This is a genomic window from Bacillus silvicola, from assembly GCF_050524305.1.
Classification (GTDB): Bacteria; Bacillota; Bacilli; order Bacillales; family Bacillaceae_G; genus Bacillus_A; species Bacillus_A cereus_AT.
The window spans coordinates 57,672-173,014 of sequence record NZ_JBNGVC010000003.1; the positions used below are offsets into that span (position 1 = coordinate 57,672).

Consider the following 115,343-nt stretch of genomic DNA (forward strand, 5'->3'; position numbering starts at 1 on the left):
CAATGAACAATTCACGAACATCACTAGGAATAATGCGATCTTTATGTCCTCTTGCTTTTAAGAGTTCACGTATTTCTATTTCTAAAGCCATATAAGCGTTTAGGTTTGTACCTTGTTCATAGGCGTACTTTCTAAACAACGTTTCTTCTTGATACTTTAGATAGTTGCGGTGATACGATTCCTCTGTAACAGGTACAGCAAATTTGTAGTTTAGTAATTCATACGTTTTGCGGAACAACTTTTTGATGTTTCGCAGAGAATACATAGAGAAATGCAATCCGAAATCAAATACAGCTTGTTCTTTTTGTTCTTTTGGAACATGCTGTGTAATAAGAGGATAGATACCTTCTTTAGCCGCTGTATCAAGGATTTGATATTGTGATGTTTGATTTAATAATTTCTTCAATGTATATACTAATTTACTTGGATATTCTTCATTACGATCTATCATGTCACGTAAGCTATGAATTACACTTCGAATTTGTCGATGGCACGTATGTTTAAGCACATGAATAAATTTGTTTAAGTCTTGTGTAAACTCTCCAATACTCATTTCTTGTAGTACGGATTCGATAAAACGAGCTTTACGAGCATAAGTAAGCTTTGGTGTGAATGGATCGCGATACTGTACTTCGCCGATTTCTTTTGTACATAAGAAATCCGTATGTAAGGATAGATATAGAGTTGTATATCTTTTTTTATTCTTAACCCCTTTTTGTAATTTGCAAATTTTGAATAATGGAGTCCCCGTACATGGTAATGCAGTTGTTAATTCTGTCATAACTGCGCGGATTTGATGTGGATATTTTTTATGTAAAAAGCGATACATCCCACCAAAATGAGTTTTATTCCCTCTTTCATCCTGTTTGTCTAAAGAACGTTTTAGTGTAGTTTCACTATGCTGTTGCATTGCAATATCTAAGTATAGTTTTTTAGATGCAATTGATAACTCAAAGAAAGCTTTCGTAAATACCACTGGGCTAATATAAACATATGCATTGGCCTTTTCAGTTTCTTCATTCATAAAATGAGTTAATTTAATTGTATATCGGCCATCTAATTCATTTTCAATCGTAATAATGTTATGTATACTTAATTTCTTTAATGCAATATAGAATTGAGAATGCTGTATGTAAGCAAATTCTTCTTTATATAGTTTGTAATCTTCCCACATCATATGTATTGTTACATTTGGAATGACTCCATTCGTATAACATTTTTTATGTAGATATAAGAAGACTTCCAAATCTGCGTTTGTAATACCATATAATTTATGTTTTCTTCCCATTGTTTCCGAAATAGCAGATAGTGTACGACGTGAAAAAGATGGTTTAGCCTGTGCTACGAAGCCATCCACATCGGCAATACGCTCCTCGTATGTCATATGATCAACAATATCCTCAAGGTATGTATCTTTATAGCTGTAGTATTTCTCTTCGAAAGTTTCAACAAGTTTTTGCCAAGACTTCAGTGTTACTAAAACTGCATTTGTAGATTGTCCATTTAGACTACGTTGATTACGAATAATAAATGATTTCCCCATCTTTTTCACCTCCTACCTATAAATACCGAAATAAATATCCAAAAACTATAAAATATATCAATTTTGATTATACCAAATCGAAATTTGATGAAATACGTCCCTTTAAGAGAAAAAATGAAAACATGAAACGTCCTTTTATCCCTTGTGTATCAAGGGGTTTCAGGATTTGTGTATATTTTTTTATGGACATGATATCGCTATAGATTTTCATATTGGTAGAAAAGATGGAAAACAGAAAAAAAACCTTGTAAACATGATTAAATCAACAATTAAATCGATTTTTTTCAAAATAAAAGGGACATGATATAGCTATAAATTTTCATGTTTATAATTGCGGGTTAAAAAGATGAAAACCCTTTAAATAGTGATGTTAATGGGTTTTATCTGTATTTTTATAATTGAAAAAGGGACATGAATTAGCTAGGTGAGTTTTCATGTTCGGGTAAAAAAAGGGACATGATATAGCTATGAGTTTTCATGTTGCATAAATATATGAAAATAGAGTTAGAAACGTGTAAATCCTTAATATGAAAAGGTTTATGGGCTTTTTATCTAACAAGAAAGGGACATGATATAGCTATGAATTTTCATAACTAATAGTATTGCTGTAATAGAAAAGCTTATATATCAAGCTTTAAGCAATTTTAGAAAAAAATTTCGAGTTAGTAAAAAAGGAACACATAATGTTATTTTCGTTTCATCTTTTGTTAAAAAGGGACATGATATGACTATAAATTTTCATGTTGATGAATTTGAGGTATTCGAAGTAATCGAAAAATTAAAGCACTAAACAAGACTTGTAAAGCCGAGTGCCCCTGTTGAATATTGGGTATGAAATGATTAAATTTTATTTTCAAGCTATAGAAACTATGTTTTTAACGTTAATTTAGAACAGGATGAATAAAATGTCGAAAATAAAAGAATTTTGTGTTTTTTTGTTGATTTATAGTATTTTTAATGTTAAACTCATAACAACAAAGAAAGAGTAAACAAAAACCCTTAGTGATTAAAAAAATCAGAATTTTCAATCTTTTTATTAGTTTACTTCATGTGATTTACCTGTTTGTGTATTGCTTTCCACTCTTTCTTTGTTTTTCCCTATAAAAGAGAGCGACCTGTTTTTATCCAAATTTGTTCTTTTTTCATTTCTTCTATAGCAGTTTTAGCTGCTTTTTCTTTTTCTATATTTCTGTAATGAATAATTTTTAATGAAAACGGAAGTAATCTTTTGTGAATTTGAAATAAAGTTTAACCGTTTTGAAAAGATTACCTGTTTATAAAAAAGGTTCACTGTTTTATAGCTTTGGATTTTACAAATCGATTGAGTCTTGTATAATCAGTTAAAGAGCTGGCTATAAGTATACAAACTAGAGCCTTTAACATGTTAACAGTGAAACGGAAGGTGGAATATTCTGATTCCATTTCTAGTTTAAAAAAAAGGAACATCATATAGCTAATTATTTTCAAATTCAAATCAATAATAACTAAATGTATATAAGGAGCCGAATTTATATGGAAGACGTTCTACAATTGTTTAGAGATGCACTATCAATAACGGAACAATTGTATAAACAAGATGAGCAATTGTGGCATAAATGGGTATCCTATTATGTTGAGGTTGAAGCAGATAAAAGTAAAATTGTGACTTCAGAATACCTTTCTCCGTCATTTTCAATGCTCGTACAGTGGCTAGAACAACAACAAAAAAAAGGTATTTCTCCTCTAGATATATATAGAAATATAGATGATTACAAATTAATCATCGATGAGAAAATAGGTATCTTTATTGAACAAGAGTTTCGTAAAAATCAAAAAGTTAGTAATAAAGTGCATACAGTAACAAGTGAATCTGATGCGAACATATTGAATGAAAACTATTTAGAAGTAAATAACTCCGCCGTCTATTATAAGTTAAGAGATGGAATAGCTAAAAATCAATTTGAAGAAGATGAAAACACACGGTTAAAATCATATCCTATTGAAACAAAGGATAGTAATGGAGTGGCACAGCTTTCCTCTCATAAAGATGAAGATTTAAAATTAACGAATATTGAAGAGGCAGCAAGATGGAATACATTAGTAGATGGTGTAATGAGTAATATGGATGATCTAACTGCAGATTGTTTAGATACTATCACGATTCAATGGTTGAATGAAGCAAAATCGCCTGATGAATTTATTGATTTTTCATATGAACAAGTTTTGGAAATGTGCAGTATTTCAAAAGCTAAGGCAAATGGTATCGAATATTATAGGGTAGAAGATAAAATTAAAGTAGCGAAGCGGATTGCGGTCCTAGCGAGTATTTTTATATATCTAAACGATGACAATGAAATAGTCGTATTAAATGATCGCGCTGAAACAGGTAAGCATTATGAAGTAAAACGCGAGGTAATTAAAAGACTATTTGTATTAGATTCCGTAGTTCTATGGAGAGATAAAAACACAAACGAATACATGGGGATAGAATCTTGCCGAATCAAACCGGGAAGTTTCTTATCCGGATATCTATATGGATCTAATAGTACTACCGCATTATTATCAAAAAAGGCACTTGAATATAATAGTTATAGACACAAATATCATAAAAGGTTAATTCGATATTTGACATGGCAATGGAGAATACGTCAAATGTTTTCTAGTTTACAAAGACCTTATTCTATAGGTGGAGATAAAGGTTTGTTAGCAGTTATGGGTATAAACCAGAAACAAAAACCGAATCGTATTCGCGAACAATTAGAAAATGTTCTCATGGATCTAGAAAGAGAAAAGGTAATTTCTCATTGGGAATTTGATAATGGTTTAGAAGAAGAACAACTGACAAAGAAGAATTGGTTTAAAAACTATTATTCACAGTTAGGAATAGTAATATTACCACCTCAAGAACTAATTAGTTCAATGGAAAACTTAGCAAAAAAGAAAACAATTGATACAATACATGGGGAAAGTCAGCCAATAAAAATTGTAGAAAAACCAATAGATACGAGTGAAAATGAACAAGTAATTAGAGAGAAAGTAGAGTTTGTACATATGAAAAAGAATATAACTATGCGAGAACTTTCAATAGAGATAGGTATATCGCAGCCTACTCTTTCTAGATTTTATAATAAAAAAACAAAACGTCTCTCTAGTACGGCGAGAAGCAAATTAAACCAATGGTATAAGAGACAGTTAATTATCGATAAGATGTAAGTTGAAAATTAAACTCTAAAAAAGAGTCCTATTTCTAGGACTCTTTTTGTTATGTTGACAGCATTAATTACCAAATAAACTTGATGTATCAAGATCTTCATATTCATCATTCGAAACGGGTGATACAGATTTAGAAACGTCTTCCTTTTTTACATCTTCATTATCATATTGCTCTTCAGAAGTCTCAATTTCTTCATTAGGAGATTTTCTCTCATTATGGATGCTTGAGTCTTCATTTTTGATAATGAGATTTGAATCTTTCGATATGATCCGTCTAACCGCATTTAAAAAATCTTTATCTTGAAGTAAGATATCTCTTTGCATTTGTTGTTGAATCTTATAATCACCGACATCTTGTAAGCCATGTTTATCAATAAAGTAACAGACAAGTTTATATAATGAATCTGCTATATTCCCTTGAGATTCAAACCATTTAAAGAATTCCTCGTTCTCAATTTTTTTGAGATTCCAAAAGAAAGATTCTCTTTTCTTGTCAGCCATATTATCTCACCTTTTTTCGAGTAAGAATTTTCTTGATAACCTGCATCCCTCTAGCATTCATATCTACAGCATATTTTTCTGGAATCCATAATAAGTACATACCAACTTGCTCACAGTACTCTAATAATTGATCATATAATTCATCCTTAAAAGTAACACTTCCCCCACCATATACACATAAAATTTCAGCTTCACTAGCTGTATTACTTACATATTTTTCACCTGTATCTTCTAAGATAAGTTCAGCCTGTTCCACTTTTGTGATATTAAAGTACCCAGTTGCTTCTTCATGATACTTATGGTCTGAATCTTGAAGGATTTGTGAAAATTGTTGGCGTTTAATGTTTGTTCCACGCTCTTGGTTTAATAGCTTAACAGCCTCTTCTGTAGCATGCCCAACTCCACGTCTTTCTCCACTACAAGCATCAATTACTGGATTTACGCCAACTGTGTATATATACTCAGTTGTTCCATCTCCAATGTCACTATGTAAGATCTTTTTGTTCTTAAAGAATGCTTTTTTTACTGTTTCTACCTCAAGTTTGTCTTTATATAGTTTAATAAAATCACTAAACATATCTTCTTCGCCTTCAAGGATTGCATATAAAGGAGGAACACCTTCTTGAGTAATGTTTGCACTGTTAAATGTTAAGCTGACCGTTACTTGTTCTTCCCCTACATAAACAATTACAACATGATTTGAATTAGTAAAACGTTGCTCTAGGTGCTTAGCGTTTACAGGTGTCCATTGGCTTGCTGGAATAGCTGAAATAAGATCAACAGTCACATTAATTGACTGTGGGAGTTGCTCCGTTCTTTCCCATTCAAGCTGGACTGATTTATTTGCAATAAGTCCTAGCATATTAATTAACGGCAAATCATCGTTATATTTTTGACCTACTTTAATGTTCATGTTTTTTGGGTTCTTCCCTGTTAGCATCGCTCGATGACCAATAAAGTACATCCCAGATCTTCTAATTGATTTACTAGCAATATTTACAAACATATTATCTACTAAATTAATTACATTTTTTTGAATGTTTGTTTCTGTTACATTGGGCATTGAGTAAACGCTTTGATATACGTTTTTCATTTTTATGTATTCACCATTGATGTAACCTTTAAAAGAATCGTTCCCAATATCGCCTTCAATGTCTATATGAAGATTATTCCCTTTTAGATCTGTCATAACACATCACCTCTATGATTTTTATTTCTTATTTATATTTAATAACTATATTATAACTTGAAATTAGAGAGAAAACAAGGTTTTGAAAGGAATAAACCTAAAATAAATATAAATTAGATATATTATAGATATTTAATCAATATATAATTAATTCATTCTATTTTATAGATTGATTAATTAGGGTTATATTAAAAATTAATATCAATTAAATATCTAATAAATAGTTATTAGATATTTAATGGGTATTCATTGGAATTCATTTCAGTATGTTTGTTAGATTAATTATTTTCTAGTTAATTGTATGGTTTGTAAGGCATTTATATAAGCCTTGGAGAAGTCTTCTATATGCGTTGAATGGATTCCTTTAAGATGTTTTTGGGAATTAAAGTTAAAATTAAAAGTTTAGATTATAATCTTTTTAAGAGAAGTTGAAGTTTTCGAGGATGTATTTAAATCCGCTAACAGACAAACGTTAACGAAGTGTTAACTTGGTGTTTAATATTACATGAACGCTATACGTTATCATGGCGTTTATCCCTTTAATAACAACGTTTATAAGGTTTTTTAGAGTTTTTTCATTGAAAAGGATACGAATGAGTCACTTGGTGTATATTTCGATTGAATTATTCACCACTTAACATCCTCCCGGACTGTTTGAAGCATGAGATTTCTAATTTAGTGGGTTATTTTTATCATTTTAGCCAAGAAGACTCCTTCCTCAAGGAACACGAAGTGAGTAGGTGGGAGATGAATTGGCTTCGGACAAGGGATGGCAGGAAGCCATTTTAATTGTTCGACATACATAAACTGTTACTTCACTACCTATCGAATGTACGTTTGTTGTATAATAGGCACATATCGAAATGGGGGTGAAATGAATGATAATCAATAAAGCATATAAATTTCGTATCTATCCAAATAAAGCACAAGCGACCCTAATCAATAAAACGATTGGCTGTTCTCGTTTTGTATTCAATCATTTCCTATCCTATCCCTATGGGATAATGCATGCAAAGAAACAGGAAAAGGTTTGACATATGGGACATGCTCTGCCAAACTTCCTGCCATGAAGAAAGAGTTTGTTTGGTTAAAAGAAGTGGATAGTATTGCGATTCAGTCGTCTGTTCGCAACCTTGCGGATGCTTATACACGCTTTTTCAAAAAACAAAACAGTGCCCCGCGTTTCAAATCTAAGAAAAACAACTTACAATCTTACACCACAAAACAAACAAATGAAAACATTGCCGTTGTAGGAAACAAAATGAAATTGCCAAAACTCGCGAAGTAAAGGGACGTATTTTAAATGCTACGGTTAGACGGAACCCTGCTGGCAAATACTTTGCATCATTGTTAGTTGAAACAGAAGTGCTAGAACTCCCGAAAACAATTTCTATAGAGCAAGTAAAATATTAAGTAGGACTCTCTAGGTCTAGAGTAATAATGAATAGACCGCTTAAGTTATTGTGTTTAAAAAGTAATAATGAAAGCATTAATTAGAGGGAGTACCTTGTATGTAATTCAACTCAATTATTTAAGTTGAAATTCATTTTTTAGCAAATAAAGTAGTTAGTCGGATTTGAAAGTTTAGTATTTTCAAGAGAATTTGATGTTTTAGAGAATGCATCTAAATCTCCTACAGTATAAACGTTATCAAAGTGTTATTTTAGTGTTTAAAATAACGTGAACGCTGTCCGTTTTTGTAGCGACTATCCTTTTTATATCAACGTTTATAAGTTTTGGAGAGGTCATATACTAAGGTCGCTTATAGGGAATGATAAAAGATGTGGTGATAAAGCTGGAAGGTGAGGATCAAGAAAGCTTTGTTTTTAAAATTTAGGAGCACGTTATTTTAACTTTGTAGTTTCATTTAAAATGAGCTTTCATTCTATATTGGTAATAAAGAAGTGTAATTTGAGTATTCAATATATAATTTCATTACAACAAGATTAAAAAGAATATAGTATGAGCGCTTGTAAAGCGTTAAATTAATGCTTTACAAATTATGAACGCCATGCGTTCATAATCCGTTAAACCCATTGCTGTAAGGTGTGAAGGTGTCTTTACTTTAGTTCTATAATATAAAGTTATTAAAAAGTTAGGGAATTACACAACCTAACCAAGCTTCTCCAAAAATCGATAAAAAATTTTGCTAACTTTTGAAAAATCAATATCAAAACATTGATATTGATTAATACTGAGGATCTTTGAGATTCATAGGCAAGGCCAAAGAAATATATATAACTGTTGTCATGGGGGAATTGCCTTAAACGCAATAAAATTGAAAGAAATACTCAAAATTTCATACAAGATCAAATATAAATTTAAAATTTGAATTGAGGAATAACTATATAGAATTTAAGTATATACACACTGAAATTCAGCATGAACGCTAGGCGTTTATGGCGCTTTTTCTCTTTTAATATTAAAGGATTAAGATGACTTTGATTTGTTTGAATTAAGAAAAGGGATTGGGATAAGGTTGAGGAAAAGACAGAAATTCTAGGGGGTATGTCAAATAATAATATTATAATTTAAATCAAGTTATCTTCTTTTCATTATACTTAGACGGTATGTATGAAACTTAGTAAAAAAGTATATGAACTTTTGATGAGTGTTAGTTAGATGTATATTATTAAATATATGCTTTAATTTCGAAGTTTAATAGGTATTAAAAACAGACAGAAGAGGAACTCCGTTTAAAAATGTATATTTAGCATTGTGAAGATGAGTTAAAAAAATAAAAAAGCGGTAATTACCGCTTTTTTATAAATTGGAAATGTATTTGATACAAACTGCATCCCCCAATTAGTTTCGAGTAAAAAAACGTTGAATGAACGTTTTTTTACTGTTATCTTGTTGTTCTTGGCGATCCTCATTTAACAATTGAATGGCTTTATCTAGTTTTTCCTGTAGTAACTGAATTTGTGAATCTTTTTCTTCCTTTTCTGAGCGTTCTTGTAATAATAAATTAATAATATCTTGGTTTTGTTGTACAATTTTTTCTTGTTGGTTAAACATATAGGAAAACTTATCTTGGATTATTGATATATCTGTTTGTGAACGTTTCTGAAGTGTTACTTCAGTTTCATTTTCTTCCTGAACGCTATCCGTTTTTGGGGCGTTTTCTTCAATTTCCTCCATGCTTCGCGTAGCGGCCTCTTCTAATTTCCAGTTTTGATTTAGGTATTCCTTCATTTGTTTTAAAATATCTATATCATTTTCATAATAAATTCGTTGGTTACGTTCATTTCTTTCAAATATGTACTCCATTTTTTCTAGTTCAATTGACCATCTACGAAGTGTATTAGTGTTTATATCTAGTTGCTTTGCTACTTCTTGTGCAAAATATCCATATTCCAAACTTCACACCTCCATTATTTGTGTGTTAGATATTCTTTCTTTATTAGAAGGATCATTCCTCTAATAATAAAAATCTTTATTGGGCCACTAGGTAAGAGGCTTCACTACCTTTAAAATGTTTCCTGTGCAGATACTTATGTACTAGATTAGTCTATGTATCTAGTATTGATGTTAACTAAATTATAAAGGATATCCGTTTTGATAACGTTCACCTTCGGAAGTGAAAAATATTTATTAGACAATACAATAATTAAAGAATCACTTGAAATTGTATTATTAAAAGTTTGTTTCCAATATAAGAATTTTACTAGATATATGTGTAAGAATCAAAGCTTTCATTAATAGAATTAGTATCCAGTTAATATTCTTTTAATTTAAAACATACAGAAAGTTGATGGGGGAGGGATTGAACGCTATGCGTTTAGATAGCGTTTTACTAGTAAATAATAATACTCAATTTAAAATCGGGATACTTCTAATAAAATTTTTGGCTCTTAAAACAACTTATAGGGTATTGTGAAATTTTACAAAATCTACAAAGTATTAGAGGTATTTAATATTAAACAGAAATAATGTTACAAAGCTCTATTTAATAGTTTACGTTTTTTAGTATGGCCTATCTTTTTAGAATGCATTCAATAGCTCGTGGTATTCTTATAATACTATATAGAAGTGGGGAAAGAGGGGGAAGGATCCCTATGGATTCAATTTGAAATAAATAGAATTTCATCAGATTTTAGGGAAGACAATAACAGGAATCTACAAAACTATTTATATATTTTGCAAGTTGAATCGGATTCCCTAAAATTAGACAAATAGAAAGACTTTCAGAATGCTATATTAAATAAATCTTGTTTTAAAAAGTAGAACCAATAAAAACATTAGAATAAATTATGATGCATTTAAACTTACTCTAGCAAGCTATTCAGGATTTTCTCTTAGTAAATTTCAAATTTAATTTGATAGTCAATGATGAATTAGCCGTAAGTAGATTAAGGCTGATTGTATACGTAAATTGCCGAGAACTTCATAAAAAGATTATATAAGATGATTTGTATTTCGAAGTTTTATGTGTCAAAAAATAACAAGTTTATGAACGTATATAAGAGGATATGACAAAGAGCCTTGCTATGTTTGATTTTTTTAAGCAAGGCTACATACTAATATGATTTTTAAAATTTAATTACTTTCTTCTAAAAAATTATAGAAAATAAATTCTCTTTTTTTATTTGTACCATGTAGGGATTTCTTTTTTAATGCGTTCTGATTTCTTCGTTCACAGTTTTGTTTAGACTTTTTCCCAAACATTTTTATAAAATGTGCAGGATTGCTATTTTGAGCTTTATTGTATTGAAACCATTGTACACATTCTTCAAAATCCCATCTAGCATAGCGGTCGATATTAGGTGGCATTCTTAAAGCAATTATGTATGCATCCTTTTCACTAAGGTGATTTAGTTCTTGACTTAAAATGTAGTAATAAGCCTTTTTCTGATCCTCACTAAGATAGTCGTCTAAATCTTGTAATCTGTTAGTCTTTTCTTTTAATTTACAATCCGTATTTGATTTTTCTTGTTTGTTTACACTGAAAATATCTACAGAATTAGACAAGACTTGTATATCATTTTTTATATCTTCGTGATTGGCTACAAAATTTTTCTTAAAGAGTTTCTCACTTAGAAATTTAGTGAAAGTAGAGCACACATCAATTGCTACAGCCCATTTTATCTTGAAGTATTCAATAATTTTTAAATAGTTGTTATGTATGGTTAAAATGTAAATTGAAGGAGCGATCTTACCATATCTTCGCACTTTAATTTGTTGGCATACTCCTAGATCCTGCAACCATGTTAATACGTAGTTAATGATAGGTTTTGAAATACCTGATTTTTTGCTAATATGATCTTGCTTTACTTGGGAATATCCTTCTTGTACTAGGTACGATAAAATTGTTTCTAAAGCTTCATATTTACGTTTTGTGAGGTAATCCTTTGTAGTAACACCTTCATATTCTAGGACAATATTATCAATGTAAGTAGTAACTTTCTTAATTGATTGATTAATAGCCCCGGTTTTCTTTGATAGGTGATTGATGTGGGGACTTAGTTCCGATTTCGCTCGACTAAGTAAAAAGTTGTGCAATAACACAGAAAAAACCTCCTAATTTTCCCACCACAAATAAAAAGGAAAAACAGAGGTTTTATATTCACATTGTATATGCATTATGATATAATTTTAATATCAAGTATGATACTAAAGAAAACACATATATTTATAGTGTGAATTAAAACCCTATCTTAGAAGTTTTTAATTGGTTCCGGTCGCCAAACTAGAAGCCAATCAAAAACTGGGAGGTGGGGTTTTATTTTTTGTTTTCTAAAAAGATTTCGTGCATAAATAAGTTATTTTTATTTTACAATTGTATGTGGATAATATCAACACCCTAAGTTCATATTTAGAGATTAGGTACATAAATTGGAGTAGTTTTCATTTTTTTGCATTTAATAAACAGAAAATTCCGTCAAAATTTGAGCAAACACTTGTTTCTAGGTAATGTGGTATAATTTTCTTACTTATATGTACATTTCTGAATATTCGTGAAAAAAGACGAGGTGAAAATACATGAAGAAATTAGCCAAAGAAATTGATGATTATTTATCATCTAAAAATAGGACATATACTGATCTTGCAAAAGAAATTGGGGTTGCTAAATCTACAATTTCTAATTGGATTAATAAGAACAAAGAAATATCTGTATATACTTTTTCGAAAATTGTCTATGTCATTTTTGCAGATGATAAAGATAAACAAGAACAAAAAATAATTGATTATTTAGGTACCTTAGATGATAGATTAAACATAAATGTGAAGGTTGCATTTGCACTTGCTCATTTGAACGATCACGTAGTATTAATGGAATATCTCTCTAAAATATGTGAAGAGAGCAAGGATTTAGAAATGAGACGGTTTGCAGAGATTTTTAATTTATATATCGACCGCTTGAAAGGGAAAAATGTCAGAGAAGTGTACTTGGATATCCAAAAGACTAGAAATTCAAATGCGGATGTAGAAATTTTTTGCGATATACTGAGTATGCTAATCCTTTGTGATTTAGGAGATTTTGGACTAATGGAAGGTTATAAGTCGAGAGTAGAGAATAATATAATGGATGATAAATTAGTAACCAATATTTATTTAAAGAGTTTATACGGATTTTGGGCAAAAGAATTATGGAGTTATTCAATATTAAGGAAAAATAAATCTTTAAAATTTGTAAGGGAAAATGGAGAATTAAGAACACATAAGGATATAAATTTCTTCCCTGTCATGGAAGCTTTGTTGAATATTAGGAGTGGAGAAAACCTTATGTTTTCTGATTATAAAAAATCTTTATACTTTTTACAAGAAGCGTTAAATGTATTGAAGGGTGCAAAAGGTAGTTTGAAATACAATATAGCTCTAAATGATATTAACTTCATTAGAATCTTTTGGTGGAAAGATTTAGATAAAATAGATTTTGATAAATTACATCCGGCTGAGTATGCTTTATTTTTAATCAAAAAAGGAAAATATCAACAAGCGATAAATATACTAGAAGAAATTAGATTAAAAAAGAATATGTTAACTCCAATTCAAACATGTTATCTAGGAATGGCTAAAAAAGATATACATTTAATTGAGCAATCTATTGATATGTTTAAAGCAAATAATGATTTTTTGTACGTAAAATTTGCTGAAGCAATATACAATGAATATTTAGAAATTATAATATAGTTATCAAGGGATGGTGAGGAAATGGTGAAAAAGATATACGTATTAATAGTAGCCGCTATACTGTTATTCCCCGTAGTGAATAGTTCACTAGGTAAAATGGAAACACAACAGTACTCCCAACAAGCTAAAGATTTCGGGAAACAGTATGAGCTTTATAGAATGATGGTTGATCCTGGTGGCGGGGGATAATTTTTCTGTTTCTTATTAAACTTTATATTTTTACAAAAGACATCGTTTTGAACGGTGTCTTTTGTGATTTTATAAACTGTTTTATAAATACCTAAATGTGGAATTATAAAACTTTTGTGTTATTTTTCACAATATAAAAATAAAAAATGGAGGGGCAGCAATGGAGAGAATGGTATTAAGTATAAATGAATTAGTAGAGATTGTGAAAACGATTGATTTACAAACTTTTAGTGAAATTATGGAGTTATGTGCGAGTTACGAACAAGATGAATAGGAGAGTCTCTGGAATGAGGTTCTCCTATTCATCTTGTTCAACTTGCTTTTTTAATTGGCTAGCATACTTTAATAATTCTTCTTCAATATGAGGTTTATGTTTATCTGGTACACTCATGTATCGTTCATAGAGTAGTCTGGCTAAACGTTCAACTGGATCTTCGCCTTTAATACTTTTTAAGAGGTCTTCATCCGGAATTTCATTTTTTAATAAAGAAGGTACACTGACATTTAAATAATTAGCAATTTCCTCTAATTTATTTAAGCGTGGTTTTTTTTCTCCAGTTTCCCAGCTAGATACGGTTCTATATGTAGCATTTAAATCTTCAGCCATTTCTTTTCGGCTTACTCCTTTTATAGCTCTTAATTTCTTTATGTTTTTCCCTACAATATTTTCATCGATTGTCATTTTTGTTATCACTCCAATTTTGCATAGTAAAATAAGGTTTTTTGAAAAGATGAACTAAAAGTGTTAAAAATATGAACTTTAAGTGTTGACTATAGGCTTAAAGACGAATAAACTGTAAATAAGGGGGTGAGACATTTGACGGCTTTAAGAGAATTTCGTAAATTAAAAGGTTATACAATTAATGAGGTTTCAAAAGGTTCAAAAATCCCGGTTAGTACTTTGTATGATGTTGAATCGGGTAGAAAGGGTTTAATTTCTAATCGGGCAAAAAGCATTTCGGATTTTTTTGGAGAACCAGTTGAAAACCTTTTTTTTGCAACATATTATCGAGCTAAGTTGAAATGAATTATTTTCATAAAAAATAATTATACATTTATATTGTAAATGAACAATCTATAAAAGGTACAATTTTATTGTTATTTTTTAAGTTTTTTAATCTAAAAATTCAGATTAAAAATATTTGAAGAAACATTTGTACCAGACGGCTATTTATTAAATGAAGAAATATTCTCTTTTGAAATTAAAGAGGATGGTCAAATTATTAAACATGCGGTGAAGGATCAGAAGAGACCGACACCCCCCTACATCAGTGACACCGCACCGGAACAGCCAGAATAACCACAAATACCATAAACACTACTACCACAGATACAGGAATAACCAAAAGTAACGGAAAAACCTGTCATACCACAATTAGAGAGACCGCAACAGATTGTTATGAAACCACAACTAGAACAAACACCAAAGAAAATCGAAACGTATCTTCCGACAACAGGCGGTAAAGCTGAAAATCCATATATAAAATGGATTGGTCTTGCATGTGTCGTATTTAGCTTAATCGGAGCCATATTTGCAGTAAGAAACCGTAAGAAAGCTCAATTGTGATATGAAAGAATATGAACCTTATTTTATTGAAGTAGATGAAAATCCGTTAGGCTTTGCTATTGGATTTCGAAATGCATGCATACTCGTAATTCCCATTTGGACAGTTGTTTTTTGGATAGGGAGCAAGATATAAGAAACCGAGAGGGAGATGAAATGAAATGTCAGAAATCTATGTCGATAAAATGAAAAATTTAGGGAAACCTGGGGAAGGCGTTATGCGGCGCAAGAGTGCTTGGTTACCTGAAGAATTGATGCAAGCAATTTCAATCGCTCAAACTGTAATTAAACCATTAAAGCAACATGATTATTGGATAGAATCCGCTACAAAATTATTGGCAGGAAGTATTTTGTATCTGGATCAACGTCATAAAAACCTATATTACCTAGATGTGAAAAAAGTTATTGAGTTCACGGAAAAAATGTATGAGAGTGAAGCGAACTTGGTAGAGGTAGTAAATTCGCTCGAGAATGAGCATCCAGCTTATCATATCTTCCACGAACTAGGTCTTTATTCAAAAGAAACAAGGGATGCGATAACTATCACTTTGCTATACATTCTTGAAAAACATCAACGTGAAAAGCAAGAGGAACAAAAAGAGTATTTTTGGTTTCAGTAGTAATCAGAAGAGGGAAATGAAATAGGAAGGAGTGCAATACATGTTAGGCGTAGCTAAGAAGTATACAAAGGTGATTAGAGCGTTGAAAGAACTGAATGAAGGGGAAAAGGTTGCAGGTGTGATAAAAGCTCGATTTGGGGCTTATAAATCGGTCATAGAAGGTGTGAAAGAAACAAATGATGATTTTATCTTCATTTTTGATCCGAAAGGCATCTTTTTTGAAGATACACATCATGAAAAGCAAAAACAAGGATATCACATCATCAAACATGATTTGCTAACTGGTTATGAAACGTTTGAAATGAATATAAAGCAAAAATCGGTTGTGTATATAAGTATAGAAACGGAAACAAGTACGTATCAAGAGAGAGGAGAAGCATTATCAAATTTTCTTCAGTATCTAACAGAATGCAAGAATATAAGACCAATTCACCTGGTGTTTCATCAATATGATTTGTACCCGATCCCTCATATGGAGCAGTTTTTAAAAGATAGCGCAACATACCACATTCAGCATTCAATTGTAGTTGAATCTCAATCCGCATTACAGCACATATACGGAAAAGAGGCAGCACAACGCATTATCACTTCGTACAACACAACAACCCTAGCATGATATCAAGCACTCGTTCACTATTTTATCCTATCTAGATGGCTAGAAAACTATACATGGGAGAAGCGTTTTTCTCCCTTCTTTATCAAAAATAGGAGGCGTTCATATGGGAAAAGAACAAAGACTCACATTTTATGATATTGCCGCATCACAAGCTCATAGTGTTAAAACTTTTGATGGAAAAACATACGAACTGAAAGGCACCATCGCAATTGAAAATAACACAGGAAGCATTGAAAATGTAGCTCAAATTTATTATCAAGTGCGTTCTGTCAGAGACGAACATCAAAACTTGATCGCAAAAAGGAAACATAAACAAGCGGAATTAGTAGCCGTAAAACAAAAGTGTAAATAAAAAAAGCGATTTTGAAGTGTGCTGAGAACATAGCACAAAGTAATTTGCTCTTTGACAATTTAGATATATATTGCGTATATCTTCCTTTCAGTAATGATGTAGAAGGATGATATACGGCTTTCAATATATATGCGTGCCTCCCTTGAAACGGTCACTAGAGGGGTTAGGTATACGATTATCGTTAGAAGAGTGCGTACGTAAAACTCATATCTGTGACCATTGGAAATGCATTGTATCAAAAATCTGTTTGCGCTAGTGATCGTGAGGAATATCCCATTTTGACATTCTAAAGAAGCGATAAACCATACAAACAGTAGATACATAAGGTTCTACGTTCATGCCAAAATACGTAGTGCGGTATTGGGCATATAGAAGCTAGGTCGGGGTTAGTTTCTATACGCATACCAATACAGGGTTCGTCATTCCAGCCATAAATGATATTTCCATTTTCTATCCCACTTTCCTTTAAATGTTATAAAATATAGACAGATGTTGAAGTTTAAAAGTGTCTCATCACACTTCAAAATCGCTTATTAAAATATGACATAGGGAGGAACATGCATGAGTCGTAAAGGGTGGATCATTTCCGCTGTTGTTGGACTGTTAATTGCAATTGGTATTGGTTCAACATTTGTCTTTAGTTCGGGAAAAGGGGAAGTAATGGAACTTAGTCCGTTAGAAATGAAGAAGTTCATGAGTGAGGATGGCACAGGTTTTGTTATGTTAAGTGCTGACAAGAAAAAGCGAGAAGATTGGATTCATTTTGTAAAAAAAGTAGCTAAACAAGAAAATGTTGAAGTACACGAGTTAGATGAAGAACGTGAGGATATACCAGGTACCAGCAATCCTCATAATTGGGGGCTATCTCAAAGACGAAGTTCTCTTGCGTACTATGAAAAAGGAAAGCCTAAAAAAGATATTAAGCTGTCAGAAATTAAAGCATCAGAGCTTGAAAAAGAAATTAGTTTTTTTGTTAAAAATTGCAAAGAACAATATCAGAAGTAATCACATAATCATTGAAAGGTGGTGATATAGTGGCGATTACACAGAGGGAATTAAAAAAAGAAAAAGATATGGTAGCAAACCTATTAAGAGCCAATGGTCAGGATTATAACCATTGGCTTCATTTACATCATCAGAAATACATTGAAGAAAATCAAGATTTAGTAATGAAAGCTTTACAAGCTTATAAGGCAACAGCAACAGAAGTAAAAGAAGTAAAAGAAGTAAAAGAAGACAGCAAGTCAAATAAGCCAAGTCAGCTTAGTAACGTATAAGCATCTAAAAATGAAAAGGGAGTGAATGTATATGTCAATGTTGGAAACAGTAGCTCAAATGTTAGTGTTAGGTGATGCGATGGACGGTCTAATTAATACGGGTACTTCATTTATTACATGGATGCAAAGAGGAGCAATAGTTAGTACAGCAATTGTTTTCTGTTTTGGCGCTTATCTATTAATATGGGGCGGCGAACGAGGAAGACATAAATGTGTTTGGTGGTTTATTGGTGGGGCAGTCGGACTTGTTATTGTAATGGGATGCCAATACTTAGCAGAGAGCGTAAATAGCAATGTAAAATTTGGTCAAATCTTATTCCCGTTTTTCTGGATGAAATAGTGAAAAAATATAATTAAGGCAATGAGGAGGCTATGCAAAGGGTATGGCTTTTTTTGTTGCCTTTTTTTATGGAATTTGAGCTTTATTAAGAAATTAGGGGGAGAATTATGGGGGTGTCAAGAGTATTTGAAAGTGTTCTGGTTATTGGTAATATACAACCAATTATCTCAATGCTAAAACCAGAAGCACTGTTAAGAGCTGTGATATTCTTCATCATTATTTGGGTATTGATTGCTGTTTTATGTATCTATCATAAGTACGCAACCAATAAAGCTGAAAATAATAATTCAAGAGATCATTCGAAGTAAATTTAAATCAAACGGAAGAAAGGAGAAGCCATGTTTGTCATTTTTAAGAGTAGCAATGGAACAGAAATTGAGTCGGGTAAGCAATATTCGTTTCATGAGGCTTATACCTTAACGAAACGATTAGAACGTGTGTATAGAGAAGCAGGGCGGCAAGAACATATTGATTTCGACTTGTTAGATGGTCATGCTAATGAAATTTATAACGGTACGTTATCACTTGGTTCGAGATATGCAGATCATATTTTTGATCACATTTCTAAAAAAATGAATGTGATGCAATTAGGTCCGGAACAAGAGGAACAAAAGAAGGAGCTGTTAGAAACATTAGAAAGAGAAATCAATGATTCTCCTTTTCATGAAGAATATGAATATCAAGAAGAATTACCAGTAAGAAATGAGGAACCCTCCTATAGTCCATCGGATGAAGTGAAAACACAAGTAAAGCCTGGAAAGGAAAATAGAAAAGGATTCAAAATTATTGCGAGTGTTATAGGAAGTGTGGTGTTAATTGGAGCTGGTGCCATATTTGCCTTTAAGTTATTCTCTTCCGAACCAGTTTCGAGTGCAAATGCTGGTTCTGAACAATATGTAGTAAAAGGATTACAACAGGCAGCCATTCAACAGTATGGAGAAGCCGTTAAATACTTCGATAAGGTCAATTACACAGAATTAGATAAAGATAGTCAGAAGGCAGTTTTATTTACTTATTTATTAAATGGGAAGGCAAATAAGGCATTACAATATGAGCCGAAATTTGCAGAAAGTGTGGTTGCTTATTTTATTGGGATAGACAACATGAATAAAATCAATGAAATTGATGTCAAAAATGATGTAATCGACTTTGAAAAGGCAGCGCTTAATAAGAAATATGAGGAGGTAATCAAACTTAAGGGGAAAGTCAATATGGATGGTAGACGTGAAAAGCTCATCGTTGAAGCTTTTGTACATCTGAAAAAATATGAAGAATGTTATTCTTTTGCCAAAACGCAAGGAAATAAAAACTTGATGAAAGAGGTTAAAGAATTAGAAAAACGAGATATTCAGCAATCTACGATAAGTGAAGAAGAAAAGAAAGCTAAGATTGAAAAAATTGATAAAGATCTACAGAACATCTAAGGGGGAGAGAATAACATGCCATTAAATTATGAGAATTTGTACAAAAAAATGGGAATTGTTTTTCTTGGTGGTTCATTGATATTGAGTACGACAGGGTGCAGTTGGTTTGGAAGTAAGGAATCATCAAAAAGTAAATCAGCTATTACAAAAAAGGTAGATAAGAATAAGCCGGAGGAAAAGAAAGAAGATCTGAACAAACAAGATTTTGAAGCAATTACAGAGAATGCAATTCAAAGTAAGGATAATGAAGTTGCTTATGTAATCGAAGAGTTGGATAAATCAAAAATTAATTTTAAAGAAAAATCTATTGTAAGTAATCTTCAAAATGGGGATGACACCACTTCTCGTGTTCTAGCACTCTTTGATAAAGAAACGACAGATAAATCAATTCAAGATACAGCAAAGGATAATGTGATTGCAGCTATTACAGATAATAAGCCACAAGTCACCGTGAATGGAGATCATTTTGCATTTGGCGATCAAAATATTGATTCTACCGTAGCGAGTATAGGAGATATTCTTCCACCAGAGAAGAAACCAGATACAATTGTGAACCCACCAATTATAACGGAGGGTGAGAATGGTAATACGGAAAATACAGGGGCAGAAAAGCCAACAGAACCGGAAAAACCAACAAATCCAGAAAAACCAACAGAACCGGAAAAACCAACAAATCCAGAGAAGCCGACAGAACCAGAGAAGCCAACAGATCCAGAAAAACCAACAGAACCAGAGAATCCAACAAATCCAGAAAAACCAACAGAACCAGAGAATCCAACAAATCCAGAGAAGCCAACAGAACCAGAGAATCCAACAAATCCAGAAAAACCAACAGAACCAGAGAAGCCAACAGAACCAGAGAAACCAACAGAACCAGAGAAACCAACAGAACCAGAGAAACCAACAGAACCAGAGAAACCAACAGAACCAGAGAAGCCAACAGAACCAGAGAAACCAACAGAACCAGAGAAACCAACAGAACCAGAGAAGCCAACAGAACCAGAGAAACCAACAGAACCAGAGAAACCAACAGAACCAGAGAAACCAACAGAACCAGAGAAACCAACAGAACCAGAAAAGCCAACAGAACCAGAGAAACCAACAGAACCAGAGAAGCCAACAGATCCAGAGAAACCAACAGAACCAGAGAAACCAACAGAACCAGAAAAGCCAACAGAACCAGAGAAACCAACAGAACCAGAAAAGCCAACAGAACCAGAGAAACCAACAGAACCAGAAAAGCCAACAGAACCAGAGAAACCAACAGAACCAGAGAAGCCAACAGAACCAGAGAAGCCAACAGATCCAGAGAAACCAACAGAACCAGAAAAGCCGACAGAACCAGAGAAACCAACAGATCCAGAAAAACCAACAGAACCAGAGAAACCAACAGATCCAGAAAAGCCAACAGAACCAGAGAAACCAACAGATCCAGAAAAGCCAACAGAACCAGAGAAGCCAACAGAACCAGAAAAGCCGACAGAACCAGAGAATCCAACAAATCCAGAGAAGCTAACAGAACCGGAAAAGCCAGTTCTGAAACAAAATGAAAAGATGGTAGCGAGTAAATAAAGAAAAAACCAACTGATATTGTCAAAAAGGTACTCATAAAAAGAGTACCTTTTTAATTTGAAAATAAATGTAATCTAATTTTTTTAATGAAAGGGGTCATATAGATGTTTGTTAATAGTGCAAATTTAGTACAAATTTCAAGTCTAGATAAAAGTTTAATGGTGGTAGGTCGAGTGGGAACAGGGAAAACGAGGGAATTGAAGAAAATGGCTTTAAGTTTATCAAAAGTTTTAGTGTTAGATCCATTGAAGGAATACGAAGAATTAGAGAAGCAAACAGAGGGGCATGTGACTTTACAATATTTAGATTGTGAATCAAATGAGGGATATAGGAATTTTAAAATTACAGAAGATGTGATAAATATAGCTAAACAATTTGAATATGTAATTGTAGATGAAACCAATTATTTATGTCAGGAAGATTTTATATACTTTCTTCAACAAATGAAGGATTCCGATATAAAAGTAATAGCGAGTTTTCAACAAATGCCAACAGATGCTCAAATTACTAAGAAATTTCGATACATCATATCTTTAGATATAACGAATGATTTCGATAAGATAACAGAATATGAAAAATATAATTATGATTCTGGATTTGGTTTGAAAAAGTAATACGTGTGGCTAGATTGAACAGAGGTGATGCTTTGATATGTATAGTGAAAAGATATCAATCAAATATAAATTAGCTGAAAAAGAAGTACTCATTCCATTGAGTGCTTTTTTGTTTGTTGGAATGTTTTTAATCGCTAATTTTTTACTCAACTTATCTTTAGAGCTGATAGAAACAACATTTAGTGATTTATTACACCCAAAACCATTTCATATGGAGGTAGGATTTCTTTTTCAGATGCCGATTGCAGAGCATCCGATTTACTACATGCTTGTTTTCCTTGTAGTAATTGGAACCATTGCAAGAACGGTGTATAAGCTGAAATCTTCCTTTAAAAACTTAAATAATCATCAGAAAGGATCTAGTCGTTTTACAATAGTTGAAGAGCTGAAAAAGCAGTATCGAGCTGTACCAGATCGAGAGGAATCATTTAAAGGTGGCGGTGGTGTCGTTATCTCCCGACTAGGTGATAAGGTATTTATTGATGATAGCCCGGTAAACAATTTAATTATTGGTACAACACGCTCTGGTAAAGGGGAAACTTATGTATTTCCTACAATTGATGTTTATTCCAGGGCGGAGCATCAACCTTCTTTAATTATTAATACACCAAAAGGGGAACTATTTACGGCATCGAAAGATACCCTGGAAGAACGAGGGTATCACATTGAAGTTTTGAACTTGTTAAACCCACTTGATTCTATGAGTTATAACTTATTGCAGCTTGTCAAAGATGCTTATAAAGATGGAGATTATTCAACAGCGCAGGCACTATGTAAAACACTTTCTCACACTTTGTATTACAACCCAACTGTCAAAGATCCTTTTTGGCAACAGTGCGCAATGAGCTTGTGTAACGCCATGATACTAGCTGTTACGGATAAATGTATTGCAGAAGGTACAGAAGAAAAAATTACCATGTATGCAGTTGCAAATATGTTATCAGAACTTGGTTCAAAAGAGGTAATCGTAGATCCGGATGCAGATCCACAAAATGCATTAGATTTATACTTTGAAGGCTTACCAGCGGATAGTGTTGCGAAAATGCAATATGCAACCTCAAACTTCTCGAAAGGAACGACACGAGGGGGAATTTTCACCCAAACAATGAACGGACTTTCTATTTTTACATTTGATGAAATCGCTAAAATGACAGCAAAAAATAGTGTGGATTTAAAACGTGTCGGTTTTGGAAAAACAATAAAAGGAAAAGTGACATCTAGAAAACGAGTAGAAATTGTATTTCCAGATGGCTCAAAGGAGTCTATCAAGGCAGATATTACAGGACGTTTTGCATTAGATTTTAAACAAGTAATAAAAGTTGGAGATACCATTCAATGTAATGAAAAGGAAAATCCGCAAACGAAAACATCTATTTCTATTACAAAAATAGATGAAAAAACGGGTCATACAGAATTTAAAGTAGTAGAAGAAAATAAAGATATGAAAATAACAAAAGTGGATTATTTCGATAAACCAGTCGCTATTTTTATGATTACACCAGACTTTGATTCTTCGAATCATGTGATTGCTTCTATTTTTGTAAGGCAGCTTTATTTTATATTGGCAAAGGGTGCGTCTCTTGCTCGAGGGGGAGAATGCCAGCGTGAAGTAGTATTTTTACTTGATGAATTTGGAAACATGCCGAGTATTGAAGGAATGGCGAATATTATTACGGTTTGTCTCGGTAGAAATATTCGCTTTAACCTTGTTGTTCAAGCATACGCACAAATAAAAAATAAGTATGGAGATGATGCAGATACCATTGATGGAAACTGTGGGAATACGATCTACATTCTAACAAACGATCAAGAAACAGCAGAAAAAGTGTCCAAAAAGCTGGGGAATCAGACAATTAATCTACCTTCTCGAAGTGGAAAAGGTCTTTCTACAGATAAAAATAAAACGGAAGGTTTAGATCAACGACCGTTATTAACAGCAAATGAGCTTATGAGTTTTAAAGAAGGAGAAAGTGCAGTTATTCGTGTCATAAAACGTCAAGATAATAATCGAAAGCGTATCAGACCACGTCCAATTTATAATACGGGAGAAACAGCTTTAAAATATAGATGGGAGTACTTAGGAGTAGAGTTCGATACAGATAAATCTATTTTAGATATAGATATCCACTCTTTACATGATGATGTAGAGCCGAAAAAACTTATTGTAGATTTTCTAGGAGAGAGAAAAGCAGAACAAATTGAGAAAAAAACTTCAGAACCAGAACAAGTACAAAAACAAGAAGCTTCTTCCCAAATAGAGACACCGCAGCCAGTAGAAGAACCAACAATGATGGGACTTGATGAAGAGATTCCGGAAGAGGCGTTTCAGCAGGAAGATAGCCCGTTTGATTCCCTTTCCATTGAAAATTGGAAGGAAAAAACGGTTAATGAATTTTTTGAATCTGATTTAGCGGTTTTGAAACTAGTTGATAAGTTCTTTTTAGCGCAATTAGGTAAATCAATAGATGAGGTTGAAAATCAAGAAATGGGCGAGTTTTACAGTGAATTTCAAATGTTAGCTCACAATGACCACATCGACAAAAGTGTTTATCAAGCAGTCGAAAACAAGATTAATCGAATCTTGCGTGATTTAGAAGAAAAAGAACAAGTGACGAGTTAGAAAAGCACTCAAATGATTGAGTGCTTTTTTGAATCCAAACTAAAGGAGGAAGAGGGAATGTGCGTACCGACAATAACGGATAAAATGCAATTGATTTTAGATAGTTACTCGCCATTTGTAACAGAAGAAAATGAGGTCATTCTTGGTCTAGAAGATGCGGTTCTTTTCCTTTCAGTAGATCGGGAACAAAAAGGGAAATTGATTATTCGCATTGACAGATTAAATGAAAGAGTGAATTGGACAGCAAAAGAAGTATTAGGACAGTAATAAGCATGAGAGGAGGGTAAATTGTGAAAGATGAAGAGATTTTAAAGGTTTTAGAATCGTTCTCGGATTATCTTCAAGTAGGAGACATCGTGAATTATGTATTGCGTTGGCTAGGATGGTTCCTAATTGTAGGATTATCTTTAGTTGTAGATGCTCTAGAAGGTGTGACAGATGCCATACTGGGGATTAAAGGGTTCTTTAATTCACCGGAAATACAAAATTTTGTTGATATGTTATATCCATTGTTTGTCGTTCTTTTAGCCATTTCGTTTTTATATATTGGCTACATGTTTATTATGAACAAACAAATGAATCGTTCTCAAATTATCATCAATATTTTCGTAACATTGAGTGTACTTTGTTTATTAAGCACTGGCATGACAAAGGTCGATAAGTTCACCGATGATGCAATTGCGGTTGTAAAATCAGAGCAAAAAGGCTCTTTAAGTGATGAAATTATTAAGAAGAACATAACGGATATTGCAGTAATAGATCAAAATGGATGGAAAAAGAAAGAGGATATGAATCCGAAAAATAATATTCCCGAAAAAAATATTAGACAGATAGATATTACTGAAAAAATAGATGAGGATTTTGAATTTACAAAGGACAAAGATTTATCAGATAACGGAAAGAAAATTTTGAAAAATAAAAGAGTAATGGATGCGTTAGGAGTTGCATCTTTAGCTGAATTAAAAGATGGATGGTTTGATTTCTTTCCAGAAAAGTATTATCGCTGGCATTGGAATTTTTGGAACATATTCTTTACTTTACTGATAACTGGTGCAACTTTGTTATTGGTGAGTATTAAATTAGCTAGGTTATTTTATGAATTGGCATTTAACTACTTGTTAGTCAACATAATAGCACCAGCCGATGTTGCGAATGGTCAAAAGTTAAAAGCTGTATTATCCAATATCCTCAATATATTTATAGCAACAATTATGATATTCCTGTCTTTGAAGCTATATATAATGGGAACGGCGTTTCTCCATGACAAATTAAATGGTGTACCGTATCTGATTGCATTAGCCGCATTTAGTATGGCAGTTCTAGATGGCCCGGCAGTCGTAGAAAGGTTATTTGGAATAGATATTGGATTAAAGAGCAGTTGGGGCATGTTAGCAGGTGGTTTCGCACTTGGTAAAGGGATTGGCGCTCTTGCAAATTCAAAACCAATGAAGGGTCTCGGAAATATGATTGGAAAAGGGGCGAAAGGTGCAGCAGAAGGAACTGGTGTTGCAGCAGCCAAAACAGCAAGTGCGGCAGCGATGGCAACAGGTGGCATGGCTGGTCTTATAAGTGGCTTGAAAAATGGAAATGAATCTGAAAATAAAGAGTCCTTGCAAGATCAAATGAAAAAAGCGGATCAGAAGAAAGCAAATAGAAATGATTTAGCAAAAAATGAAAAAGAAAAAGGTAACTTAAATAAGGAAGAAGATAAAAAGAATGGTGGTACGCCATCTATTCAAGAAGATATGAAAAAAGGAGAGAACGAAAACCCTGGGGTAGCAAATGGGCAAGAATCGGGAACAACAAGTCTTCAAGATGAAATGAAAGAAGCCGGAAAATCAAATGGAGCGAGTGAAGGAAGTCCAACAGCAGGAGGCGTAAGACAAGGAGCGAGTGAAGGAAGTCCAACGGCAGGAGGCGTAAGACAAGGAGCAAGTGAAGGAGGTCAAACACCAGAAGGTGTAAGACAAGGAGCAAGTGAAGGAGGTCAAACACCAGAAGGTGTAAGACAAGGAGCAAGTGAAGGAGGTCAAACACCAGAAGGTGTAAGACAAGGAGCAAGTGAAGGAGGTCAAACACCAGGAACAGTAAGACAAGGAGCAAATGAAGGAAGTCAAACACCAGGAGGCGTAAGACAAGGAGCAAGTGAAGGAAGTCAAACACCAGGAGGCGTAAGACAAGGAACAAGTGAAGGGAATCCAACACCAGGAGCAGTAAGACAAGGAGCAAATGAAGGAAGTCCAACGGCAGGAGGCGTAAGACAAGGAGCAAGTGAAGGAAGTCAAACACCAGGAGGCGTAAGACAAGGAACAAGTGAAGGAAGTCCAACAGCCGGAGCGGTAAGACAAGGAGCGAGTGAAGGAAGTCAAACACCAGGAACAGTAAGACAAGGAGTGAGTGAAGGAAATCAAACATCAAGACCAATACCAGGTGAAAGTAGCCCGGCACCAATGGAAACACCAAGATCAGTACCAAGCGGAAGTAGCCCGGCACCAATGGAAACATCAAGACCAGTACCAAGTGGAAGTAGCCCGGCACCAATGGAAACATCAAGACCAGTACCAAGTGGAAGTAGCCCGGCACCAATGGAAACATCAAGACCAGTACCAAGTGGAAGTAGCCCGGCACCAGTGGAAACATCAAGACCAGTACCAAGTGGAAGTAGCCCGGCACCAGTGGAAACATCAAGACCAGTACCAAGTGGAGGGAGCCCGGCATCAGCCGACATCGTAACGGTGACACATAGTAGCCCGATTGTTCCTTATGAAAGTGATAAAGAAGTGGCGGCAAGTAGAAATCAAGAAACACGGACATTAGGACAATATACAACGGATAAAGTTAAAAATACTACATCATCGGTGAAACAAAAGGTAAGAGGAGTGCAAGAACGGATTCATAATTCTGAAACGGTACAGAATACAAAGCGTTTTTATCAGATGGGGCAAAACACAGGCAAAAGTTGGAGAGATATCGTGAACAAAAATAAAAATAATACGGATAAAAAATAAGCGTAATCGTGCGCTTATTTTTTATTGTCGAAAAGGAGGGAATCCCGATGAGAAGCTATCGGATTCCGAAGGAAATCAGTACAGAATTACGGATTAATAAAGTGCTTTATTTAATAGATTTCTTTTTATTAATTGGTTTATTAGTTGTAACAATGATTCTTAGGAATTTCGTACATGATTCCTTTCAGTTACCATTTGTTATTTTCATGGCAGCTATTGCAATTATTATGATTTGGCGACCAAGTACGAATCCTCAAAAACGAATGTATGAAGTGTTGATTATTACACTGTTAAGAAGGAAAGGTGCATATTGCGCCATAGATAACGATCAATAAGGGAGGGATCACATATGGCGTTATTCAGCGAAAAAGATGTGGAGAAAGAAGAGCCAAAACAACTAGAAGTGCCGAAGAAAACAGCATTTCGATTTAATGAAAAAAATGTAAAAGAATCAGTTTCTGAACCAAAAGAAATTGTGAAGGTGGTACCCAACAAAAAGAAAGAAGAAAAACCAAAGGTAGAACCAAAAGTAAAAAAACAGAAGAAAGAAAAGCCAAAGAAAGATGTTTCGAAAAAGAAAAATACAAAACTGTTAGGTTTTTTATCTGGAAAAAAGAAAGAAGCGCCACCAAAGGTAAAGAAAAGTATTGCGGAAATTATGCAAATCGTAGATATGACGGAGGATGGCATATTTGAGCTGAAAAATGAGGAGTTTTTAGAAATTCTTCAAGTGGAAGGTGACGATATGTTCTCAAAGAATAGCGACGAACAAGCATTTGTCATTTTCTCACATGCTTATTTTTATCAAGCCTACAAACAGTCCATTAAACTTGTTTTTTTAAACTTCCCATGTCAAACAACCGAACAACAACGTTATATAGAGAAGAAAATTAAAGAATGTACCAGTCCTTTGTATGAACGAATTTTAAATCAAAAGTTAAAAGAACTTCAGTTTTTAGAATGGGGCAGAACAAATCGGGAAGCCTTCTTATTTATTTACGGAGAAACGGAATTAATCGTAAAAGAACGTGTGGATGCAGCAAAGCGATATATCAAACGCTCTAACGAGCTATTAGAGGTGGATGAAGAGAAAAAGTTAGAGCTTATGTTTAAATTGTTTAATCAAAATGCAAAATTAGGAACGAAAAATATATGGTAGTAAGGGGGAAACAATATGTTTGCGTTCAAACGAAAAAAATCTAAAAAAGAAAAACAAGAAGAACTAAAAAGAAAAAAGGTTATAACCCCTTTTTAGTGGCTAGAGTTCAGCCACAAGGGGGAATCAGTTTTAAAGAAAGTTATGTGCAAACAGGTGATGGATTAGGTACTTGTATTCATGTTTTCGATTATCCAACAGAAGTAAATGATTTTTGGTTAGAGCAAATTATGAATATGCCAAATGTGATCACAACATTAGATGTCATGAGTGATGACCGAAAAGAAGTTGTTGAATCGATTAATAAATCCATGAGTGAACAAAGTGTTCGGCATGATACAGCAAAGGATAATATAGATCGGATTGATGCAAAAAATGAATTTTTAGAGCTGGAAGCTCTTTATACGGATTTGAAACAAGGTGAGGTCATGAAACGTATTCATTTGCGTATCTATGTTTCCGCTAGAACTTTAGATGAGCTAGAAAAACAAGTAAAAGAAATCATGGAAACATTAGAGTCTTATAACTTTCGAGGAGCTGTCTTTTTAAATGAACAAGAGTATGAATGGGATGCACTCGTAACAAGCTTTGATACACAAAAAAATTATGTGAACCGAAGAAAAGGAAAAGAAATTCCGGCAGTCAGTTTGGCTGGTGGATGCCCATTTCACTACTCTTATTTGAACGATCCATACGGTACGTATTATGGGACAACGAAAACAAAAGGAAATGTTATTTTTGATATTTTTCATAAAGACAAACAAAGAAAGTTTTATAACGGTGTAATGATTGGAAAGCCTGGTGCTGGAAAATCAACACTACTAAAAAAGAAATCAGTAGACTATGCAAGTAAAGGTCATTTTATTCGTATTTTTGATATTGTAGGTGAATTCGAGGAAACAGTACGTGATCTGAACGGGAAAACAATTGCATTAGATGGTTCGCAAGGTCAAATTAACCCACTTCAAGTATATAAGACAGCAGAACTTGAAGAGGTTAGTTTCACTCAACATCTATCTAAACTGACAATTTTTTATCGATTCATTGCGCCAGAAGCAAAAGATGATGAAATTAAAGAGTATGAAAATTTGCTTCGAAAATTATATATTCGTATGGGATTATGGAATGATAAAAAAGGAGCAACAAATGAAATTACAACAAGAAAACCAAATGAGTATCCCATTTTCTCAAACTTTTTATCTTTTGTTCGTGATGAATTATATGAGAATGTAGAAAATAGAAAACACCATGAGAATTTAGGAGAAAGCAGAAAACATCGTTTAGAGTTGATTGAATTAAATTTTGTGAATTTAGTAGAAGCATATGCACAATTATTTGATGGTCATTCTACTATTGAAAACTTTAAAAAAGAACAAGTTGTATCGTTTTCCTTACGAAATATTTCAAATTTTAAGCCGGAAGTATTCCAAGCGCAAATTTTTAATGTTTTTAATTTAATATGGGATGAAATGATATCCAATGGTGCGCCACAATTAGAGGCATATACTAAACAACAACTTGCTTTTGAAGATGTAATTCGTTATTTCATTATTATTGACGAGGCGCATCATATCATAAACACGAAAAAAGAAAGCGCTCATGCTTTACAATTTTTAACTAAATTTAGCCGAGAAGATCGAAAATATTTTGCAGGGCTTGTATATGCAAGTCACACGATTCGAGATTTTGTACCGGAAGGATCTTCACAAGAAATGATTGATGAAATTAAAAAGCTATTTGAACTTACACAGTACAAATTTATCATGCAACAAGATAATAACAGTTTAGACATGTTACGAAAAGTATTTGCAGGACAGTTAAGTGAAAGTGAGATTGCAGCCATTCCACATTTGCCAACAGGGGATGTCATTTTAAGTATTGGAGCTGTAAAAAACATTCACTTTCATGTAGAAGTAACAGATGAAGAATTGATGTTATTCGGGGGAGGTGCTTAATACCATGCATCTGGTTTTAAAGATCATACCAAAGAAATGGCTCATCACTTTAGCGTTAATTGTGATGGGTCTTTTTTCTTTTCTTTTACTTGGAGTCGTTAGTATTTTCATTGCAGCAATGGGAAGTGATAGTGGAGCAGGAACAGACACGGGTGACATTACGTATACAGGTGAAGGGCAAGTGATGAATGTATCGCCCGAAGTTTTGAAATGGGAGCCAACCATTCGGAAGCATGCGAAAGATTTTGGAGTGGAACCATTTGTCGCTTTAATGCTTGCACAAATGATGCAGGAAAGCGGAGGGCGTGGCAGCGATCCGATGCAATCATCAGAGGGTGCTTTTAATACGAAATATTGTAAATCACCAAACTGTATTACAGATCCAGATTACAGTATTTGGGCTGGTGTACAGGAGTTTAAACATGCGATAGAAAGAGCCGGAGTAACGAGTCCAGGGGACATGGATCATATCAAAACAGCACTTCAAGCTTACAATTTTGGAACAGGATTTTTTGATTTTGTTGGTGCAAATGGTGGCAAGTATACGAAAGAATTAGCAATCAAATTTTCACAACAACAGTATCAAAAAGTGAAGCATACAGGAATGTACCATTGTTTAAGACCAGAAGCCGTTCCATTTGACGCGTGTTATGGCGATATATTGTACGTTGACGCAGTTTTAAAGTATTATCAGCCGGGTTCTGTTGTTTCTGGTGGAGGAGGAAATCCAGGAAGTGGAGGAAGTAGTGGTTCAAAAGTTGCCGATGTAGGTCGCCGATGGATAGGGCGTTCTACGTACGTATTTGGTGGAGGACGTAACACAAATGACATTGCAAGAGGGATTTTTGATTGTTCAAGTTTTGTACGCTGGGCATTCGAACAAGTAGGGATGTATACCAGTCCGATAGGAGCTGTAAGTACGGAAACATTAAATAAAATCGGTACAAAAGTATCAGTAAATGATATGAAACCAGGTGACGTTATTTTCTTTGATACCTACAAACATGACGGACACGTTGGCATTGTAATTGATAAAAATACATTCATTGGATGCCAAACAAATAAAGGTGTTTCCATTGAAGATTTAAATAATCCGTATTGGCAAAAAGTCTTTTCTGGTCATGTAAGAAGGTTCTAAAAACCGAAAGAATAGGAGACTAAAAGAATGAAAGATAAACGAAAATCTTTGTTTATTGTGTTTGTCATTTTAGTTGTAGGTGTGACAGCTTTTAATATCTATTTGAGCAAAAAGTCAATGAGTGATGGCAAAGAAAAACAGTTAAAACTTTCAAATGAATTACTAACAAAACAAAATGAAGATTTGAAAAAACGACTGGATAAGGTGCTTCCTTCCGCACAAGAACAACAAAGAAGGGCATACTTATCGACAGCCGAAACGTTTATACAATTATCATTTCATCGAGAAAAAGAAGGCTACAGTGAGCGAAAAGAAAAAGCAAAATCCATTATGGGTGAAGAACTATTACAACAATTTTATCCAACTGATAAATACGAATTAGGAGATACGTATAAAACGAAACCAATAGAAATGAAGTTTTATTTACAAGAAAATGAACCAGATAAAGAGGAAGTAAATGTGTTAGCTGAATTTATAAATGTCACGACAGATTCAACGCAAAACCGAGAAGAAAAAGTAAACAATGTGTTACGAATCATCATGAAAAAAGAAAAGGAAACATGGCGAGTTACAAGTGTGGAAGAGTTAAATATGAAAGTTTTATAACGAAAAAGGTGGGGTGAGAGTGTGATAGGTGCAATTGGTAAGAAGAGTGAAAGAATCAATCTAAGAAAAAATAAGTCGTGGATCTACTTAACGATTATCAGCTTTTTATTTTTGGGTTTTTTCGCTTTCTTGACATCTAAAATTTACATGCCAAACGATGAAAAACTATTCCATACAGAGACAAATAAAGTAATTAAGTTGTCGGGTATGGGGAAATTGATTGTAGAACAAAGGGAATACAATCCACACAAAAACTTTATACAAATTCGCTTTCGAATAGAAGGGTATGAGGAAACAGGATTTACGTTTAAAGCACAAGAAAAAGCAAAGTCTGGTGTTCAATTACCTGTCAAAGTGTTGTATGAAGAGAACGGAAATTATGTGGTGGAAGTAAAAGAGTTATCTCCGAATTGGGGAGCGTTAGCTTTCGATATTTACAATGAAAACAGTGAAAAAGAACAAATGGATATTCGTAAATTCACGCAAGATGTTAACGAATATGAAGAAGAAAATGCATCAACAAAAAGTCAGAATAAATTAGTTCAGACGATTTTTACCGATCAAAGAAAAACAAAAGCAAATGATGAATTGTTAGCTGAAGATAAAAAAACATATGAGCTAGATTTTATAGAAAGAGACAAAAAAGATATAGAAACAAAGATCAAAAATTATGGGAAAGCAATCAAACTGGAAGAAGAAAATGCGAAGACAGTTTATGAGAAAGTAAAAGAACTAAAAGATGAAATGAAGTACCAAACTGAAGCGGAAAAAACGGAAACACAATCAAAAATAGCATCCTTAGAATCTAAAATAAAATCATCAGAAAAGAACGTTGAATTGTTTAAAGGAGAACAAAAAATTGCACGAGATAAGATCAAAAAGTTAGAAGAAAAGGCACAAGAAATTAATAAAAAGTGAAAAAAGTCATGTCGTGAGTGAGTCTACATCAAGAGATTTCGTATCGTGAGTGAGTCCACATCACGAAAAAATGAGTCGTGAGTGAGTCTACACCTAGAAGGTTTTCTTGTTCCCATCGTTTCGCTAGGCTCCGCCTAGCTTCACACCTTAGGTGGGAACAAAAACCCCTTATGCTCTTCTCACTATTTTTTGATCTCTACCCACAATTGCAGAAAGGAGAGGGAAAAGTGGAAATCAGAATTAGAGAAGTAGATCCAATTGCCGTAAAGAAAATAGATGAAATTGCAAAGAGGAAAGGATTATCCAGGCAGAAGTTTTTGAAAGACCAAATTGAAATGTTGGCATTTTTTCAGCAACAAAATAAAAGAGAAATGGAATTAGAAAATATCATCCAAAAGAACATCCATATGATGAATGATTGTTATAGCGAAATGAAAAAAATGAATGAGTTTATACAACTCATGATGCAGGATGATGAAAATGAGTAATGCAGTGACTGTTCAATCTTCTGTTACCCCTGGTGTAGTTTTAAAAACAAAATTTGTATTACCGAGTTCCGATGCATTCCAGAACTATATTGAGTATGTAGACCGGGAAGAAGCACAAAGTGAAGTGAAGTTGAATCCGAAAATGTTTGAGACGTACCAAGAATATATGGGGAATCCAGAAAAGACATCGGCACTGTTTACGGAACACTCAAATCGTTTAACAGAAAGTGAGAAAAGAGCCTTAAAGGAAATGTTTAAAACCGCTCACGAAAATGGAAGTATCATGTGGCAAGATGTCATTTCTTTTCATAATCCTTGGCTAGAGGAACAAGGCATATATGATGAGAAAACTAAAACATTGGACGAAAAAAAGTTAATGGATGTGACACGGCTTGCGATGAAGGAAATGCAGAAAAGGGAGGGATTAGAAAAAAGTTCTACCTGGTCGGCAGCCATTCATTTTAATACGGATAACATTCATATCCATGTGGCAACTGTTGAACCATTTCCAACGAGAGAACGTGGTAAAAGAAAACCAAAAACATTGGATGCAATGAAAGGAAAAGTCGTAAACAATTTGTTAGATCGTAAGCAGGAACAGAAACAAATTAATGATCTGATTCGAAAAAACATGGTGGGAAGTAAAAATGAAGATTCCGTTTTTGATTGGCGAAATCAACATTTGAAACCATTGTTTTTACAAATCTATAAACAGTTACCAAGTGATAAAAGACAGTGGCAGTATAGCTACAATACCATTCAGCCATTAAAGCCGGAAATTGATGAATTAAGCAGGAGATATATTCAACATCATCATAAAAAAGATTACGATCAATTCCTCCAAAAGTTAGATAAAGAAGTTCAAGTTTTTAAAGGAGCATATGGAGAAGGGAAATATGATAAGAAGCAATATGAAAATTATAAGACGAACAAAATCAATGACCTGTATAAAAGAATGGGGAACGCTTTTTTACAAGAAATGAAGGCATATGATAAAGAACAAAAGAGAATCCATCACATGAAAAGATCAAAGCCGTTTCAAAAATTTCAACAGAATGTATCTATACAGTATTCTATGAGAAAAGTGGAAGGCGCTTTTAAAAGTGAATATGAAAGCTGGAAGAACCAAAAGTATTATGAGCGTATGCAAAAAGAAAGTGCATATCAAAATGAGAGGGGTTATTAAATGAAGGACTTTCGCATGCAAATTACATTGGATGAAGAAACAGATACGTATATTAAAGATTATATGGAAGAACACAATATCAGATATAACGGTGAAGCAATTGTAAGGATTTGTAGAGAACATCAATCATCCAAAAATACAGAATGGTCTTTGAATTATATTTCAGAAATTGTTTCTAAAAATCTTCATGAAATATTAAAAAATGAGCTAACAAAAATTCGTCTTGGTGCAAATAGTGCGGATCGAAATACACAAGTTTTAATTGAATTAATGAATGGATACTTTTTTGCTAATGACTTGGATTTAGAAAGTATCATTACAACCGATAAAATAGAAGTCGGTGGCGTGAAGATAGCAAAAGAAGTCGTAGCGGAACGGATTAGTAACGCAAGACAAAAACGTTTAGATCATGAGGCATCAAAGAACAATGTAACGTAAGCTACATTGTTTCTTTTTATAAAAAAACAGGAGGTTATTAGGATGTTATTATTTCGTGAAGATATCGCATTAGGGGTCATTAAAGAGGTTGGAGAAGGTGAACTTGTTTTACTTGTAAAAGAGGAAGAACTAACAATCAAAATTACACGAGAACAAGAGGAAGAACTTGCAGTTCATGTTATGAATCAAGAAAATATGTTAGTTCCGGTTAATGTAAAAACTCATGAACTTTTCTTTGATACAGCTGAGAGATGGAATGAAGAAGAAATGGAGGAATTGCAAAGAGCGAGTGAAAGAGTAGGAGAAGAACATGAGTAAGAATTATAAGAAAAAGTATCAAACGAAATCACCAGAAGAAAAGAAAGAAGCGGTGCAAGCTTTAACAAAAAAGATGGAAAAAAGCGTAGAAGGTTATTTTCGTACACCGGGAGATTTAAAAGAGTATCTAACGTTTATGGCAAAGTTTTATCACTATTCACCATCTAATATTTCGTTAATACAGAGTCAATTCGAGGGAGCCAGTGCAGTTGGTTCCTTTTCTTTTTGGAAAGAAAAAGGGTTTGCGGTTAAGAAAGGCGAGAAAGGAATCCAGATCCTTGTTCCTAACCGAACTGTAGCAAAATTCAAAGACAAAGAAGGCACTTGGAAAACAGTAACTAAAGCAAGTGAGGAAGAGAAAAAACAAATCGAATCTAAAAGCGTAGAAGTGATACCTGGTCGCTTATATTTTGCTGTCGGTCATGTGTTTGACTTGTCTCAAACAAACGCAAAAGCGGAAAATCTACCTCGTATTTTTCCGAATCGTTGGCTAGAAGGGAGCGTTACAGACTACCAGAGTTTGTATAAAGGAATGGAAGCCATTGCGGAAAAAAACGGTGTAAAAATTATTGAGCCGAAGCAAGAACTTGGGGTCGCAAAGGGAGTTAGTTACACCTTAACAAAAGAGGTTGCTTTGAATCCTAGAAACAGTGAATTACAAAATGTAAAAACCCTTCTTCACGAATTGGCTCATGCCAAACTTCATACAGCAGAGACACATATGAATTACACAGCACCAGAAAAAGAGTTTCAAGCAGAAATGACCGCTTATGCCGTTTCTTCTTATTTTGGGATTGATACGAGCGAATATTCCTTAGGTTATTTAGCAAGCTGGGCACAAGGAAAAGAAATGAAAGATAAAACAAAGTTGTTGAAAGAAGTATATGAAACTTCAATTGAATTTATTGAAACAATTGAAAGCACGTTGGAAAAAGAAAAAACAAACGAAAAAGGAGTAGATCATATGGCAAAACAAGTGTCAGAAAATAAAGATGGAAATGTAAGAGACAATTTTGTAATTTTAACAGGCATTCAACAAAATGCGCAGCAGCTTATTGATGAAAGGCTAGGATTAAATTTTGAAAAACATTGGGAAAACTATGAAATTCAACTTTCAGAAGATAGTCGTATATTAGAAGAAATAAACCCTAATGTTCGTTTGAATTTAAGGGAGATGGAACAGATCGTTTATGAATTTGGTACAAACAGAGAACAAGATGCACTTAAAAAAATTACAGATACGTTAGAGCCATATTATGAAGCTGATTTGTTAGGAGATAGTTTCAATGATATACCACTTGCTAAGGTTTCGTTAGATCGTGAAAAGCGTTTAAAAGTCGATTGTGTTAATGAGTATGTGAAAGAAAACCATAAAGATTTTTGGTTTCAAAATTCAGTGAGCCTAGCTTTGAATGTAATTAATCACCGAATTTCAACAGCGCATAAAGAAGTAATGAATAATGATATTGAATATAAAGGATTATATCCAAAAGACGAATCAGAAGTGATTTATTGCCAAGAAACAGGTAAGCCATTACAGCAAAATGAAGAAGTTTTTCATGTTGAGGGTCATGGATATACAGTAGCAGAAGAGGCAAGTTTTAAAGGTCTAGATAAAGAGGATGGGTATTATACAACGATTGAATATGAACATGTAGAAGAAAAAATACTTGCACCAATTGGACTAAAAAAAAACGATCAACCTAGTCTTGTAAATGAAAAACAGGATGAAAAAAATATCTTATTTGTGGAATACATGAGTTTAAGTAACACGACACAAGAACTTGTCTCTGTTGCAGAGTTAAGGGAACAAGCAGATAGAAATCGAGCATTTGAACCTGTAGAAGGTGCAGAAAAATTGAGTGATAAAGAATTTATTGATGCATTTAACGTGGCAAATCAAGAAAAGTATGCAGCACTAAATCAAAATGAAATTAATCGTCCTATTATGTTAGTTCAATGGAGCGACAACGAAAATTTTAAGAGTAATCAACTGATCCCATTTGGAGAAGCCAATGAAAAAATGGCTGAAGTCATTTCAAGTATTGAAAAAGCAAGAGAAGAAGCTAAAGAAAGAGGTCAAACCATCCCTTACGATCAAGCTCGTTATCATATTGCCATTCCAAAAGAAGTTGATAGGGATTTTGGGAGAATGGAGCTTGTGAGTATGGATCGTATGAATATGGGAGATGGGGACTACAAGACACCGTATGAACAAGTATTAAACGAGAAAAGGTATCTATCGGATGAAGTGAAACAAGCGTTAAGAGATGAGGTAGTGAATTATAGAAATAACAAAGAAATACCGATGGAAAAAGAACAAGAAAATCCATTAGAAAATTCGAAAGAGATACCCAACCATTTAGTTACAATTGAAGTGTTGGCGAAGGATATGCAAGATGAAGAGGTTGCACGAATCCACATGATGGATGCCGTTACGAAAGATATAAATTATTTATCTGTATGGAATCAAGATAAAACAGATCCGGAAGATTTATATGTTTCCCTAATGGAAAAGAACGGGAAACGTGAAAATGTCTATTTGGATAATATTTTGAAGCCAGATTTATATGAAAAAGTTCAAAATTCTATTTTTGATGGAAGAGGAAATTTATCATTTGTCATTCATGAAAAGGATGCAAATATGAGTCTAGATGAAATCGTAAAAGATGAACGGTATGGACTCTTAGTTGATAAAGCGGAGGCACAAAAAGATCACTCATTTAATGAAAAAGAAGTGGAACTGTATAAAGAAATGAAGAAGGATGGATATGCACCTATTGTCTCTTTAGATCAACAAATTCAACCTTCAAAAGAAAAAGAATCAACTACATTAGATAAGGACTTAAGCCGAAAATTCGAAGCATACAGACGTTCACAATATGAAGAAACACCAGATAATATTGATAGTATTGTCACTCGTGTGAAAGCTGAGGAGCGGTATTATACAACAAAGTATGTTTCGATTGATAATGAGCTGGTAAGCCAGGAACACGTTGTGAAATTAGAGAACCAGGTGAATGAGAAGCTTGGGAAAGAAGGAATAACGGTGAATCAGTCTACAACTTCAAAGGAAATGGATGTAGATAAAAAATTTCAGCCTTTAAACGGAAAACAAACGAATAATAAAGAAAAAGACAAGGAGCCAGAGCTAGGTAATGTAGAACAGTCGAAGGCTACAAAGAAATCAAGTAGAAAAAAAGAAACAATGGAAATGGAACGATGAAAAATTTTATAAATGGTAAATCAGATTAAATCATTTTTTGTTACTCAATTGAGAAACGGAAAGTGATTTTTTTATATCTAAAAATGAAAGAGGGTAACAGGAAAAGCCCTCTTTCTCATTTGTAAAACGAAAGGAGCGAATGTCATGAATGTATTGCTGTTTGGGGGCTGTATGTTCCTTGTAGCTGTCTTTTTGAACATGTTGTTATTATTCGGTCACAGATTAATGAAAAAGCGGAGAAATAAGAAATGGAAGCGTGAAACTGAAATTACAGATTAATAGGAGGTATTACGTATGGGGAAAACATTGTTTATTGCAGAAAAGCCGAAGGTAGCTGTTGAATTATTAAAATCACCTAGATTTAGAAACTCGCAAAAGCATCCAGGAAGCAAGCCGTATTATGGCTACTATGAAAATGAAAATTACATTATTAGTTGGTGCCGGGGGCATTTATTAGAACTAAAACATCCGGATGAGATGGACGAGAGATACAAAGAATTTAAATTTGATCACTTACCCATTATTTTAGAGCCGGAATATAAAGAGAAATCGGATAGTCTCGAACAAATTCAAATATTAGTTAAGTTGTTAAATCGTCCCGATGTGGATCATGTGGTCAACTCCTGTGATGCAGATAGAGAGGGCGAGCTTATCTATCGTGAATTATATGAATATGCAGGTGCTAACAAGCGAGAATCACGCCTATTTATCTCTTCTTATGAAGCCGCAGAACTAGAGGGAGCCTTGAACCGATTAGAACCAGGAACAGACTATGACGGGCTTGCACAATCCGCTAAAGCACGGCAATACCTGGACTATATTCTAGGAATTAATGTTACAAGGGGCTGTACATCAAAACTAGCAAGAAACCAATTCTTATTGGCTTCTGGTCGTGTTCAAATGTGTATCTTGAATGAAATCCGTCAAAGGGAAATTGCTATCCAAAATTATAAAGAACAAACCTACTACAATTTGAAGCTACTAACCGAAAATGGTTTATCACCGGTGATGAAAACTGAAGATCAACTGATAGATCCATCCCCACTCCAAAAGCTTGGAGATAGCTTGAAAGAAACGAATGTAATCGTAACGGAATTTAAAGAAAGTACGAGAAAAAAGAAACCAAAATTATTATATAACTTAACGGATATCTACAAAGAAGCTCACGCTAAGATGAAAATAAATGCAGAAACAGCAAAAAAACATATTCAGAGTTTGTATGAAGAAGGTTTTATTACTTACCCTCGTTCTTCATCCAGGCATTTACCGACTGAGCAAGTGGAACGAGTGAAGGAAGTAATGGCAGCATTAGAAAAAAGCTCCTATGCAAATCTCGTACAACAAGTAATTCCATCTTCTATTACGAAAAAACATTCTACTTTTAATGATGAATTAGTTAGTAGTCACTTTGCCATCATCCCAACAACAAAATTATATGTCGGGACCAACCGAAATCCATTAGAAAAACAGTTATATGACTTGATTGTAAAACGATTTATCGGGAATTTTATGAAACCAGCAATCTACCTGGTAAGAGAAGTACATTTTATAGATCAAGAGGGCAACACATACAGTACAAAAGAAAAGATCCTACAAGAGAAAGGGTTTCTAAGTGTGTTTCAAGAGGATATAGAAGAAGGATCAGTTGAAGCATTTCAGATACCTATTTTACGAGAAGGGGATTCTTTCAGAATCGTTCAGTATGACTTGATTGAGTCACGGACAAAGAAACCAGCTTTTCATACCGAAAGCTCCATTTTAACCTTTATGGAGACAGCAGGACGTAAATTAGATGATGAACATTTGAAAGAACTTATGAAGGGGAAACGGATTGGGACAGTCGCAACGGAAGAAACGTTTATTCCGAAACTGTTAGAGCGAAGCTATATTGATGTTACCAACAGTCAGATTCGAACCACTCATATTGGTCGTGCGTTTATAGATGCTTTTCCGGTAGATGAAATCAAAAATCCAGCTTATACGGCTGAAATGGAAGGGATGATCTACATGATCGAAAAGAAAGAAATGAAATATGAGGAATTTGTAGAGAAAACAAATACGTTTGTAAAAGATACAGTGGAACAATTAGGCGCAATGGATGATAAGGTGTCGGATAGTATTATTAATACCTGGAATCAGCAGATTGAGGTGTGCAAATGCCCTTGTAGAAAAGGAAAAATCCTTCATAAAGGTAATTTCTATGGTTGCAGTAATTATCCGGAATGTGAAATCTCCTTACCGAAAAAAATTAAAGAAAAAGCGATTCCGGAAGCGCAAGCGAAAAAGCTGTTTGAGGATAAGAAAACAGATCTTTTAAAAGGATTTAAGTCCAATGAGAAGGAGTTTTCCGCTTATTTAGTGTTACATGAAGGGAAAGTTAAATTTCAGTTCCCAACACAAGAGGAGCTGTCATTTGGTAAATGTCCAAAATGTAAAAAAGGGGATATGCTTCATCGTAAAACATTTTATGGATGCACGGAGCATAAAAACGGATGTGATTTTATGTTACCAGCAAAGATGAAAGGGAAAGCAATCCCTGGTAATCAAATGAAAAAGCTGATTCAGTATAAAACAACAGATTTTATAAATGGCTTTGAAGGGGAAAAGGGAGAATTTACGGCAGCTATCTATATGGAAGCGGACGGAAGTTTGAAATTCCGTTTTCCAACGACTGAAGATCGTACAATTGGCAAATGTCCACTATGCAAAAGTAGAGTTCTTGTAGGAAAAAGTAATTACTTATGTGAGCGATACAAAAAGGGCTGTGACTTCATCATTTTTGGTACATTCTCTGGTAAAAATCTAAGTAGTAACCATGTGAAAAAGTTATTAGAAAAGAATGTGACGGATCAAATCAAAGGGTTTATCTCAAACAAAAACGGGAAGAAATTTGATGCTCGTTTATCATACAGCGTACAGGAGAAGCGATTAAAATTCTTATTCGGCAAATAAAAATTAAATGTATCAACTATAAGTAGCAAAAGAGGACTAGGAAACGGAATAGTCCTCTTTTTTATTTCATTTTATAGAGTAAAGGGGGGATTCCGTAATGGCACATGTCAGTACGGAGGATGCGATGAAAGCAAGAAAAGTTGACTTGATTTCATATCTGGAAGCAAAAGGAGAAACGTTTAAGAAAGAAGGAAACTATTATCGTCATACGGAGCATGACAGCCTCATCATTAAAGGGAATCAATACGCCTGGAATAGTCGAGGGGAAAAAGGGTATGGAGCGATTAGCTTTGCGATGATGTACTATGACATGACATTCCCACAAGCCGTGATGGACATTCAGAAGGGGGACTATAAAGAGTTTGATCGTTCTAAAACTGAAGAGGAGCGCAAAAAAGAGCAGCAGCCTTTTAGTTATCCAAAACACTTAGAGCCTGTTTATAGTCTTATAAATATGTTAGGATGTATGCAAAAACAGGAGATGAGTGTATGTCTTATCCAAGTGATATCAGCCGTGAAAAATTCGAGATCATTCGTGAGGAACTAGAAACGTTTAGCAAACGCACAAGTCCGCGAAAGTATGACCTTTATGATGTGTTCAATGCACTACTCTATGTTCTGAGTACAGGCTGCCAGTGGCGTGCTTTACCAAAAGATTATCCCAAATGGCAAAATGTTTACCGCTACTATGCAAAATGGAGTAAATCCAATGCCGAAGGTAGTAGTCTATTAGAGACCTTATTAAAAAAATTGTTGGGCAAATAAGGGAAGCAGTGAATCGCCCCAAAAGCTCTAGCTTTAATATTGTCGATGCCCAAAGTGTTAAGAATGCAGATACGGCTGAACAAAAAGGTTATGATGGTGGTAAGAAAGTTTCTGGTATTAAACGACATATCAGTGTAGATATTCTTGGATTTCCCCATGCAATCCATGTTACCACTGCCAATGTCACAGATCGAAAAGGCGCACTCGAAATGTACGAGCAATATCCTGAATTGAAAGAAACCATAGAAGCCATCCTCACGGATGGTGGGTACACAGGAGAAAAGTTTCAAAAAGAAATTCAAAAGCTATTGAATGCTGAAGTACAAGTTGCCAAGCGGTCCGAATTGCATCAATTTCAAGTGATCCCTAAAAGATGGATCGTAGAGCGCTCATTTGCTTGGTTAGAAAAATACAGACGATTGTTCAAAAATGTAGAGAGAAAACTAGAAACAAGTAAACAAATGGTTGTCCTAGGATTTCTCGCTATTTTAATAAAAAGATAAGACTATAAACAGGCTCTTAGAGGTGCCGAAACAAACAGAAATCAAGCAATACTTAATTGATGAGCGGAAAATAGATCCTCGCCTGGTGAACTGGCTGATTAAAAAGGATCTTATCGTCCAGGATAAGAAAAACAATGTCGTGTTCAAATGGAGAGAAGAAGGGGGCAAAGGGCAAGTAATTGGAATGAACCGTCAAGGCACTGTAAAAATGGAGAATAAAAGAGGCAGCTTTAAACAAATCGTCCCGAATTATGAAAAAATCAATGCAGGTTTTACGGTTGATGTGGGTAAGCCAGATAAGATCTATTTTTATGAAGATCCAATCGACATGTTATCTCATTGGAGCATTAAACAAAATAATATTCAAAACGCTCGCCTGGTTTCTATGCATGGTTTGAAGTCCAAAACAGTGATTGAATCTTTAATGGATGCGAAAAAAGAAGGGCACGATATTAAAGAGGTCATTATGGCAGTTGATAATGATAAGGCTGGGAGAGACTTCATTCAAACGATGAAATGCTTTGTAGATCTTAAAGAGGATATTCCAAAGAATGAAAAAGAAGATTGGAACGATGTCCGGAAGAAACAAGTGAGTGAGCAACAGTTAAAAGAAACAGCACAACCAAAGAAAGTAAAACCAATTAAAGAGGTGGAGAGAAGTGTCTAATCTACCAGAAATGCCAAACATATTACAAATTTTGATGTATGGTTTTATCCTGTATGTTCTTTTTCGTATTTGTAAATTTATGTACCGAAAATTCCAGGAACGAAGAATACTGAAGCGAATAGCAAAGTCCGGTATTCGTTATATAGACAAAATGGACGGACATCAATTCGAAGTATACCTAAAAGCTCTCTTTCGAGAGTTGGGTTATTCTCCAACAGTTACAAAAAAGTCAAATGATTTCGGAGCGGATCTGGTATTGAAGGGGAAAAATCGTATTGTAATCCAGGCGAAACGCTACGGGATGAAAAATAGAGTCGGCATCAGTGCCGTACAAGAGATATATGCAGCACAAGCCTATTACAAAGCACATGAGGGCTGGGTTGTAACAAACAGTGTATATACAAGACAAGCAAAGGAATTAGCGGAAGCTTGTCATGTAAAACTAATAGATCGTGTAGAACTTCAGAAATTGATTAATAAAATAAATCCCGAATATTCGGCTGAAGATGTATATCAAGGGGTAACACCTGCAGAACGGAAATGTCCAACATGTAAACATGATTTAGTCATTCGAAATTCGAATAAAACAGGAAATAAATTTTTTGGCTGTTCTCAATATCCCACATGTACACATACAGAACCAATTAATACATGAGCTGTGATGAAAATCCGGCTCTTTTTCATTTGTTTAAAGAATACATGAGAAAAATCAGTTTAACACAAAAATGACTCTTCAGATTTGATTGTATGAGATTTTTAATTAGTTGTTAATATAATAAGTCGTATTTGTCATAAAAACGTATGTAAAGGGAGAAACGGACTTTATATGCGTTTTTAGGTTTTTTAGGGAAAATAAAAAGGGCAGTCATTATTTACGACTTAACCCTTTGTCTACGATCTGACGAATTGCTTCATTTCGATTCTTCAGCTTATTTTCATGCCAATAATTTTCTATTTGTTCTACTTGTTCTTTTGTAAAAGTAACTAAAATTTGAGTGTACTTGTCTTTATTAACAGCCATATAACAACCTCCTCTATAAAAAATATTATAAGTTATATAACTTATATTGACAACCAGAAAAATGAGTAATAGAATGGTTATATAAGTTATATAACTTTATTGAGGAGGTTATTACATGGAACGGAAAGTTAAAAAGATGATGGCTGATCTTCAATTTATTATGAATCATGGTCAAATAAGTGTAGATTTTATGGATCTAGGATATAAAAGAATGCTTTTTAGTGCATTAGAAGCTACGGGAAAACAGTTCAATGTGCATACCAATGAACATAATGAAACAACCTTGTTCTTAGAGTTAGTTTAGTAAATTTACGCAATGAGGAGCTGTTAATGATGGAGCAGTTAACGATTTTTGACGTAATGGATGAAACTAAAAATAAGCTTTATGAGGTATTAGAGAAAAATGGATTAGATTATAAGATTCATAAGTATTATTTATATTCGGATTATGAGGGGGCTGTTCAATATTACTATATAAGAACAACTGACAATACAATTATTGATTTGTGTATCTCTGATTTTCCAGAAATCTTCGCTGTCCATGAAGGATTTAGCGATAAACAAATTAGAAAGATTTACAACTGGAACTTATAAGCTATATAAATAACAAATTTAATTATTGGAGGAATGAAAAATGAAAATTGGTGTATCTGAGTGGAAAGCGTTGAAAAAAGAGACAAAGTTAAAGTTATTACGTTATGCGATGTTAGAAAGCAAGTATAAGTATGCAAAATAAAAGCTCTTCATTTGCAAAAGCAAACAAAGAGCAAAGTCATGAGTGACCGTCGAGAAAAGAAATTGGCAGGTTTCTTTCCTCTATATTTTAACATATAAAAAGATATCAAGAAAAGGGGCATGTAGAATGGAAGAAGGTCGTATTTCCTTTCAGCAAGGGTTTAAAGAATTTCTTATTATGATGGTCTGTTTTTGCTCATTATGTTTCTCATGTATGGTGAAAGCCTGTTACAATAGTCAAGAATAGCTTGGGTACAAATTGATAATGAAATGGGGAAAGATGCTAGATGAAAGCAACCGGAGTGACTAGAAAAGTAGATGGATTAGGGCGTGTAGTAATTCCAATGGAACTTAGAAATACGCTTGGTATTAAAGAAAAAACACCATTAGAGATTTTTGTAGAAGGTGAAGACATTGTTTTACAGAAGTATCAGCCTGGTGCTGTTTGTGCATTAACAGGAGAAATTTCAAATCGAAACATAGAATTAGCAAATGGTAAGATAACATTAAGTTCAGAAGGTGCAAAACTATTACTAAAAGAAGTAGAAAATTATCTTGTAAAATAAGTGCTCCTTTTAAGGAGCTTTTTTAATAAGGGAAATATAAAATTTCACGTATCGTATTGTTTAATAAAAACAAAAAACATAAGCAATAGTCTACATTTAATCTTATGTTGACTTAATCCGCTAAATGTAGACTGTATTGTTTGTTTTGGATAGATTTCTTGCGAAATATGTACCTAGAGCAATATTTCAATTTAAATGTGATACGATAGTTATATATTCGTTTTGCTAGTAAAAGGAGATGAGTGTCGATGAAAAACCACATAAAAGTAAATGGAAAAATCCTTCAAACAAATAAAAAATGGTCACATCTCAAACAAAGACAAAGACAACATATTTCTAATTGGTTACGTAGAGAATATACACAGTTTATAAAAACAAATTATAGAAAACCGAGAAAGTATGAACATGATGAGATTCTTCATGAAGTGATGAATCAAATACAGGAACGTGAAATTTGGATTCCTAATGGTGAAGTAAAAAGATATTATCTAAGCAAAATAGGAAAATGGTTTAGAAAAATAGAAAGTGAATGGGAATCACAAATATCCAACAATGAAAAGCAGCATGTATTAGAAGAAAAGTAAATACAAACAAACAAGGGGGGCATTTCATGTTTAATTTACAAGAAGAAATGTATGAACAATTGAAAAAGAAAAAAGGGGAAGTTACTTTATTTTTAAAGAATGGCGTTCCAGTACGTGGGCAGATCCTTACAACAGATAAATTTACCGTCCTAATGATGGTTAATGGTAAACAACAATTAATCTACAAACAAGTTATATCCACAATTGCTATGTAAAAAATGATTGTATCCTATAAAAGGAGAGGTATATATTGATTTTTTTATTTAGATTTGACATGAAAGATGATGGAATCAATTTTATCTTAAACGAAAAAATAGCTGAAGATATGAGTCCTTACTATGATGAAATGCTTAGACCGCTTGCCGCTTCTTTAAGTCAAACCTTAAACTTTTATCGAGCTTTTAGTAAACACCCAACCATCTTATCTTCTCGAATTTTAGATAATAATGAATTGGAAATTATGTTGAGTAAGGGACTGGGACAGTACATAGATCCATACACTAAAAACCAAATTATTTTCGAAAACGGAAAATTAATAGCAGATATCTTAATGGAAGTTATGAACCGTCAAACTATATACCGTAAAATTATATTTTAAAATTTAATTGAGAAAGGAATAATATCATATGTATGAACGTAATGAACCATGTCCTTGTGGTAGTGGACGGAAATATAAGAAATGTTGTATTAATAAAATCGAAAACCCTGTAGATGTTTGGAAACATAAAGCAATTCAATTATCATTAGAAATCAATAACAATAAGAATTTGGTGGATACATATTTTGCTGTCTTTAACCACGCTATGAGAAAACAATGGATTGGAGCTTGTCACGCATGCCCATCAACTTAAGACTTTTTACTACCCCCAAGTACAAAAAAACGTTATTCTTTCTTAATAATCTATGAGAAAGGGTGACGTTTTTTATGAATCTCTCGATTCAAGAGGAGTTACAACCATTTGCAGAAGAATTACAGCGCTATATCACACCTGGATTTTTGGAAGAACTAGCAAGAGAGATTAAGTTTATAAAGCGAAAACGCAAGTTTTCAGGATCAGATTTAGCTACCATTTGTATTTGGATTAGCCAACGGGTGGCCAGTGATCCTTTAGTCCGATTATGTAGTAGACTTCATGCAGCTACAGGTACTTTACTCAGCCCAGAGGGCTTAAATAAACGATTTACTGCAAAATCAGTGTTATTTTTAAAGCATGTCTTTTCGTTATTGTTACAACAAAAAATCTGTGAGCAGACTCACATTTCTAACCAACTTTTTGCTCATTTTAAACGCATTCGCATCATGGATGCCACTATGTTTCAAGTACCCCATACTTTGGAACATATATATCCTGGTTCAGGTGGCTGCGCTCAAACAGCTGGGATCAAAATTCAATTAGAATATGATTTACATAGTGGGCAATTTCTTAATTTTCAAGTGGGACCTGGAAAAAATAATGATAAAACATTCGGAACAGAATGTTTAGATACGTTACGGCCAGGCGATTTATGTATTCGTGATTTAGGGTATTTTTCATTAGAGGATTTAGATCAAATGGATCAACGTGGTACGTATTATATTTCGAGGTTAAAGTTAAATACGAACGTATATGTAAAAAATCCAAATCCGGAATATTTTAAAAATGGTTCCATTAAAAAACAATCAGAATACATACAAATCAATGTCATACAGATTTTGAATCAACTCCAACCAGGCGAAACGATAGAATATCAGCAAGCTTATATTGGGGATAAACAGCAGCTATTTTCACGTCTCATTTTTCATCGTTTAACAGAGGCACAATTAAAAAAACGTCTAGAGAAAATTGCAGAAAAAGAAAAGTCAAAACACAAAACCTATTCAGATAAAAGTAAATTAGCAGCGGGATTAAATGTATATGTGACAAATGCACCTTGGGAATGGGTTCCGATGGAACAAGTACATGAATTATATACATTGCGTTGGCAGATAGAAATTGTTTTTAAAACGTGGAAATCATTGTTTGATATTAATCATTGTCGTACCGTCAAACAAGAAAGAATAGAGTGCCATTTATACGGGAAACTCATCGCTATTTTTTTATGTTCTTCTACGATGTTTAAAATGCGCCAACTTGTGTTACAAAAGAAGCAAAAAGAATTAAGTGAATATAAAGCGATTGGAATGATCCAAGATCATCTGTTTCTCCTCTATCAAGCCATAGGGAAAAGCACCCAAGAGATAACAAAGCTTCTGATCCGCCTGTTCCACCTTCTAGAGAAAAACGGGCGGAAATCTCATCGATATGAGAAGAAAACTGTCTTTGATATCATGGGTGTTATCTATGAGTATAGTGGATGTAGCAAGCAAAAGAAAGCTGCATAAGAAAAAAATGAAACCCGTTAGGGTTTATTTCGTGTGCTTATTTTTAATAACTTGTCCCCATTTTGGGAGATTTTAGTTCAATTGAACAAAAGTTAATTTTGTATCCATCCTTAAGTTGATGGGCATGAGCTTGTCACGCCCTTTCAAGTATTTTATATATTTTGCTTAAGGAACAAGGGTTTAAACCAAATTTAGAAATTGGATTTACTGAGTCCTCAAAAGTACCTTTCTCTTTTTGTCATTCATGGATTACCTTAGATGGTTTTCCTTATGATGTAGGACTATATCGTTCTCATTCGCCATTTCAACATGATATTAACCCATATCTCGAAATATCGGCTCCTATTTTTAAAGGAATTGACATAGAAAGCGGAGTAGTTACTAATATTTCTTTTGGTGTTTCATCCGATCGAGAATCTATTGATAATAATTTCAAACAAATAACAAATATGACTTTAGTGGAATACATGGAGAATTGGCCTAATCATAAAGATGGACTTTTTGGAGAAACAATAGAAATCGCAGAAAAAATTGGACTTACTTTGAAAATTAATGACCTAAAAACTAGGTATTATGAAGAAAGGTTTCATAGATCTGTTGTATCTTCGTAATAATTAACAAAAATGAGAAGGAGTCAATTTGACTCCTTTTCTCTTGAAATTTTGAATGCGTTATCTTATAAAATATGGTGAACCCTAGCGTAGGATTTATGTCATTTGGGTAACGGGACCTCATATAAATCTTGCAACATTAAATTTATATTTCCTCTCCAAAACCTTTGTAAAGGTGTAGATAAGCCTTGTTTTCTTAACCATTTTTTACTATATATTTGTAATAAATCAAATTTTGTTAATTTCTCTTTTTCTTCAATTGTCCAGCGTAGTGCTTCGAGTCCTTTTTCTTTTGTCCAGAATCCTGTAGGTGTTTTCTTTAATTCCCACTCTTTAAAGCGATTTGGATACAATTCATTTAACATGTGATAAGGACGACTACTCCAAAATTTTTGTAGCGGATAACTTAGCCCTTGTCCTTTTATCCATGACCCACTAAAAACATTTAACAATTCTTTTCTTGATAATTTTTCTCTTTCTTCAATTATCCAGCGTAATTCTTCCAAGGCTTTGTCTTTTGTCCAATAATTTGAGGGTACTCTAAAAAACTCCCATTCTTTAAATTTATTGGGGTATAAAGCATTTAGCATAGCAAACGGACTTGATTTCCAAAACTTTTTACAAGGAGTTTGAAGTCGATGTTTGAATAACCATTTTTGCGAATATATATCTATTAACTCCTCACGGGACAAACATTCCTTCTCCTCAATTGTCCATTTTAAAGCATTTAGTGCCGTTTCTTTTGTCCAGTAATTACGATAGGTAGCTTTGAATTGCCATGGTTTAAATCTATTTGGATACAAATCATTAACCATCTTAAATGGGCTACTTTCCCAAATATTTGATACTGGTGTCCATAAATTCCGGTCAGTTAACCATTGGAAAGTAACGTTTTCCAAGATTTCCTCATCACTCCAACCCTCTTGTTGAATATATTCCGACAGAATTTGAAGGGATCGTTCTTTTGTCCAATATAGGTTAGGAGTTCTACTAAATTGATATGGTTGAAAATAATCTGGAAATAAATCATTTAACACAGAGTAGGGACTTGCTTCCCAGAATTTTTGAAAAGGTGTACCTAATCTATTTTTGTAGAACCATTTACTACCCATTATTTTAGGTAGTTCGTCTTTTGGTAGATTATCTTTTTGTATAATATGAAAAATAGCTTTTATTGCATTTTGCTTCGTCCAATAATTTGAGGGTACACTCTTAAATTGCCAAGGTTTAAACTTATTTGGATATAAATCATTAATCATTTTAAATGGACTACTTTGCCAGTACATCATTAAGGGAGTACTTAACTTTTTAGTAGCAATCCATTTTACACTGAATACTTCTAATAGTTCCTCATCTCCAATTTGTTCTTCTTGTATAATACATGCAAGTTCTCGCAATGCGATTTCCTTTGTCCAATAATTTGTAGTCGCACATTTGAAATGAAACGGTTTAAATTGATTAGGGTATAAGTCCTTTATCATTAAGTAAGCATTATTTTCCCATAATCGATGACATGGCGCATGTAACTTATGTTTTATGAGCCATTTATGATTGTACACTTCTTTTAATTCTTCCATTGTGAGCCGTTCTTTTTCTTCAATTGTCCAACGTAATGCTTCGAGCCCTGTTTCTTTTGTCCAATAATTTAAAGGAGCCATTTTCAATTCCCATTCTTTTAAAAGTCCTGGATATGCATCATTTATCATTTTAAATGGACTGTCATTATAAATGATAGCAATTGCTCCTCCTAACTTATGTTTCTTTATAATTGATAAATCCCATTTTTCTTTTATCTGATTTTTGTCCCACTTTAAGATAACTTCAATTAGATATTTTGTAACACGTTTAATCAAGTCTCTATCTATATCTTCACTCCAAGTTCCTCTTGGAAACATTCTTCTCTTTCCATCTAGAATTTGTTGATAAACCTCTTCAATTGTCAAACTCTTCACTGTATTAACCTCCTTATCTAAGAGTATATCTTACTGGTGAATACATACAAAATAAGATCGAAATATCTCTATCTTATTTTACTTTTCTATTAACTGAATTTGAAAAATATCCGAATCTTTTAGACCTAGAACACTCATTTCATTTTTAAACGTTCGCCAAGATTCAACTTTAATGGATTTTGTACTTCTATCCCTTAATGTATAAATTCTTATATACTGTAGCTCTTGTTTCTTATTTTTCTTCATACAATCTTCCTTCTTTATTCTTAATCGTTGTAATCATAATATCTTTTTAACGCAAGTTTAGATTTAAAGCCTACCTGTTTTATAATTTGCCCTTCTAAAACTTCATTTTCAATTAGCCGTAAAATGAAGGTGTTCCGTAGATGTTGTGCTGAAATTCCTTTTCGTAAATTCGCTCTTTCAACTTCAAGTCGAATCATTTTTTGAACAGCAATTTCTGTTAAGGCTTTTGGAGCATCGTTGTCATATGACCAATGATAAGTTTTTCGAGTAAAGTCAAATGCTACGAATAAGGGGGCATCACTATGATATTTAGGCCGAACAGGTTCTGGAATGGTTTGGTAATAGTTAAATAATATCTTTTTATCGTCTTCATTTAGATGAATTGTTCTCTCTATACCCACTATTCCTGGTACTAAGATTGTATTGTTTTCAAAATGGACATGATTCATCTTTAATCCTACAAGTTCTTGTAAGGACAATCCATTATTAATAAGTAAATGCACAATAGAAGTGTTACGATCCATAAGTACTGGACGAACGGAACGTTGTTTTTCTGTTAATCCTTCTAATGAAGTTAAAATGTACTTTAGTTGTCTTTCTTCCGATTTAGAAATAAAATCTTCATCACGTAACGCACGATCAGGCTGAATTATGAGATTCATATCTTCTAAAGGGTTAGGTAGATCTAAATATTGATACAGTCTACTTAGGACAATATAGACACGATGTATCGTTTTATCAGAGTAATTGCGTCGCTTCTTTAAATCGTTAAAATACTCTTCATAATCCTCTGTACTAAGTGTCGTCCATATTTTGCGTAATGGAAGCTTTTTAGATTTTTGCAACCACTGACCAAAATTTTCAATATCATAAGCATATCGTTTAATTGTGGAAGGTTTTCTTCCTTTAGCTAATAAGAATGAAGCAAATTGCTGTACTGTGTCTTGGAATCCTTTTGTCGGCATAACCTTATCATCCTATTTTTTCCTTTAGTATATCAAATTGTATGACTTTATTATCTCTATACAACGATTTTTATTGATTTGTTGATTTTTCCAATTCTAAGATTTCACTTTTTGCTAAATACATATAAAAAACTGAACTCCACTTAAAGTATGATACGATTATAAAAAGAAAGATATGAGAATATGGTCTAAGCAAGAATACGAAATAAAAGGGAGATGAGGAAAAACGTGGGGGGATTTTTCAGTAAGATATGGGATGATTTAAAAAGTGGCGAAATTTTTTATTTGGGCAGACTATTTTGTTTGGTCATATTTATTTACTACATTATGAATTCAACCTATCAATTATCATTAAAGTACAACATTATTTTAAGTAAAACAGAATCTATCCCTCAAAACATTCTTAACATCAATAATAAAGTATTAAGCTTACTACATGAATATATACCGTTAATTATGATCCTTTCAGTCAGCTTATTTATTAGTGGCCTAACACTTAAAATAATTACTTATTTGATTTTTAATCACCATATTAAGGGTGGTTATTCTGGTCAACTAATTGCTTCTTCATTTTGGTTATTCATTACATTAATGATTCATTATGCCTATCAAGAACTTGGTACTAATTTTGTATCAGAAATACTAAGTAGTCTCATATGGTTAATGATCATCATATTGATTAGAGCATTTCTTGAAAAAAAGAATTACTATTTTGACCATTTATAAATCAGAAGAGTAAATTTCCTGTTGCAGAATCCTTATCATAAGGATTCTTTTTTTTGTATGAAAAATCCACAAATAAAAAAAGATAAGATCGGCGAACACGATCTTATCTTTAGCACAAGGAGTAAACAAAAGGATAACCATCATATTTTTATTATAATTTATTTTATGTAAATTTTGAATATTAAACCCATAATTTACAAGTATATCAATATTGAAAAAATTATTACAAAATTAGCTATAAATGATTCAAAAAGCGAAAGTAAACTTTTAGCCAAAAGTTTACATTCATTTCCCCTAAAACATTGACTTTTATCTAATTTCATTGATATTATAAAAAAAGATAAAAAAGTATACATTCAAATCATTGAAAACAAAGGGATTGAAAAACAGATGGATAATAAGCAACATTTAATTGATGTACAACCAATTCGGAGCATAGAACAGCTTAATGATATGAAATGGTCGCTCAAACGTCATTGTTCTGATCGTGATTACATTTTATTTCTAATTGGTATTAATACAGGGTTACGTGTAAGTGATTTACTTAAAATGGAAACAGGTGAAATTTTAAAACTGAAGCGAAAAAAACGGAAAGAATTTAAAGTGAAAGAAGGAAAGACAAAAAAGGAGCGTATCATAAATATTACATCCATTTTTGAGGAAGTACTTCCATACGCTGAGGATCTAAAAAGTACCTGGTTATTTCCTTCTCGAAAAGGTGATAAACCTATTAGTAAAATTCAAGCCTATCGACAGTTACAAAAAGCTGGAGATTTTGCCGGAGTAGAATCATTAGGTACTCATACGATGCGTAAAACATTTGGATATTGGTTTTACAAGCAAACAAAAGATATTGCTATGTTACAAGAAATAATGAATCATAGTACGCCACAAATTACATTACGCTATATTGGTATTAATAAAGAAGAAAAAGATAATGTGCTTGATACATTTCGTATCTAATTTAAATTAGATGCTTTTTTGTTTTGTTGAAAATATATGAGGTACTATCAACAAATGATAAAATGTTGATGGTACCTCATATAGGGTGGATTAACATTTGTCTTAGTCCCCTTTATAGGGTGTTTTTTATAAACTGGACTGTAATTTAAAACTCTTTTTCATACCCCTTTCGGACGGGAACACCAATTGACCATTTGTAATCAATAAAAAACGCTCCATTTGTGGAATTAGTACATGTATGATTTTTATACCATTGGAAAACTCTTTGACTGGAGAATAATAGATAGAAAAATGTTGTTGGTGTAATCGTTCTTGCAGTTCTTCGATGTAAAGTATTAAATTACGTTCTGAAAATCTCGGTAAATCCTCAAACGAAACATAAGTGGCTGGAAATTGATTAAATATGGAACACATATTCATTTCTGCACAAGCATAGTGACGAGGATACGGCTGTAAATGATTCAAAAAATGCTCTCGATGTGCTAGCTCATCACCAATATTTGCAGAAGCGATATGATTCACTTGAACTAGTTCCGTAATACTTCGCAAGATAGCATATTGAGGGTATAAAGATGTACCGAGTCCAAATATACCAGTATGCTTTTTATTTTTTGTAACAGCTAATATAGTTGGAACTGCAACTTCCGTTGTAATATCCAATAGTATAATTTCCTCTTGTAATTCCTCTTCTGCGTGTAAAATCGTTTCTTTTAGGGATGGTGGAAGCGTATTTGGATGAATTATTTTTAATGTATGATCTGGCATATCATAGTAGAAATGCCGAAGTAGGAATAAAGAAAAGGCATCCCTTTCAATGACTTCATTCGTTGCATGTATAATCGCTTCATGTAAAGTGGAACCAATGGCTGTGCCACTATTAGAACTGTATCGTTGTACTTTCTGATACTGATAAGTATCCGTTTCGATTGGATGTTGCATATAATGTGGATTGGCAATAAAAAATGGATACCATACATGTTGTTGTGTATCATTCAAAGCATAGTATTTTTTACAAAGTAATTGTTGATCTGGTTCTTCTACTATCAATTGCATAACACGCTCTCCGTCAAATATTGGATTCTTAGCAATATGATGAGAAGAGAAAAAATCACATTCTTTCATTGATATGTTCTCCAGAGTATAATGCTCTAAGGCCTCAAACAATGCGCCTAATTCATTATACTTCCCTTTTCCTACGCCGAATGATTCAATCTGTTGATTTACATTAAATAATTCCACGTATGTGGTTTGTATTTTATCTCCGAAAGCTTTTTTTTTCACTGAAAAATTTAATTCGTTGAACGTATCCATAATACGTTGATGTGCAATTTCTTCTAATGTTTCTCTTTCCCAAGAATATAGCATTCTAATAACCTCCAGTTAAATAAAGTAAATGAATACAATCTTTCATGGATTTATGTATAGATAAAGAGGACATCATAAGACTGTCCTCTTTATCTTCTTTATTTTTTTTCTTGTAGTTTCTGTAATTCTTTTGTTTCAGACACTGTTAATTTAGGTTCATGCTTTTCACTTGTAACTATAATCCAACGTCCCATATGAACTCCTCCTTTATTATATAATCATGTGGTACATCCAAATTATAGAGGGGAAATATTGGGGAAACAACCTATTTTTATGGAAATTCAAATTTCTCAATAAATTTAATTTCTATAATTACACTTTGGAGTGTAATTATAATTTTTATGTATTTAGTAATAAGGAGAATTCTCAATATGTCCATATAAGTATACTTTTTGGGATTTTTTATTTATGGAAGATAGACAACAACATAATTTTCTCAATAAGTATTTTTTGGATTTTAATATAAAATTTTTACAGTTTATGTTATATCTGTATTAAGGGGGCCTTGTTAGTTGATTAGGGAGAAAAATTATAAAAATCATATGGGAGGAACAAAAAATGTCATTGAAAAAGAAATTAGGTGTTGGAGTGGCTTCAGCCGCTCTTAGTTTATCTTTGATCGGTGGGGGAACATATGCATATTTTAGCGATCAAGAGGTAACAAATAATAAATTTGCTGCAGGGACATTAGATTTTGCTATGCAGCCTACCACATCTCTTAATCTAGACAATTTAAAACCTGGGGATAAAATATTAAAAAAATTCAATATAAAAAATAGTGGTACGTTGGATATCAAAGATATCCTGATGAAGGTTGATTATACTGTGAACGATTTAAAAAAAGATAATAGTGTTGAAGATTTTGGTAAACACATTAAAGTACAATTTCTTTGGGATTGGGATCCAGAGAAAAGTCCTGTATATGAAACAACCTTGGCAGAATTGAAATCACAACATCCAGAAGTTGCTTCTCAGAAAATATTTCTTTCAAAATGGTCAGAAACAGGTGGATTAAAAGCTGGAAAAACGGATTGGTTCTGGATAAGATTTACCTTTGAAGACAATGGTACGGATCAAAATGTGTTCCAGGGAGATAGTATTGCGCTGAAAATGGAGTTCCAAGCCAATCAAACAGAGGGACAAGAAAGATAAATTCAAAAACATATTGCTGGTAAAAAGTAAAACTGAGCTTATATTTTTTTATAATTTGTAAAACTGATTGCTACATATCTATACCAAAAGCCATTGATATCAGCGTTCGTGCATGATATTAATGGCTTTTATAAGTTTAACATTTTGTAAGTTTTGTAAAACTCTTTTTTTAGTTAGGTATTTTGAAAGAATCCTATCCCCCGAAAAGGGGGGATAAGAAAAAGCAAATTTCCCTTTTAAGAAAATTTGCTTTTTTCTAAGTTATATTCGTATTCTTTGACTCTTCTATATTTGCTATGGTAAGTACTTTTATACATACAACGTATTTATTGATTCACAAAAATATAAAATCCTTTTTCCCATCGATCTTTGAGTCATTGCAATTCATCTTTCATATTGGGAACGTATTCGTTTGTTCGTTCCATCAATTTATAGGTTTCCACTAGTTCCAAACATCGATTTGGACTAGTAAGAGAATGTATAAAGAGCATATCACATTTTGTTACCGAACCAAAAGAGATCCCTTCGTAGCTCACTGATAATAACTCTTGAATTTCCTCTTGATTCATATTTGTTTTCTTTAGGTAATTATGCATATCAATGAATGTAGTGTAACGCCATTTCATACTATCATAATCATTTTCCTGTAGGATCATTTCACGATAAGATTCCATATCCTGTATGAGAAAATTACGAATCGCGTCTATAGCAAATTGCATGTACCAAACATCCTTTACTGTATAGGGTATATGTGAATTTTAAGGTTTCTAAAAAAGTATCCTCCTACTATGTAGGAAAATACTTTTTTACTTTATCATATATTTAAATGCTTAGCCCATTTGAAAAGCTGGTACTTTTGAAGGGAGAATCGTCATCTCCTGTTTTTAGATTACGATTGTTGCGCTCTGTAAATTTCAAGTCTGCGGATATCTCAAAAACAAGCAACTGTATTTTTACTCCTTGTTTAGGGCGTTTCATTTTGTTCATCTGTAACACCAATATATTTGGCAAGATTTCAGTAGCTATTATAACGTATTTGCTATATATGAAACGAGTTTCTTCCTATTTATAATGGTACTTTGCATAATCATTTAAAATGATAGTTGGTATAAAGTTTCTAATCGGGACAGGATTTATACTTTCTACATCTCTATTTACTCTTTATAGAAGAAGGGAATGGAGCCCCTTCTTATCCTTCGCTACGTGTATGATTCATCAAGTGATTAGTACATGTAATGTAATATTCGTATATAACTATTTAAATTATAAATGGGATAAAAGTAGTGTGTAAATACTTTGTCGATAATTGTAGAAAAAGTTTCGGAATTCAAAAAATAAAAACTTTCCATTGTAGATTTCATCTTGCTTTTTCTATTTCTGTTCTTTATTTTGAGTAAGGGGATCATACAAATTCTCCAATTTAGCAGGCTGAAATGAATAGAAGATAAACTGGATCATAATAGATGAACATCGTTATATTTTTCCTTGCCTACATTCTCCGTGTCCCAAGGAAAAAATATAGGATGCTGTTCCACATTATGTTGTTACCTAATAATTCAAAGCTCTTTTTTTATTTAGTGGAAAAAGTTTCGAGAATTCTATGTAAATGCCCTTTACTTGTATCACCAGATTGGTAAATCTTCCTCCAGTTTATCTTCTTTTCGCCTGCCTTTTTTGTATGTTATCCTCTCAAAAATAACACGTTTAAGAGGTGAAGGCATGAAGCAAAAATATGTAAAAAACAGGCGATGGTATAGGTATTTCATACAACTAATGATAGTGGCACTTATTCTTACATCTATACCGATGAATGGATTGGCAGAAACGGCGCCACCATTTACCCCATCACCAAATTCAGAACAAAGTCCACAAGTAGAGAAAAAGGGAGAGGACGAAATACCACCTCCACATCCAAATAAGTTAAAGAAGGATAGGGAAAATCCGACAGAGGTTGTGGAAGAGAGAACAGAAACAGAAAAAGTTTTTGATAATAATGATGGTACTTTTACGAAAAAGGTATATACAGAACCCATTCATACAGAGAAAGATGGAAAACTAGAAGAGGTTTCTCCTACATTAGTAGAAGCACCAGATAAGAAAATTGTGACGGAAAACACAAAATTAAAACCAGAGTTTGAAAAAACGGTTAAAGATGGAAAATATGTTCAATTTACCGTAAATGGACATACCATTCAATATGAATTAATGGCCGCAAATGGTGCGAAAGGCGAAATCAAGCCATCGCCAGTAACTGCGATACATGAAGATAATACAGTATGGTATAAAGGAATCTTCCCCAATATTGATTTGAAAAGTACAACGTTTAATGAAAATGTAAAAGAAGACTTTGTACTGCGTGAGTATACAGGGCATCATATTTTTACGTTTGCGCTACAAACAGATTTAACCCCAATTTTACAAGAAGATGGCTCTATTCATTTCCAAGATGAGAAGAAAGAAAACATCTTTACATTACCAAAACCGTATATGAATGATTCAAATGTGAATCAGCAGTCAGGAGAGGCTGTAACGTCAGATGCTGTTCATTACAATATCGAGAAAACAGACGAAAAAACATATAAATTAACTGTTACGGCAGATCCAAAATGGTTACAAGCACCGGAACGTAAGTATCCGGTATATCTAGATCCCTCTATTGAGATAGATAATTTTAAGAATGCATATGCTGCCAGTGCCTATCCAAGTGTGAATTATTCAGGCGGGAAGCTTTGGGATGCTGGTCAAAATGCCTATACGTTAAAAGTAGGGTATTATGATGGAACAACGGGAACCAATTATGCCTTTATCAAACCGCAAATTTCAGATTTGAAAGGGGCAAAAATTGAAAGCGCAACCTTTCATGCATACGCAGTATGGCATTATTACGGAAATCAGCCAAATGGTGTTTGGTTAGATGAAGTAACAGGCGGCTGGAATGTGGGAGGAATCAACTGGAACAACAAGCCAGGTTCTAATAATATTGCACATGCAGATGTAGCACGAGGACAATGGGCGAAGTTTAACGTCACTAATTCAGTTAAAGCATGGGTGGAAGGTGCAAGACCAAACAATGGATTTAAGTTACATACAAATGGTAATGGACAAAACCATTGGAAAAAGTTTATCGCAGCGGAAAATGGATCAAACGCACCTTATTTAGAAGTAAACTATTCCTATGCACAACCTAATAAACCAAGAGTACAAGCGTATTCAAATGGAAGTGGCAGTAATTCTGGTTACTTGAATATGCAATGGGATGCGGTGCCAGGAGCAACAGGCTATAAAGTAGCTATTTTCAACGGATATGAATATGATGAAATTCCAGTTGGTAATGTAACAAGCTGGAGTACAAAAGATAAAAAGATATTCCCGACACAGGAAGAAATTGCACAAGGTCATTTTGAATTCCATGAAGACGGAAAAGGTGGAGAGGCACCAATTCATCCAGGACCAATGTATAAAAACGCATATTTGGCAGGTAGCCCTTATGGGGATTATAGTTGGTCAAGTGCCTATTGGATTCGCGTTATTGCCGAATACCCATTTGGAGATAGTCCATTATCTGAGGGGGTCATTCAACACCTACCATTAGAACAAGTCAAAAAACCGACAGGTTCGGCTTATATTAATGCAACCGATAAACAAACAGGATATGTTTCCTTAAAATGGGACGGTGTTCCTGAGGCTGCTGGTTATAAAGTATGGGTGTATAACGGAAAAGATTATGAAGCATTTGACGTAGGAAATGCAACAACATGGACGACGCAAGGGCAAAATATTTGGCCAACAAAAGATGAAATTGCAAAAGGTCAATATCTTCTTCATCATGATAAAAAGGGTGTAGAGCTTGCATTAGACCCATCTCCTGTTTATCGAAATTCCGGTGGAATTTACGGTGGATCTACAAACTATTGGTTCCGTGTAACAGCGTATAGTAAAGTGGGTCATGCTGAAAGCCAGATTTCACAAGAGTTCACACCAAGGTTCTCACAAGATTTTGGATTCCTCGGCATGTTAGACTACTGGGCATCCATTGATGTATTAAACGGGAAAGTCAATGCGACAAATGGTAACTTCCTGATGGATGAAAAAGATATCACTTTATCAGGACGTGGACCAGATGTATCCATTGAAAGAACGTATAATAGTCAAAGTAAAAAAGTAGGTTTATTCGGTAAGGGTTGGTATAGCAGTTTAGAAGAACGCATTTGGAAAGATGCAGAAGGAAACTTACTTCTGACTTCTGCAGATGGTGCCCAAATTACATTTACCCGAACGGGAGATGGAACGTACCAAGCACCTACAGGTGTGTACTTAGATATGAAGGAAACATCGGAAGGGTATGAAGTCAAAGACAAAGATCAAACCGTTACGTTTTATACCAAAAAAGAAAATTCTGGTCGTATGGAATATGTGAAAGATAAATATGGAAATACGACGACATATGAGTATGACGGTGAGTTCCGATTAACAAAAGTAAAGAACGCATCTGGAAAAGAATTGATATTACAATATGAAGGAGCAAATAAAAAAGTTTCCAAAGTAACGGGACCAGATAGCAAAGTCATTACGTTTACTTACAAGGGAGATTTACTGGCCTCTTCTACAACACCAGAAGGAAAAGCGTATCGATATGGGTATGAGAATGACTTACTGACTCATGTATATGATCCGAAGCATACAGATGAAAAACCATATCAAACGATTTACACGTACGAGAATGATAGATTAGTAAAAGTAACGGATCCGTTAGGAAAAGCATCAACCTTATCCTACAATACAGATGCAAAAGAAGTGTCTGTGGTGGATGCAAAAGGCCGTAAGGCAATTTACAATTATAATGATGCTGGGAATCCGGTTAAAACCGTTGTAGATTCTGGCCGTTTGAACTTAACGACAACATATGAATATAGTGCAAATAATTTAGTAAAAACAACAACGCCTAAAAATCAAACAGAGTCCTTTACGTACGATAATAATGGAAATGTGACATCTGCGACGGACGCAATGGGAACTGAGAAATTTGAGTATAATCAAAATAATGGTGTTGTAAGCCACACAGATAATGAAGGAGATAAAACAACAGTTGCCTATAAGGCTGCCAATACAGAGGTTTCTGTAACGGATCAAGCGGCTCACACTGCGTCTGTGACACAACACGATCAGTATGGGAATCCAACGGAAACAAGTAAAGATATGGGAACAGGAGAGAATCTCCTCCAAAATCCAAGTTTTGAGTTGGATACAATTGAAAAGTGGTCACAAGTAGCTCATAATAACCAAGGTGCTTTATCAAAAGATACGGCTCCAGCACCTGGCGGTCTGGGCGGAGCATCTTCACTAAAGATTACAACCAAAGCAAGTACAAACGATTGGGGCTATATCGCAGCAATCCAAGATGTTACTTTAGAACCAAATACAACGTATACATTGAGTGGTATGCTGAAAACAGCACTATCACCAGGAATTGGGGCCTTCTTTAACATTCAGTTATTGAAAGAAGATGGTTCCGCTATAGATGGTGGCGGTTGGAACGATAATCGCTACAATAAATTACAAGGTGAAAAGGATTGGACCAATCGCCAAGTTACCTTTAAAACGACAGATCAAACGAGAAAAGCAAGAATTTACTTACAGGTAGAAAACGGCGGAGCTAGTGCGAGTGGTTCAGCTTGGTTTGATAAGTTGCAACTTGAAAAAGGTGAAAATTCTTCAAGCTTTAACCCGATTACAAATAGTAGCTTAGAAAATATGATGGAGAATGGCTGTATCCCTGGATGGCATAGGGGAGATGGCACAAGCTGTGATAGTAAAGACACGACACATGAAGGCTTTACAGGTGATTCTTCAGTTGTATTGGAACGTAGTCAATATGGTGGCTCAGATGTTGGATATAGTACATGGGTGAATTTAAATCAGAAAACGGCGGAACCTTTAACACTAACCGGGATGTCGAAATCTGAAAATGTAGAAAATGATGCTCCTGATAAGCTTTCGAAAGATTATTCTATTTGGGCAGATGTATACTATCAAGATGGTAGTGGAGAAAATTATCAAGCGAAATTCCCAAGTGGTACAAATGATTGGAATCGTAGTGCAGTACTCATTCCAGCGAAAAAACCGATTAAACACGTAGCAGTCTATGTTCTATTTAGAAAGAATAATAAGGGAAAAGTATGGTTTGATGATGTACGATTGCTAGAAGGGAATGTACTTGTTAAAAATGAGTACGATACCGATAGCAATGTAACCGCAACGTATGATGAAGAGGGCAATAAAAATACATTCACATATGATACTTCTGGAAATAAAAAAAGTGAAACAGATGAAAAAGGAAATACAAAATCATACGATTACAACAAAGATAATCAACTGACAAAAGTTACATTGAAAAATGGAACCTCGGTTGGGTATAGCTACGATCCTAACGGCAATACAACCGAGAAATCTGTGATGTTCGGTGGAAAAACACAAACACACAAATATGAATATGACGTAGATAACAAAAATACAGTATTCATTGATGCATTAAATCGTCGCCTTGAGCATACCTATGATGAAAATGCAAACAAGACAAAAACGAAAATGCCAAATGGGTCAACGATTGAATGGGGCTATGATACCGCTGATCGTACGGTAAGTGAAAAGCGAAATGGAAAAGATGCATTTACGTTCGAGCGAGACGCAAATGGGCAAGAAACAAAAGTAAAAGACCATGTCAATGGCGTGGAAAGAAGTAAAACATACGACAATGCCGATCGTATTACGAGCATGACAGATAGCCGAGGCGGAAAAGTAGACTGGGCGTATCATGATAAAGCAAACAGTAAGACAGAAAAGTTAAAAGAACAAACCCTTACGCATGGTGGATACAGTAATAAAGTATCGTATGACTACAATACGTTAGATCAAAATATTAAAGTAACGGACGGTACGTCCTCTTATCGATTTGATTATGATGAAAATGGTCATGTGCGTACGTATACAGCTGCGAATGGAACAGGTTCAACATTTAACTACGATCAAATAGGTAAACTAACAGATTTAGTGATTGGAACACCTAGTCAAATCCTGTTATCAGAGCGATATCAGTATGATAAAACGGGTAACCGTACGAAAATTACACATGAAGGTACGGGTGGAAAAGTAACCGAAACAAATTACGTATACGATCCAATTAATCAGTTACAGAAAGAATCTTTACCAAATGGAATGGTTAATGAATATACGTATGATGGATTTGGAAACCGAACAGGTTTGAAAGTAACAGAGAATGGAAAAGAAACAAAAGCTGTTACCGCAACATTTAACGAAGGAAATCAGCTTGTCAAATTCGGAAACGAATCTCTTACGTATGATGCAAATGGTAACCGTACATCTGACGGAAAGTACACATATACATGGAATGAAGCAGACCAACTGGTTGCCTTAACAAAAAAAGGTGAAAGCAATCCGTTCGCAACATATAAATACGATAATAACAATCGTCGAATTGAAAAAAATGTGAATGGTCAAGTGACACGTTACTTCTATGACGGTGACAGTATCAATCCATTATACGAAACAGATGGAAATGGAAATGTCCTTCGTCAATATGTATATTCAATAGACGGTGTACGTCTCGCAATGAAATCACAGGGACAAACGTTATTCTACCACTATAGCCCACGTGGCGACGTTGTAGCGATGACGGACGCAAATGGACAAGTCGTAGCAAATTATGAATACGATGCATGGGGCAATATCTTAAAAAGTGACACAAAAGGAATCGCAGCAGACAATCCATTTGGTTATGCAGGATACATGTATGATAAAGAAATTGGCATGTATTACTTAATGGCTCGTTACTATAACCCAGATCACGGTGTATTCTTATCAGTGGATCCAGATCCAGGGGATGAAGATGATCCTGTTACCATGAATGGATATACGTATGCGGATAATAATCCAGTAATGAACATTGATCCGGATGGGCATAAAGCTTGGAAAAATACTGTTAAGAGACATTGGTATGCGACTAAATATGGAGCAAAAGCTGGGGCTAAGGCTTGGGCAAAGAGTTATACAGATATTGCAAAGGTTATACCTAAGATATTTGTCGGGACGGCTGCATATTTAGGAGGAAGAAAAAGTTATATTAATAAGAATACGCCAACTTATAATAAAAAATATGTACAAAAAGCTGCAAAAAAAGCTGGGGCTAAAATTGCACTTAAAACCACTGTGGCTGGTGCCGTTCTTGAAGATGGTATTATTTTCACATACGGTGCATCTAAGGGATATCGAAAGGGTTTGAAAGAATATGATAAAAAACAAAAGAAAACTAAAAAAAAATCTAGGAGATAATTATGCTGGGATTTAATTTTTGGGATTATTTCTCAGAGGTTTTTTGGAAATATCCGGGAGGAGTAATAGCTATATTTGGTACACCGTTCTTAATTGGATACTTTATTAAGAATAAGTTAATTTTATCAACGGTTATGTCAATAATATACTTTATAGTTCTTTTTTTGGTTACCTTCACAGAATTATTGAAACCTTTTTTGGAAAATATTCCGATATTATTTGGATATGTCGGCGCAATATTTGCTACAATTTTAATGTGTATTGTGTATGAGTATGAGGATTCTAAAAAATGGTAGTTTGTGTTTAAGGTTCTGTTGCAAATTTTGAAAAAACATACACAGGTTGTGTATAAATGAATATCGATGTTTAAGAAATATACAGTAATTGTTGAAATTCATTTTAAGTTGAAAGGAGAAGTCTTATTTGAAGACTTCTCCTTTGTTGATATTTTCCATAAATTAAACAGATAGCGGAGACCGCTACAACAGTAGGATCGAGCAGAATAAAGGATCTAGTCATTGGGACATACAGTCGCAGCATTCTATCGGAACGATATGAATATGATCAAGCGGGTAACCGTACATCTGATGGAACATACACCTACACATGGAATGAAGCAGACCAGCTTATTGCCTTAACAAAAAAAGGGGAAAGTCAGCCGTTCGCAACATACAAGTATGACGATGATAACCGTCGTATCGAAAAGAATGTAAGCGGTCAAATTACACGTTACTTCTATGACGGTGACAGTATCAATCCATTATATGAAACAGATGGAAATGGAAATGTCCTTCGTCAATATGTATATTCCATCGATGGTGTACGTCTGGCGATGAAGTCACAAGGACAAACGTTATTCTACCACTATAGCCCACGTGGCGACGTAGTAGCAATGACGGACGCAAATGGACAAGTCGTAGCAAATTATGAATACGATGCATGGGGCAATATCTTAAAAAGTGACACAAAAGGAATCGCAGCAGACAATCCATTTGGTTATGCAGGATACATGTATGATAAAGAAATTGGCATGTATTACTTAATGGCTCGTTACTATAACCCAGACCATGGTGTATTCATCTCAGCAGATCCAGACCCAGGTGATGAGGATGATCCTGTTACACAAAATGGGTATACGTATGCAGATAATAATCCAGTCATGATGACCGACCCGGATGGTCATGCATCATGGTGGATTGCCTCTGGAGTTGCCGGTGCCTTGGTAAATGGAGGATCGTATGCTATAGCCCATTATAAAAAGCATAAAACCTTAAAAGGTATAAATAAAAAGCAATTAGCTATAACAAGTGCTCGTGGTTTTGTGGGTGGAGTTATTGGTGGAGCCGGTGGCCGTTTAGCAAAAGCTGCTACTTTAGGAAGAAAAAGTACTATGTTCCTTAGTGCTCATACTGGGGTGGCTGGATATGCAGTGGCAACGTCACGTAAAGATTATAGCGGTAAAGGATTGGGAAGAGATCTTGCATACGCGATGACTGGGAATAAAGGTTATGTAGCACTAAATTATGCAACAACTTATTATGAAAATCGTTCTAAGAAAAAAAGTACACCAAAGAAAAAACAAAGTTCTAAAAAAAGGAGAAGATAGTTTGATTCTAAATATAATTATAAATCAAATATTATTAATGAAATATACGGAAAATTATATGTAAGTATGCTGAATTTGGAGTATACAGCTTTTTAAGTTATAAAAAGGAATGATAAATTATGGTAGATTTTATGTTAGATTTGTTTATTTTTTTTATGAGTATTTCGTTTATATGGCTAGGATTTAAACTAGATAAACAGAGTTATAAAGAAAATCGCATGTTTATTTCATTGTTCAGTTTAACAGGTTTGTTTCCAATTATTCTATCTATAAGTTATTATTTGTTTAGAATGTTTGCAATAGGTTTAGGTTTTACGTTCTTGTATTTATTGTTTACAGGAGGGTTTGAATAACAGCGCTCACGTTATTAGCATGAGCTAATAATGGTTCTGGTGCAAATATCATCAAATAAAAAAGAGAACAACAGATTTCGTTATATATCCCAGGCTGTTGAAAAAAAACTGAACACATGTCATTTTTATAGAATGCAATACAAAAAATGACATGTATAAATGTAACATAAAAAAATTGCTCTTTATCCGGTTCTTTTTAGACAGGTAAAAAGCGATTTTTTTCATATTTTGGCAAGTTGCTGTGAGATACGCCTGCATTTGAACAGACTCCCTTGTAAGCATACTAGCTTGGCAGTGTTAATTATTGAGTTTTATAATTTGAAATGACAAAAATTGCAATGTATAAAAAATAAGGGGTTAACCATGGTCGATTTTCTTTTAGATTTGTGTGTTTTTTTTATAGGTATTGGTTTTATATGGCTAGGATTTAAACTAGATAAACAGAGTTATAAAGAAAATCGTATGTTTATTTCATTGTTTAGTTTAACAGGTTTGTTTCCAATTATTCTATCTATAAGTTATTATTTGTTTAGAATATTTTCAATAGGATTAGGCGTTATATTAGTCTATTTATTCTTTACTGGAGAACTTTCGTAAAAATATGTGGAGTATGAGGGAGGAGGATTTATGTACCTTTTTAAGATGATTTTAGGGCTATGTTTCGCACTATACTTAGTATATACAACTTTAAAAGATAAATATTTTTTTCAGCTGGGATTGCAGGAATATTATTTTTAGCAGGATTATTGGCTATAACAACAGATATTTTAAATAATATTTCTTTTTTGGTTCAATTTATGGTAGTTGTTGTTCTAGGTATAGGATTTGTATTTGCATATAAGTATGAATCAGGAGAAGAATGAAATTATTTCCCTTAAATTTATGAGAAGAGATGACGTGCTTTTGATGGAAGAGGAGTGTCGCCTAAGTGAAGAAAGTGATAGGGTAAATATAAATGATAAATATTTATGTTGTAGACAATTTTTTTCCAATAATATTAAACTATCTGATCCGGATAGTTTTAATATTATTAGGATTAGGTTTGATTCTTAAGTGTATAAAGCAAAGACTCTTTTTATCAGCAGTACTTATGGTATCTGCACTCGCTTTACTTATTATTGCTACTTTTACAGACATTTTAACATCGGTACTAACAGATGTTCCTCTCACAGTACAATATTTTAGTGTAGTAATCTTTACGATAGTTTATTGTTGTATATTTGATTATGAGTTATCCCGTAATTAAATAACGTAGAACTAGAAGTGAAACACTATACTATTGTGAGGTTATAAAGATTCTGTTGCTAATAAGTTTTGTAACATCAAACTAGATTAGGGATTTGTCACTAACTATAATGTTTTGCCCATCCCCTCGAAAAAGCAAGCTTTTCTTTTAAGAAAGCTTGCTTTTTTCTAAGCTATATTCGTATTCTTTGACTCTTCTATAAAATGTATTACTCTTCATTCCTACTCTTTGCATTGCTTCTACTGCAGTAATGTTATGATTTTTCCATTCTTGATAAGTTTCTATAAAATTATCATCAATTTCAACTTTTTTGCGGCCAAATTTAACTCCTTTTTGAAGTGCAATTGTAATCCCTTCTTTTTGTCGTTCACGGATCCTTTTTCTTTCATCTTCAGCCATATAACTTAATAACTGTAAAATTAAATCTGAAATAAGGGTTTCAATTCCATTTAAATCTTTATATTTCATAGTGTTAAGAAGGGGCATATCTAACACAACGATATCAATTTCTTTTTCCTTAATTAATTCTTGCCATTCGTCTAAAATCATTTGTTTATTTCTTCCCAAACGATCTAGTGATTGAATATATAAAACATCTCCATTTCTCAACATACGCTTCATAAGTTGATATTCAGGCCGTTTGAAATCTTTTCCACTCGCTCTTTCTATAAAGATGTATTCTTCAGGAATACTTATTTCTGATGCAGTCGCAAGTTGTCTTTCAATGGATTGATCTTTACTACTTACTCTAATATAAAAAAATTGCTGAGGAATCATTTATTATTCAGAAAAAAGAACAAGATACTGCAGGGACAACCGTTGTACACTTACAACAAACATATAATGAGATTCCAGTTTGGGGATCTACACAAGTAGCACATATCAATAACAAAGGTATATTGACAGTGTTTTCTGGAACTGTAATACCTGAATTAGATAAAAAGCTCTCACATCTAAACCCGAAAATCTCCTCTGAAGAAGCCATTTCTATTGCGGAAAAAGATTTGGGTTTCACACCAAAATATGAAACAAATCCAACTAGTACACTTACTATTTATAACCATGATAATGAAGCAGCATATGCTTATATTGTACAATTAAATTATCTATCTCCAGAGCCTGGGAACTATGTTTATTTTGTTGATGTTGAAACAGGAAAGGTTTTATCAAAATACAATTCTATCCATGACGTGACCTCTGATCAAGGTACTACTGTTACTGGAACGGGGAAAGGTGTATTAGGTGATTATAAATATCTCAATATGCTTGATTCAGGAAATTCCACATTTTCTTTGCAGGATATTACCCGTGGCAAAGGCATATTTACATATGATGCAAAAAATCAAAGCATAATTCCCGAAACAGTTTGGAATGTCTCAGATCGTACATTATATTCTGATTATGATGCTCCAGCAGTTGATGCTCATTACTATAGTGGTTTAGTATATGATGTCTATAGAGGGTATTTCAATAGAAACTCTTATGATGATAAAGGTGGAGCCATACATTCAGTTGTACACTACGGTAAAAACTATAACAATGCATTTTGGAATGGGCAACAAATGGTATATGGGGATGGAGATGGAGAACGATTTATTGCATTATCAGGCGCAATTGATGTTGTAGGTCATGAAATCACACATGGGGTTACCCAATATAGTTCTGGCTTAATTTATCAAAATGAATCGGGTGCATTAAATGAATCCATATCTGATCTTTTTGGGACATTAATGGAACATTATGCCTATAGGGAACCAGATTACGAAATAGGAGAAGATGTGTACACACCAAATACGCCACAAGATGCACTTCGTTCTATGAGTGATCCATCCAAATACAACCAACCTGATCATTATTCCAATCGTTATAGTGGACCTGCAGATAATGGAGGGGTTCATATTAATAGTGGAATTATTAATAAATCAATGTATTTATTAGCAGAAGGTGGAACACATCATGAAGTAGTCGTTCCTGGCATCTCCTTATATAAAGTAGTTCAAATTTATTACCGCGCTAACACGATGTACTTTACACAAAATACATCGTTTAGTCAGGCACGAGTAGCAGTTATCCAAGCTGCAGCAGACTTATATGGGCAAAATTCAACTGAAGTCAAAGCAGTAAAAAAATCTTTTGATGCAGTAGGAATTTATTAAACTTTAAAACTTTGTGCGAAAAATAGGTTCTTTTGCAAAGCTTTAAAAATTAGCTGTTTTTTCATCTTCACACACATCCTTACGGATGACATGTTCAACTTACATGATAACTGTATTTTGTTGTAATAGAACTATAGGTAACTCCCCATGGTTCTGGTGCAAAAATTTCAAGGTAATTGCAAATAATCTCTAAATCTTGGACATACTGATACTATTACTCTAAAAAGGTGTGTGATTGGGGTTCTGTTGCAAAGTTTCTTGACATCAAATTAAATGAGGTATTTGTCACTAACTATTATGTAATTATAAATAATTTTTGTAATTCACTGCACGTCGAAAAACAGGAGCTTGATGTAAACCTCCTGTTTTCCTTATATAAAGCATGAACGGTTTCGATTCCTTTGATTGTACGTGAAGCATGCCGAAAATTTTGAAATCCTGCGGATTTGGCAAAGCGGCGTTTCACATGCCTATGGTCCTGTTCTATGAGATTATTCAAATGCTTGATAGTACAAGTTGTATGTTTATAAAAACCTTGTTCCTTTAATTTTTTGAATGCACAAAGTAACGCTGGTGCTTTGTCTGTTGTTAGAACCATTGATTCTTCAAACATTTTCACTAATCTCTTCATAAAGGCATATGCAGCATGATGATCCCGTTTTTTACAAAGTTGAATATCCAATGTGTACCCTCCCTTATCTTGGATCGATTTAAAGTCTTGTAAACGAAAATAACCTAAGTCACGAATATATAGTTCATTCTTTTGTGTCATGTCCATTCGAGTCGCCCCATATGCCTGATCACCTCGTTTTCCTGGCTCAATTTTCACATCAGAAAGCTCTCCACTCAACAAGTCCTACTCTAATTGAATTTTTACACCAGCTGTATGACTACAGCCTCCGACACCAGGATAAGTAGCTGCGAATCGATCTGGAACTTGAAAGGTTGTAGAATCAAGGATGCGAATTCGCTCAAAGTAAGCAGAAAGATAATGAGAAATTGTAGATGATCCCCCAATTTTAGCTTGTAGAAGTGTAGTAAATACATTTCGAAAGAAGGCTACAGAAGCCGAGTTAAATCGTCGATTAAGTCCCTCAGGACTTAATAAAATTCCTGTTGAAGTTTCTAATTGACTACAAAGTTGAGTAAGAAAGGTTGTAGCGATTTGTTGATTTAACCATACACACAAAGATAAAAAATGGTGCCCCTGGCACTTACGTTTGCGTTTCATTCCACCTGATTCTATAGCTAATTGATTAAGTGTAGCGGGAGACATATATCGATATAACTCTTCGGCAAATAAAGACAGCTCTTGTTTTTGATACATACTCATAAAAAGCACGTCACCCTTTCTCATTAGCATAAGAGAATAGTAACGTGCTTTTAAGTTTAAGAATAGTCTAAATCCTTAAGTTGATGGATGTGTGGCAGTACCCCCTATATCCATACATGCACAAGCCAAAAAAACGCCGCCTATACTGTTTCCAGTAAGGTCCCTCATGGTAATTGTTTCTCCAGATAAATGTGTTAATAAAGTATATAAAACAAAGAAAATAAAGCCTGAAAATATCGATTTTCGTATCAATGTTTTATTATTTGCAAAAAGTAAGTATATTTTTTTGATTTTCATCATTACAAATTCGTAATTAAAACTTTTTAGCAGAACCTGTTAACCTTCGGAAATCATCAGATGTCATCTTATTATCTTTTTAATAATTCTGATATATTGTAGACAAATTTCGACAATATATGCTATATTTTACCCAAGTATCAAATAGTTAGAATATTCAAACCGATTTGGTGGTAACTATAATATTTGTTTGAAATTTATCTCATTTTGATGCTGTTTGTGAAGTAGCTTTATATTCAACTAGAGAGGAGGCAATGTAAAAAAGTATAAGAGTGATTAACCATTATGAATATGCATTACACCAACTGTTTCGTATGATTCAGAAGGATTTTAGACAGTGGCTCCTAATTAAATTCAGTGATTAGGGTAGATTGATTGTTTTTACTTTATTACTAGTTGCATTTTCAAAGTATTCACCTTGAAGTTTTCTTGTTGAATTCTTGTTTATTGGACAGTATTGAAATTTAATACTATAAGGAGTGTTTTTATTTGAAGAAAACAAATATTGCAAAAGGTGCCTTGGATTGTTTGATTTGATTAACTACTTTAATGGGGAATACAATTTATACACCAACTGAAGTAAAAGCGGAAGAAATGCAAACTATGATTAGTGAAAATAATATATATATAATCGCTTGAGTACAGATGGGAAATCCCATGGAGACTATATTAAAAAGCATGCTCCCGTTATTTATCAAGATGTGAATGCCAATCATGATGTTAGAGCAGATTTAATTACACGATTTGATGTAGATGGGGATTGGAGAATGAATAATCAGTGGCATACAATTGGAAAACATCCTCAAGTTCCATATGTATATACTTCTGTTCAAGAAACCAAAACTCACCTATTTTTAGGATATTATTTTTATCATGTGCGTGATGATGGTCCAGCTGTTTGGAATCCGCATGCGAATGATTTAGAAGAGATGATAATCGCGGTTCGAAAAGATGGAAATTATGGTGTGCCAGTAGCTATGGAAACAATTAGTCATTCTGATTTCCTACGATATCGCTTAAATGATCCCGACCTACAGTCAGGACATGTTGGAATAGAAAATACGCCAGTTCGTTTATCAGAAGGTAGACATCTAGAAGTATTTATTTCTTCTAATGGTGGGGCGTTTCTATAAATAAACATGGACATGATGTTAGAGCTTTTACTGGAAATGAAGATGTTGGAAATGATGCGATTGTTTATAAAGTTGGTGAAAATCCATCTGGTGAACCGAATCAATTTTCACCGAAGTGGCAACACACCTATAATTATGGCACCTTACCAATAGAAGAAATATGGGATAAAAAATATATAAGTCCTCCTTATATCTTCGACATAGCTAGTTCCCCTCTATATTTTTGAATAATGGGTCTGTATCGTATATTCGGAAAAATTTATCATGATGATTTTTTAAAGAGGACTTATATAGAAAGGAGAGATTTATATATAAGTAATATGGATTCTGGATAAACTCAGCTAAGTTCTGTTGTAACTATCGATTAAATTCATTTCATTTAGGAGGGATAATATGAAATTAATATCAAAAATAGTAATGACTGCGTTAATTGTATTAAGTACATTTGCATTCAACTTAGGTGGACAATTTGATAAGAGTTTTCTTTCTACCTCAAAAGCATATGGGGATGTAATCCAGGCACTTCCACAAAATGCTTCAAATATAGAGTTAGATTATGCTCCTGTGTATGACTACGACACAGACGGGTGTTATGCGACTGCAGCAATTTCTCCAGATGGCACGACTAACCCTGGCCTAAGTATGAGCGGTTCTCCGAGCAGTAGCTGTAGAGATCTTCGCCAACTGGAAAATTCAAACACTTATTCTCGGGCCAAATCAAATAATGGTTGGACTGCAATTATGTATGCGAGTTACTTTGAGAAAGATCAAGCGGTTTCCGGCTCTGGTTTGGGTGGTCATCGACATGACATGGAACACACAATAGTTTGGGTTAAAGATGGTCAGGTTCAATATGTAACTTATTCAGCACATGGTAACTGGTACACTAAGCCTCGCTCAGACGTTAGATTCAGTGGAAACCACCCGAAAATTGTATACCATAAGGACGGCGGCTTGACACATGCTTTTCGCCTGGCTAATAGCAATGACGAGCCGCCAGAAAACCATTATCACCAGTGGCTCCATCTACCAATGGTTGGTTGGGATGGCTATCCAAGCCTAGCTATTCGAGAAAAACTAATGACTACGAACTTTGGATCTGCAACAATTGAGATCAAAGATGGAAATTTTGAAAGATCCCTTGATAAAGCAAAGCCACCCATTAACTTTGACCCTTACGCACCGGAACTGGAAGATGGTGGTGCTTATCAAATAGTTTCTACTTTAAATAATAGTAGTGTCGTTGACTTAAATCAAGCAGATGGAAATGTTCTGTTGTGGCAAAATGGCAACGGTAATAATCAAAAATGGAAGCTAGTATATGATTCAAATAAAAATGCATATCAATTTAAAAGTGTAACAAATGAAAATTTAATATTAGCTTGGAATGATTCTAATGGTTCCAATAATGTAGTTGCTACATCTAATCAAAATAAGGAAGAGCAATATTGGATACCAACAGAAGCAGGAAATGGATATTATTATGTAAGGAATAAGAAGGATCCAAACAAAGTGTTAGATGTAAGTGGTTCTGGTACTGCAAATGGAACAAATGTTACAGTATATAATTTCCATGGTGGTAATAATCAAAAATTCAAATTGTCTAATGTAACAGGAAATTTAACAAGAGAGATAGATTCACTTTATCGTGCGCAGCCTGGTCAAAGCAGCAGATCAAGTAATAATTTTTCACTTGAACATCTTGCGGCAGGTACCAAAGTACGAGTTGTTTTAGAAGGAGAAGGTGCTACCTCTTTGTCATTTAACGTTTCAAGAGATAAATCAGGTGCAGACTCAAGAATTTGGTCAACTGTTAGAGATGGTTCTATTCTAACGATCCCTTCAGGAGATGATAGAAAGAATTTGTATATCTCAGGCCCTCCTAGCGGATATACTTCTAACGGTACATTTAAAGTGAAATTCTACGCTCTTCCAAACTAAAAAATATGGTTCTGGTGCAAAAATAAAATAAAAAAGAATACAGCACATATATTCCTAACGGAATCATATCTTATGCTGTAAGTCCGAACAATTGATGGATGAATTCTTTCTGATTTTGGACAGACTGGTTCCGTAAATCAATCTGTTCTTTTTTCATCATATGCATGGCTTCTACTCCAGAAACAATGGATGTTGCTGAGTCAAAGCATTTGAAACCCAATATAGAACGGATTCGCTTCTTTATAAAGCGATGATCTTGTTCTATTATGTTATTCAAGTACTTTTGTTGTCTAATTCGCATACCGTTAGGTATGCTTTTTTCTTTTTTCAACTGTTCAATTGCTATAGGATAAGCTGGATTCTTATCGACTGTTATAACACGAGGATTTGAAACATGAAAAGAACGCAAAGCTTTCTTGAAAAAGCGCTTTGCAGCCTTATGATTTCTTGTTTTGCTTAGGAAAAAATCGATTGCTTTTCCTTTCGAATCAACAGCACAATACAGGTACATCCATTGACCCTTTACCTTGATATATGTTTCATCGACTCTCCAAGAGTCATTTGTTTGAGGTAACGTCGGATCCATTTGTCCAATTCAGGGCCATACTGATGAACCCAATGCATAATCGTTGTATGAGAAATGGATAAACCTCGTTCCTCCATCATTTCTACCAAATCACGAAAGCTTAAATTGTACCGCAGGTACAAACGTACAGTTAACAAAATAATATCAGGCTGATAGTGCTTCCATTTGAACAAATTTTTCTTTTCCATACCAATCACACACCTTTTTAGAGTAATAGTATCAGTATGTTCAAGATTTAGAGATTACTTGCAATTGCCTTGAAGTTTTTGCACCAGAACCCCAAAAACAACATTAAGTATTAACAGACTTAATAGATGAAAATCTCGTTTTTAGGGTGAAAATTCGTATAAGCTTCATGGGCATGTATGGTGACTCAAAAGTCCTCATCTTGAAAGAACATAATCTATTTGCTCTGAAACGCGTACCATAATTTATACTGGCTATGAATTTTTCAAATAAAGAAATGAGGGAAGCGACATGAAGATAATCGCAATTGACTTAGATGGTACTCTGTTATCTGAGAACTTATCTATCCAAGAAAAAGACGTAAACGCCTTAAAGAAAGGACAAAAGCAAAATCATATTGTAACAATCGCGACAGGAAGGGCTTTATTTGATGCAAAACACATCATTAATAAATATAATTTAAATTGCCCAATCATTGCATCAAACGGAGCTCAAATCTATGTAGATAACCAAAAAATATATGAACATTTTATGGGTTCAGATATAACTCGACCTATCATACAATGGCTAAACAAAGAAAATATCTATTATCAAGTGTATTTATCTGACAAGATTGTCGTATCAAATCAGGGAATTCATCAATTAGAAAAGCAGCTATATGATGTAGTAAATCAAGATTCCCATTTTAATAAAGATATGTTTTGGGAAACTATTAAAGCTCAAATCTATCAATATGGTTTAGAAGAAGTTTCTGGTATAATTGACCCTATAGATTACCGTTTGGTCATCAAATTTATGATTGTTTCTCCAAACAGAGGTAAGCTAAAGCAAGCAAAAGAATATTTTAGTCAAATGGACGGGTGTGTCGTATCTAGTTCTGGATCATTCAACCTAGAAATTATGAGTACAGGGGTAGATAAAGGAGTAGCACTACATAAACTTTGCGAATATTACAGAACAACTGTAGCAAATGCAATAGCGATTGGTGACAATCTAAACGATATGCCTATGTTTAAAGTAGCAGAAATAGGGATAGCCATGGGAAATGCAGATGAAAAACTTAGTAAAGTGGCTACTTTCAGAACGTTACCAAATTATAATTGTGGTGTAGCTTATGCTTTCGAGCATTATATCCAAACGTCTGAGGAAGAAAACCACAACTCAGTTCGGAGTATACAATCATGAACTATTTCTTTCAAAGATGTCTAATTTATATTATTGGATTATTTGTTTTATCCCTAGGTGTTGTTTGTATGATTAAGTCCAATGTAGGAATTGCTCCATGGGATGCCTTGAATGTTGCATTATCAGAACGAATCGGACTTACAATTGGATTATGGGTTTTCATTATTGGTGGAATCCTTATTTTTATAAATAGCCTGATAAAAATGAAACTTCCTAATATAGCAGGTTTTATTCCTATCTTCATCATTGGGACTTTTGTTGACCTTTTAAACTTGAAGATTCTCTCATCCGTAAAAGTAGATGTTTTACTTTTTCAGTGGAGTTTATTTTTTATAGGACTATGTATACTAGCCTTAGGAATTGCTATTTACTTACGGGCATCTCTTCCCTCCGTACCAAATGATGAATTGATGTTAGCTATCACTGCACGTACAGGTTGGGGTATTAATATTACAAAAACTATTGGGGAAGCTATAGCTTTTGTACTTGCAATTGTACTCCAAGGTCCGGTTGGATTAGGAACCATTATTGTACTACTATGTCTTGGGGGAATCGTAGGTCTATTTGATCAACTATTACACAAGATGGGAATGCCACGTTCTATTTATAGTAAGGGGTACAATCAGGAGAATTTGGATCTATAGCAATAAGCCATTGAGTTAATAAATATTTGCTGATTTTTATAACGCTAAACAGATTTTAGTTTTTGATATAAATCATATGGGATAAGATAAAAGCCTATTTTAAGCGATTTTGATTTTGTCTCACTAGGGTTAAACCTCAATGAAACATAGAAAGAAGCATTGATATACAAGGGTTCTTTTTCTTAACGTTGTAAAAAAGAAAAATCCTGACGCTACCTTAGTAAGGAATAATAGTAAGGAGTAATAGTAATGACTAATATTACAGAGATAGCCAAAAAAGCAAAAGTGTCTCGAACAACAGTATCTAGGGTCCTCAATCATCATCCTTATGTCAAACCTGAAAAACGAAATGCTGTTTTACAAGCCATGAAGGAATTAAATTACGTTCCGAACCTCAATGCTATAAACTTATCCAAAGGAAAGACGAATGTATTTGGGGTAATTGTACCTAAAATTAACCATCCGTTTTTTAGTAATTTAATTGAGGGAATAGGTGAAGAGTGTAGTAAGCATAGTTATAGTTTACTCGTGCACCAGTCTAATAACGATCCTGCACAAGAACTAGAGTTTTTCAACAGATTAAAATACAAGCTTGTTGATGGTCTTATTTTAGGGTCATGTATAAGTCCTTGCCATATACTCGATGAAGTATCTTATTTTGGGAAAATCGTTTCCTGTGAAGCTTCTGAAAGTAAACAAATTGCAAATGTATTTATTAATCACGAGTCCGGAATCCAAATGGCTATTAATCACTTAAGAGATCAAGGACATCAGGCCATTGGTCTATGTATAGGAAATCTTAAAAGTGGTGTGGGAATGAGTAGAAAAAAATCATTTTTTCACTATCAAAAGGAATACGGATTAAAATGGAGAGATAATTGGTACTTTGATGAGCGGTATACAATTGAGGATGGAATTGAAGTAGCAAAAATACTACTAGAACAGTCGAATCGTCCTACGGCTATAGTTGTAGGAAGTGATTATGTAGCTGCCGGAATCATCTACGAAGCTAAGAATCAGGGAATACGGATACCTGAAGATTTGGCAGTTATAGGATTTGATAATCAGCCAATATCGAAAGTAGTGGAGCTTACAACGATACATCAACCCATTAAAGAGTTGGGTGAGACAGCGGCAAATTTATTATGTAATTTAATTAATAATAAAGATGTTCCAACCATTAATACATTAGAACTAGAGTTTATTAAAAGAAAGTCCACATAAGAAAAGACCACATTCAAAATGAAGTGCACCCCAATTGTTAGACTGTGTCTAACAATTGGGGTGCACTTTTTTATGGCTAAATTTTTTCAAAAAAAAAACAAGCAGTGCGACGTTATTTAGAGGGGACTGAAGATGGGGGGACAATTGCTAAATCTGTAGGTATTGATTCTAGAGAGCTCTATCAATGGATTAAACGATATGAATTTTTAGGTGAAAAAGCTTTTGAAAAGCGCTATACATCCTATTCTTCTGAGTATAAACTAGATGTACTTCATTATATGAATAAACAAGGAACATCTATCAGGGAAACGGCGGCACTTTTCAATATTCCTTCTTGCGAAACACTTCGGAAATGGAAAGTAGCTTATGAAACAGGAGGATTGGATGCCTTACAATCAAAGAAAAAGGGGCGTACATCCATGGAAAAGAAAAAAACAAATACAACTAAAGAGAAAAGTGTAGTGGTAGGTTCAATAGAGGCGCTACAAGCGGAAAATGATTGTTTACGTATGGAAAATACATATTTAAAAAAGTTGAATACCTTAGTTCAGAACAAATGAATAGAGGACTAGATAATCTTTGGGTGATCCCAATTAATGAAACAGTAGAAAAAATTAAAACGGGACATGCATTTTTAGAAGGAAAAAGCATTAAAAAAATTCAAGAGGGATAGAAAAAATCAACTTATTTTGCTAAAGAAAAAAATTGTATTGAAACATTGATTTCAATACACTTCCTCTGATATCCTCAAAATCCACAACAAAAGTATACATTCAAAACACATTATAATAAAGGGTAAATGAAACTTATTTTAATAAAAAAAGAGATGGAGAATCCATCTCTTTTTTTGTTTCAGTTTTCTACTTTAGATGTTTGTAAAGACACCCATTTTTCTTTCAATGTTATTAAATCCTTCGTCACAAATAACGGCTTGTGCTCACTTGGTGGTTTGTTTCCCTTTGGATTAATCCAGATGGCAGACATTCCTGCATTAATCGCACCCACTACATCATTATTCCAAGAATCACCTATATATACAGCTTGTGCTGGCTCGATTCCATACTGTAAGAGTGGTATATGAAAGGATTCTCGTTGCGGTTTTTCAACCCCTATCTCCTCTGAGATAAAGATTTCTCTTTCTGTAAACACTTTATCCAGATGCAATTTAATGAGTTTAGATCGTTGTTCATTGGCTTTTCCATTTGTGATAATACCAACTTGATAAGTTTGCTTTAATTCTCGTAGATACGCATTGACAGCTTCTTCTGGCTTCACTAAATAGATAAGCTGGCTGAAGAACTCACGGAAGTAAGTATCCGCCTCTTCTACACTAACTTCCTGATTAAAATGTTTAAGTGTATGAATAAGACGTTGTTGCCTGACTTCATCTAAGGAAATATGCCCCTGATGGTGCAACTCCCAAAAATGATGATCATAGTGTCGATAGTGAGAAAAAAACTCCTTAACTGGCAGATGCTTTGTGATATTAGACCGATAAAAGGTATCTGTGGTGGCTTGCGTCCAATAAGTCTCAAATGAAAACAAGGTATTATCCAAGTCAAAGAGCACTAGTTTTATATCTTGTAACATACGATTCTCCTTTATCCGGTTATATTTACGAGCTAACTTCTTTCTTTATAGAGACTGTGACAGATCGTGACTGTTCAAATTTAAGCCATAGGATCGCAATTACCATGATTGCCAATCCCGAAATCCGCATAACATTTGGAATTGGTCCCCAGATAAACCATGTTAATAACATTGCGACTGGCAATTCAGTCGTTGTTAATGTCGCCATCATAACAGAGCTCACATTTTTTGCAGCATAGGACAGAAGTTCAAATGCTATAATCTGCCCCAGAATTGCTGTGATGAATCCAAACGACAAAGCATCCGCTGTGAAAAGATGTAATTTTTCATACTGGCCGAAACAGAAAACCAAGACCATGATTGTAGCAATAAGGAAGATAAACACTTTCGTGAACGGATGATCTGTTATCTTTTGCAGACTAAATAAATTTGTTGCAAATGATAAACCTGCTGCAAATCCATAAAGTAACCCCGGTACAGTCACATGTGCTAATGTTCCACCTATCAGCAAGAAAGTTCCCATCCATAACAGTATAATGGCTACTATATGTTTGCCTACCACTAGCTCTTTATTAAACAGAATCCCAAACAGAAAAAGAATCCACGGATATTGAAATAAGCCTAGTGATGCAATACTCGGATCTGTTAATTGGATAGAGTTATAGTAAAACAATCCTGTTAACACTGTCGTAATACCAGCTATCCAATTGTACGGGTTCTTGATTAATGACATATATGGTTGTGAAATACTGTTTCTTTTGTTAGCGAACAGGAACTTACCGATAAAATAGAGAATCGCAAACCCGAATTGATAAATGAGTAAGTCCAACGTTGTTAACCCCGTATTATTTGCTACTTTTACGACATTGGAATTTACTCCAAACACAATACCAGCGATAAGGGCAGCCCAGGCTCCCAGCCTAGAATTTACTTTGGACATACTGTTATCTCCTTACGTAAGGCAGGTAATGTGAACTTGGTAATGCCTGTGCCTAAATATTCTGACTCTTGTGTATCAATTGGGATCCATTTATATGCTCCAATTTCATTATCTGGTGTCGGTTCACCCGTTATTTTTACAACATACACTGTTAAAAACATTGACTCCGTTCCTAACATAGATTGTGTTTCAAAATCACCTAGCAAAGTACTCGATACAACCTCCAACTGCAATTCTTCTTGCAGTTCCCTCCTCAATGCTTCTAAATCGGCTTCTCCATCCTCGAGTTTACCTCCAGGTAGCATATAATGATCAGGAGATTTCTTCTTACTCACTACTAATAATTTATTATCCTTTACGATTGCTGCCCCAATTTTTCGAATCATAGTACCTAACGCTCCTAACTTCTCCTATGCTAAAACAGGGTTCGTATATTTAAATGTATTAACAACATTCATCGTGTCCGTCATAAGGGTCACATGATCATAACAAATCGAAAGCTTATCATTCATATATTCCTCTACCATTTCATCAGTTGGTTCGCTAAATGCATCTCCAAACACAGACACTCCCTCTAATGATTTTGAAGACAAGCCAATTGTCAATAATGCATATTTCACATCATCTTGGCTACCGAAATTATAAATAGGGCACTCATATGTAATTCCATACTTTTCTTCAAATCTACTTAAAATCTCAATAGCTACATTTTTCTGTTCTGCTAAATCCTTTTGATAGCCTACACATCCATCTACAATTCGTGTAATGCCATTTTGTAGGCAATATACTGTCGCAGCTGCGTGAATAGCTAATTTATCACCTAATAACACAAGATTAACTCCCCAGCGTTTAAAATCTTCTTCCAATTTAGAAATTGCAATACTTCTAAATAATCCATATGTAGGTAATATTGTACGACCGATAATTTGCTCTGGAAAACGATTTTTTAATTCTTCTACTCGAATTTCAGATAACTCACTTTTAATCCCTATACCGCTGTTACATGTTAATAGATGAACCTCTTTTCCTTGTAATGCCTCTAGACATGCTACTAATGATGAATCGCGACCACCTGTGAATAATACAGCTACTTTTTCTTTACTCATTGAAATCTCCCCTTTAAAATTATTTATTTTAGTTGATGAAGTAGTGCTTCTATATGATCGGTAGTATGGAAAAAACTAACCGATATACGTATGGAATTTAGTTCTTTAATCTCTCTAACAAAAATATTTTGTATCTCTAATTGTTTTGCAACGCTTTTACAATCTAATCCTTCTGGTAAAGGAAGAGTTATTAAGCTAGCAGTTTCCATCACTATAGGACGAAATGCTGTTTCTTCGATGATTCTATTTCTTAGCATATCTGTATTTGCTTGAATCATGGGGAAAATAGTATTCATCCCCATCTCATCGCAAAGCCACTTTAATCCTGCTAAAAATCCATGAATAGAAGGACGGAACCGTGTACCAATCTCAAATCGCCTGCTTCCTTCAGAGGGAAAATAATAAATAGTTCCGTCATGTTTATTAAACGAAGCATTTCCAACAAAGGTTTGATTGACGATATCTAGCATCGACTCTTTAATGTACAATGCACCAATACCTTCTGGCCCATGTAACCATTTATGTGCCGGAAACACATAAAAATCCACATCCAACTCTTTCACATTCACTGGCATAGCACCTACTGCCTGCGCTCCATCTACTAAAACAATAATTCCTCGTTCATGTGCATACTTACAAATGTCTTGGATAGGAACAATACACCCAGTCGTCCAAAACACATGAGAAATAACAATAATTCTCGTTCGTGCTGTAACCAATGTAAAAAAAGCATTGAGATCAAATACATGATTCTCAGGTTTATAGAATCGAACATTAACACCTTTCAGTCTGCTCAAAATAGATAAACCAGCTAATGCACCCAAATGTTCACTGTTAGTTGTTAAAATTTCATCCCCTTGTGTCAGATGTAAACCCCACAAAACTACATTAACCCCATCAGTTGTATTGTTTGTTATAGCTACTTCAGACGATTTTGCATGAATGATTGAGGACAACCTATGACGTACCATCTCGAGATTTAATTGGAATCGCTTTCTTTGTCCTTGGTTCACTCGTCCCTTTTCAAACTCATACTGCAATTCTTCTATAATGGCATTACACACACATTTCGGGATAAGGCCGGCTCCACCTGTATTGAAATAGGACTGAGTTACAGTCATCGGGAGTTCCCTTCGGATGGTATCTAACATGCTCTAAACCTCTTTTCTTAGCAAAATGAGTTCTGCTCTTGTCTGTTGATATACAGATTAATATACATTCACAAAAAGTGTATATTAACCCGTATTAAATAAAAAAACGTTCGTGTTTACCGTGAAAAAGGTGTGGATATTTATAACAATTACTATAATTTCACATTTAAAGCGAAAATGTCAATGCTTTTTTTCATAAAATTATCCATATCAAAACCATCTGATTTGTAAGTTTTATCTGTAAATTCATAAATTTCCGCATAGTAAAAATTATATTAATGGCTCTAAGTTTAAAAAACTTCTCATCCCTCAAATCGTTTCCGTACCCCCAATTATGCAAAAATATTTTTATTACTATTGACATGAAACCACTCCCATAAAATAAACTCAAGAAGAACAATAGTTGGCGTAACACGAATAGAGATCTATAGGCATAGTGGCGTTACGACTAGTGTTTTTAATTGATAGATATTTAAAAGGAGGGTATTTAGGGTATGAGTGAACTACAAATATTTGAATGGTTAAAAAAACATAATGCTCCTTTTACTTTGAAATTAAAAGTAATGGAACTTTTCCAAGTCAATACATTGCTTGTAGAGATGGATAAAGAATTAATGGATAAAGAAAGAAAAATAATGATTCTGCGTAAATATATTATAGATAGTTAACTAAATGCGACCTTAAATTGATAGAAGATAATAATAAAGATGTTGACATGGTACGCGTTCCATATTTTAGGATGATGATATGTCTTCGATGACAACTAAGATAATATTTTCCAGGGGGAATCTTCTATGCAGTTTAGCACATCATTTACTAGTCCATCCTATCTTGAAACAAGCGGGGTCATGAAGCTTGCGAATATTTCCTATAATAACAATGAGTGGATGCACTTTGAAATAGGTGCAGAAGGGATTTCTAAGAAATCTGGTGCTTACTTAGTTCCGTCCATTCCAGTAGAATTTCACTGCCATGGAATCGGTGATTATGATTTTAGTAATTTAGATGAATTAGATATTGAGAAAGTCAATACACTAGCCGAATATGAAGGTATTTTCTGTGTACCTTCTATCTTTCTTCCACATAACCAATTAGATCAATTTGTAGCTTTTATGAAAGATTTTCATAAGCAAAAGAAAAAGGGACTCTATCATAATATTTTAGGTATATCATTAGAGGGACCATTATTAGCCAGCTTTGCAGGCACACCAGAAAGAGGAAATTGGGCACCAACTAAAAAAGAATGGGAAAAGATTGCATCTTGTGGAGAATATGGTCTTATTTATACTGTACTTTCTCCAGATGCTATGACTGAAAACTCCTATCTAAAGAAGTATATAACTGAGGAGCATCCAAGCTTAGAATGGATTGTGGATACGCTGGTAGAAGCTGGGGTTAAGCCCGCATTAGGTCACTTCCAAAAGGCATATCCAGAAGAAACTTCAAAGCTTATTATGAAGGTTATAGATACGGCGCAAAAACGTAGTAATTATACTGGATCAGATGCTGTATTAACAGACCATTTATTTAATGATATGCCTAATAATTTTAAACACACCTGGAGAACATCTCAGGAAAGAGCACATAGATTAGAAGGATTAAAAAATGCTCGATTAGACCAATGGAATCTAGATAATATAAACACAGTTGTTGGAGAAGTTCCTGGTACTTTAATGAGAGCTGCTACAGAAGGTTTGTTAACAATCTGTATGAATTTTGATAGTGAGCATGTAGACTTAGAAGTTGCACGGCGAGTTGTAGAGCTCGTTGGCTCCAAAGGCATTATTGCAATGACAGATCGTATTGACACAGATTCTATGTGTGGTCAGTCATTACAAAAAATTGAAGGGAATAATTTGTGGTATCAGGCAAAAGGATATGTAGCGGCGGGATCTTACACAATTGATCGACTCATGCATAATATTCGCGCTATTGGTTTTAATGAAAAGGACGTATGGAATATGACCTCATTTGTTCCATTACAAGCTTGTAATTACCTACACACACTAGAAAATCTACCTATGAAACCATTCAGCTTTATAGATGAAACTAAAAAAAGAATACATTTTAAAGCTCCTGTGCCAGAACTAGTTCTAGCTTAAGTATAAAAAAGAACACCTTTTTGAAGTGACCCCAAAAAGGTAGACACATTATTTCATTAGGCAGCTTCTTGGGCATAGGTCCGGTATTGTACCGAGCTCATGCCTTAATTCTTTTATAATTATAGTAAGCTATGTACTTTGCTAGTTCTTGCTTAAAATGTTCTATATTCTCAAATTCTTTTCGGTATAGAAATTCAGACTTCATGATCCCAAAGAAATTTTCAATCACTGCGTTATCGTAGCAGTTTCCTCTACGGGACATGCTTTGTGTAACGCCATGATCAGTATGGAAAGGCGAAATTTTTTCAAGTGGAAGCATTATCATCATGATATTATTTTGCAAACAGTAAGATGGTACCTACGGTACAATTTAAGCTTCCGTGATTTGGTGGAAATGATGTAGGAACGGGGCTTATCCGTTGCTCATACAACGATTATGCGATGGGCTCATCAGTATGGTCCTGAATTAGACAAAAGAATCCGTCGTCATCTCAAGCAAACCAATGACTCTTGGAGAGTCGATGAAACATATATCAAAGTGAAAAGTCAATGGATGCACCTGTATCGTGCTGTCGATTCTAAAGGAAATACCATCGATTTTTACCTAAGCAAAGCAAGAAACCACAAGGTTGCAGAGCGATTTTTCAAGAAATCTTTACAGTCTTTTCATATTTCTGAGCCTCGTGCCGTGACAGTCGATAAGAATCCAGCTTATCCTATAGTAGTTGAAGAATTGAGAAAAGAAAAAAGATTCCATTAGGCATCCAACTAAAGCAAGTGAAATATCTCAATAACATCGTGGAACAAGAGCATCGGTTTATTAAAAAGCGAGTTCGTTCGATGTTAGGATTGAAATCCTTTCGCACAGATACATCCATTATTTCTGGAATAGAAGCTATGCATATGGTAAAAAAAGGGTAAATTATTTTACTGGACAAGTCTGTCCAAAGTCAAGTGAAGTTCATCCATCAACTATTTGGAATTGCTGCTTACGGCTAGATTCCACTAGGAAACTTTTCGCCTCTTTATATCTTTCCTAAGTATTTGCACCAAAACCGTTTAGAGCTTCCTGTCTCACGTTCAAAAAGTTTAGACTTTCATGTATTTCTAGAACTTCTTCATATTTTTTATAAGAGAAATAGTTCAAAAGTAACTGAGGAGGAAATATGAACAACTATTAATAAATCCCTTAAAGATTGAACTACAAAATATCAGTTTATAGGTGAGTTTGGTTTGGTCTCATTTTCTTTTATTTCTTGTAAAAATATTTTTTCTGTTCTAATAATTTTATGAATTTAGCCTCAGTTATTCCTCTATTTTTCCACTTAGGATGAGTTCCTTCTATTATATATAGTTTCTTTTATTGGGTTCTGGTGCAAAAAGATGATAAATAAAAAAGAATCAAGGATTCCTAACGAAATCACCTGTTAAGCAGTTAATCTAAACAGCTGACTGATGAAAATATTCTGATTTTGGACAGACTGATCCCGTAAATCAACGTGAAATCGAATGTAGGAAAGACATTCATTCTCTCTTTCAATTGGCCAATACAATCTTACCTAAACTAAAAACTTCTAATGAAAGTATAAAATACTACGCTTCTTTAGTAGAATATTATTCCGTATATAAATTAAAACGGTTGGATGAATCTCTTATTTACATTTATTTACTCTGCTTTATTCTTCATCGTTATCAAAGAATGAATGATAATTTAATTAATAGCTTTATTTATAAAATGAGAAAACACAACGATGATATACTATCTTTTGCTAAAGACCAGATATACATCTATTACACAGAAAACCAGGGGGATGTCAAGAAAGTAGGTGAAGTCTTACAAGTTATAGTAGATGAAAACATTTCAGATAATGCAGCATTTAAAGATATTCAAGAGCGTGTATTTTCTATCCTAGATCGTCCGAAATTAACTGAACTAGACAATCAAATCCTGGATAATACGAAAATAGATGAAAAAGCGTTCCGTTGGGAACGTATTGATATATTAGCTTTGCATTTTAAACGACAGATTCGCCCTATTTTTATGATGGTTAACTGGTACAGATGATTCCCTTATGGATGCAATAGCTTTTCTAAAAGAAGCTTTTACGAAAGGAAAAGCCTTAACCAAATATGATATAGAAGATATTCCTCAAGCCTTTATAACAAATGGCAACAAACGTTATCTCTACACAAAAAATGGGTCCCATTCAAAATGTTTACTGATAAATCGATATGAATTTTTAATTTACTATTCCTTATGGCATCATTTACAATCGGGAGATATTTTTTGTAAAGATAGTATACAGTATCGAAGTTTTGAAGATGATTTACTTGATAAAGGTAAGTGGAAGGAAAAAGAGGCTCTTATTAACGATTTAAATTTAAATACATTAAAACAACCCATTGAACAATATTTGCTAGAACTTGAAAATAGATTAGAATCTCGCTTTATCGAAATCAATAAAAGGATTACTGCAGGAAAAACAAATATATTCAAGTGAAAAAGTATGAAAATTATAACTCGTGGACAGTTCCATATACTCGAGTTTCAGATCCTATGAATCATTCATTTTTCGATGTATTACCCAAAATTGATATACGAAGCATTATGTATTTTGTAAATTAACATAAATTTGAACATATCCTGGGACGATATGCAAAACAAAATGCAAATTATAATATTCTCATTCCATGTTTAATAGCTTTGGGAACAAATATGGGGTTATATAGAATGGGATTAGAAACGTTAAAAGATGCAAATGACTGCATCAGTAATGCAACAAGTAAACTTCCTATTGTTCAATATTATAATATGGAGGATTTCATCCATTCGAGTAGCGATGGGCAAAAATTCGAAACGCAGATTCATACGCTACAGTCCCGTCATTCCTCTAAATATTTTGGAATGAATAAGGGAATTACCTCTTATACAATGGTCGCCAACCATATTCCGATTCAAGCAAGAATTATTGGTGCGAATGAGCATGAAAGCCATTATGTATTCGATATTTTATATAATAATACAACTGATATTAAACCTAATATTCATTCTACAGATACACACGGAACAAATGAGGTGAATTTTGCTATTTTAGATTTATTTGGTTATCAGTTTGCACCAAGATATAAGGATATCCATGCGACAATATCCCGAAACCTATATGGTTTTTAGCATTCAAACCAATATGAAGAATTACTTATCAAACCTTTACGGAAAATCAATAAAGAGCTGATTATTAAAGAATAGGACAATATTAAACGAATTATGTTATCTCTTGCTTTAAAAACGACTACTCAAAATGTTATTGTTCGAAAGTTAAATTCCTATGCACGAAAAAATCAAACAAAACGTGCATTATGAGAATATGATAATATCAAAAGCCTATATTTTTTAGAATATATTGATTCACTATCATTACGTCAAAATGTTCAAAAGGCACTAAACCGCGGGGAAAGTTATCATAAATTACGTCGATCTGTATCTTATGCGAACTCTGGGAAACTTCGTTTCAAGACTGAACAAGATCAACAGATCTGGAATGAATGTAGTAGGATACTCACCAATTGTATCATTTATTACAATGCGAATATATTATCGAATTTATTAACAAAATCTCAGGATAAAGGTCTTGAGATGAACATATTAAAGTACATTTCACCGGTTGCCTGGCAACATATCAATTTTTATGGCCATTATGAATTTAATAAATCCCCAACTGTAGTTAATTTAGATACAATCATTAAGAACATTAAGGAAGCTGATATGCTAGCTAGGTTAACACGAGAGAGTTCATTTAAAGAAAAATAGAAAATAAATTTATTTTGTTGTGTTGTATTTTGTCTTATTCCCCCTTTTCGTGGGATGGGCAAAAACACCCGTTATGTAAATTTATAAGAATAATGTCGAATTTATCAGAATTTTGTATTTTTTTGTTGATTTATGTTATTTTTAATGTTAAACTCATAACAACAAAGAAAGAGTAAACGAAAATCCTTAGCGATTAAATTTTCTGAATTTTTAGCTTCATTGGCCAGTTTACTCTATGTGATTTATAAGTTTCTGTATTGATTTTCCACTCTTTCTTTGTTTTACCCTATAAAAGAAAACAACCTGTTTTTATACAAGTTGTTTTTTTTGTAAAAATTTAATTTGTTGTTTTTATAACAGTTGGGATTACTATTTTAAAAATTATTATGGTCTATAGGGGGGCGATAGATAATAGATTGGATATTTAATGAGGAGTTTGCATTACAATAGAGTGAATCTAGAAAGAGGTGAAAACTAAGAAATTCGGGTGTTAGTTTTTTAATTTTGGAGAAGGATGAATAAAAATATAGTGGATATACAATTACAACAAGGGAATGCAGTATAGATTAGTATACAAGCATTCCCTTTTTATTTTTTAAATTTGAAATGTATCTAAGATATTATCTTTTTCTTCTTTATTGATACCAATATATTCAAGTGTAATTTGTGGTGTGCTGTGATTCAAGATTTCTTGTTGGTTCTTCAAAAACTTTGATTAATCGCTTCATAAACATATAAGCTGCTTGATGATCGCATGTTCTACGAAGTTGAAGATCCAAAGTATACCCATCTCCATCAATTGCACGATAAAGATAGCACCAATCCCCTTTAACTTTGATGTACGTCTCATCTAAATGCCAAACATGGTGTGCAGTTTTGTTTATCTTTTTCCAAATTTGATAGATAAGGTTTCCGTATTCATGAACCCAACGCATTATGGTTGTTGGATGAATTGAAACACCACGCTCTTTTAAAATTTCAGAGATATCACGATAGCTTAAGGAAAAACGACTGTAGTTGCCGACAGCTGCCAAGATAATATCCTTTTTGAACCGTTTTTCTTTAAAGTATCGCATTTGTGATTCTCCTTACCCTTTTTTTAGAGTCTAGCCTCATTTAGAAAACTTTGTAACAGAACCTCCACTTGCTTACTTATTTTATATCTTTTGAGAATATATCCACACCTATCGGCATATATCTTAAACACAATAGATATGCGAAAGGGTGAGAGTATGATTTCATCATATTCAGTAAGATACATTTTAATAACAGGTAATACTTTCATAAAAAAAGTAATCACTGTATATGCATCTTCTGCGTTCTTTGCTATTGAAAAAATCAAAAAAGAATTAGAACGCCGCTTTTCTAATCCTACAAAAATTGAAGTCTATGCAGTATAAATATTTAAAACAATTCAAACGGACCAAGGTGAAGTCGATATTGGTTTCACCTTGGTCTATTTTAATTTTAATATGTATTAATTACATATTAAAATTCGTTATCACCAATTAAATTTCCTGCATCATTATCTTTAGTAAGTCTTTGCTTCAAGTAATTTTCTTTTGTAGTTCTATCATTTTTATGGCCAACTGCAGCCGCTATAATATGAGGCGGTAGCCCTTTGTAATCATATAAATACTGTACATAAAAATGTCTAAAGAAATGGGGGGTGATGCGCATATTCTCTGTAAATGGTAGTTTGGTCTCTTTGATGATCTTAGAAATATACTGAGATAGATAATTCTCTCTGTAGGAAGTATGGTTCTTTGTTTGAAATATAGTCCCACCGTTTTTATTTCCAATATCAATAGGCAATCTCCTGCGTAAACGAAACGCAGCTATACGATTATAGATTTCTTTATTAATAGAAACGATCCTCTCATCATCACCTTTTGTAGCCACCGTTAAGTAATAACGGTCACGCATTGAATCGTATTCAAGGTCTTCCCATTTTGCGTGGGATACTTCTGCCACACGTAAACCGGTTGTCGCCAGAAATGATAATAGAGCGTAATTGATTTCGTTATTCTGATAATAACTTAGTAGTTGTTTTACTTCCTCATAGGATAACTCTCGCTTTTGTTTTTGCTGTTTTCCTACTGTTGTACTTAATATCTCTACATGAAGAGGTTGCTGAATATATTGGATCTCATATAACCATCTTAAATAAGAACGTATAACTCCAAGCTTTCGACTAATTGTAGATACTTTATATTTTTCTTTTGATTGGTAAGAGATAGCCTCTCGTGACAACCACTTTTGGTAGTTACGGATATGCCGTTTTCTAAGATTCCTCCAAACTTGGCCAACTTCATAATCCTTTACATCTTGCTGCAGAAACTCTGTGCTTTGCTTAATAAAAAAATAAAATTGACTTAGATCACGAGCATATAAAACACGTGAATTATCCTTTATCCGTTTTTCCTTATCAAAATGAGTTTGTCGGTTTAAATAATAGTACAGTATTTCTTCATCAGAAAAACCATCGTACGTTTGTTTTTCTTCTCGCTCATTATTTTCTTTTCTTCGCTCCGCTTGTTTTAGAATATCCTCATTCCAAATTGCAATTATATTTGCAAATTCTTGTTTTTGTTTTTCAATAATTTCTAATGAACTATTCTTATGTAGTGTATTCATTTCAAATTTCATCATATATCAACTCCTAACGGAATTATAATCTAATAATATTATAACCTATATACATGTAAAACTAGTTATATAAAGAAATTAAACTTTAATTATTAGTAAATAGATAATAAGAATAGAAAATGTTCTATTTTCTATTCTTATTATCTATTTGATTTTATAAATTATCTTTTATATAATTTATAATTATATAAAAGATAATTTAATTAGAAAATGAATTTTCATTTCATATATTTTAAAAAATAAATTAAGTTATAATTGTGTTATAATTAATTTACATTATATATTTTTATTAGTTTAACTTTACATAATAAAATTATTGAATTCACATAATAGAAGTTTACACATAGGAGGAAAAGGTATGTTTGAAAGACAGGAAATAAATATGAATACGAATGAAGTAAAAGCTTACTTAGGAATTAGTAGCTTCATTTTTAGTACTCTTATGAAACAAGGACAATTAAATCCAATTAATCGAGAGACCTGGCGTTTAGATGGTAGCTTTTTATTTAAGCGAGAAGACATAGAAAAGTTGAAAGAAGATCGTGAAACAGAAGGAATTACCTTATATCAGGCAGCAAAAGATTATAATGTGAGCATGTATCAACTTGAAAAGTGGATAGAAGAAGGAGATTTGACTTGTACTATACAGAAACATCGTAATCGTGAGACTAAATTTGTAAACGAGGAAGAAATATACGGATTGGTACAGCAATTGGATCAGGCTAATACGCTGTATACATTCTCACAAAAATATAATGTAGTATTGTTCCAAAAATTTATGGAAGGTAATAAATTAGCACGCATTATATCCATTCCGAAGCGCGGAGATATTGTGCTGATCGATGAGTTTGGAAACAATATGACACTAGAAGATGCAATTAAAATGGGGTATAATCCTGCATATATTTTATCCGATAAACCAAGAAGTCATCACCAAAAGTTTGTAAAATTTCGTTTTCCTAAATCAAATCAATTAAGAAGTAACATTTTTCACGTAATTGACTTAGTATTACAGTATGTATCACCAAGAAATATTAAGATTTCTGAGGAAGATGGGTTTTGGTACTTTGATGTTCGTCAATCCAGTATTCAATTACCAATGCAAATGCAGGTAGAATGGATTGATTGTTTAACTCCATATATAATAGAAGGAAAATTAACAAGACGTTTTAATAATAGCGTGTATTTAGATAGCAGTAGTGTCACTAAGGCAGTAACGATAACAAGCAGTGAATACCATGCAATCACAAACATTGTAAAAGAAACGAATATTTCTATTGAAGAATTTATTGTATCCGCTATTCGTAAAAAGATTTATGATTATCAAGCGTCACACAACTAATTTATATATAAAAAACGGCTTATTTTTTCTTAAAGGGGGATTTTTATTTGGAAAAGGGGAAAGTTGTTTTTTCAGAAGAAAAAGGGCTCTGTTGCAAAGTTTCTTAACAGAGAAAAAGTTGGTATGATTGCAGATGGATTTTATGCAATCGTTAGTAATTGTTGTAATTCATTATACGTCGAAAAAACGAAGTTTGGTTGTTACAAACTTCGTTTTCGTTTATATAGAGCATGAACGGTTTCAATATGAGGCATGACGAAGACTTTGAAATCCTGTGGAGTTGCCAAAACGCCTTTTTACATGCCTATGGTCTTGTTCAATGAGATTGTTTAAATGCTGCTTGATGATCTCTTGTTTTACGAAGTTGGATATCCAATGTATACCCTTTTCGATCAATCGCACGATAAAGATAAAGCCACTCCCCTTTGACTTTGATATAGGTCTCATCTAAATGCCATGATAATTGAGCAGTTTTGTTTTTCTTTTTCCAGATTTGATAAATAAGATTGCCATATTCATGCACCCAACGCATGATTGTTGTTGGATGAACTGATATTCCACGCTCTTTCAAGATTTCAGATACATCACGATAGCTTAAAGAAAAACGACAGTAGTAGCCAACGGCTACCAAAATAATATCTTTTTTGAATTGTTTCCCTTTAAAATATCCCATGTATCATGCTCCTCGAATCATTTTTCTCACATTTTAGTTTCGTTTAGAAAACTTTGCAACAGAACCTAACATTCCTAAACAACTAAATTTTAAAAATGATAAATTGTTTAAAGGACATTATCAGAAGCATGTAAAAAAACAAAAAGAATTTGGAAAGATTAATAAGGCGCAGTATTTACAAGGTGCGCGTAATCATTTAAATTCGAAACCAAGTTCTACAATTTTAGTGAAACATAGAAAAGGGAAAAAATTAGTTTATAATACCCGGACTAATGAGTTTGGGGTTCTAAGTAAAAAGAAGAACATTTCTACGTACTTTAAGCCAAAAGGAAAGAAAAAATACTTTGATAGACAATAATAATTTAAAGGATGATATGATGAATAACAGTGATATGAATTTTGTATGTTTAGTTTGTGGATTTAATGAATTACTAGAGCCACCATATGATGAAGATGGTGATCCATCATATGAGATTTGTCCGTGCTGTGGTTTTCAATTTGGATTTGATGATTGTGATCAGGGACATACGTTTGTTAAGTATAGAAAAAAATGGTTGGAAGAAGGTGGGGTTTGGTTTATTAATGAAAGCAAGCCAGCTGAATGGTCATTGGAAGAACAGTTGAAAAACATCGAGTGATGGTGCAAAGATAATAATGCTATGTAAGTGTAGAAAAGTTGTGTGAAATAGGACAGTAAGAATGAAATAGTTTGTAGAAAGAAGAGCTGATATAAGCTCTTCTTTCTTTATAAACGTAATTTTTTATAGAAAACATGGAAACAAAAACCCAGCGTATAATCGTTGTGTGAGCGATAATGTTTCAACTTGAATAGACTTTGCTTTTTCAGACTGATCACGTCCTTTTAGAGTACTAGTATCAGTATATCCAAGTTTTATAGATTTCTTGCACCAGAACCTGCCGGTTTGTTATTCACTTTATTCACCAGAAATGCTAGAAGTTCAAAACTCGTTACTGTTCTTTTTTAACTTCTGGTTTTACTGTATATGTGTAACCTTCATTAGTCAATTCACTAGGGGCAGCAGTAAATCCTCTAGGTTTCTCAACAGGTCTTACAGTTACAAGGAATTCCGTTCCGTATTCTGCTGAGTAGCTCCCTGTCCCTACTAAATATAAATTGTTATTTCCATCAACTCGTAAACCACTTTGGGATCCCCATATCAAAGCTGTTTTTGTAAAGCTCCCTAGTGATTCTGTAAACCTAGAAGAATTATGGCCACCATTTAGGCTTCTATCGTAAGTAATTGTCCCATCCATGCGAGAAAGTAGATTTACATTTCCATTTATTTTAGCAGTATTTAAGCTCACAACAACTTCTACAGATGAATTTGCAGGTACTACAATATTTTGTGCGCTAGCGGTATACGTGTAACTTTCAGTCTTTGTTTTTTCCTCGGTACTTGAAAAATTATATTCAGTAGACAGTTCAATACTTGTTTCTCCAACTAATGGAATTTTAAATGTTGCAGAAGCGCTTGCCCCTAAATTAAATCCATTCGTAGTAGAATTTGTAACGGAATTTTCAAAAGTCTTTGAAAATTCATTTGTAGTAAGTGTTTGATCTTGGTTGGTATTATTAGTTAAAGTTGACCTCCCTACAAATAAACTACTTGAATTAGTAATAGTAGGTGAACCAATTTGTTCTACTGATGTCTGATAAATTTTAGTAAGTTCATATTCTGCTGTTTCGGAAATAAAATAGTTACGATGTAAGTTGTGCATATATTTATAGGCGGATTGGAAAGGTTCACGCCAATCCGCTATATATGCATTTTGTTGTTGTGCAATGTTTTGAACAGAACTAATTTGAGCCGCACTTACTGAACCTGGGGATGTAAATGCAAATGATGAACTAATAGCCCCAATCATAGCTAGAGATAAAATCTGTTTTGTCTTTTTACTGTTTTTCTTCATATTTTTAGCTCCTTCTTTGGATTATAATAAAGTAGTTTGATTTTTTTATTTACAACATATCTCTATATTGGCTGTACCATTGTCACTCTATATAAAGGTTGTAAAATAATAATCTTTATATCTCCATATTTTTTAAGCCTTAAAATAGAAAGCGCTTACTTTCCGCGTAATAATAAAATGTACATATTGCGACACTATAAAACTATTCACCAGAACCTATATAAGTTCTTTTTAAGACTCTTAGAATTGTCCAATTCCTGCGGAAGTCATTTTACTTTTATTGAAAATATCACCTCCTTTTTAAACTCACAAAGGTAGATAAAGTGTAGGAGATTACCAGCCCCTTTCAATTTGCTATAAAAGAATTTTAATTCAGAAAATTTAAAAAATCAACACATTTCGACAAAAACATCCCACGAATCAACACATTTCGACAAATCACTTAATGTGAAATGTAGAAATAAAAAAATTCGAAAGTTTTCTATTTAACTTAACATACTTGTATTAATACCCTAAAAGGTGGATAAATTCTATCTATTACTCTTACATAATAGTAAAAGTCATCTTGTGAAAAAATGTCGAATTTTATAAAATATTGTATTTTTTTGTTGTATCGTTTTATAAAAAATGCTACCATTATAACCAATTAAAGTTTAAATATTGTTTCTATTCTGGTTATTAAGCACTATTAATTTTCATAAAATATTGTATTTTATTATTAAATTTATATAATTTTTATTTCTCGAAATAATATTTTATAGGTATTAAATAGTTAGTGGAAATTTTTCCAAATTGGATTAATTTTATTTCTGCCAAATAACATTGAAGTAAAAGGGGAAGATATATGATTATCAAAGAAATCTTCATTAATATTACTATTCTTTCTTTTTTGGCCAGTGTAGCAGTATTTGTTCATATTTTCACTTTAAAGTTGAGCAGATTTTCTAAAAAGTTCTATGGAGGAGTTACTGCTGTTACTTTAATGTTTTTTTCATTTGAGTACATGGGGATTTTTTATGATTTACGGTTTGTACCACTTATTCTTTCATTTGTGTATTTTGGATGTACTGCTGGCTGGATTACATTAGTTAGTATTACTTTAATGCAGTTTCTATATTTTAGTGGTGATTTAAAATTACAGGTAGTGTTTTTTTTAGGAATAGGGATTTTGTTTACTCTTTCCAATATATATATTAAAAATTTTCATCCATATAAAATTTCTTTTCTTTATCTGGCAGTTTGCATAGGTGTAACAGGATTAATAGACAAGTTATTACTTCCTGTAACAACGAAAATTTTTTATATCCCAAGCCTATTATTTATAAGTATTGGACTTTTAATAGGAATTCTTTTTATAGAGGCCTATCGTAAACTATATTATTTCATCAAGAATTTATTGAAAATAAATCTAAAATTGGAAAAAGCAAGAGGGGAGCTTAAAGATACTGTTCATGAAATTCAGGGAGGAATATTTAAATTTAAAAAAATAAATAAACATTTTATATACACAATGTGTGATGGGCAATTTTTTCATCAAAATGGATTTGATCCCCGACAAATGGTAGGAAAAAGTCTATGTACCATAGATTCGTCTATTATCCCATCTCATATAGTTCCTCAATTATTGAAATATTATATAAGAGCATGGGAAGGACAAGAAGTTAAGTTTGAAATACCTTGGCTAAATGATAAGACCATCATACTAATTGTACTTAGACCTATTAGGAAAAATGGAAGAGTTGTTGAAGTTGTTGGCTCGCTTGCTGATATTACTGATAGGAAGGGTATGGAATTAGAATTACGTTCAACAAAGGAGAGGTTAGAATCATTTGTAAATCATAATGTAGATGCAATTGTTTTCTCTAATCGGGAAGGATATATTTTCCATACTAATAACGCTTATGAAAAAATATTTGGTTGGTCAACACAAGAAATCCTTGGTAAAAAGTTACCTTGTATACCAAATTTTCTATTGGATGAATCTTTAACTATAATTGAGGAAATATTGTCGGAAAAATCTACAAATATACGATTAGATACGGTTAGACAAAGAAAAGATGGGAGTCTTGTAGATGTGAATTTGATAATTTCCCCCATCCGAGATATGGAAGGAAATATAATTGCTTTATCAATAATTTATAGAGACATCTCTGAAAAAAAGCAAGTAGAAAGAGAACAAAATCGATTACATAAGCAATTGAAAGAAAGTGAATTGAAATATCGGGCACTATTGGAGCAAGCAACTGATGCTGTATATTTAGTAGAATTAAGTAAAGACCAATTACCAACTCGAATTATTGAAGTGAATCCTGCTGGTTGTAAACGATTTAATAGTAGTAGAAGTGAACTTCTGTCTATGCCATTTTTGGATATTGTCTCTCAAGAATCACAATTTTATAAAACATTAATTCAAAAGATCCAAGCAGGCAAACGTTCCTTCACTTTCCAAGAAGATTATGAATTTAATACGAAGAAGAAAATAACTACGGAATTTAGTATTCGTATTTTCAAGCTAAATGGGAAAGATGTTTTCCTAGGTATTTCGCGGGACATAACAGAACGCTTAAAGACCGAAGAGTTATTAAGAAAGTCTGAAAAACTTGCTTTAGTGGGTCAATTAGCTCCTGCAATTGCTCATGAAATAAGAAACCCGCTAACAGTAATGAAAGGTTTCATGGATTTATTTAAATTAAAGGATAATCAAAATAATCAACGATATATAGATATAGTTTCTGCAGAAATTGATCGTATGGAAAGCATTACGAATGAATTCATGGCGTTGGCTAAACCACAAGCGATAAAAACACAGCCTAATAATATTAGTGCGTTAATTGAACAAGTTATAATATTACTTCAGCCTCAAGCGACATTGCATGATATATACATTAGAATAGATCTTGCACCTGATATTCCAAAGATACTTTGTGAAGGAAATCAATTAAAACAAGTATTTGTTAATATTCTAAAAAATTCAATTGAGTCCATGCAAAATGGAGGAGAAATATTGATTCAAACCAGAAAGCAAGAAGATAATCAAATAAGTATTCTTTTTATTGATGAAGGATGTGGAATTCCCAAAGATCGAATGCCATATCTTGCAGAACCTTTTTACAGTATTAAAGAGGGCGGAGTTGGTTTAGGGTTAATGGTTTGTTATAAAATTATTGAAACACATCAAGGAAAGATACATATTGAAAGTGAAGTGAACAAGGGGACTTCCATTAAGATTACTCTCCCTATCAGTACAAGCGAACATTAAAATTAATCTGTTGCTGAATTATGGGTTCTAGTTTAAACAACTCAAAGTATTTAATTGGCTATATTGGTGCAAACATTTTAGCCCTATTAAATATGAATATTCTTATTTAATAATTATCCAAATCCTTAATTTGAGACTCCCACGACTGAATTCGCAAGCCCTAATCCTTACGGATTAACGGGTGGGATTCTTGAATGACTAAGCGTTCGCAGTCCATTTCTGTTTTGAACAACCTTCAAGATGAGGGCATCTCATTGCCCCTCCTAAACCAGACCATATAGGTGCTTAGGCTGATTGACTCTTACCATCAATCACAGTTGCGTAGCGAATATTCATCGCCCCAACGATATCGCGATGTTTCTCAAGCCCACATTTACAATTGTATTTTCTGTCTTGTGCCTTGTTCTTTTCAGAACATTTTGGACAGGTTTGACTCGTATAAGCAGGGTTCACATATTCGATCTTAATACCAACTAATGTCGCTTTGTACTCGATGAATTGTGCTAAACGATAAAATGACCAAGTATGTAGATTTTTTTCGTTTTTACGGCTTGTTCTTGCCGTCTGTCTAATATTCGTTAGTTGTTCCAATCGAATGACAGAAATATTATTATATATTGCAAAATCAATAATTTTACGACTTACTTTGTGATCTTCGTTTTTCATCCATCTTTGTTCTTTATCATTATATTGACGAATAGCATTCAATTGCTTACCTTCTCCTAACTGCTTGCGGACACTACGAAACTTACGTTTCATATATTTATTTCGTCTTCCGTTTCCGAAGAAACGAACCCTGTCACCGTCTGTTACTGCAACAGCGGGAACTTTTAGGCCTAAATCGACACCCATTATCTTTGTTCCTGTCTTTTCGGTTGTAGGAATTGTAATAGTTCAACAATAAATCCTTGTATTACCGACCTAGAAATACTTGAGATGAAGATTGATTCTCCATAATAAATATTTGGTTGATAATATTTGAATAATAAAGAAGAAGTGGTGCAAAATATTTAAAAAGTATCTAAAACAATGATAGTACTTTTAATAAATATCAATATTATCTCTATAAAGAATATTCAACTTAGAAATGGGTGTTACTTTGAAAATCAAAAGAGAGAATGATACAGGGCAAGAAGGAATCGAAATTTCTATTACACCATCCCTAGACGAAAATGCACTCTTATTGAATAAACATATGAAACATACACAAGATTTAGTTTGTGAAAGATTTACATTCAATTCAAATCAATATCTTATATTTTTTTTAGAAACAGTTATTGATAAAGAGATAATTAACACAAAAATATTGGAACCTTTATTTGAAAAAAAAGAGGGCAATATATTAGAAATCATACCATTAACAGGTATTAAGCAAGAAAAAAGTTTTTTATGCATTAAAGAAGCACTTGTCGCTGGACAAATTATTCTATTTCAGGAAAAATACAACTTTGCTTATACAATTCCGGCTCTTAATAACGAAGAATTAACAACTGAAGAACCACAAAATGAAAGAAGTATTGTTGGTACACATGTTGGTTTTATAGAGAGATTAGAAACTAATGTATCATTGATAAGAAAATATATTACTAATCCAGATTTATTAATTAAATTTACAACTACCGGTAAAATACGACAGCAAAAAACGGCATTAATATTCCTAGATAGAATTGTGGATCCAACAGTATTAAAAGAAACAGAATTATTATTAAGCAAATTGCAAGAATATGATATTAATTCAGTTCAAGAATTACGTCCTTTACTTCTAAACACTAATTTTTTACCATTTCCTCAAATTTTAATTACAGAACGTCTAGATAGAGTAATTGGGGAGATACTAAAAGGAAAAGTTGCCATTATTATAAATGGTAGTTCTTCTTGTGCTTTGCTTCCCGTTTCTTTTTTTTCATTTTTTGAAGCATCGGAAGACACTAACAACAATATGTTTGTAGGAACTTTTATGTATATCCTTAGATTATTCGGTTGCTTAATTACAACTTTATTGCCATCCATATACATATCTATTGTCGCTTTTCATTCAGATGTATTGCCCAAATCTTTACTATATACTTTTAAGCTCGGCATAGAGTTTGTACCGATTCACCCATTTCTTGAAGCTATAATGATGCAAATTATACTAGAATTTCTACGTGAAGCTGCTAGTCGGCTTCCTGCACCGATTGCTACTACAATCGGCATAGTTGGAGGACTAGTTATTGGAAACACAATTGTTGAAATCAACTTAATTTCAAAGCCAATGGTTATTGTCATAGCTTTAACAGCCTTAGCATCATTCACAGTTCCTATTCATGAAATGAGTACATCTATGCGCTTAATAGGATTCTTTTTTACTATTATGGCTGGATTATTTGGATTTATGGGAGTAGCCGTTGCATTTATCATTTTTTTAATTATTCTATGCGATATTAAGGTTGTAGGAAGGCCCTATTTTTCACTAGAAGACTTAATACGGATTCCATCTATAGAAGTACAAAAAAAACTAATTTCACTCAGAAAAATATTAAAATTTAAAAATACAGGTATATATAAGAGGAACAAAAAATGAATAAAAATATTAAAATTAATTATACAAACCTGATTTTATTAATTATAGGCAATCAACTAGGCCTTTTAATTTATGTTTTACCTAACGCTATTACTACATTAGCGCAGGGAAGTGGTTGGCTTGCTGTTGTTCTAGCAGGAATAGGCGGAGGAGTATGTGCAAGTTTGATGTACATGCTTCATAAGCAATTTTCGAATCAGATACTCTTTGAATATATACCTGTTTTAACAGGGAAGTTTCTAGGGGTATGCATTATAATATCTTACATCTTATTTTTTATTCTTTTAGCAACACAACATGTAATTACCTTTCAGTATATTATTAATGATTGGATTCTTTTATTGACACCTAAATGGGTTATTATTTTATTAACATTCCTCCCCTGCTACTTATTATTAAAATGTTCTATAGATACAATTATACGTTTTTGTTCAATCGTTATATCAATTTCATTACTTATATATGTAGTTTGTTTTATTCTCATTTTTATCTACTACACACAATATGAATGGGATTTTCTCCGCTTCTTCCCTATTATACAAACAAACGGAAAACAGCTATTGTTGGCAACACATCGTGCTTTTACATACATGTCAGGTTTTTCAATTTTATTATTTATTTTACCCTTTGTCACAGGAGAATCTAAAGGGATTTTGAAATACATACTCTTTGGAAAGGGAATGACAGTATTTTTTTGTCTCATATTAACTATTACTATCAATTTATTTCAAAGTATTCAGGAAACTAAGATGATTCAATATCCATGGTTATATTTATTGAGAGGTATGAACTATACAACAATTAATGGCTTTGATCTCTTGTTTATTCCATTTTCTTTAGGAGGGTATATAGTATCTCTAACCTTAACTCTTTATATGGCATCTATAGGTGTAAAACAGCTATTTAGCACCATAAAGCAATCCCAAATAGCTATTTTGATATCTTTTTTGGTAATTACTTTAGCTATGTTTCCAGTAAATCAGTACACATTTCAAAAACTTAGTTTTTCTCTCTCTTGGATTACATACCTATTTGTTTTTATAATCCCGTTAACCTTGTTAATACTAGCTAAAATAAAAAAAACTTTTAGGGGGTAATAATAATGAAAGGTTTGATCCAATTTGTCTTTCTAATATTAATTTTATTTCAGGTGGGTTGCTGGGATCAACAACTGCTGGTAGATAAAAAAATTATAAATAATCTCTCAATTGACAAAGCAAAAAATGGTAATTTGCTATTAGGGGCTTCAGCTATAGAGTTGGTTACCAAAGGAGGAGGACAATTTAATTTTTCAGCTCTTACATTTACGGAAACATCGGAAAATATAATGGGGGGAGGTAATAAGATCACTCGAAAGATGTCTGGCCGTGCGGATATTACTAAAGCGAACGCTATATTAATTGGTGATAAGGTAGCAAAAGCTGATATATATCATATATTGGATTTTTTTTATCGTAATTCTACCTCTAATTTTGGAAGTTATTTAGCGCTTATCCGAGGAAGAGCTGTGGATTTTTTAAAAAGTGAAACTAAGGGGGAAGTGTCTATAGGAAGCGGTGTCAACCGTATTATTTCAAGTGCGGAAAAATCCGGGAGTTTACCCAAAACAAATTTAAAATCCATTCTTACACAAATTACAAATCCTAATAAAGATTTTTTATTACCTTATCTTGAACAAACTAATTCAGAAATAAAAATTTTAGGAACGGCTCTTTTTCATAATCGGAAATACAGTGGGAAGTATATCCCCATAGAGCAAACAAACATATTAATGCTACTACAAGGGAAAAACAAACCATTTTTTTATAAGACGAAAATAGATAGTGACAAATCGTCAAACATAGAAAAAACTATTACTATACGGGTAGAAGCAACTAGGAAAAAACAGCATTTGGTTATAGATAAATCAGGCAAGGTAAATTTTAATATTAATATATCAGCAAAAGCGAGAGTTGTTGAAAATCCACCTTTAAAAGTGCTTACTGCACAAGATATCGAGCGCTTGAACTTCATTCTTTCAAAAAATTTAACACAAGATGCCCGTAAAGTAGCTAGTATTACACAAAAAGCAAATAGCGATATACTAGGGATTGCTAGGTTTGTAAGAGCATATAATTATGATTTTTGGAAAAAGAAAAATTGGGAAGAAGTATATCCCCGTATCAGCATAACCCCGAATATATCTGTAAAAATTTCTAGTAATGGTCTTATTAGATAAAACAATTTGAAATAGTCATGGATATTATAGATGAAAAAGCTCTTTCTATTGCTCAAATATTAAAATATAGGTCATATAAATGGATGACAGAAAACAAACTTCAAAGGTCTTTAGATTTACATTGGAATGGTGCACCTATAAAAATGTTAAAAGATGTTTTTCCTAATAAATTGCATCAAAAACAATTAACAAAATGAAACAAATATACATTGTTAATTTTGTACATGATAGATCAAAGAGAACATATCGCACTTACCGATGATTATATTTGAGATTAAAATCAAAAGATGGTCTTGAAAACTTACGTCTATTACGAGATAGTATTATAAAAAGAGGATACTATGATGAAAAAAAGTAATATAAATATACTTATATCAAGTTTAATACCGATATTATTAATTTTATTTATGGTTAATGTTACATATAGAATCAAGCTAACTGCATTATTTGGAGTTTCTATTTTTTTACCTATATTTCTTTGTCCACTTGGATTTATACTAGCTGTTTTATCTTATGAAAGAGATAAAACTATTGGAGCAGAAATCGGGATAATATTAAACGTGTTAGTATTTTTGATTCCTCTTATATGGATTTTAGGGAGAAATTTATAGTTTGCATTTATATGTTGAAAAAGGTTTTGTTGCAAAATTTTTAAAACGAAGCTAAACTTTTGCAGCAAAGAGTGAGGAGAATCATACTTGAGATATTTTTAAAGAAAACAGTTAAAACCAGATATTCTTTTGGTAGCCATTGGCTACTATTGTCGTTTTTCTTTAAGCTATTCGATACCTCTGAAATTTTAAATGAACGTGGTGTTTGCGTTTATCCAACAACTATTATGCGCTGTGTTCATGAATATGGCCACCTGATCTATCAAATTTGGAAGAAGAAGAAGAAAAATAAAAGCGTAGAACTATCTTGGAAATTGGATGAGACGTATATCAATGTCAAAGGTATATGTCTATGATCCTGTTCTATGAGGTTATTCTAATGCTTGATAATACAATGAGCTTTATATATATAAACACCTTGTTCTTTTAAAATATCGCATTGTGATTCTTCTCGCAGAACCTTATGACCTCTTCAATTCATTTATTAATTTACAAAATGGCTTGGGGAATTTAAATAAAATTGGCTGGTCTCTATTTTTAATATTCGTTCTATAATATAGAGGGATTTTTAAATATCAGGGGGTTGATGGGATTCTGTTGTAAAGTTTTAAAAACCATATACAATTATTGGTAAATGAATAATTTCGATTCTTTTGATTGGACTTAAGAGTTTAAAGTCCTGCGAATTTAGAAAAACGTCATTTGATATACCTATGATCCTGTTTGATGAAATTATTGAGATGCTTAACGAGTCAATTTTTCGTATACACATAAAAATCGTTAGTTTTCAGTTTTTTGAACGCACAAAATGGTGTAGGAACTTGCCTATTGTGAGAACCGTCGGTTATTAATCGTTTCATAAACATATAGGCGGCTTAATAATCCCTTGTTTTACGAAGTTGGATATCCAAGATATGCTCTTCTCGATTAATTGCAAGATAAAAAATAACAACACTCTCCCTTGTTTTTAATGTAGGTCTCATCTAAATGCCATGCGAAATGTGCCGATTTATTTTTATTTTTCCAAATTTGATAAATCAAATTTCTATTCAAATATCTCATCCATCATGCTCCTCGAATCATTTTTTTACCTTTTAACTAAGCTTAGAAAACTTTTCAAAAAAACTTAATTGGACTACGTGGTTTTAAGAAAGGATTGTTTATAGAATGGTACTTATAGATTTAGAAAGCTCTTTACAACAGGAATTTCTCACTGATCTTCGAGGAGGCGTTCGAATACTTCTTCAGGAAATGGACTATATTGTTGTAGAGGAAGGCAGATCTTTTATTACGGATGTGTTTGTTGAGCAAGTAATTGTCTATTTAGAAAAAACGCGTTTTTTTCAGAAGTGGATAGAAGTGGACTTTTCTGCTGCTGAGCTAACAGAATTTTTGCAACTGATAGAGCGATCTATGCGGAGAAGAAAATCCACCTTAAGACAGCGAAACTATTTTAACAGCTTACTATATGATTTAGGATTGCGAGAAAATATTCCAACGGATTATTTATATATGAAAAAGAGATTGTTACAATTGGAGCATCTAAAGGAACAGCAGAAAGCTACAAGATTTCAAATACCGGCTTCTAAGCAGCAGATCAAATTATTAAAAATTGCTTGGAAGAAAACATTCAGGCGGGCGTTAGAAATCCCAGAAAATATAAAGCAGGGTGAAGTAGATGAGTTATTTAGTAGGATACATCGAAAACAATTTAAAATACAAAAAGGCCATAGGGGAAGTTCTCAAAAAACCTGACGTATGTAGAATATTGGCGGAACACATAGATTATGCTAGGATGTAGAAAACATTTATCCCAAAGGGGTGATATGCCAAAAACTTATTATATGAATATTGATTATTATGAGAGACCTGTGGATATATTGCGAATGCTTGGACATCCTATGCGTTTGTTTCTTCCTTTCGACTGGTTTTGTTAAATCAGATACATAGTTATCTTCTTTTGTGACTATCTTTGTATCGCTTATATCTGTTCGTTCCCTGGAAAAAGAAACAGCTATAGGCTCTTGGTAAAAGGTATTAAAAGCTCCATTACTGTATGAAAGGATAGAGTAGATACTGTAGGAACTAACTGGTGACCATGGTAATAGAAGTTTTAGAATTAATATCATCCAACTGCCATCATGGGGGTAACTGTTTCTAAGCAAGATTTTGACACATAAGATTAGGCCAACTAACATACTTGCCATAATAGATGTTTCTAGCATCCAATCAAAAAATCGAGGTAGATAGACGTTTACAAATATATCTATCATCAGTATCTATCTTTCCTATGGTTTTCCTCAGTCTTCTCATCCAGCATACGTTTGAGTTCGTTAATATCTTCTGAAGTTAGTTTTTCTTCCTTTAAGAAATTCACAAGTAACGGTTTAAATGCCGTGCCATAGAAACGTTTAAGGAGGGATCTTGTTTCGACTTGTAGATAACTATCTTGCGACACTAAAGGATAATACTCATACATACGCCCTTTATCTTGCTGGTAAGAAACAGCTTCTTTTTGGACTAATCGATTAATAAGCGTTCGAATCGTTGTCTGTTTCCAGTCCATTGTTGCCTCTAGCGCTTCAATCAATTCATTTGCTGTTTGAGGAGATTTTGACCAAATAACCTTCATGATTTCCAATTCAGCTTCTGATATTTTAGGTAATCCTTTCATTATATAAAATCCCACCCTGTATTACATCTGTAATCCTTGATTGTCAACCCTATTTTAGGTTTGTAAATACATTCACATGAAACTTAAGAAATTAATCCAAAAAACAATGAAAATACATTATTCTGGTCATTCCCTATTTGGTGAGACAAAAAAAGGTTCTGTTGCAAAGTTTTGAACGGCATTACAAATGTAGAATCAACATACAATTATTAAGAAAAAACATTGGATAATATTCAAAAAAAGCATAATACATTCAATATTTTTCGTTATTTTCAAAGTTTGCAACAGAGCCATATATCTTGCACTAAAAACCTAAAAAATGCTCCAACCTTCCTGAACAGAAAGTAATTCTAACATTTTTAAACCAGCTATACTATTTCCGTGTAAATCTAGAGCAGGACCAAAAATACCAATTCCCATCTCGCCCTTTGCACAGCCCAATATACCACCAGCAACCCCACTTTTAGCCGGTATTCCGACGCGAATTGCAAATTCACCAGATTCGTTGTACATGCCACAAGTGACCATAAATGTTTTACAAATTTTCGCAATATGCTCTGGGAAAATTTGAATTCCTTTGTATGGATCATATCCATCCATTGCGAAAATTAAACCGATACGTGCTAAATCAATACAATTTACTTCAATTGCACATTGACGAGTGTATAGATCTATTAGCGCTTCCACATTACCATTAATAATGTTATTTTGTTTCATATGATAACAAAGGGATCAATTTAAGTATGCTGTTTCTCGCTCAGAGACGGCTACTTTTGATGAGTAATTTATGGTAGGGTTGTCTGTAATATCACGTACAAAACAAAGGATTCTTTCCATTTTTTCATCATTGCTATCCCCTATTAGCATACTCGTAATGGCAAGTGCCCCTGCGTTAATCATTGGATTAAGCGGTTTAGAATGGCTAGATGTCTCTAATTTAATAATAGAATTAAAAGGATCTCCTGTGGGCTCCATCCCCACTTTAGAAAATACATATTCTTCACCACGATCTAAAAGAGCAAGTGCAAGTGTAATTATTTTTGAAATACTTTGAAGGGTAAAGAGTATTTCAGAGTTACCGGCATGGATATAACCTGTATCTTTATAATAAATTGCAATTCCTAAATTAGATGGATTTGCATTGCCCAGTTCTGGAATATAAGTAGCCACTCCCCCTTTCTTCGTATAAGGTCGAACCTGTGCTAACAATGTTTCTAATCTATCTATTTGGCGGTCATGCATAACTGATACACTTCTTTCTGTATTATTAAATACATCCAATAAAGAGATGTTTGTCCTATCTATTTATTTCACTTTTATTTCTAGTAAAAATTTTTGTTATCCAATTCTCTCTTTAGCATTCTTACTGTCCCAGCATTCTGTATTTTTTAACTCCGGAATATTAGTTGCATAGAAAATTGGATCCTGCCCCGCTTTCTTTTGTTTTAAATAATCTTTAAGAGCTAAGAAAGCATATTTTCCAAGGAAAAGAATTGCGATTAGATTAAAAATTGCCATAATCCCCATAAATAAATCTGCCATGTCCCATACAATTTGCATCGTTGCTATAGAGCCTAGCATTACCATACCAATTACCGAAATACGATATATCGTTAACAATGTCTTACTTCCACTTAGAAATTCAATATTTGTTTCACCATAATAATAATTTCCAACGAGGGAACTAAAGGCAAATAGAAATATTGCTACTGCTACAAAAATAGGTGCCCATGGACCAATATGAGTTTTTAATGCTTCTTGTGTTAATTGAATTCCACTTAGGTTTGTATCAGTGTGCATATCAGAAAGAAGAATCATAAATGCAGTACAACTACAAATTAGTAATGTATCCGTAAAAACACCAAGTGTTTGGATAAACCCTTGTTTAACAGGATGTGTAACATTGGCAGTCGCAGCTGCATTCGGTGCACTTCCCATACCAGCTTCATTTGAAAATAAACCACGTTTTATCCCTAGAAGAATCGCTGCACCAAGACCACCACTTACAACTTCCTTAAAACCAAAAGCATGCAACATAATTTCTTTGAATAAAATAGGAACTTGTGTAATATTTGTAATGATTACATACATCGCAACAGCAACATAGATAATTGCCATGAATGGTACAATCATTTCTGCAACACGTGCAATCCGTTTTACGCCCCCGAAAATTATCAGTGTTATTAAACCCATTAATATAAATCCGACAATTTCCGGCTTTAAATTGAATGCGTTTTCAAATGCTGATGTAACTGTATTAGCTTGAACAGCATTAAATATTAGCCCAAAGCAAACTGTAATTAAAACTGAAAAAACAACTCCCATCCAGCGTTTATTTAATCCTTTTTCCATATAGTAAGCTGGACCACCTCGAAACGCATTCCCATCTTTTACTTTGTATATTTGAGCAAGTGTACTCTCAACAAATGCGGAGGCACCTCCAATTATTGCGATAAGCCACATCCAGAAAATTGCACCAGGTCCACCAGCGGAAATTGCAATTGCGACACCCGCTAAGTTTCCAGTACCAACACGAGAAGCTGTACTCATGCAAAACGCTTGAAAAGAAGAAATACCATCCTTTTCTCTTTGTGCTTTACGGGTTGAAGAACTTGCGCCATCGCCAAGTAAGCGAATCATTTCACCAATGTAACGAATTTGGAAAAACTTTGTCCGGATTGTAAAATAGCACCCAGCCCCAATTAAAAGAGCAATTAGAATATAACTCCATAAATATTCATTTGCTATTCCAATAAATTTGTGAATGTGAGTGATAATATCTTGGATGAAATCCATATGATTTCCCCTCCTAATTTTAATGAATCAATATTTATCTGAAAAGTGTGTATTCATTATGACGAAACTAATAAGAAGGGACATGTAATACAAAAAATTATTTTAGTAGTATCCAGTTACTACTCATGTCCCACTTTGAACTTTATAAAAATCATTATAATTTTGTTACTAAAATAAGCTAAGTGAGATACTATTTTGAATATTGATTTGGCGTGGTAAAACATTCTTTAGTTCTTCCTGAAATCATCAGACCAATCAGACTACCAAGCAAACTAGGTAAAACCCATCCCATTCCCTCTTTATATAATGGAATATATTTCATATAAGTAAGTAAAGAGTCACTAGCAAGCCCCGCTGTTTCTAATCCTTGTATTAAACTAACCAGTAACGCTCCTAAAACTGCCCCAACATAGACAGCTTGCTTTCCTTGTATAAAGCGATCAAAAAAAGCGAGTATAATTAGCACAATTGCTACTGGATAGATAATGATTAGAACTGGTAAGGAAATTTTAATTAACATTGACAAACCAAGATTTGATACTCCGAAGCTAAATAAGCAAATGATTAAAATAATTTTATTATAAGGAATTTTCGGGAATATTGTCGTAAAAAACCTACCACATGCTGATACAAGTCCTATAGATGTAGTTAAACAAGCAAATAACATTGTAATTCCCAATAATAAAAGACCATATTGACCAAATAGGTACTGGACTACATTTGTTAATAGCTCACTTCCATTTTCAAATGTGCCAAATGATTGAGAAGTAGCTCCAATATAAGCAAGGGATATATATATGGCGGCTAGTCCAATTGCAGCAATAATTCCCGCCATTATAGTAGATTTAGCAATTGCTTTTTCATTTGTAACGCCTTTTTCTTTTATTGCGTTAATCACGATAACTCCAAATACGAGAGCTGCAAGAGCATCCATTGTTAAAAATCCTTCAGTAAACCCTTTAAAAAAAGGAGCCTTCTGATATAAATCAGTGGGGTTGGAAACTGAACCAATCGGTGAAGAAATTGCTTTAATAATAATAATACCAATCATACTCAATAATAGAGGAGTTAAATATTTCCCAATTCTATCTACTAATTTAGATGGATTTAAAGATAAATAAAATGTAATGCTAAAATAAACAAATGTATATAGGAGTAATATATACCAGTTATCTTGCATTGTTGCACTTAAGAAAGGGGCAATCGCCATTTCATATGAAACAGTTCCTGTACGAGGAATAGCGAAAAAAGGGCCGATTGCTAAATAAATGATAAGGGGGATAATAACGCCACATGTTGGGTGAATCCTGCTAGCAAGAGTACCAACATTTCCACCAAAAAGGGAAATAGCAGCGATAGCTAATAGGGGGAGACCGATACCGCTCACTAGAAATCCTAAAATAGATATCCATACATTTGTTCCAGATGAATATCCTAATAGTGGAGGGAATATCATATTACCTGCGCCAAAAAATATTGCAAAAAGCATAAATCCAATAGGTACTGTTTCCTTAAAGGTTAATGATTTTTTCATTGAGAACTCTCCTTTGTACTTTTTTGACGAAAAATGTCGAAAATTAGTTTTTTTCATTATAGCATTATTTTTTAGAAAATAAAGAAAAATAAATAGGTAAGTATTCCCTTTAAACTTCACCGAATTTTCCGAATTTTTTCTTCTAAAGCCTGTGCAAGTTGTAGCACTACGGTAGATAGGTAATGAATTCCGGTTTGGCGTAGCAAAATAGTTTTTCTTTTTATTTTGCCCCTCATATGATCAGTCTTATAAAGTATAATGATTGGTATATAAATGAAATTAGATAGCAATAACCATCCAGTGTTCTTGTTGTATTATCACCTTTTGTTGGTTGTGAAATACAGAAAAAATGTTTTTGATGATGATATGTCATACTATACAAAAGACATCTTTGTTCGACTATCTTAAAACTATAACATCACATTAGTTGAATGGAATCACGATGTAGACCATGTTCATATTTTATTCAAGGAACCCCCTAATACAGAAATGAAAAAATTCATTAATGCTTATAAAAGTGCAAGTTCTCGACTCATCAAAAGAGATTTTCCACAAGTAAAAAAGAAACTTTGAAAAAAGATGTTTTGGTTAAGAAGTATATTGAAAATCAATGTGAAAAGTAAGGTGAAATGTTATTACAAAACATAATAAAGCATATAAATTTCGTTTGTATCCAATATAAATCAATTTCATCGTACATCGAAAAACCGAAATCTGAATTTAGATTTCGGTTTTGTTTATATATAGAGCGAATGGCTTCAATGCCAATGGTCCTGTTCTTTGAACTACCCCCACTTTCACTTCGTTTAGAAGTGGGGGATTCCTAAGTAAAGAGTTCTATCGAACTCTAATTTATTAGGCTAGCTCCACAGTCCTTGCGGTTAGAAGCCTTATCGCTTCATTCTTTAGATTGATACTTGCGTTAATATCCCTATCATGGTGTGTACGACAAGAAGGGCAGTCCCATTTACGTAGGTTCAGATTTTTAACGTCTTTGTTTTGATATCCACAATAAGAACATAATTGGCTGGAAGCAAATGTTTTTGATACGACAATGACTTGTTTGCCATACCATTTTGCTTTATATTCCAACATGGTTCGAAACTGTGACCATGATACCTCACTAATCGCTTTTGCTAACTTATGATTCTTTAACATATTAGATACTTGCAAATCCTCTATACCAATAACATAGTGGTTTTTGATGATTTCAGTTGAGACTTTGTCCAAGTAATCTTTTCTAGCATTCGTCATGTATTCATGAATTCTAGCTACTTTTACTCGTTGTTTATTCCAGCAAGAAGATCCTTTCATTCTTCTAGAAAGAACACGCTGCGCTTTTGCCAACTTCTCTTCTAACGATCGAAAAAACTTCGGATTTTCATAGGGTGTTCCATCTGACAAAATGGCGAAATCTTTTAGTCCCACATCCATTCCAATGTAAGAATTTGTTTTCGGAAGTTCTTGCACTTCTGTTTCAACTAACAATGACACAAAGTATCTGCCAGAAGAATTCTGTCTAACCGTAGCATTTAAAATACGTCCCTTTACTTCACGACTTTTGGCAAATCGAACAAGACCTAGTTTTGGCAATTTCATTTAGTTTCCTACAACGGCAATGTTTTCATTTGTTTGTTTTGTGGTGTAAGATTGTACGTTGTTTTTCTTAGATTTAAAACGCGGGACACTGTTTGTTTTTTGAAAAAGCGTGTATACGCATCCGCAAGGTTGCGAACCGACGACTGAATCGCAATACTATCTACTTCTTTTAGCCAAACAAACTTTTTCTTCCTGGCAGGAAGTTTGCCAGAGCATGTACCATATGTCAAACCTTTCCCTGTCCCTTTGTATGCGTTATCCCATAGAGATAGAAAGTGATTGAATACAAAACGCGAACAACCAATCGTTTTATTGATTAGGGTTGCTTGTGCTTTATTTGGATAGATATGAAATTTATATGCTTTATTAATCATCATTCATTTCACCTCCATTTCGGTATGTATCTATTATACAACGAACATATATTCGTTAGGTAGTGAAGTAACAATTTATGTATGTCGAACAATTAAGATGGCTTCCTGCCATCCCTTGTCCGAAATCAATTCATCTCCCACCTACTCGCTTCGCGTTCCTTGAGGAAGGAGTCTTCTTGGCTAAAATGATAAAATTATTTAAATGTGTGATTGTACAGCAAAGCGTGCATCTCGAAGTTGAATATCTAACGTGTACTAATCTTTATTAATTGTACAATATAAATAACACTACACTCTTTAATTATTTTCCTTTAAACTCCCTCATCTGAGATTATCAATCCTTATTTATTCGAGTATTTATCCCGACTTATAAAACTTTGTAACAGAGCCTTTATTTTGAAGATGTATTTTAATTTGAAACGAGTTTCTTCCTATTTATAAGTATTGAAAATGATAACTTGTATAAGATTTCTGATAAAGTTAGAATTCGTGAGCACTACCTTCTTTTTTATTCTTTAAAAGAGAAGTAAATATAATCCTTTTTAATCCTTCGCTACGTGTATGTTTTATCAAGTAATTTGTACACATTGTGTAGTATTTGTATATAGTCACCTTTAATATAAGGGATATTGAAATGGTTTGTAAATAATTTGTAGAAAATTGTAGAAAAATTTTCATAATTACAAATGTAAATGTTTCCAAATGTAAATTCTATCTTGTTTTTTTTATTTTCATTCCTTAGTTTATTTAGTAGGAGTGAACAGATGCTCCTATTTTTTAATGAAACAGAATAAAGGAAATGGAAGATAAAATGGATTGTAACGTGTCAACATCCGTACACTTTTTCACTAAGTTTCCCCAAAATCT

General features: G+C 33.4%; 85 protein-coding genes and 23 pseudogenes (1 of these 108 only partly in view). 74 read left to right on the forward strand and 34 right to left on the reverse strand.

The annotated features are described in order from the left end of the window. A protein-coding gene (locus ACP6L7_RS09280; RefSeq protein ID WP_430529064.1) for a hypothetical protein crosses the window boundary here: on the reverse strand, positions 1-1,543 show its 5' portion. The gene continues 158 nt to the left of window position 1, outside the view; only the first 1,543 of its 1,701 coding nucleotides appear in the window; it begins with the start codon at positions 1,541-1,543; the stop codon falls past the left edge of the window. A gap of 1,512 nt (positions 1,544-3,055) precedes the next feature. On the opposite strand from ACP6L7_RS09280, the gene ACP6L7_RS09285 reads away from it, so the two are divergent. Continuing rightward, complete coding sequence (locus ACP6L7_RS09285) at positions 3,056-4,735, forward strand: helix-turn-helix domain-containing protein (RefSeq protein WP_430529065.1); 1,680 nt, start codon at positions 3,056-3,058, stop codon at positions 4,733-4,735. A 63-nt stretch (positions 4,736-4,798) separates the two neighbouring features. On the opposite strand, the gene ACP6L7_RS09290 is transcribed toward ACP6L7_RS09285, so the two are convergent. Both ACP6L7_RS09290 and ACP6L7_RS09295 read right to left on the reverse strand, forming a co-directional pair. Beyond that, positions 4,799-5,236, reverse strand: coding sequence for a hypothetical protein (locus tag ACP6L7_RS09290; protein ID WP_430529066.1), 438 nt, complete (start codon positions 5,234-5,236; stop codon positions 4,799-4,801). 1 nt (position 5,237) lies between these two features. Beyond that, positions 5,238-6,425: a ParM/StbA family protein gene (locus ACP6L7_RS09295; protein WP_430529067.1), complete on the reverse strand. Its 1,188-nt coding sequence runs from the start codon at positions 6,423-6,425 to the stop codon at positions 5,238-5,240. 878 nt (positions 6,426-7,303) lie between these two features. Here ACP6L7_RS09295 and ACP6L7_RS09300 point away from each other — a divergent pair. After that, positions 7,304-7,817, forward strand: a pseudogene (locus ACP6L7_RS09300) (RNA-guided endonuclease TnpB family protein); the annotation flags it as partial. A 1,413-nt stretch (positions 7,818-9,230) separates the two neighbouring features. Here the strand turns inward: ACP6L7_RS09300 and ACP6L7_RS09305 are convergent. Then, positions 9,231-9,785 carry a MerR family transcriptional regulator gene (locus ACP6L7_RS09305; protein ID WP_430529068.1) on the reverse strand — a complete coding sequence of 185 codons (555 nt, stop codon included), beginning with the start codon at positions 9,783-9,785 and terminating at the stop codon, positions 9,231-9,233. A 1,179-nt stretch (positions 9,786-10,964) separates the two neighbouring features. Next, a complete protein-coding gene (locus ACP6L7_RS09310) occupies positions 10,965-11,933 on the reverse strand; it encodes a Replicase RepFR55 (protein WP_430529069.1) in 969 nt (322 codons plus the stop codon). A 474-nt stretch (positions 11,934-12,407) separates the two neighbouring features. Here ACP6L7_RS09310 and ACP6L7_RS09315 point away from each other — a divergent pair, with 474 nt between their 5' ends. Further along, positions 12,408-13,559 (forward strand): AimR family lysis-lysogeny pheromone receptor, encoded by a 1,152-nt coding sequence (locus ACP6L7_RS09315; RefSeq protein WP_430529070.1) that lies wholly within the window; start codon positions 12,408-12,410, stop codon positions 13,557-13,559. A 21-nt stretch (positions 13,560-13,580) separates the two neighbouring features. Next, entirely contained in the window at positions 13,581-13,748 is a 168-nt protein-coding gene (locus tag ACP6L7_RS09320; protein WP_430529071.1) for a hypothetical protein, read from the forward strand. Between the two features lie 298 nt (positions 13,749-14,046). Here the strand turns inward: ACP6L7_RS09320 and ACP6L7_RS09325 are convergent, their stop codons facing one another. Continuing rightward, positions 14,047-14,430: a helix-turn-helix domain-containing protein gene (locus ACP6L7_RS09325; protein ID WP_430529072.1), complete on the reverse strand. Its 384-nt coding sequence runs from the start codon at positions 14,428-14,430 to the stop codon at positions 14,047-14,049. A 135-nt stretch (positions 14,431-14,565) separates the two neighbouring features. On the opposite strand from ACP6L7_RS09325, the gene ACP6L7_RS09330 reads away from it, so the two are divergent. The 32 genes and pseudogenes from ACP6L7_RS09330 to ACP6L7_RS09485 all read left to right on the forward strand — a co-directional run bounded on the left by ACP6L7_RS09330 (position 14,566) and on the right by ACP6L7_RS09485 (position 44,726). Then, entirely contained in the window at positions 14,566-14,775 is a 210-nt protein-coding gene (locus ACP6L7_RS09330) for a helix-turn-helix domain-containing protein (protein ID WP_430529073.1), read from the forward strand. 114 nt (positions 14,776-14,889) lie between these two features. Then, a pseudogene (locus ACP6L7_RS09335) lies at positions 14,890-15,315 on the forward strand (LPXTG cell wall anchor domain-containing protein); the annotation flags it as partial. Between the two features lie 158 nt (positions 15,316-15,473). Further along, positions 15,474-15,932 carry a type IV secretory system conjugative DNA transfer family protein gene (locus ACP6L7_RS09340; protein ID WP_430529074.1) on the forward strand — a complete coding sequence of 153 codons (459 nt, stop codon included), beginning with the start codon at positions 15,474-15,476 and terminating at the stop codon, positions 15,930-15,932. A 40-nt stretch (positions 15,933-15,972) separates the two neighbouring features. Beyond that, a complete protein-coding gene (locus tag ACP6L7_RS09345; RefSeq protein WP_430529075.1) occupies positions 15,973-16,548 on the forward strand; it encodes a hypothetical protein in 576 nt (191 codons plus the stop codon). 103 nt (positions 16,549-16,651) lie between these two features. Beyond that, complete coding sequence (locus ACP6L7_RS09350; RefSeq protein ID WP_002090828.1) at positions 16,652-16,900, forward strand: hypothetical protein; 249 nt, start codon at positions 16,652-16,654, stop codon at positions 16,898-16,900. Positions 16,901-17,461: 561 nt separating this feature from the next. Continuing rightward, positions 17,462-17,905 (forward strand): hypothetical protein, encoded by a 444-nt coding sequence (locus ACP6L7_RS09355; RefSeq protein ID WP_430529076.1) that lies wholly within the window; start codon positions 17,462-17,464, stop codon positions 17,903-17,905. A gap of 29 nt (positions 17,906-17,934) precedes the next feature. Then, the gene (locus tag ACP6L7_RS09360; protein ID WP_430529077.1) at positions 17,935-18,177 is read left to right on the forward strand and encodes a hypothetical protein; all 243 of its coding nucleotides are present in this window, start codon (positions 17,935-17,937) and stop codon (positions 18,175-18,177) included. A 31-nt stretch (positions 18,178-18,208) separates the two neighbouring features. Further along, complete coding sequence (locus ACP6L7_RS09365) at positions 18,209-18,517, forward strand: hypothetical protein (protein WP_002130440.1); 309 nt, start codon at positions 18,209-18,211, stop codon at positions 18,515-18,517. Positions 18,518-18,624: 107 nt separating this feature from the next. Further along, complete coding sequence (locus ACP6L7_RS09370; protein ID WP_050001510.1) at positions 18,625-18,825, forward strand: hypothetical protein; 201 nt, start codon at positions 18,625-18,627, stop codon at positions 18,823-18,825. A 30-nt stretch (positions 18,826-18,855) separates the two neighbouring features. Beyond that, positions 18,856-19,941: a hypothetical protein gene (locus tag ACP6L7_RS09375; RefSeq protein WP_430529078.1), complete on the forward strand. Its 1,086-nt coding sequence runs from the start codon at positions 18,856-18,858 to the stop codon at positions 19,939-19,941. A 15-nt stretch (positions 19,942-19,956) separates the two neighbouring features. After that, positions 19,957-21,513, forward strand: a complete 1,557-nt coding sequence (locus tag ACP6L7_RS09380; protein ID WP_430529079.1) for a hypothetical protein — start codon at positions 19,957-19,959, stop codon at positions 21,511-21,513. Positions 21,514-21,617: 104 nt separating this feature from the next. Next, on the forward strand, positions 21,618-22,127 hold the full coding sequence (locus ACP6L7_RS09385) for a hypothetical protein (protein ID WP_430529080.1): 510 nt from the start codon (positions 21,618-21,620) through the stop codon (positions 22,125-22,127). A gap of 37 nt (positions 22,128-22,164) precedes the next feature. Then, positions 22,165-24,747, forward strand: coding sequence for a VirD4-like conjugal transfer protein, CD1115 family (locus ACP6L7_RS09390; protein ID WP_430529081.1), 2,583 nt, complete (start codon positions 22,165-22,167; stop codon positions 24,745-24,747). Between the two features lie 57 nt (positions 24,748-24,804). Further along, positions 24,805-25,014, forward strand: a complete 210-nt coding sequence (locus tag ACP6L7_RS09395) for a hypothetical protein (protein WP_000338017.1) — start codon at positions 24,805-24,807, stop codon at positions 25,012-25,014. Positions 25,015-25,037: 23 nt separating this feature from the next. Further along, complete coding sequence (locus ACP6L7_RS09400) at positions 25,038-27,755, forward strand: pLS20_p028 family conjugation system transmembrane protein (RefSeq protein ID WP_430529082.1); 2,718 nt, start codon at positions 25,038-25,040, stop codon at positions 27,753-27,755. A 47-nt stretch (positions 27,756-27,802) separates the two neighbouring features. Continuing rightward, positions 27,803-28,090: a DUF5592 family protein gene (locus ACP6L7_RS09405; RefSeq protein WP_002130425.1), complete on the forward strand. Its 288-nt coding sequence runs from the start codon at positions 27,803-27,805 to the stop codon at positions 28,088-28,090. 14 nt (positions 28,091-28,104) lie between these two features. After that, a complete protein-coding gene (locus ACP6L7_RS09410; RefSeq protein ID WP_430529083.1) occupies positions 28,105-28,914 on the forward strand; it encodes a TraC-like domain-containing protein in 810 nt (269 codons plus the stop codon). A gap of 95 nt (positions 28,915-29,009) precedes the next feature. Beyond that, on the forward strand, positions 29,010-30,866 hold the full coding sequence (locus ACP6L7_RS09415; RefSeq protein WP_430529084.1) for a VirB4 family type IV secretion system protein: 1,857 nt from the start codon (positions 29,010-29,012) through the stop codon (positions 30,864-30,866). 4 nt (positions 30,867-30,870) lie between these two features. Further along, positions 30,871-32,004: a bifunctional lytic transglycosylase/C40 family peptidase gene (locus ACP6L7_RS09420; protein ID WP_430529085.1), complete on the forward strand. Its 1,134-nt coding sequence runs from the start codon at positions 30,871-30,873 to the stop codon at positions 32,002-32,004. Positions 32,005-32,031: 27 nt separating this feature from the next. After that, entirely contained in the window at positions 32,032-32,610 is a 579-nt protein-coding gene (locus tag ACP6L7_RS09425; RefSeq protein WP_016102514.1) for a hypothetical protein, read from the forward strand. A gap of 21 nt (positions 32,611-32,631) precedes the next feature. Beyond that, positions 32,632-33,528 (forward strand): hypothetical protein, encoded by an 897-nt coding sequence (locus ACP6L7_RS09430; protein WP_430529086.1) that lies wholly within the window; start codon positions 32,632-32,634, stop codon positions 33,526-33,528. A gap of 227 nt (positions 33,529-33,755) precedes the next feature. Beyond that, a complete protein-coding gene (locus ACP6L7_RS09435) occupies positions 33,756-34,016 on the forward strand; it encodes a hypothetical protein (RefSeq protein ID WP_016102512.1) in 261 nt (86 codons plus the stop codon). Next, the gene (gene mobP2 / locus ACP6L7_RS09440) at positions 34,009-35,202 is read left to right on the forward strand and encodes a MobP2 family relaxase (RefSeq protein WP_430529087.1); all 1,194 of its coding nucleotides are present in this window, start codon (positions 34,009-34,011) and stop codon (positions 35,200-35,202) included. The genes ACP6L7_RS09435 and mobP2 overlap by 8 nt, the downstream gene beginning before the upstream one ends. Then, positions 35,203-35,640 (forward strand): hypothetical protein, encoded by a 438-nt coding sequence (locus ACP6L7_RS09445; RefSeq protein WP_430529088.1) that lies wholly within the window; start codon positions 35,203-35,205, stop codon positions 35,638-35,640. It abuts the gene before it with no gap. Between the two features lie 42 nt (positions 35,641-35,682). Then, positions 35,683-35,958 (forward strand): hypothetical protein, encoded by a 276-nt coding sequence (locus ACP6L7_RS09450; RefSeq protein ID WP_002089989.1) that lies wholly within the window; start codon positions 35,683-35,685, stop codon positions 35,956-35,958. Continuing rightward, positions 35,951-39,184: an LPD25 domain-containing protein gene (locus ACP6L7_RS09455; RefSeq protein WP_430529089.1), complete on the forward strand. Its 3,234-nt coding sequence runs from the start codon at positions 35,951-35,953 to the stop codon at positions 39,182-39,184. The genes ACP6L7_RS09450 and ACP6L7_RS09455 overlap by 8 nt, the downstream gene beginning before the upstream one ends. A gap of 144 nt (positions 39,185-39,328) precedes the next feature. Next, the gene (locus ACP6L7_RS09460; protein ID WP_430529090.1) at positions 39,329-39,463 is read left to right on the forward strand and encodes a hypothetical protein; all 135 of its coding nucleotides are present in this window, start codon (positions 39,329-39,331) and stop codon (positions 39,461-39,463) included. 15 nt (positions 39,464-39,478) lie between these two features. After that, positions 39,479-42,136 (forward strand): type IA DNA topoisomerase, encoded by a 2,658-nt coding sequence (locus tag ACP6L7_RS09465; protein WP_430529091.1) that lies wholly within the window; start codon positions 39,479-39,481, stop codon positions 42,134-42,136. Between the two features lie 97 nt (positions 42,137-42,233). After that, positions 42,234-42,569, forward strand: a pseudogene (locus ACP6L7_RS09470) (hypothetical protein); the annotation flags it as partial. A 56-nt stretch (positions 42,570-42,625) separates the two neighbouring features. After that, positions 42,626-43,404 (forward strand): IS5 family transposase gene (locus ACP6L7_RS09475; protein ID WP_430528891.1). Its coding sequence is split into 2 segments (ribosomal slippage): positions 42,626-42,887 and positions 42,887-43,404, totalling 780 coding nucleotides; the frame shifts between segments, so codons are not numbered across the junction. Positions 43,405-43,420: 16 nt separating this feature from the next. Then, positions 43,421-44,071: pseudogene (locus ACP6L7_RS09480) on the forward strand (DUF3991 domain-containing protein); the annotation flags it as partial. Continuing rightward, complete coding sequence (locus tag ACP6L7_RS09485) at positions 44,064-44,726, forward strand: restriction endonuclease (RefSeq protein WP_430529092.1); 663 nt, start codon at positions 44,064-44,066, stop codon at positions 44,724-44,726. The pseudogene ACP6L7_RS09480 and the gene ACP6L7_RS09485, both read left to right, overlap by 8 nt. 213 nt (positions 44,727-44,939) lie before the next feature. Here ACP6L7_RS09485 and ACP6L7_RS09490 read toward each other — a convergent pair whose 3' ends face one another. Beyond that, complete coding sequence (locus tag ACP6L7_RS09490) at positions 44,940-45,092, reverse strand: ribbon-helix-helix domain-containing protein (RefSeq protein ID WP_000290205.1); 153 nt, start codon at positions 45,090-45,092, stop codon at positions 44,940-44,942. 115 nt (positions 45,093-45,207) lie between these two features. Here ACP6L7_RS09490 and ACP6L7_RS09495 point away from each other — a divergent pair, with 115 nt between their 5' ends. From ACP6L7_RS09495 to ACP6L7_RS09535, 9 genes are all read left to right on the forward strand, one after another. Next, the gene (locus tag ACP6L7_RS09495) at positions 45,208-45,396 is read left to right on the forward strand and encodes a hypothetical protein (protein WP_002090003.1); all 189 of its coding nucleotides are present in this window, start codon (positions 45,208-45,210) and stop codon (positions 45,394-45,396) included. 26 nt (positions 45,397-45,422) lie between these two features. Continuing rightward, positions 45,423-45,686, forward strand: a complete 264-nt coding sequence (locus ACP6L7_RS09500) for a hypothetical protein (RefSeq protein ID WP_430529093.1) — start codon at positions 45,423-45,425, stop codon at positions 45,684-45,686. A gap of 428 nt (positions 45,687-46,114) precedes the next feature. Then, the gene (locus ACP6L7_RS09505) at positions 46,115-46,393 is read left to right on the forward strand and encodes an AbrB/MazE/SpoVT family DNA-binding domain-containing protein (RefSeq protein ID WP_430529094.1); all 279 of its coding nucleotides are present in this window, start codon (positions 46,115-46,117) and stop codon (positions 46,391-46,393) included. Between the two features lie 248 nt (positions 46,394-46,641). Continuing rightward, positions 46,642-46,977 (forward strand): transposase, encoded by a 336-nt coding sequence (locus ACP6L7_RS09510; RefSeq protein WP_430529095.1) that lies wholly within the window; start codon positions 46,642-46,644, stop codon positions 46,975-46,977. Positions 46,978-47,003: 26 nt separating this feature from the next. After that, complete coding sequence (hfq, locus tag ACP6L7_RS09515) at positions 47,004-47,192, forward strand: RNA chaperone Hfq (RefSeq protein WP_430529096.1); 189 nt, start codon at positions 47,004-47,006, stop codon at positions 47,190-47,192. A gap of 35 nt (positions 47,193-47,227) precedes the next feature. Further along, positions 47,228-47,575, forward strand: coding sequence for a hypothetical protein (locus ACP6L7_RS09520; RefSeq protein WP_430529097.1), 348 nt, complete (start codon positions 47,228-47,230; stop codon positions 47,573-47,575). A 28-nt stretch (positions 47,576-47,603) separates the two neighbouring features. Continuing rightward, positions 47,604-47,828 (forward strand): SEC-C metal-binding domain-containing protein, encoded by a 225-nt coding sequence (locus ACP6L7_RS09525; RefSeq protein WP_430529098.1) that lies wholly within the window; start codon positions 47,604-47,606, stop codon positions 47,826-47,828. A 74-nt stretch (positions 47,829-47,902) separates the two neighbouring features. Beyond that, positions 47,903-49,339, forward strand: a complete 1,437-nt coding sequence (locus ACP6L7_RS09530) for an IS4 family transposase (protein ID WP_430529099.1) — start codon at positions 47,903-47,905, stop codon at positions 49,337-49,339. 161 nt (positions 49,340-49,500) lie between these two features. After that, positions 49,501-49,950: a hypothetical protein gene (locus ACP6L7_RS09535; RefSeq protein ID WP_430529100.1), complete on the forward strand. Its 450-nt coding sequence runs from the start codon at positions 49,501-49,503 to the stop codon at positions 49,948-49,950. 101 nt (positions 49,951-50,051) lie between these two features. On the opposite strand, the gene ACP6L7_RS09540 is transcribed toward ACP6L7_RS09535, so the two are convergent. The 3 genes from ACP6L7_RS09540 to ACP6L7_RS09550 form a co-directional block, all read right to left on the reverse strand. Further along, positions 50,052-51,902, reverse strand: coding sequence for a DUF4046 domain-containing protein (locus ACP6L7_RS09540; protein WP_430529101.1), 1,851 nt, complete (start codon positions 51,900-51,902; stop codon positions 50,052-50,054). A 78-nt stretch (positions 51,903-51,980) separates the two neighbouring features. Continuing rightward, entirely contained in the window at positions 51,981-52,148 is a 168-nt protein-coding gene (locus ACP6L7_RS09545) for a hypothetical protein (protein ID WP_430529102.1), read from the reverse strand. Between the two features lie 20 nt (positions 52,149-52,168). Further along, complete coding sequence (locus ACP6L7_RS09550; RefSeq protein ID WP_430529103.1) at positions 52,169-53,113, reverse strand: tyrosine-type recombinase/integrase; 945 nt, start codon at positions 53,111-53,113, stop codon at positions 52,169-52,171. A gap of 1,116 nt (positions 53,114-54,229) precedes the next feature. Between ACP6L7_RS09550 and ACP6L7_RS09555 the strand changes: the two genes are divergently transcribed. After that, complete coding sequence (locus ACP6L7_RS09555) at positions 54,230-54,802, forward strand: tyrosine-type recombinase/integrase (RefSeq protein WP_430529104.1); 573 nt, start codon at positions 54,230-54,232, stop codon at positions 54,800-54,802. A 126-nt stretch (positions 54,803-54,928) separates the two neighbouring features. On the opposite strand, the gene ACP6L7_RS09560 is transcribed toward ACP6L7_RS09555, so the two are convergent. Then, positions 54,929-56,167, reverse strand: coding sequence for a YcaO-like family protein (locus tag ACP6L7_RS09560; RefSeq protein WP_430529105.1), 1,239 nt, complete (start codon positions 56,165-56,167; stop codon positions 54,929-54,931). Positions 56,168-56,725: 558 nt separating this feature from the next. Between ACP6L7_RS09560 and ACP6L7_RS09565 the strand changes: the two genes are divergently transcribed. Further along, complete coding sequence (locus tag ACP6L7_RS09565) at positions 56,726-57,319, forward strand: TasA family protein (RefSeq protein WP_430529106.1); 594 nt, start codon at positions 56,726-56,728, stop codon at positions 57,317-57,319. 374 nt (positions 57,320-57,693) lie between these two features. Here ACP6L7_RS09565 and ACP6L7_RS09570 read toward each other — a convergent pair whose 3' ends face one another. Further along, the gene (locus ACP6L7_RS09570; protein WP_430529107.1) at positions 57,694-58,038 is read right to left on the reverse strand and encodes a hypothetical protein; all 345 of its coding nucleotides are present in this window, start codon (positions 58,036-58,038) and stop codon (positions 57,694-57,696) included. A gap of 1,000 nt (positions 58,039-59,038) precedes the next feature. Here ACP6L7_RS09570 and ACP6L7_RS09575 point away from each other — a divergent pair. The 3 genes and pseudogenes from ACP6L7_RS09575 to ACP6L7_RS09585 all read left to right on the forward strand — a co-directional run. Then, positions 59,039-65,665, forward strand: coding sequence for a DNRLRE domain-containing protein (locus tag ACP6L7_RS09575; protein ID WP_430529108.1), 6,627 nt, complete (start codon positions 59,039-59,041; stop codon positions 65,663-65,665). 2 nt (positions 65,666-65,667) lie between these two features. Beyond that, complete coding sequence (locus tag ACP6L7_RS09580) at positions 65,668-65,961, forward strand: hypothetical protein (protein WP_087996246.1); 294 nt, start codon at positions 65,668-65,670, stop codon at positions 65,959-65,961. A gap of 263 nt (positions 65,962-66,224) precedes the next feature. After that, positions 66,225-67,271: pseudogene (locus ACP6L7_RS09585) on the forward strand (RHS repeat-associated core domain-containing protein); the annotation flags it as partial. 1,746 nt (positions 67,272-69,017) lie between these two features. Here ACP6L7_RS09585 and ACP6L7_RS09590 read toward each other — a convergent pair. Then, complete coding sequence (locus tag ACP6L7_RS09590; RefSeq protein WP_430529109.1) at positions 69,018-69,647, reverse strand: recombinase family protein; 630 nt, start codon at positions 69,645-69,647, stop codon at positions 69,018-69,020. Here ACP6L7_RS09590 and ACP6L7_RS09595 point away from each other — a divergent pair. Next, positions 69,626-71,026, forward strand: a pseudogene (locus tag ACP6L7_RS09595) (M4 family metallopeptidase); the annotation flags it as partial. The gene ACP6L7_RS09590 and the pseudogene ACP6L7_RS09595 sit on opposite strands and share 22 nt — an antisense overlap. A 295-nt stretch (positions 71,027-71,321) precedes the next feature. On the opposite strand, the gene ACP6L7_RS09600 reads toward ACP6L7_RS09595, so the two are convergent. Beyond that, complete coding sequence (locus ACP6L7_RS09600) at positions 71,322-71,708, reverse strand: DDE-type integrase/transposase/recombinase (protein WP_430529136.1); 387 nt, start codon at positions 71,706-71,708, stop codon at positions 71,322-71,324. Continuing rightward, a pseudogene (locus ACP6L7_RS09605) lies at positions 71,706-72,359 on the reverse strand (IS4 family transposase); the annotation flags it as partial. The gene ACP6L7_RS09600 and the pseudogene ACP6L7_RS09605, both read right to left, overlap by 3 nt. 1,064 nt (positions 72,360-73,423) lie before the next feature. Here ACP6L7_RS09605 and ACP6L7_RS09610 point away from each other — a divergent pair. Next, a complete protein-coding gene (locus tag ACP6L7_RS09610; protein WP_430529110.1) occupies positions 73,424-73,789 on the forward strand; it encodes a hypothetical protein in 366 nt (121 codons plus the stop codon). 393 nt (positions 73,790-74,182) lie between these two features. Beyond that, positions 74,183-75,730, forward strand: coding sequence for an NPP1 family protein (locus ACP6L7_RS09615; RefSeq protein ID WP_430529111.1), 1,548 nt, complete (start codon positions 74,183-74,185; stop codon positions 75,728-75,730). A gap of 70 nt (positions 75,731-75,800) precedes the next feature. Here ACP6L7_RS09615 and ACP6L7_RS09620 read toward each other — a convergent pair. Further along, a pseudogene (locus ACP6L7_RS09620) lies at positions 75,801-76,504 on the reverse strand (IS6 family transposase). Positions 76,505-76,793: 289 nt separating this feature from the next. On the opposite strand from ACP6L7_RS09620, the gene ACP6L7_RS09625 reads away from it, so the two are divergent. From ACP6L7_RS09625 to ACP6L7_RS09645, 5 genes and pseudogenes are all read left to right on the forward strand, one after another. Next, positions 76,794-77,687: a Cof-type HAD-IIB family hydrolase gene (locus ACP6L7_RS09625; protein WP_430529112.1), complete on the forward strand. Its 894-nt coding sequence runs from the start codon at positions 76,794-76,796 to the stop codon at positions 77,685-77,687. Further along, complete coding sequence (locus tag ACP6L7_RS09630) at positions 77,684-78,331, forward strand: YczE/YyaS/YitT family protein (RefSeq protein ID WP_430529113.1); 648 nt, start codon at positions 77,684-77,686, stop codon at positions 78,329-78,331. Before ACP6L7_RS09625 ends, ACP6L7_RS09630 begins: the two co-directional genes overlap by 4 nt. Before the next feature lie 249 nt (positions 78,332-78,580). Beyond that, positions 78,581-79,555 carry a LacI family DNA-binding transcriptional regulator gene (locus ACP6L7_RS09635; RefSeq protein WP_430529114.1) on the forward strand — a complete coding sequence of 325 codons (975 nt, stop codon included), beginning with the start codon at positions 78,581-78,583 and terminating at the stop codon, positions 79,553-79,555. 72 nt (positions 79,556-79,627) lie between these two features. Beyond that, a pseudogene (locus ACP6L7_RS09640) lies at positions 79,628-80,100 on the forward strand (helix-turn-helix domain-containing protein); the annotation flags it as partial. Continuing rightward, positions 80,088-80,228 (forward strand): annotated as a pseudogene (locus ACP6L7_RS09645) (GNAT family N-acetyltransferase); the annotation flags it as partial. The pseudogenes ACP6L7_RS09640 and ACP6L7_RS09645, both read left to right, overlap by 13 nt. A gap of 179 nt (positions 80,229-80,407) precedes the next feature. Here ACP6L7_RS09645 and ACP6L7_RS09650 read toward each other — a convergent pair. The 5 genes from ACP6L7_RS09650 to ACP6L7_RS09670 are packed head-to-tail and all read right to left on the reverse strand — an operon-like array spanning position 80,408 to position 84,342. Continuing rightward, positions 80,408-81,145: an HAD family hydrolase gene (locus ACP6L7_RS09650; RefSeq protein ID WP_430529115.1), complete on the reverse strand. Its 738-nt coding sequence runs from the start codon at positions 81,143-81,145 to the stop codon at positions 80,408-80,410. Positions 81,146-81,170: 25 nt separating this feature from the next. Further along, entirely contained in the window at positions 81,171-82,085 is a 915-nt protein-coding gene (locus ACP6L7_RS09655; protein WP_430529116.1) for a DMT family transporter, read from the reverse strand. Next, positions 82,073-82,471: an NUDIX hydrolase gene (locus tag ACP6L7_RS09660; protein ID WP_430529117.1), complete on the reverse strand. Its 399-nt coding sequence runs from the start codon at positions 82,469-82,471 to the stop codon at positions 82,073-82,075. Before ACP6L7_RS09660 ends, ACP6L7_RS09655 begins: the two co-directional genes overlap by 13 nt. Positions 82,472-82,495: 24 nt before the next feature. Continuing rightward, the gene (locus ACP6L7_RS09665; protein ID WP_430529118.1) at positions 82,496-83,191 is read right to left on the reverse strand and encodes a hypothetical protein; all 696 of its coding nucleotides are present in this window, start codon (positions 83,189-83,191) and stop codon (positions 82,496-82,498) included. A 23-nt stretch (positions 83,192-83,214) separates the two neighbouring features. After that, on the reverse strand, positions 83,215-84,342 hold the full coding sequence (locus tag ACP6L7_RS09670) for an aminotransferase class V-fold PLP-dependent enzyme (protein WP_430529119.1): 1,128 nt from the start codon (positions 84,340-84,342) through the stop codon (positions 83,215-83,217). Positions 84,343-84,836: 494 nt separating this feature from the next. On the opposite strand from ACP6L7_RS09670, the gene ACP6L7_RS09675 reads away from it, so the two are divergent. Both ACP6L7_RS09675 and ACP6L7_RS09680 read left to right on the forward strand, forming a co-directional pair. After that, positions 84,837-85,010, forward strand: coding sequence for a hypothetical protein (locus ACP6L7_RS09675; protein WP_430529120.1), 174 nt, complete (start codon positions 84,837-84,839; stop codon positions 85,008-85,010). Positions 85,011-85,136: 126 nt separating this feature from the next. After that, entirely contained in the window at positions 85,137-86,444 is a 1,308-nt protein-coding gene (locus ACP6L7_RS09680) for an amidohydrolase family protein (protein ID WP_430529121.1), read from the forward strand. A gap of 56 nt (positions 86,445-86,500) precedes the next feature. Here the strand turns inward: ACP6L7_RS09680 and ACP6L7_RS09685 are convergent. Continuing rightward, positions 86,501-86,721 (reverse strand): annotated as a pseudogene (locus ACP6L7_RS09685) (IS3 family transposase); the annotation flags it as partial. 9 nt (positions 86,722-86,730) lie between these two features. Between ACP6L7_RS09685 and ACP6L7_RS09690 the strand changes: the two are divergent. Beyond that, positions 86,731-87,443: pseudogene (locus ACP6L7_RS09690) on the forward strand (IS6 family transposase). A 496-nt stretch (positions 87,444-87,939) separates the two neighbouring features. Next, positions 87,940-90,252, forward strand: a pseudogene (locus ACP6L7_RS09695) (Tn3 family transposase); the annotation flags it as partial. A gap of 595 nt (positions 90,253-90,847) precedes the next feature. On the opposite strand, the pseudogene ACP6L7_RS09700 reads toward ACP6L7_RS09695, so the two are convergent. From ACP6L7_RS09700 to ACP6L7_RS09710, 3 genes and pseudogenes are all read right to left on the reverse strand, one after another. After that, a pseudogene (locus tag ACP6L7_RS09700) lies at positions 90,848-90,946 on the reverse strand (tyrosine-type recombinase/integrase); the annotation flags it as partial. After that, positions 90,945-91,328 (reverse strand): annotated as a pseudogene (locus ACP6L7_RS09705) (IS6 family transposase); the annotation flags it as partial. The pseudogenes ACP6L7_RS09700 and ACP6L7_RS09705, both read right to left, overlap by 2 nt. Positions 91,329-91,740: 412 nt before the next feature. Continuing rightward, complete coding sequence (locus tag ACP6L7_RS09710; protein ID WP_430529137.1) at positions 91,741-92,901, reverse strand: tyrosine-type recombinase/integrase; 1,161 nt, start codon at positions 92,899-92,901, stop codon at positions 91,741-91,743. A gap of 358 nt (positions 92,902-93,259) precedes the next feature. On the opposite strand from ACP6L7_RS09710, the gene ACP6L7_RS09715 reads away from it, so the two are divergent. Next, positions 93,260-94,243, forward strand: coding sequence for a DNA-binding protein (locus tag ACP6L7_RS09715; protein ID WP_430529122.1), 984 nt, complete (start codon positions 93,260-93,262; stop codon positions 94,241-94,243). 200 nt (positions 94,244-94,443) lie between these two features. Here ACP6L7_RS09715 and ACP6L7_RS09720 read toward each other — a convergent pair. Continuing rightward, positions 94,444-94,916 (reverse strand): annotated as a pseudogene (locus ACP6L7_RS09720) (IS6 family transposase). Positions 94,917-94,986: 70 nt separating this feature from the next. On the opposite strand from ACP6L7_RS09720, the gene ACP6L7_RS36265 reads away from it, so the two are divergent. Next, positions 94,987-95,274, forward strand: a complete 288-nt coding sequence (locus ACP6L7_RS36265) for a hypothetical protein (protein ID WP_489686864.1) — start codon at positions 94,987-94,989, stop codon at positions 95,272-95,274. Positions 95,275-95,293: 19 nt separating this feature from the next. Further along, complete coding sequence (locus ACP6L7_RS09725) at positions 95,294-95,554, forward strand: hypothetical protein (protein WP_430529123.1); 261 nt, start codon at positions 95,294-95,296, stop codon at positions 95,552-95,554. A gap of 331 nt (positions 95,555-95,885) precedes the next feature. Here the strand turns inward: ACP6L7_RS09725 and ACP6L7_RS09730 are convergent, their stop codons facing one another. Next, positions 95,886-96,848: an ETX/MTX2 family pore-forming toxin gene (locus ACP6L7_RS09730; RefSeq protein WP_430529124.1), complete on the reverse strand. Its 963-nt coding sequence runs from the start codon at positions 96,846-96,848 to the stop codon at positions 95,886-95,888. 844 nt (positions 96,849-97,692) lie between these two features. Between ACP6L7_RS09730 and ACP6L7_RS09735 the strand changes: the two genes are divergently transcribed. Continuing rightward, entirely contained in the window at positions 97,693-100,107 is a 2,415-nt protein-coding gene (locus tag ACP6L7_RS09735) for a PAS domain-containing sensor histidine kinase (RefSeq protein WP_430529125.1), read from the forward strand. Positions 100,108-100,392: 285 nt separating this feature from the next. Here the strand turns inward: ACP6L7_RS09735 and ACP6L7_RS09740 are convergent. Beyond that, positions 100,393-101,001, reverse strand: a pseudogene (locus tag ACP6L7_RS09740) (RNA-guided endonuclease TnpB family protein); the annotation flags it as partial. Between the two features lie 205 nt (positions 101,002-101,206). Between ACP6L7_RS09740 and ACP6L7_RS09745 the strand changes: the two are divergent. From ACP6L7_RS09745 to ACP6L7_RS09765, 5 genes and pseudogenes are all read left to right on the forward strand, one after another. Continuing rightward, complete coding sequence (locus ACP6L7_RS09745) at positions 101,207-102,670, forward strand: spore germination protein (RefSeq protein ID WP_430529126.1); 1,464 nt, start codon at positions 101,207-101,209, stop codon at positions 102,668-102,670. Continuing rightward, on the forward strand, positions 102,667-103,767 hold the full coding sequence (locus ACP6L7_RS09750) for a GerAB/ArcD/ProY family transporter (RefSeq protein WP_430529127.1): 1,101 nt from the start codon (positions 102,667-102,669) through the stop codon (positions 103,765-103,767). Before ACP6L7_RS09745 ends, ACP6L7_RS09750 begins: the two co-directional genes overlap by 4 nt. 5 nt (positions 103,768-103,772) lie before the next feature. Further along, positions 103,773-104,888, forward strand: coding sequence for a Ger(x)C family spore germination protein (locus ACP6L7_RS09755; RefSeq protein WP_430529128.1), 1,116 nt, complete (start codon positions 103,773-103,775; stop codon positions 104,886-104,888). Positions 104,889-105,229: 341 nt separating this feature from the next. Beyond that, on the forward strand, positions 105,230-105,499 hold the full coding sequence (locus ACP6L7_RS09760; RefSeq protein WP_430529129.1) for a hypothetical protein: 270 nt from the start codon (positions 105,230-105,232) through the stop codon (positions 105,497-105,499). A 123-nt stretch (positions 105,500-105,622) separates the two neighbouring features. Further along, positions 105,623-105,843: pseudogene (locus ACP6L7_RS09765) on the forward strand (IS6 family transposase); the annotation flags it as partial. Positions 105,844-106,254: 411 nt separating this feature from the next. On the opposite strand, the pseudogene ACP6L7_RS09770 reads toward ACP6L7_RS09765, so the two are convergent. After that, positions 106,255-106,561 (reverse strand): annotated as a pseudogene (locus tag ACP6L7_RS09770) (DDE-type integrase/transposase/recombinase); the annotation flags it as partial. A 105-nt stretch (positions 106,562-106,666) separates the two neighbouring features. Between ACP6L7_RS09770 and ACP6L7_RS09775 the strand changes: the two are divergent. Together ACP6L7_RS09775 and ACP6L7_RS09780 are read left to right on the forward strand one after the other, a co-directional pair. Beyond that, positions 106,667-107,254: a hypothetical protein gene (locus tag ACP6L7_RS09775; protein ID WP_430529130.1), complete on the forward strand. Its 588-nt coding sequence runs from the start codon at positions 106,667-106,669 to the stop codon at positions 107,252-107,254. 71 nt (positions 107,255-107,325) lie between these two features. Then, positions 107,326-107,415, forward strand: a pseudogene (locus tag ACP6L7_RS09780) (ArsR/SmtB family transcription factor); the annotation flags it as partial. 356 nt (positions 107,416-107,771) lie between these two features. On the opposite strand, the gene ACP6L7_RS09785 reads toward ACP6L7_RS09780, so the two are convergent. The 4 genes and pseudogenes from ACP6L7_RS09785 to brnQ all read right to left on the reverse strand — a co-directional run bounded on the left by ACP6L7_RS09785 (position 107,772) and on the right by brnQ (position 112,503). Then, positions 107,772-108,173 carry a BlaI/MecI/CopY family transcriptional regulator gene (locus ACP6L7_RS09785; RefSeq protein WP_430529131.1) on the reverse strand — a complete coding sequence of 134 codons (402 nt, stop codon included), beginning with the start codon at positions 108,171-108,173 and terminating at the stop codon, positions 107,772-107,774. A gap of 312 nt (positions 108,174-108,485) precedes the next feature. Next, positions 108,486-109,415, reverse strand: a pseudogene (gene glsA, locus ACP6L7_RS09790) (glutaminase A). Positions 109,416-109,511: 96 nt separating this feature from the next. Then, on the reverse strand, positions 109,512-110,969 hold the full coding sequence (locus ACP6L7_RS09795; protein WP_430529132.1) for an alanine/glycine:cation symporter family protein: 1,458 nt from the start codon (positions 110,967-110,969) through the stop codon (positions 109,512-109,514). 190 nt (positions 110,970-111,159) lie between these two features. Further along, a complete protein-coding gene (gene brnQ, locus ACP6L7_RS09800) occupies positions 111,160-112,503 on the reverse strand; it encodes a branched-chain amino acid transport system II carrier protein (RefSeq protein ID WP_430529133.1) in 1,344 nt (447 codons plus the stop codon). Between the two features lie 273 nt (positions 112,504-112,776). Between brnQ and tnpA the strand changes: the two are divergent. After that, positions 112,777-113,073 (forward strand): annotated as a pseudogene (gene tnpA, locus ACP6L7_RS09805) (IS200/IS605 family transposase); the annotation flags it as partial. A 285-nt stretch (positions 113,074-113,358) separates the two neighbouring features. Here tnpA and tnpB read toward each other — a convergent pair. Then, a pseudogene (gene tnpB / locus ACP6L7_RS09810) lies at positions 113,359-114,479 on the reverse strand (IS200/IS605 family element RNA-guided endonuclease TnpB). Positions 114,480-115,343 lie beyond the last annotated feature (864 nt).

Bases quoted from the DNA above. Each gene is read 5' to 3' on its own strand.
- ACP6L7_RS09285 (WP_430529065.1), top strand. From the start codon at position 3,056: ATGGAAGACGTTCTACAATTGTTTAGAGATGCACTATCAATAACGGAA.
- ACP6L7_RS09290 (WP_430529066.1), bottom strand. From the start codon at position 5,236: ATGGCTGACAAGAAAAGAGAATCTTTCTTTTGGAATCTCAAAAAAATT.
- ACP6L7_RS09295 (WP_430529067.1), bottom strand. From the start codon at position 6,425: ATGACAGATCTAAAAGGGAATAATCTTCATATAGACATTGAAGGCGAT.
- ACP6L7_RS09315 (WP_430529070.1), top strand. From the start codon at position 12,408: ATGAAGAAATTAGCCAAAGAAATTGATGATTATTTATCATCTAAAAAT.
- ACP6L7_RS09320 (WP_430529071.1), top strand. From the start codon at position 13,581: ATGGTGAAAAAGATATACGTATTAATAGTAGCCGCTATACTGTTATTC.
- ACP6L7_RS09325 (WP_430529072.1), bottom strand. From the start codon at position 14,430: ATGACAATCGATGAAAATATTGTAGGGAAAAACATAAAGAAATTAAGA.
- ACP6L7_RS09340 (WP_430529074.1), top strand. From the start codon at position 15,474: ATGTCAGAAATCTATGTCGATAAAATGAAAAATTTAGGGAAACCTGGG.
- ACP6L7_RS09345 (WP_430529075.1), top strand. From the start codon at position 15,973: ATGTTAGGCGTAGCTAAGAAGTATACAAAGGTGATTAGAGCGTTGAAA.
- ACP6L7_RS09350 (WP_002090828.1), top strand. From the start codon at position 16,652: ATGGGAAAAGAACAAAGACTCACATTTTATGATATTGCCGCATCACAA.
- ACP6L7_RS09355 (WP_430529076.1), top strand. From the start codon at position 17,462: ATGAGTCGTAAAGGGTGGATCATTTCCGCTGTTGTTGGACTGTTAATT.
- ACP6L7_RS09365 (WP_002130440.1), top strand. From the start codon at position 18,209: ATGTCAATGTTGGAAACAGTAGCTCAAATGTTAGTGTTAGGTGATGCG.
- ACP6L7_RS09370 (WP_050001510.1), top strand. From the start codon at position 18,625: ATGGGGGTGTCAAGAGTATTTGAAAGTGTTCTGGTTATTGGTAATATA.
- ACP6L7_RS09375 (WP_430529078.1), top strand. From the start codon at position 18,856: ATGTTTGTCATTTTTAAGAGTAGCAATGGAACAGAAATTGAGTCGGGT.
- ACP6L7_RS09380 (WP_430529079.1), top strand. From the start codon at position 19,957: ATGCCATTAAATTATGAGAATTTGTACAAAAAAATGGGAATTGTTTTT.
- ACP6L7_RS09385 (WP_430529080.1), top strand. From the start codon at position 21,618: ATGTTTGTTAATAGTGCAAATTTAGTACAAATTTCAAGTCTAGATAAA.
- ACP6L7_RS09390 (WP_430529081.1), top strand. From the start codon at position 22,165: ATGTATAGTGAAAAGATATCAATCAAATATAAATTAGCTGAAAAAGAA.
- ACP6L7_RS09395 (WP_000338017.1), top strand. From the start codon at position 24,805: ATGTGCGTACCGACAATAACGGATAAAATGCAATTGATTTTAGATAGT.
- ACP6L7_RS09405 (WP_002130425.1), top strand. From the start codon at position 27,803: ATGAGAAGCTATCGGATTCCGAAGGAAATCAGTACAGAATTACGGATT.
- ACP6L7_RS09410 (WP_430529083.1), top strand. From the start codon at position 28,105: ATGGCGTTATTCAGCGAAAAAGATGTGGAGAAAGAAGAGCCAAAACAA.
- ACP6L7_RS09420 (WP_430529085.1), top strand. From the start codon at position 30,871: ATGCATCTGGTTTTAAAGATCATACCAAAGAAATGGCTCATCACTTTA.
- ACP6L7_RS09425 (WP_016102514.1), top strand. From the start codon at position 32,032: ATGAAAGATAAACGAAAATCTTTGTTTATTGTGTTTGTCATTTTAGTT.
- mobP2 (WP_430529087.1), top strand. From the start codon at position 34,009: ATGAGTAATGCAGTGACTGTTCAATCTTCTGTTACCCCTGGTGTAGTT.
- ACP6L7_RS09445 (WP_430529088.1), top strand. From the start codon at position 35,203: ATGAAGGACTTTCGCATGCAAATTACATTGGATGAAGAAACAGATACG.
- ACP6L7_RS09450 (WP_002089989.1), top strand. From the start codon at position 35,683: ATGTTATTATTTCGTGAAGATATCGCATTAGGGGTCATTAAAGAGGTT.
- ACP6L7_RS09455 (WP_430529089.1), top strand. From the start codon at position 35,951: ATGAGTAAGAATTATAAGAAAAAGTATCAAACGAAATCACCAGAAGAA.
- ACP6L7_RS09460 (WP_430529090.1), top strand. From the start codon at position 39,329: ATGAATGTATTGCTGTTTGGGGGCTGTATGTTCCTTGTAGCTGTCTTT.
- ACP6L7_RS09465 (WP_430529091.1), top strand. From the start codon at position 39,479: ATGGGGAAAACATTGTTTATTGCAGAAAAGCCGAAGGTAGCTGTTGAA.
- ACP6L7_RS09490 (WP_000290205.1), bottom strand. From the start codon at position 45,092: ATGGCTGTTAATAAAGACAAGTACACTCAAATTTTAGTTACTTTTACA.
- ACP6L7_RS09495 (WP_002090003.1), top strand. From the start codon at position 45,208: ATGGAACGGAAAGTTAAAAAGATGATGGCTGATCTTCAATTTATTATG.
- ACP6L7_RS09500 (WP_430529093.1), top strand. From the start codon at position 45,423: ATGATGGAGCAGTTAACGATTTTTGACGTAATGGATGAAACTAAAAAT.
- ACP6L7_RS09505 (WP_430529094.1), top strand. From the start codon at position 46,115: ATGAAAGCAACCGGAGTGACTAGAAAAGTAGATGGATTAGGGCGTGTA.
- ACP6L7_RS09510 (WP_430529095.1), top strand. From the start codon at position 46,642: ATGAAAAACCACATAAAAGTAAATGGAAAAATCCTTCAAACAAATAAA.
- hfq (WP_430529096.1), top strand. From the start codon at position 47,004: ATGTTTAATTTACAAGAAGAAATGTATGAACAATTGAAAAAGAAAAAA.
- ACP6L7_RS09525 (WP_430529098.1), top strand. From the start codon at position 47,604: ATGTATGAACGTAATGAACCATGTCCTTGTGGTAGTGGACGGAAATAT.
- ACP6L7_RS09530 (WP_430529099.1), top strand. From the start codon at position 47,903: ATGAATCTCTCGATTCAAGAGGAGTTACAACCATTTGCAGAAGAATTA.
- ACP6L7_RS09545 (WP_430529102.1), bottom strand. From the start codon at position 52,148: ATGAAGAAAAATAAGAAACAAGAGCTACAGTATATAAGAATTTATACA.
- ACP6L7_RS09550 (WP_430529103.1), bottom strand. From the start codon at position 53,113: ATGCCGACAAAAGGATTCCAAGACACAGTACAGCAATTTGCTTCATTC.
- ACP6L7_RS09555 (WP_430529104.1), top strand. From the start codon at position 54,230: ATGGATAATAAGCAACATTTAATTGATGTACAACCAATTCGGAGCATA.
- ACP6L7_RS09560 (WP_430529105.1), bottom strand. From the start codon at position 56,167: ATGCTATATTCTTGGGAAAGAGAAACATTAGAAGAAATTGCACATCAA.
- ACP6L7_RS09565 (WP_430529106.1), top strand. From the start codon at position 56,726: ATGTCATTGAAAAAGAAATTAGGTGTTGGAGTGGCTTCAGCCGCTCTT.
- ACP6L7_RS09570 (WP_430529107.1), bottom strand. From the start codon at position 58,038: ATGCAATTTGCTATAGACGCGATTCGTAATTTTCTCATACAGGATATG.
- ACP6L7_RS09575 (WP_430529108.1), top strand. From the start codon at position 59,039: ATGAAGCAAAAATATGTAAAAAACAGGCGATGGTATAGGTATTTCATA.
- ACP6L7_RS09580 (WP_087996246.1), top strand. From the start codon at position 65,668: ATGCTGGGATTTAATTTTTGGGATTATTTCTCAGAGGTTTTTTGGAAA.
- ACP6L7_RS09590 (WP_430529109.1), bottom strand. From the start codon at position 69,647: ATGATTCCTCAGCAATTTTTTTATATTAGAGTAAGTAGTAAAGATCAA.
- ACP6L7_RS09610 (WP_430529110.1), top strand. From the start codon at position 73,424: ATGAATAATCAGTGGCATACAATTGGAAAACATCCTCAAGTTCCATAT.
- ACP6L7_RS09615 (WP_430529111.1), top strand. From the start codon at position 74,183: ATGAAATTAATATCAAAAATAGTAATGACTGCGTTAATTGTATTAAGT.
- ACP6L7_RS09625 (WP_430529112.1), top strand. From the start codon at position 76,794: ATGAAGATAATCGCAATTGACTTAGATGGTACTCTGTTATCTGAGAAC.
- ACP6L7_RS09630 (WP_430529113.1), top strand. From the start codon at position 77,684: ATGAACTATTTCTTTCAAAGATGTCTAATTTATATTATTGGATTATTT.
- ACP6L7_RS09635 (WP_430529114.1), top strand. From the start codon at position 78,581: ATGACTAATATTACAGAGATAGCCAAAAAAGCAAAAGTGTCTCGAACA.
- ACP6L7_RS09650 (WP_430529115.1), bottom strand. From the start codon at position 81,145: ATGTTACAAGATATAAAACTAGTGCTCTTTGACTTGGATAATACCTTG.
- ACP6L7_RS09655 (WP_430529116.1), bottom strand. From the start codon at position 82,085: ATGTCCAAAGTAAATTCTAGGCTGGGAGCCTGGGCTGCCCTTATCGCT.
- ACP6L7_RS09660 (WP_430529117.1), bottom strand. From the start codon at position 82,471: ATGATTCGAAAAATTGGGGCAGCAATCGTAAAGGATAATAAATTATTA.
- ACP6L7_RS09665 (WP_430529118.1), bottom strand. From the start codon at position 83,191: ATGAGTAAAGAAAAAGTAGCTGTATTATTCACAGGTGGTCGCGATTCA.
- ACP6L7_RS09670 (WP_430529119.1), bottom strand. From the start codon at position 84,342: ATGTTAGATACCATCCGAAGGGAACTCCCGATGACTGTAACTCAGTCC.
- ACP6L7_RS09675 (WP_430529120.1), top strand. From the start codon at position 84,837: ATGAGTGAACTACAAATATTTGAATGGTTAAAAAAACATAATGCTCCT.
- ACP6L7_RS09680 (WP_430529121.1), top strand. From the start codon at position 85,137: ATGCAGTTTAGCACATCATTTACTAGTCCATCCTATCTTGAAACAAGC.
- ACP6L7_RS09710 (WP_430529137.1), bottom strand. From the start codon at position 92,901: ATGAAATTTGAAATGAATACACTACATAAGAATAGTTCATTAGAAATT.
- ACP6L7_RS09715 (WP_430529122.1), top strand. From the start codon at position 93,260: ATGTTTGAAAGACAGGAAATAAATATGAATACGAATGAAGTAAAAGCT.
- ACP6L7_RS09725 (WP_430529123.1), top strand. From the start codon at position 95,294: ATGAATAACAGTGATATGAATTTTGTATGTTTAGTTTGTGGATTTAAT.
- ACP6L7_RS09730 (WP_430529124.1), bottom strand. From the start codon at position 96,848: ATGAAGAAAAACAGTAAAAAGACAAAACAGATTTTATCTCTAGCTATG.
- ACP6L7_RS09735 (WP_430529125.1), top strand. From the start codon at position 97,693: ATGATTATCAAAGAAATCTTCATTAATATTACTATTCTTTCTTTTTTG.
- ACP6L7_RS09750 (WP_430529127.1), top strand. From the start codon at position 102,667: ATGAATAAAAATATTAAAATTAATTATACAAACCTGATTTTATTAATT.
- ACP6L7_RS09755 (WP_430529128.1), top strand. From the start codon at position 103,773: ATGAAAGGTTTGATCCAATTTGTCTTTCTAATATTAATTTTATTTCAG.
- ACP6L7_RS09760 (WP_430529129.1), top strand. From the start codon at position 105,230: ATGATGAAAAAAAGTAATATAAATATACTTATATCAAGTTTAATACCG.
- ACP6L7_RS09775 (WP_430529130.1), top strand. From the start codon at position 106,667: ATGGTACTTATAGATTTAGAAAGCTCTTTACAACAGGAATTTCTCACT.
- ACP6L7_RS09785 (WP_430529131.1), bottom strand. From the start codon at position 108,173: ATGAAAGGATTACCTAAAATATCAGAAGCTGAATTGGAAATCATGAAG.
- ACP6L7_RS09795 (WP_430529132.1), bottom strand. From the start codon at position 110,969: ATGGATTTCATCCAAGATATTATCACTCACATTCACAAATTTATTGGA.
- brnQ (WP_430529133.1), bottom strand. From the start codon at position 112,503: ATGAAAAAATCATTAACCTTTAAGGAAACAGTACCTATTGGATTTATG.